Consider the following 112,757-nt stretch of genomic DNA (forward strand, 5'->3'; position numbering starts at 1 on the left):
CGATATCCACGACGGTCTCGTCAGCCTCGCCTGCGCCATGATCTGCTGGCGCCGCTTGATGAACTGGGCCGATCGGAGATCGTGTTAGGAGCTCTAACGGTCCGAATCGAATCTTCGGGCGATGTTTGTGCAGTTCAGAGCCGCTTTGCGTGGCTAAGGTGATCGTTTCGTGGACTCCTTGACTCGGCGGCCCCCTCTCCCGTTGCTGATCCACTCCGCCCGGCGGCGCCGTTTGGTGTTGCAGCAGGTCAGTGCGTTGTGTAGGCCGTTCGGGTGTACGGCCTTGAGGTCGCTGGGCCAGCAGTACGACCCTTTACTCGTGTGAGCCGGCACCGCTTGGCGGCGGCGTTTCACGGTGGGATGTGAGCACGCCGCTTGGTGACCCCTTGACTCGGGTGCTTGCGGCGGTGGTCAGCGACTCCTTGGCTGGGAGCGGGCGTTGAAGATCGAGAATTTGCTGGCCCGTGTGCGGGCCGAAGCGTGGGCGCTGCCGCTGAGGGACTGGGATCGGTCGCTGCGAGCCGGGAACCATCCGGAAAGCACCCGGTACAACTACGCGCTCGCTGTGTCGCAGCTTGCCGCCTATCTCGGCGAGCAAGCGCCGGAGACTGATGCCGCTTCGGATCCGACCCTCGTGGACGGCCGGCAAGTGGTGGCGTTTCAGGCGTGGGTGATCGAGACACGGTCGGCGAGTACGGGGCTGAACAAGTACAAAGCGTTGCAGCAGTTCTTCGGCTGGCTCGTTGCCGAGGGTGAGATCGAACGGTCGCCGATGAGCGAGGTGCCCAAGCCGACGGCAGTCCAAGAGCTGGTTGAGGTCCTCAGCGACGAGGAGACCCGGCGGATCCTCGAGGTCTGCCAGGGGCGTGACTTCGTGCAGCTTCGTGATCAGGCGCTGGTGCGGATGTTCTACAACACCGGTGGGCGTCTGTCCGAGATAGGTGATCTGTTGCTGTCCGACGTTGATCTGGATACCGACTCGGTCGCGCTGACCGGAAAGGGCGGCGAACAGCGTCGTATGCGGTTCGGCGCCGAGACCGCTGCTGCGCTTCGCCGGTACGTGCGAGCGCGCAGTCGGCGCCCGGGCATGGTCAATATCGACCAGTTATGGATCGCCGCGAAGGGCGCTCGGCCGTTGAAGTCGAACGGTATCAAGATCCGCCTTCGGCAGTTGGGGGAGAGGGCTGGGGTTGAGCATGTTCATGCGCAGCGGTGGCGGCACAGCTTCGCGCACGAATGGAAGCTGGCCGGCGGCGACACCGGCGATCTGATGCTGCTGATGGGCTGGTCGTCCGAGGAGATGCCGCGCCGCTACGGTGCCAGCGCGGCTGCGGAGCGGGCTCAAGCAGTGCACGCCCGGCTCGGTGTCGGCGAGCGTTTATGAGGCGGTTTGTCATTTGCCTGTCCGGCATCGGGTGCGCCGCTATGGCAAGGCGATCAGTACGGGGCGGTGGTCGTCCCAGACTTGCAGTCCTCCGAGCTTGCGAAAGACGTGCTCAGCTGCTGGCAGTTCGAGCTGCACCGTCAACCCGTCTTCCGTAACCTGCTGGCCGACGATGTCTTCGGCGCCGACCAGGGAGCATCGGTTGATGTAGGTGATGCTGGGGCCGAGGTCGAGCTCTCGGCCGCCGATGCGCACCACGGTGTGCTCCTGGGCGTAGGCCACCCGGAACTCGTCGGCCATGGACACGGGCTCTTATGCGCGTTCGGCTTTAATGCTCTCCAGCCGTCTTTGGAGATCCTCGCGGCCCATTGCCGCGAGGGTGGTGGCGAGAACATCGACGGCGAAATCTGCTCTTTCCTGTCTGGTGCTGAGCCAAGTGACGAAATCAACTAGGATCGGAAGCATTTCGGCATGGGAAAGGTCCATGTCGGGCTGCTGCGCGGCGGCAGATTCTTGCAAGGTGTCCAGAAAAATCTGGTTGCCGATTGCCGTCACCAACTCCGGCCGCTGCGATATCCACCAGATCCGCCCCAAAGCTGCATCGGTGAATACGTGATCACGTAAGAATGTCAGGCGCGAGAGTTCCGCCTCGAACTGTGGCAGCCCAGGTTGCTTTTCCTCGGTCACGCTGACGTCAACAACAAGCGATTCTGTAAAAATTGAGGACGAGGACTCGCGCAGCCTAATCGCTATCGAGTCAGGCCCGGAAAATGTGAGGTCCTTCAACACCTGTGAACTCAGGTTTGCCAGACCATCATGGATGGTGACCAGAGTGACGCCGGGCGCCTTGCGCCACCAGACACGGAACCGGAAGGCGAAGACCGTGGAGCCGGTACGCGTTTCAACGCGGAAAGAATTTGCGCGCCAGCCTGCAATCCGCAGAAGCGCCATGAACTTCCGGATGAGGCTCAACCCTCACCCCGAACCGGTTGTGGCAACCTCCTCTGCACGAGACGTTGATACAACGCCTGTCGGGTGTGGCCAGATGTTCCCACCACCAGGGAAATGACCGAATCATCTCCGATGATCGATTCGACGGCGGGCGCGAGCAAGTCGATGACAGCCGACCGGTCGAGTTTTCCGGTGTCGGCGTACTTCAGCATCGCCTCCGCCACCTCGAAAGCCCGCGGCCGGGTCTCTTGGCTACTGATGAGTCCGGTGAAGCCGGCGACGATTCCTTCGGAAAGCTCGCCCTGCTGGACGATCTCGGCCAGGACCTCCTCGGCGGCGCTCTTTTCTTCTCGGACGTCCAGCAACGACAGCAGCGCGCTTCGCCCGGCAGGCCCAGTGTTCTTGCTGCCGAGCCAATCGAGCACGTGCCGGACAACGTCGAAACGCATCTGCTCGTCCGATCGGGCCAGCAACCGCAGAGAAGATAGAGCTTCCTGTCGCCCCTTGACCGAGGAACGATCCAGAATAAGGCGCAGCCGGGTCAGAGCCATCGGCAGATAGTCGCGGCCGAACTGGCCAGCGCACACCTTCGCGATGCCGATCAGCGTTTCCGTCGACGTGGAATCGCTGGAAACGAGCTGGTACAACCGTCGCCGGACTGCAGGACCGATGTCCGGGCTGATCGCGAGGCTGTCGAGCAAGGCGACCGACAAGCGCCGGTGCTGCTGCTGTTGCTCCAACCAGCCCAGGGCGACGTCGAGGACTTCGACGGACCGGTGCTCTTTGGCCAGCCGAACGAGCACCCGGGAAACCTGATCCAGATATTGCACGGCCGGCTTGCGCTCGCCCGTGATCTCGGCCAGCCAGTTGAGCAGGTGTTTGCGAAGCTGGGGTCGCTGCGTCCAGATTCGGTCGAGGATCGCTTGGTCGACCCCGCGGAACTGCCGGGTCAGGAAGATCAGATCACCCTCGCGCGTGGCTTGGATGCTGTCCAGCAGCCCCGACAATTCAGGAGCAGCCAGCAACTCCGCAGGCTGCGGCTTGGTCTTAGTGCCTCGAAACAAATGGTCTGACGAGGTGAGGATCGCCTCCGCATCGCCTCCGTCCAGCGCAGCTACGGCGATCAGAAGGGAACGCTGACGTGCGATGTCCTGCTGGCGGACGTGGGGTTGGCGGTCGTGGAGATCTCCGAGCTGCCGATCGAGGTAGTCGCGCCAGTGGAAGTACTCCTCGCTGATGCGTGAAGCCGTCGTCTCGTCGAGGACGGGAGCGCAAGCCACCGCTGTGGCGAGATCGACTGCACGTTGCGGCGGACGGTCTTCATAGGCCAGGTCGTTTAGTACTCCCGCTATCGGCGCGCTGCGCCGCAGATCCTCCAGGATGTGCGGTGAATTTCTTGTCTTCAGATGTTTGGCAAGAACCTCGAACGGCTTGGGTATTCCGGGATCTATGGTGATGTCTGAAGCCAATGCCGAACACAGCCGCCATCGTTCCTTGGTGACAACGATGATCATCCTTGCATCACGGTCGTGGAGTCTTTGCGCGAAGTCTTGCAATTCCCGCACGAACGACTCGGCGACGATGTCCGGTTCAAATGTTAGGTCGAGAAGATAACGGCCGTTCGGTGCGCACGGCAATTCGCTGGTACGCGGCCGCCGCCAATCTGTGATGTGATCGAGGATCTGTTTAGGGTGCCCTCGGTTAAGCAGTGACAGCGCCACACTTCTACGCCCTGTTCCGACGGCGGCCTTCAGAACGACGATCGGGAACGACTCTGGAGAACCCTCAAGGATGTTGACGGCCTCGTCGTAACGTGGTGGTGGTTCAAATTTCTCTTCCGCATCTCGCGCCTCTGCAGTGACGTCCATCGAATCCAGTAGGCGCTGCGAGTTGTGGATGAAGTCGTGGCCGGCTTGAATGATCGTGCTTCCGTCGGTCGCTGTTGCAGCCTGGCGGATCTCAGGGCGCTCCGAACCGTTATCTTGGTCGTTCGTTGACATCGTTACCGGCCTGGGTGATGGAGCTGCGGCGATCGGCGTGGGCGATTTGGACCACCGACGGGCGATTCTCGCGTGTCGGAAGGCGACGTGAAATTTCCTCGGTCAGTACCTGGAGTTCGGCGGCGAGCGATGGGTCGCTGCGCAGGCGGCTTCTGAGCTGGCCGCGCAGTTCCGCCGTGACGTCACGAACCACTTCAGGATGCCCTCCTGTTGAAGCGTCCGTGTATGCGGCATGCATTTCGTCGAGCTCGGCAAGTGCGTCATCTTCCTGACCTTCATTGCCTTTTCCGAGCATTCTGGCTAACGCGGCCCGTGCCGTATTCCACCCGTCGGTTGCCATTGCGGTTGCCACAGCAGCGGCAGCTGCGGTGGCGATTTCGTTGATGTCCAAATCCACACCTCACGGAAGACGAATAGAGATCAATGCCTGTCGAACTAAGCCTGTCGGGATAATACCGGCGACCAGAGACGATGACTACTGTAAGAAATCAGCTTGATACTCAGTGTGCTGATCGGCTATGTGTAGACAGGATCCGTGGGTCTCGTCGACGCTCTGGCCGGGTCCCGACGATCCCCCGCGGCCTTCGTGCAGTGAGGCGACCGCCCGCGTGACTGCGGTGCAGCGGTCGCACGAGCGCAAGCGCCACGGGAGCCACCGTGCTCGGCTCGCTAACGCCGATTCTTGCGCCAGGCGACGAAACTGACGGCCGCCACGACCGCGAAAGCGGCCAGCGAAACGATGAGCATCACCAGATCCACGGACCTCCTTGGGGCGGGCGGGCGAACGCGCGTTGCGCAGCCCGTGGGTGCGATTCGACTCGACCTGCCCACGGTCGGGCGCGGCGGACCGGCCTGTGTTATTGGCTGCTGCGCGGTGGGAGTGTTCGGAGCGGAGGTCGATGCGAACCGGAAACCCAATGCATCCCTCACCGTAGTCGCGCGGATACTTAAAGTAGAAGTGAGTGAATGTTTATTCGCGCTCGTGTCGGCGCCGGCCCACAGGACCTCGGCCGCATGGGGCACTCGCGGTGGGGCCGCAGCCGCCGGTGTCATCGGCGCTGGTCGTATAGCTTCGACGTCATGTGGGTCGCCGACGCGGGATGGATTCCAGACCGACGCGGATGTGGCGTTCAGAGCATCGGTCGATATGGCCGCAACCAAGGACTCGTCGATGGCCTGCTGGCGCTCCGACGATCCCGAGAGGGAAGCGAAGGCGCTTGGGGTGGCCCGGTCACGCTGGCGTTTGGCGGCCCACAGCTCGAACCCGCGAAATGGCGGTGGGTGCCCGTACGCTCACGCACAACGCAGATCGGATGCGTTCGTGTAGAACGTGAGGGAATTTCGTGCTGGAAGTCGTTCGACTCGACGGCCTCGTATCGTGCATTCCGAAGCCGGACGCCGGAAGGTCTTTACGCAGTTTCCCGTCGCGCGACGGGTCTACTCGCCGCTGCTTCGCTAGCTCCTGAGAAGCGCCCTCAGGCTCTGTCAGGACTTGCCGAGCACGCTTGGCTCCAGGCCCGGGCGGCGTTGGACGGACCGCGGGCGCTGCGTGAGGCTGTAAAGGAACTCGGCGAAGCTGGGTATGGCCCGGCCGATTGGCTGGATCCGGGGACCATGTCGGTGACCGTGCCGCGTGCGGCGATCGTCGACAATCGGCTCAGTCTCGGTGCTCTCGGGTTCCTGATCCGCCTTCGCGAAGGCGCGATCATGGTAAGCATGCTGGCTGCGATTCTGGGGGTGGGGCCGGCGCCAGGCGGGGACCGGACCGCGGAGGATGCGTTGCATGGTCTTCGGCAACGCGAACGTGACGAGCATGCGCCTCTACGTGCGGCTGCCGACGAGCTGGTGGCTGCCGGGTACGCCCGGTGGAGGAGTGCACCTGTGGCATGGAGGCTTCGCGGTGGGACCGTCGCGTTGGTATCGGGCCGATTATGGCGCGTTGGTGTGTCGCAGTTGATACGACACCTCGACCATGCGGCGTTGTTCATGGTCATGACGATCGCTCTGCGACCATCTGACGCTGCCCAGGTCACGCGCTTGTCTGAGTAATGGCACCCCACAGGCCTGGTCGAACCAATAGCCACGTTGGTGAGTGGCCCGCCGTCACGGCCTTCCCACGCGTGTCCGGTGGCGGTCAGCAGGTCAGCGGCGGCATACCCAATCCCAATCGCAAGCCGACGCCTGATGCAGCCTGAGCCCTGGGAGGTCGAGTCGATGGCTAGATCTCTGCAAGCCCTAACTGAGGGCGTTGCGTCGCGTCTAGCGCCCGTTCCTCTGCGATGAGCGTCTGGGCTATGGCAAGCACGATCCGGCCCGCAAGGGGTCGGGCAACTCGCGTAACGGCAGCACACCTAAGACGATGCAGACCGAGATCGGCCCGGTCGTGTTGGACATCCCGCGGGACCGGGCCGGCACGTTCACGCCGATGCTGGTTCCCAAGGGTGAACGCCGCCTGGGTGGGCTGTCGGACGTGATCGTAAGCCTGTACGCGGGCGGGATGACCGTGCGGGATATCTGTCATCATCTGTAGCGCGTCTACGGTACCGAAATCTCACCGGACACCGTCTCGGTGGTCACTGACGCCGTCCTGGACGAGGTGAAGGCGTGGCAGAGCAGGCCGCTGGACAGTGTGTATCCGATCGTCTACATCGAACGCGCTGGTCGTGAAGGTCCGCGACGGCAACCAGGTCCGGAACAACGCCGCGCATCTGGTCGTCGGGGTCGACCGCGACGGCGTCAAAGTAGCGATCCGTACCAGTAGCGTCAGACGGGGCTGACGGTTCGGCCACCGCTGGTACCGGCATCGTGCAGGCCAGCTAACCGAACGGGTGGCGGTCGGTGTGCAAACACGACGCGCACGGCACGATGTCACGGTGGACTACGACCTGTCGCGGTTGGGCGATCGCCTGTTCGAGCATTTGACCCAGTCGCTGGCGGTAGCAACGCTCGGGCCCGGCGTCGAAGTCTTCGGCGAGGGCCCTGACGGCGGACGTGAAGCCAGCTTCGACGGCAGCTTTAACCTGCAGACTGGGCAGCCTTGGAACGGGTACGGCGTGCTCCAGGCCAAGTACAAGAGACGTCCAGAAAGCACGAGCGTCAATCAGGCGTGGTTCCTCGGCGAGTTGCGAGGCGAACTCACCCGGTGGACGCGCAAAACCTCCAAACGTCGACGGCGGCCCCGCTACCTTCTCCTAGCCACCAACGTCCGACTCACCGGCGTTGCCGACCGCGGCGGGATCGACAAGATCGACGATCTGTTCGCTGAGTTCGCCGAGGACGGACTCAAGCTCGACGGCTACCAGGTGTGGCACGCGGACAAGCTCCGAACTCTGCTGGACGACAACTACGAGATCCGCCGGGTCTACGCCGACCTGATCCTGCCCGGCGATGTCATTGCACGCTTGCACGACCAACTGCAGGATTCTGACCGGAAGATCGAACACGCCTGGCTGGGACACGCCGGCCGGGCCATTCTCTCCGAGAACACGGTCGCCCTCGGCGAGGCCGGCGACGCGGTCAACACACCCTTGGCCCTCGAGGACGTCGCAGTCGACCTCGACGCAACATTTGAGGACGGCCAACACCTGACCCGGCGCGCGCTGGCAACCTTGGTCGAGCGGGGCGACAACATCCTCACGTCGCGAGCACGGCCGACCGGTAAAGCTCGCATCGTCCTGCTGGGTGGCCCCGGGCAAGGCAAGTCGACGATCGGCCGCATTCTGTGCCAGATCTATCGCGCTGCCATGCTGGGCGATCACGGATCCAACGTCAGCAGCGAAGTCCGCCAATCCGCCGCTCGGATCCGAACGGTCTTCACTCATGCGGGTATCCCGACACCGTTACGTCCCCGGATCTCGATCTACGCCTCGCTTCCAAAGTATGCCGACGAGATCAGCGGCGAAGCGGACCTCAGCTTGCTGCGCCACCTGACCGCCATCCTCAATCACCGGTCGAGCGAACGATTGGGCGACTCGGACACCAAGAAACTCCTTCGTTCCTGGCCGTCGCTGATCGTTCTGGACGGCCTCGACGAGGTCGCAGCCGCGAAGGTCCGAGCCGACCTGGTCGACAGGATCACAGACTTCCTCGGCGACATGGCTGCGAACGGATCCGACACCCTTCTGGTAGTGACTAGCCGGCCGCAGGGCTTCGATGACGCCCTACCATCCGCCCACTACGACCACCTGGTCTTACAACGCCTGAAGCGGGACGCGGCCCTGGGCTACGCGCGGCGATTGCTGCTCCTGCGCCACAAACACGATGTGGACAAACGCGACCTGATCGCCGACCGCTTACGGGACGCGATGAACGAACCGGCAACGGCCAAGCTCATGGAAACACCGCTACAGGTCACCATCATGACGGTTCTCCTCGAAACTCTGAGCCGGCCGCCGAGGAGCCGACACGGCCTGTTCGACCGCTACTACGAAGTCATCTACGCGCGCGAGGTCAACAAACCCGGTCCGGTTGCCGTGCTGCTGGACCGGCACCGGGAGGCCATCGATCGGTTACACACGCGTGCCGCGTTCATCCTGCATTGCAACGCGGAACACGCCGGCGACGCCGAATCGGTGATGGATACAGCCGAACTGCGGAACATGATAGGAGCATTGCTGACCGAGGACGGCTGGTCCTCGGAGGAAGTAGAGCCACTGACGGACAGTCTGATGCGAGCGGCAACTCACCGGCTCGTGCTGATCGTGCCGCGCCGTGACGGGATTGGCTTCGAAGTCCGCAGCCTGCAGGAATTCATGGCGGCCAAGGAGCTGATCGACGGCAGCGACCACGACATCCCCTCCCGGCTCGAGGCACTGGCGCCGTCGGCACACTGGCGTAACACAGTGCTGCTGGCCGCCGGACGAGTCGTCGCCACCCGCCGCACATTGCGGGCCGAACTCATCACCGTGATCGACCGGATCGACGAGGCAAGCTTCTCAGCGATGCTGGTCATGCCCGGCGCCCTGCTCGCCGTGGACATCCTCGACGATGGCATGGCCGCCAACGTTCCACTCTTCGAAATAGACGTGTTGAACTCGGCGATGCGGTTACTGGACAGTCCACCGTCCCGAGACCTCGGGCGTCTCGCGGACATTATGAAGAACTTAATGGCCAGCTCGGCAGCCACGAAGGAAGCCGCTACGCGTCAAATCGTCAAACGCATCAGCGGACCGGCACTGTCGCTCGGGACGTTGGCCTTCCTGAGCAGGCTCAAGTCGGACCAGGCTGGCACTGTCGCCGAGTGGGCGCGAGTGCACCAGCGGCGGCTGCTTGAACGCTTTCCCGATGCCGACCTCAGCATCGTTTTAACCATCGACGATGGCCTGACGCGTTCGGGAGCGATTCCGTCACTCGCGCACGAACGCGGCATGCACCGGGATTTGAAGTTGCGGGCAGGTGCTGAAGGCGTCGGGGACTTGATTATAGAGGGGCGCCGCAGTAATCCTCGAACGTCCGATTGGCAAGCCCCAGACAAAGACGCTGCAGACGTCCTCGCAGCACTGTCGGACCTTGTAACGACCGATGAAGGTGACCACAATTCCAGGATCGCACTACTACGCGACATCGCAGCCATCTACGCACGGGAAACCGAGCCACTCAAATGGCGAGTGGCTACCCAGATCAGAGACGCTCTCGGCGAAGCCATAGGACGCGACTTCGCCGCAGGCGCCCTCCGCGGCATAACGAGCTGACCCGCTCCGAGGCTGCGCGGTACCCCTGGCTGCCCCCGACCCGCCTACCGCCACATGCCCCGAACCCGAGGAGAATCCGGCTGACACAACTTGCGATGCATAATCGCAGCTCAGGGACGAGATGACTGCAACAGAATCGCCGCGACATCGTCGACCCCTTTACTCGGGTGAGTACACTTTTCAGCGACCTGGTAAAACGTTCGTTAGCACGTCGCTGGGCCTTTCATGTCCTGGGGGTCAAGGGGTCGCAGGTTCAAATCCTGTCAGCCCGACAAAAATGAAGCCCTGACCTGCGGAGACGCAGGTCAGGGCTTCGATGTTTATCTATGGAGTTTCGAACCGCCCCCCGAAACCCCCCGAAAACCAGGGTGAGCAACCAGGTTCGTCACCTCTGTGCGTCGTTGTGTCAAGCCCCGGGTTTGATGGAGAGTTTGTTAGTTGGTTTCCAGCGGTGCGGTGACCGGACGGGTCATCGCGTGTAGTGCCTCGTGCTCGGCGGGTGGGACGTGTCCGAGCTCGCCGTGCAGGCGTCGGTTGTTGTACCAGTCGATGTATTCGACGGTGGCCATCTCCAGGTCATCGAGGCCGTGCCAGGGCCTTTGTTGCGGACGAGTTCGGCCTTGTAAAGCGAGTTGAACGCCTCGGCCATCGCGTTGTCGAACGAGTCGCCTTTCGAACCGACCGAGGCGACGGCGCCGGCCTCGGCGAGGCGCTGGCTGTAGCGGATCGCTCGATATTGGACTCCCCGGTCGGAATGATGGACCAGTTTGCGCAGGTCAGCGCCCTGATTCTCCCGGCGCCAGAGCGCCATCTTCAACGCGTCCCACGCCAGATCGGTGTAGAGACTCGTCGACACCTGCCAGCCGACGATCAGCCGGGAGTAAACGTCCAGCACGAATGCGGCATATACCCAGCCCGCGCTCGTACGCACGTAGGTCAGATCCGCCACCCACAACTGGTTCGGATGCTCTGCCGTGAAGTCACGTTTGACCAGGTCGTGAGGGCGTCCGGTCTCCGGTGCGGGCCGGGTCGTGCGTGGCGACTTATCGCGCAGCAGCCCCCGTAACCCGGCAGCACGCATCAGCCGCTCGACGGTGCACCGGGCCACTTCGACGCCTTGGCGATGCAGCTCGTACCAGATCTTGCGAGCGCCGTAGACGCCGTAGTTGTCCTCGTGGATCTGCTCGATTGTCGCCGTCAGTTCCTCGTCGCGCCGTGATCGGGCCGAGGCGGGGCGGGTTTTCGCGGCGTAGTAGGTGGACGGTGCGATCTGCGCCGGCGTGCTTTCGAGCGCCTGCAGGACCGGCTGGACACCGTGTTCGGCCTTCTGAGAATCGACGAAGGCGACCTTCATCGCGACGGACGGTCCAGCTCCGCCGCGAAGAAAGACGCCGCGGACTTCAGGATCGCCGAGTGGGTCGCCGACGCCCCGGGCTCGACAGTCCTCGCCTTGGGCATCGCGGCCGACCGGCGGCCGTCCGAAGCAATGATCCGCCGGCTGTTGCAAGCCATCGACCCGCAGCTACTGACCACGGCGATCGGCGTCTGGCTCGCCACTCGGGCCACCGCCGGCACTTCATCAGGCCGGCGGGCGATCGCGGTCGACGGCAAGACGCTGCGCGGATCCCGTACCACCGACACTGCCGACCGGCACGTGATGGCTGCCTGCGACCAGGTCAGCAGCGTGGTCCTTGCCAGCACCGACGTGCACGGCAAGACCAACGAGATCACCCGCTTCGCCCGCTGCTCGACCAGATCGGCGACTTGCAAGGCGCCGTGATCACCGCCGAAGCGCTGCACTGCCAGCGTGAGCACGTCACCTACCTCGCCTGTACGACCCTGTTGCCGAATTCGAGACGCGCCGTTGCGTGGTTCGTGACGGCGCGGGCGTGGGTGGCCAGGATGGTCTGTTGCTGATGATCCTCTGCCCGGGGTCAGACGCAGGATCGGCTGCAGCCGGGTCAGCGAAGGCAGCGCGGGGCGCGCAGCCCGAGGGTGCGACGGCTGGCCTCGATCAGGTGTTGGCGCAGCACGTCGTCGTCGACGCCGCTCGCTCGTGCGTTCATCCCGCCGGCGATCCCGGCCATGACCATGTCGGCTTTGATCCACCCGCCCACGCCGGGGTCGATGTCGGCGAGCAGCATGTTCAATCGGTTGGCCAGTTCGCCCACCTCGGTGCGGGAGCGCAGCATCTCGATGGCCCCGGGATCGCCGACCAGCATGGGAACCAGCATGCGATTTCTCACCGCGAGGTCGACGACGCCGGTGAGCATGCGCTCGGCGCGTGCCCGCCGGCCGCGCTGTCCCTCAGCCGCCTCGACCGCCGCCTGCAGCCCGCCGAGGACTGGCTCAATCACCGCGTTGAGCAGTTCCTCGCGAGTGCGGAAGTGGTGATGAACTGCCGACTTCGTCACGCCCACCTCGTCGGCGATCATCTGCAACGACGTGCCGGCGAAGCTGTGCCGGGCGAACAAGCGGATCGCGGCATCGATGAACCGCTGCCGGCTATCGGCCGCCCTGACTGCTGTTACGACCATGTGCGCTCCTGACTGAACCCATCCTTGAAAGCAAGCTTAGCTGGCCGATCGTTCACCCAGTAGCTGCACATCCGTATAGAGTCCACTGCACGATCGTAAAGTAAGCTACCTCACGATCGTGCAGCGCTGACTGCACGACCGGCTAGTTTGCGGAGAATCAAATCTTCTGGAGGAGACCCGAGATGGCATCGTTTCTGTACCGGCTTGGCTGGTTCGCGTTCCGTCGGCGATGGCTGATCGTCGGGCTGTGGCTGGCGATGCTCGCGGTCTCGGTGACCGGTGCCGCGACGTTGTCCGGTCCGACGTCCGACGCGGCCCGGATTCCCGGCACGCCCTCGCAGCAGGCGATCGACCTGTTGCAGGAACGGTTCCCGCAGGCCTCCGCGGACGGCGCCACCGCCCGGGTCGTGTTCGCCGCGCCGGCCGGACAGCAGCTCACCAGCGCGGCCACGAAGGCGACCGTCGAGCAGGTCGTCGCCGAGTTGCGCCAAGCACCGCAGGTGGCTTCGGTGAACGACCCGTTCCAGTCCGGCGCCGTGAACCAGGCGGGGACCGTCGGCTTCGCCCAGGCGACCTACCGCGTGGCCGCGCAGGAGCTGACCGACGGCGACCGCGACGCGCTCACCGGCATCGCCGAGCGGGCCAGCACGAAGGGTCTGAGCGTCGAGGTCGGCGGTGACGCGCTGCAGCCGCAGTCCGAGCAGGGGCTCGGCGAGGTGATCGGTGTCGCGGTGGCCGCCGTGGTTCTGGTGATCACGTTCGGTTCCCTGGTGGCTGCTGGCCTGCCGCTGCTGACCGCGCTGTTCGGCATCGGTATCGGCATCAGCCTGATCACCGCCGCTACCGGTTTCATCGACCTGTCCTCGAACACGCCGATCCTCGCACTGATGCTAGGCCTCGCCGTCTCCATCGACTACGCCCTGTTCATCGTCTCCCGCTACCGCCACGAACTCGCCGACGGCCGCGAACCCGAGGAAGCTGCCGGTCGGGCGGTCGGCACCGCCGGCTCAGCGGTGGTGTTCGCCGGGCTGACCGTCGTGATCGCGCTGGCCGCGCTCTCCGTGGTCGGCGTGCCGTTCCTGACCCAGATGGGCTTGGCCGCCGCGCTCACCGTGGCCATCGCCGTGGTCATCGCCCTGACCCTGCTGCCCGCGATGCTCGGCTTCGCCGGCCGCCGGATCCTCGGCAAACGCGCCCGCACTCAGCGCACCCGCGACCCCGAGGTCGGCAAGACCACCTTCGGCACCCGCTGGGCCCGCGCGATCGCCCGCCGGCCGGTCGCCGCACTGCTGATCGCCGTGGCCGCGCTCGGCATCGTCGCGACCCCGGCCCTGGACCTGCAACTGGGCATTCAGGACGACGCCACCGCCGCACCCGACACCACCCAACGCAAGGCCTACGAACTATTGGCCACCGGCTTCGGCGCCGGCTTCAACGGGCCACTCATCGTCGTGGTCGACACCCCGGCCGGCGCCGCGAAGGCCACCGCCGAGCATGTCGTACAGAAAATCAGCGCCCTGCCCGACGTCGCCACGGCGGCCACCGCCGCCGTCAACCCCGCCGGCGACACCGCCATGATCACCGTCATCCCCACCAGCGGACCCGGCGACACCGCCACCAAAGACCTCGTACACGCCATCCGCCACCTTGACGGCACCATCACCGGCGCGAGCGTCGGTGTCACCGGCCTGACAGCCATCAACATCGACGTCTCCACCAAACTCACCGACGCCCTTCTGCCCTACCTGGCAGTGGTCGTGGGTCTGGCGTTCCTGCTGCTCATGGTGGTGTTCCGGTCGCTGCTGGTACCGATCAAGGCCACCCTGGGCTTCCTGCTCAGCCTTGCCGCCACCTTCGGCGCCCTGGTGGCCCTCTTCCAATGGGGTTGGGGCGCCGGCCTGCTCGGCGTCGAGCAGACCGGGCCGATCGTCAGCTCCCTGCCCATCGTCGTGATCGGCATCGTGTTCGGCCTGGCCATGGACTACCAGGTCTTCCTGGTCACTCGGATGCGCGAGGACCACGTACACGGCGCCGCACCCCGCGAGGCCGTGATCACCGGCTTCGGCCACAGCGCACGAGTGGTCACCGCCGCCGCGCTGATCATGATCAGCGTCTTCGCCGGATTCATCATCGCCCCCGACCCGCTCATTAAATCGATCGGCTTCGCGCTCTCCGCGGCCGTGCTCTTCGACGCCTTCGTCGTCCGGATGACCATCGTGCCGGCCGTGATGATCCTGCTCGGCAAGGCCGCCTGGTGGCTACCCCCATGGCTGGACCGGCTCCTGCCCAACGTCGACATCGAAGGCGAGAAACTGCGCCACCAACTCGACGACGCACCGGCCGACCCGGCCGTGAGCGTCCCCGCGCCGGTGCAGGCATGAAGCTGCTCGTATACGGCGCCGGGGTCCTCGGCAGCCTGCTCGCGGCCCGCCTGCACGAGGCCGGGCACAACGTCGCGATCCTCGCCCGGGGCCAGCGCCTGGCCGCCCTGCGCCGGCACGGCATTCAGCTCGCCGAGGAAGACAGCCCGGTCGTCCGGCGGGTGCCGGTGCCGGTGGTCGAGGACCCGGCAGGCGGGTACGACCTGATCGCCGTCCTGGTCCGCGCCCATCAGGTGGACCCCGTCCTGGAATCGGTCGCCGGCCTCGACGGCGACGTGTTGTTCCTGCACGCGTGGGCGGCCGGCGTCGAGCCGCTGGGCGCGGTGATCGGCCACGAGCGGGTGCTGCTCGGCTTCCCCACCGGCGGCGGCACGATGGACGGCGACGTGGTGCGCCACCGCGCGAGCAGCTTCGTGATCCGCCGCGTCCCGATGCAGATCGGCGAACCCGGCGGGCACGAAAGCCCTCGACTGCAGCGGATCGTGCACATGTTCCGCACCGCCGGGATCAACGCCAAGGCCGAGCCGCGGATGGATGCCCGGCTCAAGACGCACGCCGCAATGGTGGTGCCCCTCGGGCAGGCGGTGCTCGCGGCGGGCGGCCCGGCGGCGCTCGCCGGCGATCCGGACGCGGTCCGCGGCATGATCCGCCGCATGCGGCAGAACCTGGCCGCCCTGCCGACGCCGCCGGTCCCGCGCGGTTTCGCTGCGGTGCTGACTCTGCCTGACGGAGTGCTCGTGCCCGTCATTCGGCGGTTCCTGCGCAGTTCGACGGCGACACACAGCGGGCTCAGCAACACTTCACCCGCGACGGAGGCGGCCGAACTCGAACAGCTGGCCGACCAGCTGCGCGCCCAGGGGAGGGCCCGGTAGGCGATCCCTGGACTCACCGGCCCCGCCGAGCCCGATCAGCCCGGCCAGGCCGGTACTGTTGCGGATGATCTGCCCGGCGGGGCCGAACCAGCCGAGCGAGCGTGCCGCAATACGTGGCCGTGCGGGCCGAGCACCGCCGACGGCGTGGCCGGCGCGCATTGGGCAGGCCCGGCGATGCTGACCCAGAAGCCGTTCATAGCCGCATGGGCACGGGCGATGACCTCGAAGACCAGGCACCGTAACGGATCGACGATTCACAGGATCAAAGCGCGCCCCAGCTGTTCACCGGCTGCACCAAGCGTCCTGCGGCAGCAGGCGTAATGGCATCAGCCGACGTCGGTATCCGGTTCGCGTAGAGGCCTGAGCAGTTCAGCAGTGCCACGATGGTCTCTCGGTGCATGGTCAAGTTTCCTCGATCTGCATCGTGGCGGAATCGTCACTTGCCTCGCAAACAGTGAACCACGTTAGTCCTTCGGCTTCGCCTTCTCGTCAGCATCGAGCCATAGCTCCGAGCGAGGCGGCAACACTTCGCCCCTGAATATCTCGGGCTCTTGCGAGGCTCCGTTGATGGACCACCGGTGACCGTCGGGGTCCGTCCACAGGACGCGCCACGCCATGATGAGCGCCAGCTTCCCCACATCGAAGTTGCAGTTGAACGCCGTGCCAGGCTGGCAGATACGTTCGACCGCATCGTGGTGAGGCTTCCCGTTGTCCGTCTGGCTGAGGGACGTCGTGTTCCACGCCTGGAACGTCATGTCGATGATCGATCGGTCGCCGAAGTTCGTGCCGCTGATCTGGAACTGACCCGAGTAGTCGTCTCTTCCACCCAGTCGCTGTCCCGAGATGAGCCTGACCCCCTTGAGAAGGACGAGTCTCGCTTGAGCAAGACTCGCGTCCAAAGGCATCCTGTCGCCGCTGCCGGGCGTCCCTGTGAGCGATCCAGAGTGCCACTCCGACGGCAACAGCGGTGAAGAGAGCACCGAGTGCCTGTCCCAACGCGCTTACTACGTCGGTCCAGGTCGGGCCATCAGCAGCGAGGATCACGGCGCACATGGTAGGCGTCTTGCCCAACCGCCGGCGTTGAGCGAGGTCGCACTGCTCCCCGACGACAAGGAAATGGGCGTCGACGTGGCTGCCCTGAACAGCACGATGGACAAGCTGAACGAGACGCTGGTTCGGCTGTCCAGCCGCCCCGTGCCTCAGCCGGTCGCGGCAGTCACTCGCGAGGAGCCGCTGTACCGCTTCGACGGCAACGTCGGACGGCACGACTTCGTGACCGACCTGAAGCTTTCTCTGAACGGTGACCGTGCCGCAGCAGAGCGGATCGAACAGCACTTCGAAGAGCGCTTTGCGGTCACTCAGGGCAACGTCTCGCCCCTCACGCCGCAGGGCTTTCGCAACGATCTCTATGTCGGCGAGCGTCCAGTGCAGCACGTCTTCACGCAGGTCATCAGCCAGGGTCCATCCCGAACAACAATCCGTTCGGCATCCCGAAGCTCCAGAACGCCACGGGACCGTGGGTGCGCCCGCACGTGGCAGATGTTGAGCCGACCGAGGCAGGCGGAGCGGTATGGGGCACAGGTAGCCCAGCCCCAGCCCAATTCCGGGAAGGTGCGGGTGCTACAGGAGGCTCTGGACCTCGCCCTCATGTCCACATCGGACCAACGTCCTCCCGTGACCTGCACCGTCACGATGAAAATGGCTCACTGATCAACGAATACTCGCAGGCCGCGTAGCCCGAACTGCATTTCCGAGCGGTACAGGGTCTGGGCAAGCGGGTGCAGCAACGCGGCCAGCCAGGCCCGATCGGCTGGGTCGAACCGGACGCGCTGCTCGCTGAGCTGGCGGTGCAGCACCGCGAGTTGGTGGCGCAACACGAGGATCTCCGTGTCCTTGCCCCGGTCGCTGCCCGGCAACAGCCGCAGCAGCGCGAATGCGTTGGAGATGCCCATGTACGCCAGTCGCAGCAGCATGAGACGGCATCATCGCGCAGTCATCAACGACGATGGACAAGCAGGACGCGGGGGACAGCGAACCAAGATCGTTGCCGCGGCCCGAGAAAGTCTCCGACCAGCGCGGACGCAATATTCGGCAGGTACAGGGTCGAACGAGCGACGCACGACTGCACGGGCATGACAAGGCCGGAGCCAGAGCCGGACCGGGCCTGGAGCGTCGGCACCGCACCCCCACTGACGGATGGAGCGTGCTGCGATCGGGGCGGTGACTTGGCCCGGGCCGGAGTCCGCCGGGCTCCTCAGCGCACCATCAAAGTGCCGTCGCCGTCGTCGGACCGTTCTGCACGCAGGCCTTGAGGACCGCGTCCCAGTTGGTACCGGCCGGGCAGGCCGGGGCCGCGGCGACCGGGGCGGACGAGACGATGGCCGGGCCCAGGGCGAGGGCGGCAGCCGCTACCAGGAGGGTCGCGGCGCGGCGCCGGTTGGTACGCATGATGGTTCCTTCCCGGACTTCGTGGCGGGTCGACCGAGATCCGGTCAACCGGCGGCTGGAGCTGCTGGTAAATGATCCCGCGACCGCGCCGCACGCTCGTGGGGTGATCGCCATCGACGACTCCGGCGACCGTAAGGGCGGCACCGCAACAGCGCATGTCGGCAGGCAATGGCTGGGCCGTTACGGCAAGACCGACAACGGCATCGTCACCGTGACCACGGTGTGGGCCGACGAGCGTGTCTACTATCCGCTGCTGTCAGCGCTCACGTAATGCCCGTATGGGGCCGTGATCCGCTCACGTAATTCGGTTCTGGCGATGATCTTGTGACGGTCGTGCCTGGCGTGTCGACCGAGGTCCGGTGTGGACTGTGATAGCTGACCGCGGTGCGATCTTGAGCGGCTGCTGCCGCATCTGGCAGAGGTCACGATCGACCGACTCCACGAGGCTGACGGCCGGGTCGTGATCGAAGCCCGATCCGGGCGGGACCATGTGGCTTGTCCAGGCTGCGGAATCGAATCGAACCGGGTGCACGGCCGCTACCACCGCCGGCCGGCCGACACTGCCCTGGCCGGACGGCCAGTGGTGATCCGGCTGCTGGTGCGCCGGCTGGCCTGCCGCGAGGCCGGCTGCGCCAGGGTCACGTTCGCCGAGCAATTCCCCGGCCTTACCAGGCCGCACTCCCGATACAGCCCACCATTGAGGGCGGCGTTGACCGCCATCGCGGTCGCCCTGGCCGGTCGGCCCGGCGCACGGCTGGCTCGGAATCTGGGCATGCCCGTCAGCCGGGACACCCTACTCAACCTGCTGCGCGCGGCACCGCTGCCACAGCCGGGCACGGTCACCGCGCTCGGCGTCGACGACTTCGCGCTGCGCCGTGGACACGTCTACGGCACCGTACTGCTGGACATGGACACCCACCGGCCGGTTGACGTGTTGCCCGGCCGGGAAGCCGACCCCCTGACCGTCTGACTTCAAGAACATCCTGGTGCGGAGATCATCTGCCGGGACCGGGCCAGCGCCTACTCCGAAGGCGCCCGTGCGGGTGCACCAGATGCCATCCAAGTCGCGGACAGGTGGCACATCTGGCACAACGTGGGCGAAGCCGTGGACAAGACCGTCACCGTGCATCACGCCTGCGTGCGAGCCGCGATGACCATCGAACCCAGGCAGGCCACCAGCCCGGATCCCGCCGCTGGGCCGCAGCCCGCCCGCGATGCCGAACCAGCCGAAACCCCTGCAGCAGCAGAGCCGGACGGGTCGCTCGACGTGTGCGGCCGCGAACGGTCCCTGGCCGTACGCACCCGCGATCGCTACACCGCGGTGCAGCAACTGCTGACCGACGGTGTCTCGCTGGCCGAGATCGGCCGGCAGCTCGAGCTGGAACGCGGCACCGTGCGTCGCTTCGCCCGCGCCACCAGCCTCGACGAACTGCTCGTCAAAGCGGTCAACCGGGCCAGCCTGCTCGACGGCTACACCCACGACCTGACCGCCTGGTTCACCGACGGCGTGACCAACGCCAACGTCCTGCACGCCGAACTTGCCGCCCTCGGGTTCACCGGCAGCGTCCAGACGATCCGCCGCTGGCTGCACCCCTTACGGACAACCGCCCCCGCCCCGCCACGACCGACCCGGCCAACGGCGCCGAAACCCCGTCGCATCACCCGCTGGATCATGACCGATCCGCAACGCCTAACGTCCGACGAGCACGCCCAACTCGCCGACGTCCTCGCGAGCTGCCCCGAGCTGCGGGCCATCGCCGGACACGTCCGTGACTTCGCCGACCTCATGAACAAACACCGCGGCGACCGCCTGCCCGACTGGATCCAGGGAGTGCAGGCCGACAACCTGCCCGCCCTGCACTCCCTGGTCACCGGGCTACGCCGCGACCTCGACGCGGTCACCGCCGGACTGACCATGCTCTGGAGTTCCGGCCCAGTCGAGGGCGCCGTGAACAGAATCAAAACCATCAAACGATCGATGTACGGCAGGGCCGGCTTCGACCTCCTACGCCGCCGAGTCCTGCTCAACGCCTAACGCCCCGGACCACAAGATCATCGCCAGAACCGAATTACGTGAGTGTCAACACGTAGCAGCGCGCCGCAAGAGATCCCAATGAAAGGGGTGAGCAAATTGATCAACTAGCAGGCTCAGCGTCGCCACCATCAGGTCCGGGGTCCGTTGACCGATACAACGTGATCGGATGACGCGGCGCTCACTCATCGACGACAGGAGAAGCACGTCATGGCCCTGCTTATGCAAGACCACCCCGGCTGGCGCTCGAACCCTTCTGGTGCCACCCGGGTGATGCGAGCTGGACCGTGCTCGTGGTTGCTCTCCTGGACGACGGGTGAAACTCAACCCAGGTCATCTCCTGCCGGCGCCACGTGACCGCCACGGCGCAGGTGTTGATCGAGCGGGCGGGGCGGCACTTCACTGTCGCGGATGCCGCTCGGTGAGAGGGTGCTGATCCAGGTCATTGGCATCGGACTTGCCCGTGCCCGTCGTCATCGAAGGGTCCACGATGGAGTCTGCGCGTCGTGCGCACCCACGGAAGGCCTCGACAAGAGTACGTGTCAGATCATCGACACCTGTCGTTCATTTTGCGGTCTCCGTATTACGATCGTAACAATTGGTCTGGTTGGGCGTGGCGGGTAAACCAGCGCTCGAGATCGAGACCCGCGGGCACGCGGTCGGCGGATCGCCGAAGCGGAGGCGCTATGCGGCCCAATGAAATGCATACGGGCACCGGATGCTTGGCCGCCCACAGTGACACGACCGCCGGTTATCCGGCGGATCAATCGATTGTGGAGTTGTTCCGTGCGCAGGTTCGCCGCGCCCCAGACGCGGTGGCGTTGTCGAGCGAGGAACGGTGGATCACCTACGGTGAGCTTGACCGGTGGTCCGATCGGCTGGCTGCCCGCCTGGCCGAGGCCGGTGTGGTTGTCGGCGAGCCGGTGGGGTTGCTCGGCGAGCGGTGTCTCGAGGTGGCGGTCGGGATGCTCGGCATTCTCAAGACCGGAGCGGTGTATGTGCCTCTGGATCGGGCGGATCCGGTCGGGCGGCTCCGGGTCCTCATCGACGAGGTGGCGATCCGTCGGATCGTGACGATGCCCGGCTGCGGTGGGTTGCTCGACCGGATCCCGGCGTTCGCGGTGGCGGATTCCCGGTTCGGCGATGATCGGCGGCCGCCGCCGGTCCGGGTCGGTGGCGGCGACCCGATTTACATCATGTTCACATCCGGCTCCACCGGCAGGCCGAAGGCGGTAGCCATACCGCATCGAGGAGTGGCACGCCTGGTGATCGGCACCAACTACATCCGATTCGCCGCGACTGACCGGATCGCCAACACCGGATCCTTCTCGTTCGATGCCTCGACACTCGAGATCTGGGGTGCGCTGCTCAACGGTGCACACCTCGTCGTGATCGAGCGCGACGCGCTGCTGGATCCCGCTCTGTTGGAGAGTTTCCTGCGTCGGCGGGAGATCACCGTCCTGTGGCTGTCAGCCGGGCTGTTCCACCAGTGCGCACGGTCTCGCCCGGCGATGTTCGGCGGCCTGCGAGTCTTGATCTCCGGAGCCGACGTTCTCATTCCCAGCCTGGTGCGGGAGGTGTTGCGGCGGGGCCCGCCCGGGAGCCTGTTGAACGCCTACGGCCCGACCGAAAACACCACCATCTCCACCACGCACCTGGTCAGCGACGTTCCACCCGGCACCGGCCGCATCCCGATCGGACGGCCGATCGCGAACTCCACGTGTCACATCGTGACCGCCGACGGAACGCCGGCGGCCGTCGGCGAGGAGGGCGAACTGCTGGTGGGCGGCGACGGCGTAGCCCTCGGATACGTCAACGATCTCCAATCCACCGCGGACCGGTTCATTCCCGACCCGGATGGTCTGCGCCCGGGCGCCACGCTGTTCCGCACCGGCGACCTTGCCCGGTGGTTGCCGGACGGCACGATCGAGTTTCTCGGCCGCCGGGACCGCATGATCAAGTTGCGTGACTATCGGATCGAACTCGACGAGATCGAAGCGGTGTTCGCCACCTGCCCGATGGTCGGCGACGTCGCCGTCGCCACCGTCGGCGAGGACCCGAGCACCCGCACGATCGTCGGGTACTACACGTGCCGTTCGGGTGTTGAAGCGCCGACGCATACCGAACTCCGCAGATTTCTCGCCCAGCGTCTTCCCGCGTACATGCTCCCCGCCCGGTTCGTGACACTCGATCATTTCTCGTTGACCGACAGCGGCAAGCCGGACCGGGCCGGGCTGGCCAGCGCGGACAGGGCGACCGGCGCGACCGGCGAGTCGGCAGCGTCCGCACGCCGTCCGACAACGCCGGAGCAGGTGGCGCTGGCTGGGCTGTGGATGGAATTGCTGGACGTCACGCAGGTCGGGCTGAACGACACATTCTTCGAGCTGGGTGGCAATTCTTTGCTGGCTGCGCAGGTGTTTGCCCGGCTGCAGACGATGTTTGGGATCGGTCCGGAGACCGGCCGTTTTCTGACCCGCAGGCTCCTGGCGGATCCGTCGCTGTCCGGCTGCGCCGAAGCCGTGCGCGAGGCCAGAGCCGGCCTGGCGCAGTATGAGGTCGCGGAGCCTCGCGTCGACTTCTACCGGGAAGGCATGCTCACCGTTCCGATCCCGGTGGCCCGCGGCGGTCGGGCGGTGTCCGGCGTCGCCGGGACGGTGGATGAAATCCTGCTCACCGGCGCGACCGGTTTCATCGGGGGATACCTGCTGCGGGAGCTACTGAACACCACCGACGCGAGGATCCATTGCCTGGTCCGCGCGGTTGATGTCGAACACGGCTTACGCCGCTTGGCGGCCACCCAATCCCGGTATGAGCTCGGCGATCTTCCCGCGGACCGGGTGGTCCCGCTGGTTGGAGACCTCGGCAACCCGCTCCTCGGGCTCGACACGGACCAGTTCGACACGCTGGCCGGCAACCTGGATCTCATCGTTCATGCCGGGGCCTACGTCAACTTCACTTATCCGTACGCCCAGTTGGCCGCCGTGACGGTGGCCGGTACCCAGGAAATCATCCGCCTGGCGTGCCGGTATCGCGGTGTGCCGGTGCATTTCGTGTCGACCATCGCGGTGCTGGCCGGGTTCGGCGCGGCGGGCGTCCGCTCGGTCACCGAGTACACCCCGCTCGCCTTTCCCGAGTATCTCTACATGGGATACCCCGAGACCAAGTGGGTGGCCGAAGCGCTGCTCGCACAGGTCGGAAGGGCCGGGCTGCCGGTGGGTATCCACCGACCCTACGAAGCGTCCGGCGATCTGCGCAACGGTGCATGGAACCTGGAAAGCGCCACTTGCGCCTTGTTGAGAGTCATCGTGGATTGCGGCATCGCCCCGGATATCGACCTGCCTCTCGATATCGTTCCAGTTGACCTGCTGGCCGAGCAGATCGTCCGCATCGCACTGTCGCGGAGGGCGGTGACGCACACCTATCATCTCGCCAACCCGCGCCCGGCCGGCCTGCGGGACATGGCCGAGCGACTTCGGGTCCATGGATACCCTCTGGAAGATCTGCCGTTTGCCGACTGGGTCGAGCGGGTGGTCCAGTTCATCCGGGAACACCCCGACCACCCGTTTGCTCCGTTCGTGCCGATGTGGACCGACCGTAGCCCGCGCAGCGGTTTAGTGCTGAAGGAGATGTACTTCGCGTCGCACTTCCCGCGGTTTACCAGGACCAACGCCGAGGCCGCGCTCGCCGGCACGGGGACTGCGGTGCCGGCGGTCGACGCCGACCTGCTCGATCACTACATCCGGTTCTTCGAGCGGTCGGGGTATTTCGCGTTCCCGCCGGCCAGGCCGTAGCGATGGCTGTCGGGTCCGCGCCGGACACCGCGACGCAGCGTCGCTCGTCGCGGATTCCTCGATTGGCCGTGGTCCTCGACTTCGGTGCGGCCACCCCGATGAGCATCCTCGCCTCCGCGCGGGGACTGGCCAACATCATCTTCCTGTGCGACCGTGAGCTGCCCTACATTCGCGCGCTGATCGGAGAGCTCCGCGAGATCGCCACCGTGTGCGACGTCACCGGTCTCGGCGGAATGGACCTCGTCGATTTGGTCGAGCGACTCGACCTCGACGGAATCACGACCTTCAGCGAAAGCCGGCTCAATGTCACCGCTGACCTCGCCCAACGGCGTGGTCTGCCGTACCTGGGTGTGGGGACCGCGCGGGCGTTGACCGACAAGTACATCCAGCGACGCATGCTCGCCGAAGCCGGGGTGCAGGCGACCCGATGCCGGGTGGTCCACGACGTGGCCGACCTCGGCGAGGCCTTGGCTGAGGTCGGGTTACCGGCGATCCTCAAGCCGCGCAGCGGTGCCGCCAGCGCGTACACCTGCCGGGTCGACACCGCCGCGGAGGCGGCGGCACGGCTCGGCGACTTCCTGAGGCGCCTGCCTGCGGTCTCCGAGCCGGGGCCAGCCCGACGCGACTTCGTGGTCGAGGAGATGCTGGTGGGCGATCCGACGGTGGCCGGCGCCGCTTGGGGGGACTACGTCTCGGTCGAGTCGGTGACCTCGCACGGCGTCGTGCGCCACGTCGAGATCACCGGCAAGTTCCCGCTGGCCGATCCGCTGCGCGAAACCGGCTATGTGGTCCCGTGCACCCTCGCCGACGACGCCCGCCGGCAGGTTCTCGCCTTGACCGAGGCCGGCATTCATGCGCTGAAAGTGCAGCATGGGACCACCCACGTCGAGGTGAAGCTCACCCCGCACGGACCGCGGATCATCGAGCTCAACGGACGGCTCGGTGGATATGTCGCCGACATCGTAAGCCGGGCGCGGGGTATCGACCTGGTGCGCGCCACGCTCGCCGCGGCCCTGGGCCGTGCGGCCGACGTACCGCCGGCCACCTACCATAGGTACGCCTTCCAGTATTTCATCACGCCGCCGATGTCGGCCGCGGTGCTGACCCGCCTCGACGGTGTGGCGGAGCTGAGCGCGCACCGAGGGATCCAACTCGTCGAGGTCTTCAAGCGGGTCGGCGAACGCCTCGACTGGCGCGACGGCACGCTGACGTACCTCGGAATCGTCCACGGGTCGGCCCACGATCACGAGGGCGTCCTCGCCCTCGGTGATCTGGTGGGTCGGACCTTACGGATCAAGTACGAGATGGCTTAGGCCAAACCCTAAAAGGGGTAGTATAGGCTGATATAGAGGATCTCAAGCGGGGAGCGTCGAGCGTGAGCGTCGGGCCATGAGACTGTCGAGCCGCCGCTGGTTCGCTGCGGCGGTGTGCTTGCAGGTCGTCATCGACCTGACGGCGGCCTTGGCCGGTCCGGAATTTGCGGGCGGGTGGCGCGCCACGGCGGCCGCCGTCACCGTCAGCAATGTTTTGATCCTCGCCGCGATCGGTGCCGTCGTCTCCCGCGACACCGTTACCTCGGAGCGCAGCCGCGGAGACGCCGAGATGCATGCCCAGGCCAGTCACCATCAGCTCCAGGAGCTGATCGACAACGTTTCGGCGATGATCTACATGAAGAGGATCGACAACGGCCGCTATCTCTTGGTGAATCGGGAATGGGAACGGCTGATCAAGACCGGACGCGACCAGGTGGTGAAGCTCACCGATCAAGAGATCTTCCCGCCCGAGCTTGCCGCCAAACTCAGAGAAAACGACCTCGGGGTGGCACGCGCCGGGCATACCGTGCAGTTCGAGGAGACCGCGGAATTCGACAACGGCGTCCGCTCGTACCTGTCGGTGAAGTTTCCGGTCCTGGACGCCGCGGGAAAGGCCTACGCGGTGTGCGGAATCTCGACCGACATCACCGACCGGATACGGGCAGAGGAACAGGTCCGGGAGCTGAACGCCGGCCTGGAGACCCGGGTCGCCGAGCGCACCGCCGAGTTGGAGGCGTCGACCCGTGAGCTGGACGCCTTCTCATACTCGGTCTCGCACGATCTGCGCGCCCCGCTGCGCGCCCTGCACGGGTTCAGCCAAGCAATCATCGACGACTACGGCGACCTGCTCGACGACGTCGGCCGAGGCTATCTGGCCCGGTTGCAGGTCAACGTCAAGCGGATGGGTCAGATGATCGACGATCTGCTCAACCTGTCGCGGGCCACCCGGGCGGATTTCGCGCGTGAGCCGGTGGATCTGAGCGGTCAGGCCCGGGAGATCATGAGCGACCTGGCAGGGGCCGACCCCGACCGCACCGTCAAGAGTGTAATCGCTGACAATCTGACGGCCCTCGGCGATCGAGCGCTGCTGCGTATGGTGCTGCAGAATCTTCTCGCCAACGCCTGGAAATACACCGCCAAACTCCCGGTCGCGAGCATCGAGTTCGGGCAGTTCGACCGTCATGGTCAGCCGGCGTTCTTCGTCCGCGACGACGGCGCCGGGTTCGACACGAAGTACGCGGACAAGTTGTTCGTCGCCTTTCAGCGGCTGCACCCCGCCGCGGAGTTCGAAGGCAACGGCATCGGCCTTGCGATCGTCCAGCGGATCGTGCGCCGGCACGGCGGCCAAGTCTGCGCCGAATCCGAGCTGGGACACGGTGCGACCTTCTACTTCACGCTGGCCGGGCCGGAGGCGACGACATGATCGAGGGAACGATTCTGCTGGTCGACGACAACCCCGACGACGTCGCGCTGACGCTGCGAGCGTTTCGCACCAACAACATCACCAACCAGGTCGACGTGGCTTCCGACGGCGAAGAAGCATTGAACTATATGCACCCGGACAGCCTGCAGCCCCCGAAGCCAGTGCTGATCCTGCTGGACATCAACCTGCCCAAGGTCAGTGGGCTTGAGGTGCTGCGCCGGATCAGAACGGACAACCGGACGCGGTATCTGCCGGTGATCGTGCTCAGCACCTCGAGCGAGGACCGCGACATCGTCGAGAGCTACAACCTGGGTGCCAACAGCTACGTGCGCAAACCGGTGGTCTTCAGCGAGTTCGTCGACGCTGTCCGGATCCTCGGCCTGTATTGGCTCCTGGTCAACCAACCGGTTCCGCCACCAAGAGGCGGCTGACGACATGATTGCCGTGCGGCTACTGATCATCGAGGACAACGAGGATGACGCCATGCTCGTCGTCCGTAACCTGCGCAACGGCGGCATCGACCTCGACTTCGAACGGGTGGAAACCGCCGCGGCGATGTCGACCGCGCTATCCGTCCACCCACCAGACATCGTGATCTCCGACAACACGATGCCGGCCTTCGACGCCTCGTCGGCATTACGCCTGCTTCGCGACCGGCAACTCGACGTGCCCTTCATCGTGGTCTCCGGACAGATCGGTGAGGAAACCGCCGTGGCTCTCATGCGAGCCGGTGCGCATGACTTCGTGCTCAAGGACAGCCTCGCCCGACTGTTACCCGCGGTGACCCGCGAACTGCGCGAAGCCGGGGAACGGCGAGAACAGAGGCGCACCCAGTCCGCCCTGCGAACCAGCGAGGAACGCTTCCGACTGGTCGCCGAGCACGTCCACGACGTCGTGTTCCGCTACCGCCTCAGGCCGAATCCCCGGCTGGAATACATCAGTCCCGCGGTCGTGTCGATGACCGGCCACCCAGCCGACGATATCTACGACGCTCCGGAACTCATCTTCGCCATGGCGGAACCCGACGATCAGGTCCGCATGGTGGAGTCGTGGCGCACCCCGCCCACCCATCCCCTCGTCATGCGCTGGCGCGACGCCGACGGTTTCACCAAATGGATCGAACAACGCGCCGTCGCCGTCCTCGACGACCAAGGCCAGAGCATCGCCGTCGAAGGAATCCTGCGCGACATCACCGCCCAGACCCTGGCCAGCCTCGAACGCGAAAGCCTGGAACGCCAGCTACACCAGGTGGAACGCCTCGACTCCCTCGGACAACTCGCCGGCGGCATCGCCCACGACTTCAACAACCTCCTCGGTGTGATCACCGGCAGCGCGGAATTCCTGCTGGACGCACTCGATCCCGCCGATCCCAGCCGCGCCGACGTGCGCAGCATCGCCGACGCCGCCCGGATGGCCGCCGCCCTCACCCAGCAACTGCTCATCTTCAGCCGCCTCCAGCCCTCCCAACCGGAAATCATCGACGTGAGTGAAGTCGTGGCCGACACCGAGCGACTGCTCCGCCGCACCCTCGGCGCGGACATCGAGTTCGTTGTGCAGACCGAACCGGACCTCGACCTTGTCACCATCGACCGCAGCCGGCTCGAGCAGATCATCCTGAACGTCGTCGTCAACGCCCGCGCAGCCATGCCCGACGGCGGGCGGCTGACCATTTCCACCGCCGTCGCGGACGACCACGACATCGCCTTACGCGACCCCGATCTGGCGCCAGGCCGATACGTGCGCCTCACCGTCGCCGACACGGGATGCGGAATGAGCCACGAGGTAGCGCAACGAGCCTTCCAACCGTTCTTCAGCACCAAGGAACCCGGCAAGGGCACCGGCCTCGGCCTGGCCACCGTCTATGGGGCCGTCAAAGAAGCAGCCGGCACGATCACTCTGGAATCCGAACCCGCCAAGGGCACCAGCATCAGCATCTACCTCCCGTCAACCGGGCGGCCTGAAGGGCTCGCCTCGACTGTCGCGGCGGTCACCACCGGCCCCACCAACACCGGCGAACACGTCCTCGTGGTCGACGACAACGACGTGCTACGGGCAATCTCCAAACGCATCCTGGTTCGCGCCGGATACCGGGTCACCGAGGCATCAACCCGCGACGACGCCGTACGCGTCGGCGAGGCCGACCTCGAACTAGATATGGTGCTCGCCGATGTCGTCATGCCCGGCATCACCGCCCGCGAAATGATCGACGCCATTCGCGTACACCACCCGGGCATCTCGATCGCGCTCATGTCCGGCTACGCGGACCCAGCACGCGCCGGCCAACTACCGTCCGACGACATCGCGATCATCGCCAAACCCTTCAACGCCGCAACCTTGCTACACGAGGTCCGAATGGCGATCGACCACCCACCACCGCTGCCCACCTGAACCCCAGCCGCTAAAGCGGTCGCGGACTTCATCGCGATGATCACGCTGATCGGTGAGGGATCTCGGCCGCCGCGAGCTCGCCGGGGGGCACTCGAATGAGCAGCGCAAAGCGGTAATAGCCCAGGCCGGATTGTCACTGACCGAACTGTCGAGGCTCGTGCTCAAGGTCGCGTGGCGGCACGACGAGGCGACCGACGAAGCGGACGGCCTGCGGGCATGGGCCGGCGAAGGCGCGATTCGCGTGCACGACAGCGCTGCGTTCGACTCGACCAGCGTGCTGCTGCTGGAACGCTGTCAACCCGGGACCACCCTTCCAATGGGCTACGGGAATCAGAGCAAGACGAGGTCATCGCAGCTCTCCTGCAGCGGCTGTGGAGCGCGCCGACCGATGGCTACCCGTTCCGTCCGCTGCGGGTGATGTGCGATGCCTGGGCCGCGGAGTTCGAGGAGAGGTTCACCGCGTCGGCCGGGCTTGATCCCGGGCTGGCACGCGTCGGGATCGAGCTGTTTCGCGGTCTGCCGGCCACCGCCGAGCGGCTGGGGCGTCCCGGCGGATCGTGAGTAGGACGTCGATGACCTGGCCGTGTTGGTCGATGGCCCGGTAGACGTAGCGCCACACGCCGTTGACCTTCACGTAGGTCTCGTCGACGAACCAGCGAGCGCCGGGTGAGTGCCGGGCGAACCGGGCAGCGTTGGCCAGCAGAGGAGTGAAGCGCTGCACCCACCGGTAGACGGTGACGTGATCGACCTCGATGCCACGTTCGGCGAGGAGCTCTTCCACGTCCCGGTAGGACAGTCCGTAGCGCAGGTACCAGCGCACCGCCACCATGATCGCTGAGGGCGGGAACCGGAACCCGGCGAACGCCGAGCGAGGTGGAGACCACGGGCGCGACCGAGCAGCATGCTTCACCGATCAAGCCTGCCCGGACTCTTTGATCGGCGAACGCAACGGACCCTATTGCATACATCAGGAGTCGGAGTCCGGAGTATCGGTACGCGTCGCCTTGATGGGGGTGCCCCAGAATTCGGCGCGGATGCCATCGGCGAGGGCGGCGACGGTGGCCTTGGTGGCCGCGTAGGTGGTCATGTTGCGGGGCAGGCCGCGCAGGGCGCTGAAGGAGGAAATGACGACCAGGTGACCGTCGTGCTGTTCGCGGAGGATCTCCACACCCGCCTCGCACTGGGCGAGCGCCGTGGTGAAGTTGGTTTGCGCCGTCTGCAGGTTGACGTCGAAGCGGCCGGTACTGATCGGTTGTCCCTTGGCGATGCCGGCGTCGACGATGACGCGGTCCAGTCGGCCCAGGTCGGTGCGCAAGGCCCGGAAGACGTCGAAGACCTGGGCGTGGCCGTTGACGTCCAGCTCGCGGACGGCGACCGTGATGCCGGGGTGGGCGGCCTGCAGTTCGGCACATAGCTCCTGCAGGCGGTCGGTGCGGCGGGCGCACAGGGCCAGGTTGTGGCCCCTGGCGGCGAACTGGCGGGCCATCCCTGGCCCAGTCCCCTGCTGGCTCCGGTGATCAGAATGTTCTGCCGGACACTCATGTACCGCGGTCCTGTCCTTGCCCGCGTCGGTGGCGCTATGTAATCTGCCATAGAAGATAGTTACCCGCCAGTAGGATCTACCTGGCCTCCGGCTCAGACGAGGCCTGCGCGACCGAGCCGACAGGAGACACCATGACCGCGGACATTGCGGCAGCACGTTTTCCGAATCTCCTCGCGCCCCTCGATCTGGGCTTCCTCACGTTGCCGAACCGGGTGCTGATGGGCTCGATCCACACCGGCCTGGAGGACCGTCCCCAGCACGCTGGCCGGCTCGCCGAGTTCTACGCCGAACGCGCCCGAGGCGGGGTCGGCCTGATCATTACCGGCGGGTACGCGCCGAACCGCACCGGCTGGCTGCTCCCGTTCGCCGGGAAGATGACCAACCGCCGCGAGGTGCGACGTCATCGCGGCATCACCGAGGCGGTGCACGCGGGCGGCGGCCGGATCGCGCTGCAACTGCTGCACGCCGGGCGCTACAGCTACCACCCGTTCAGCGCGACCGCGTCGGGGTCGAAGTCGCCGATCACCCCGTTCCGTGCCCGGGGCATGACCGCCCGCGAGGTCGCCCGGACCGTCGACGACTTCGCGTACGCCGCGGTGTTAGCGCGTGCGGCGGGCTACGACGGTGTGGAGATCATGGGCTCGGAGGGGTATCTGATCAACCAGTTCCTCGCCGAGCGGGTGAACCAGCGCGACGACGCGTGGGGTGGCAGTGCGGCCGCGCGCCGCCGGTTCGCCACCGAGATCGTCCGCAAAACCCGCGCCGCGGTCGGTGACGACTTCATGGTCATCTACCGGATGTCCCTGCTCGACCTGGTCGAGCAGGGACAGACCTGGCCGGACACGATCGCCCTGGCCCGGGAGGTCGAGGCCGCCGGCGCCACCCTCATCAACACCGGCATCGGCTGGCACGAGGCACGTATACCGACGATCGTCACGTCGGTTCCACGGGCCGCATTCACCGCGATCACGGGCCGGCTGCGCCGCGAGGTGACCCTGCCGGTCGTGGCCTCCAACCGGATCAACATGCCCGAGACGGCGGAGGAGGTCCTGGCGCGCGGCGACGCGGACATGATCTCCATGGCGCGGCCATTGCTCGCCGATCCCGACTGGGTGGCGAAGACGGCGGCCGGGCGCGCCGACGAGATCAACACTTGCATCGCCTGCAATCAGGCGTGCCTGGACCACACGTTCGTCCACAAGACGGTCAGCTGCCTGGTGAATCCCCGAGCAGGCCACGAGACGAAGTTGATCCTGGTCCCGGCCCGGCGGGTCAAGCGCGTCGCCGTGGTGGGCGCCGGGCCTGCCGGTCTCGCCGCGGCGGCCACCGCCGCCGAACGGGGACATCAGGTCACCCTGTTCGAAGCCTCCGACACGATCGGCGGGCAGTTCCAGCTCGCCCGGCGCGTCCCCGGCAAGGAGGATTTCGGCGAGACGCTGCGCTACTTCACCCGGCGCCTGCGGGTCCTGGGTGTCGACTTGCGACTCAACCATGCTGCGACGCTCGCGCAGTTCAGTGACGGCGGGTGGGACGAGATCGTCGTCGCCACCGGGGTCACGCCGCGAGCGGTCACGATCCCCGGCAGCGAGCGCCCCAACGTGCACAGCTATCCCGACGTACTCACCGGCACGGCCACCCTCGGGCGCCGCGTCGCCGTTGTCGGCGCCGGTGGCATCGGGTTCGACATGTGCGAGTTCCTCACCCACACCGGCACCCTCGGCACGCCCCAACCGCTGGTGGAGTGGATGCGCGAGTGGGGCGTCGACGACACCGTCGCGTACCCCGGCGGGCTCGTCCCGCCGGCCGGGCCGACCCCGCCGCGGCGGGTGTATCTGGTGCAGCGCAAGAAAGGCAAGGTCGGTGCCGGGCTGGCCAAGACGACCGGATGGGTGCACCGGGCCACCCTCAAGGCCCGCGGCGTCGAGTTCATCGCCGGCGTCAGCTACGACCGGATCGACGACGCCGGACTGCACCTCACCACCGACGGCACGGCACGCCTGCTGGAGGTCGACGACGTGGTCATCTGCGCCGGCCAGCAGGCCCGCCGGGGACTCTACGACGAGCTGCGCGCGGCCGGCCTGCCGGCTCGCGTCATCGGCGGCGCGGACGTCGCCGCCGAACTCGACGCGAAACGCGCCATCTCCCAGGGCACCCACGCGACGCTCACGATCTGACCGCCAGCCACGCCTACCTGAGCAGGAAGGTTCGAACACTCATGCCCGCAGACAACACGGACCGGGTCGAGACCACAATCGACGGGCCGGTCGCCCGCGTCGTGATGAACCGCGCCGGCAAGCTCAACGCGCTCGATCTGGACATGTTGCGCGCCCTCGTCGGCTCCGCCCGGAAACTGCGCGAGGCCAAAGGCGTCCGGGCGGTGATCCTGACCGGTGACGGCGCGAGTTTCTGCGCAGGGCTGGACTTCGTCTCGGTCGGCAGGAAACCCACCCAGATGATGATCAACTTCCTGCGGCCGCCGTGGCGCTCCACCAACCTGTACCAGGAGGCCTGCTTCGCATGGCGGCGGCTGCCCATCCCCGTACTAGCGGTGATCCGGGGACACTGCTTCGGCGGCGGCCTGCAACTCGCCCTCGGCGCCGACTTCCGGTTCACCACCCCGGACTGCGAGTTCTCCATCATGGAGGCGAAGTGGGGCCTGGTGCCGGACATGACCGGCACCGTCAGCCTCCGCGAACTGCTGCCCATGGACGTCGCCAAACACCTGACCATGACCGGTGAGATCTTCGACGGCGGCCGCGCCCGGGAACTCGGCCTGGTCACCGACGTCTCCGCCGATCCGTACGCGGCGGCCATGGAGCTCGCGCACCAACTCGTGGCCCGCTCGCCCGACTCGGTCGCCGCGACCAAACACCTGTTCCACAAAGCGTGGCCTGCCGCGCCGTGGCGCGCCCTACGCCTGGAGAGCAGCTACCAACTCCGCCTGCTGCTCGGCGCCAACCACAAAATCGCCCGCTCGGCGAACGCCCGAAAGACCGCACCCGAATTCACCCGCCGCTCCGTCAAACGGTGAGGGGGCAGCTCGGCCGGTGAGGGAGACCCTCGAAGCCAGTGGCCGCACAGGCGAACGGCCCGCGTTGCCACGTCGCCGACCGAACCCGGCCGCCGGACGGCTGCGGTGGTCGCGAGCCCGGCACGTTCGCCCACCTACCGAGCCGGTCTGCGCCACACGTACCGACCCCGCTGAAGGGACGTCCCCACGACGTATGTGATCGCCGAACCCTGCGTTGACGTGCTCGACAAGGCCAGCATCGAGGAGTGCCCGGTCGACTGCATCTATGAGGGCGCCCGGATGCTCTACATCCAGCCCGACGAGTGCGTCGACTGAGGGCCTGCGAACCCGTCTGCCCCGTCGAGGCCATCTACTACGAGGACGACCTCCCAGCCCTGTGGGCCGCCTACACCAGGCCAACGCCGAATTCTTCGCCGACCTCGGCTCGCCCGGCCATGATCGCCGCTCTCCCCGGCGCGTTCCTGACCACCTCGCCCGCTGCTGGACGTTTCACCTGACGTCACTTCTCGCCAAGCAGCCGGTGATGCACTATGCTATAACCCATAAGTTACTGACGGGTAGGGAGTCGCCACCCTTTCCGACGGCCACCTCGCCGTGGTGCGGCGCCCCAAACGAGGCCGGAATATGCCCGCGCATACGGCCTAGGACCGATCCGGCCCACTGCCGGGCCGAGGGCGAAGCCTCTACCACGTCCATCTCTACGCTTTCGAACGGAGTTCCGATGCCGACCCTTGAGCAGCAGGACAACGTCTTCGTCCTTGACCTCGGAGACAGCGAGAACCGCTTCCACCCGGACTGGATCGCGTCGGTCAACACGGCGCTGGACGAAGTGGAGAAGGCCGGCTCCGGTGCCCTGGTGACCACGGCGACCGGCAAGTTCTACTCCAACGGCCTGGACCTGGATTGGCTGCTCGCTCACGGCGACCAGTACCAGGCTTACGTGGTGAGCGTCCACGAGCTGCTGGCGCGGATGCTGTCGCTGCCGGTGATCACCGTGGCCGCCCTGCAGGGGCACACCTTTGCGGCCGGGGCGATGTTCTCCCTGGCCCACGACTTCCGGGTGATGCGCGCCGACCGCGGTTACTGGTGTTTGCCGGAGGCCGACATCAACATTCCGTTCACCGCGGGCATGTCCGCGCTGATCCAGGCGCGACTGACGCCGCAGACGGCGCACGAGGCGATGACCACCGCCCGCCGCTACCCGGGCCCCGACGCTCTCGCCGCCGCCATCGTCGACCGGGCGGTCGGCGAGGGAGCGGTCCGGGCGACCGCGGTGGAGATCGCGCAGTCGCTCGTGAGCAAGGCCGGCGACACTCTCGGCACCATCAAGGCCCGCATGTACGCATCCGTCCTGGACACCCTGCGCGACTCGACCAGCCCCCTCGGCTGACCCCGGGCGGCGCGGAAAGAGGAAACCGATGACGCAATCGGCCGAGGCGACCTGGCACAAGAGCGCCTGCATTCTCTGCGAGAACAACTGCGGGATCCAGATCCAGACCGACGGCCGCCGGTTCGCCAAGATCCGCGGCGACAAGGAGCACGTCGCCACCGGCGGCTACACCTGCAACAAGGCTCTGCGGCTGGACCACTACCAGAACGGCAGTGTCCGGCTGACCACACCGCTGCGCCGCGAAGCCGACGGCAGCTTCACCCCGATCGACTGGAACACCGCCATCGGTGAGATCGCCGCCCGGCTCACGACCGTGCGTGACACCCACGGCGGCAAGAGCATCTTCTACTACGGCGGGGGCGGGCAGGGCAACCACCTCGGCGGCGCCTACAGCGGCGCCCTGATGCGCGCCCTCGGTGCCCGCTACCGTTCCAACCCCCTGGCGCAGGAGAAGACCGGCGAGGGCTGGGTCGACGCGCACCTGACCGGCGGGCACACCGCCGGCGACTTCGAACAGGCCGAAGTCTCGGTCTTCCTCGGCAAGAACCCCTGGCAGACGCACGGCGTGCCGCGGGCCCGCACGGTACTCAAGCAGATCGCCGGCGACCCGGCCCGCACCATGATCGTCATCGACCCGGTACGCACCGAGACCGCCGACCTGGCCGACATCCACCTGCAGGTGCGGCCCGGCACCGACGCCTGGTGCCTGACGGCCATCCTGGGCGTGCTGGTCCAGGAAGACCTGGTCGACCACGCGTTCCTCGACGCCCACACCACGCAGGCGGAAGTGGTGCTGCCGCACCTGGCCGCCGTCGACGTCGCCCGCCACGCCGAGGTATGCGGCGTGGCGGAGGAACTGCTGCGCACCACCGCGCGGCGCATCGGCGCGGCCACCAGCGTGTCCACCTACGAGGACCTCGGGGTGCAGCAGAGCCCGAACAGCACGCTCGTGTCGTACCTGAACAAGCTCGTCTGGCTGCTGACCGGCAACTTCGCCAAACCCGGCGGTATGCAGCCGCACTCGTGGGTCACTCCTTTGGCCCACTACGACACCCGGCTGCGCCGCACCCCCGTCACCGGTGCCCGGATGCCCGGCGGGCTGGTGCCGTGCAACGTCATCGCCGAGGAGATCCTCACCGAGCACCCCGACCGATTCCGGGCAATGATCATCGAGTCGTCCAACCCGGCGCACTCCCTGGCCGACTCCGTCACCTTCCGCCAGGCCCTCGCCGCCCTGGACCTGGTCGTGGTCATCGACGTCACGATGACCGAGACCGGCCGCCAGGCCGACTACATACTGCCGGCGGCGTCGCAGTTCGAGAAGTGGGAAGCCACCTTCTTCAACGTCGAGTTCCCGCACAACACGTTCCACCTGCGCGCGCCGGTCCTCGACGCGCTGCCGGGCACCCTGCCCGAGCCCGAAATCTACGCCCGGATCATCCGGGAGCTCCACGCCGTGCCACGCAGCCGGCTGGCCGTGCTGCGTGCCGCCGCGCGCCTCGGCCGCACCCCGTTCCGGCTGGCGTTCATGGCCCTCGCGGCGGCAGACAAGAAGACCCTCGCTCTGGCGCCGTACCTGCTCTACGACACCCTCGGGCCCACCCTGGCCGGCGGGGCACGCTCAGCCGCCGTGCTGTGGGGCCTCGCCCAGCGCATCGGCCGGCAGTACCCGAAAGCCATGCGCCGGGCCGGTCACGCCAGCCCCGACGCGCTGTTCGACGCGATGCTGGCCGGCCGCTCCGGGGTCACCTTCACCGAGGACGAGCACGACGACGCTTGGACCTACGTGCCGCACCCCGGCCACCGCATCCCGCTGCCCATCGGTGAACTGCTCGACCTGATCGACCGCCTGGACCAGACCCCGGCCGTGCACACCAGCGCCGAGTTCCCGTTCATCCTCGCCGCGGGGCAACGCCGGGCGTTCACCGCGAACACCATCTTCCACGACAACAGCTGGCGGCTGCGCGACCGCGACGGCGCACTGCGCATCAACCCCGACGACGCCGAACGCCTCGGCCTGCGCGACGGCGCACAAGCCCGGATCACCACCCGACGCGGCACCGCCCAAGCCGTCGTCGAGATCGACGACCGCATGCAACCCGGCCACGCCGCCCTGCCCAACGGCTTCGGCCTCGACCTGCCCGCCGCCGACGGCACCACCGGACGCACCGGCGTCGCTCCCAACGACCTCACCGAGTCGCACTGGCGCGACCCGATCGCCGGCACCCCCTGGCACAAACACGTACCCGCGCGCATCGAAAAGCTTCCGGACTGACCCGACCCAGCACACCGAACCGCACCGCACCGCACCGCACCGAAAACCGCAGCACGGGCACAGCCCGAACACCGAAGGAGCCCTTTGTGACGATTGCGGAACTCACCGCCCTGTCCGGCCTCGAACTCATGCGCTGGGTGCAGTCCACGCGACCTACCCACATTCCGAGCATCGGCCGGCTGCTCGGCATCCGGCTCGACGAAGTCGAACACGGCCGCATCGTCGCGTCACTGGACACCCAGCCCGACTTCGCCAACCCCCTCGGCATCGTGCACGGCGGCATCGCCGCGACCCTGCTCGACACCGCGATGGGCTGCGCGGTACACAGCACCCTGCCCGCCGGCGTGACCTACACGACTCTGGAGATCAAGGTGAACTACATCCGCGCCGCACACACCGACGGGCAAACCCTGACCGCCGAGGGCACCGTCGTCCACGGCGGGAACCGCACCGCGACAGCCGAAGGCAAGGTCGTGGACGACGAGGGGAAACTCATCGCCCACGCGACCACCACGTGCCTCATCCTCGGCGCCAAGGCCTGACAGCGTTGCCCACCGCGCGAGGCCCCCGATGAGCCTTGGCTGGGTTCGACCGCACTCCAGCCGGTCTGCAACGTGGCCGCGATGGACGGATTCGCCGTCACCGGCCCAGCCATGGACCAGAGTCGCCCGGGTGCTGGCCGGGGACACGCCGTGGCCGTTCGTCCTCGGTCCTGAGGAGGCGATCGCGATCGCCACCGTGGCCAACCCGCCGCCCACCTCCAGCGACCGGACGTGACACCGACCCCGACACTCGCCGTTTCAGTCGATATGGGATATAGCATAGTGCTGAGAAGTTCGAGGGTAGGAAGGGCTAAGCGAATGGGTCGCCCGCCGGGCCAGACCAAACAACGGATGCTCACCAGCGCCGTGGCGTTGCTGCGCGAACGAGGAGCGGGCGCCGTTACGATCGACGCGGTCCTGGCCCACAGCGGAGCACCCCGCGGCTCGGTCTACCACCATTTCCCCGGCGGCCGGAACGAGCTGATCCTGGGCGCCGTCCGGCAAGCCGGAGACTACATCACCACGATGCTCGACGCCGCGGTCGCCAGCGGCGACCCGGCCCTCGCACTGGAACAGTTCGCCGGCATGTGGAAGCACGTCCTCGGCGAGACCAACTACCTGGCCGGCTGCCCGATAGCCGCGGCCGCCGTAGACACCAACCCGGACCTGCCCGAGGTCACCGTTCTGGTCCACGACGTCTTCACCCAATGGCAGAGCCGAATCCGCGATCTCCTCACGGCCAACGGCTTCGCCGGCGACCGCGCTCAACGGCTGGCCACCCTTAGCGTCGCCGCCATCGAAGGCGCAGTCATCCTCTGCCGTGCCGGGCACACCGACACCCCGCTCGACGACGTCGTCACCGAGATCAAAATCCTGCTCACACCCGGCTGAGATCCCGCCGTGACACAGGTCCCCTGAACCTGGACGACACGGGTGTTCGTCTCTTGTCGCCATCTCGGAAGGACCAGCAGTGACCAGCACCTATCTGCGTTACGTGGCGCTCGGGGACAGCCAGACCGAGGGAATGAACGACGGCGACGACGCGCGCGGCTACCGGGGCTGGGCGGACCGCCTCGCCGACCAGCTCGCCATCGCGGACCCGCGAGTGCGCTACGCCAACCTCGCGGTACGGGGACGACTCACGCACCAGGTGCACGCCGAACAACTCCCCCTGGCGTTGAGCCTGCGTCCCGATCTGGCCACTGTGATGGCCGGGGTGAACGATCTGCTCCGGCCCCGGTTCGACGCCGCCGAGCTGGCCGGCCATCAAGAGAGCATGTTCGAGGCGCTGACCGGTATCGGCGCACACGTCATCGCTTTCCTGCTCCCTGATCCCTCGCTGCTGGCACCGGCCGCGCGCGGGATCGCGAGGCGGGCACAAGACCTCAATGCGCACGTTCGTGAGGCCGCCGACCGGCACCAGGTCACCGTGGTGGACCTGTCCGCGTACCCGGTCTGCACCGACCCGCGGCTGTGGAGCCCGGACCGGTTGCACCTGAACACCCTCGGCCACACCCGGCTCGCCGCCGCCGTCAGCCACACGCTGGATCTGCCGGGCAGCGACGCCATGTGGATGAATCCCCTTACCCCACAACAGAATCCCGGGGCGTGGCAGCGCACGGTCGGCGAACTGCGCTGGGTCGCCGGCTTCGTCGGACCATGGCTCGTCCGGCGCCTTCGCGGCCGCTCCTCAGGAGACGGCCGCACCGCGAAACGCCCCACCCTGGCTCCAGTCACTACACAACCCCGGGGCGCGGTCGACATGACCGGCGCACCCGGGCGGGACAGCGAGTGACCGTGACGTACGGCGTGGGCGCACCCAGCGGTCGGGCGGCCCCGTCGAGGAGATCCAAGCGGACGATCTCGACGGGTACCCGCCCGGCGTCAAGCACCGGCACGTCGCCTCATCCACCTCGGCAATGACGCATCCCGCGCTCACCGTAGTCTCTGCCGGCCAGAAACGGCGCAGACAGGCGAGCCTCCTCGGCCCCACTCTCACGACCACCGACGCCTCGAAGGAGGCAATCATGGAGACCACACGGCTCGGTACGACCGGGCTCAAGATCAGCCGACTCGCCCTGGGATGCATGAGCTACGGCGACGCATCCGTCCAAGGCGCCCACCCGTGGGCCCTCAACGACGAGGCCGCACAGCCGTTCTTCCAGCAAGCTGTCGAACTCGGCGTCACCTTCTGGGACACCGCCAACACCTACCAGGCCGGCACGTCCGAGGAACTCGTCGGCCGCGCGATCAAGCGGTACTCCCGCCGCGACGACATCATCCTGGCCACCAAGGTCCACGGCAAGATGCACAACGGCCCAGGCGGGCAGGGCCTGTCCCGCAAAGCGATCCTCGAACAGGTCGACGCGTCCCTCACCCGCCTCGGCACCGACTACATCGACCTCTACCAGATCCACCGCTTCGACCCGGACACGCCGGTCGACGAGACGATGCAAGCCCTGCACGACATCGTCCGCGCCGGCAAGGTCCGCTACCTCGGAGCCTCGTCGATGTACGCATGGCAGTTCGCCAAACTCCAGCACGCCGCCACCCTCGGCGGATGGACCCGATTCGTCTCGATGCAAAACCAATACAACCTGCTCCGACGCCAGGACGAACGCGAACTCATGGCCATGTGCGCCGACATGGGCGTCGGCCTGATCCCCTACTCGCCCAACGGCAAAGGCCGGCTCGCCCGGCCCTGGGGCGAGCAGAGCCAGCGGTCGAGCACCGACAAGGTGGTCAAAGCGTTCGACTCACCCCTCGACGAACCGGTCGTCAACGCAGTGCAGCACGTCGCTGAGCAACGTGGCATCAGCATGGCCCAGATCGCACTCGCCTGGGTATTGCGCAACCCCGACGTCTCCGCCCCCATCGTCGGCGCGACCAAGCCACACCACCTCCAGGAAGCAGTCGCCGCACTCGATATCGAACTCACCAACGACGAGGTCCAGGCGATCGAAGATCCGTACGTGCAGCAAGGACCCTCCTGGTTCTGATCACACCGTCAACGCGCCAGCTCCTCGCCTGGCCTCGTCCAACGCTCCGCGCGCCAGCATTGCCCGGCCGTTTTCGCCGGTGTCGATGGCGAGTTCGGGACGGCGGACGCGATCATCGCGCGCATCGCGCCGGTGGAACAGATCGTGGCAACGCCGTTCCAGCCCAGGGCGGTCGGCGGACCCAACGACTCGCGACAGGATCGCGTCGGGCCGCATGAACGCCCGCCAGTCGCCAAAGCCCGACTCCGCCGTCGGTGAACGCATCGTCCACCTGTTGCTTTGCCTGCGAGCCTCATCGGTAGCAGGGGAACTGGAATTGGCCCCTCCAGGTGACCAGAGACCGTTGAGCGGCCTCGTCGTCCTTGGCGTAGATGACCACCTCGGTCCCGCCCTCGACCCGACGCGTTCGGAGGCCGTAGTCCGGAGACACCTCGTCGGCGCGGCGAGCCAACGCGTCGGCGCGGGCGACCAAGTCTCGAATGCCTCCGGTCAGCATGTCGCGCTCCGCGCGGTGCTCTCGGATGGCCCCGACGAACGGGTACTTGATCCTCAGCTGGTCGAAGCACTCCAGCTCGGACGGATTGTGGTTGATGGGAACGATCAGGTTCCACACGTCCGGCTTAAGCTTGGCCGCCTGCTCGAGCGGCTTCTCGACCTGCTGGCGCCGGTTCGGCGACCGTGCGCTCAGCCGCCCGGTGAAGCTTTAAAGCTCGTTCAGGGTGAGCCGACCGGCCTCGCGGATCCGCACATCACGGCCCCCGTCCCCGCCGGAGCCGTCCATCACCTCGGCGTTCGGATAAAGCCGCACGAAAAGTCGAGAGACCAAGTCTGCATACTGCGGCTCGGAAGGCTTCTCCCACGGAACCGAAACCACCGGCCACCTCCGGGCAGGTCTGATCACAAAGACCACCACCGTTTCCCGCACACCGCACGGTCGTCGATGTCGATCCGGTCGATTCACGCTGCCGAGTGATGAGCGAGCCGCTCCTGCGCGGGCACGGGCACGGGCACGGGCACGGGCACAAACTAGCGAGGTCGGAATGCAACAGACCGGCTCCTCGAGTGTCGTCCCAGCGACGGCGAAAGCCGTTCGGCACGGCCGAACCCGACCGCGAGGCGGCATCCTCATTTGCCGCGGAGCGTGCGCGGCGGCCGGCGAAGAGCCGCTACGCGGTGTGACGCCGACCGAGGTCCGTCCGGCGCACGCTCGTGCCGATGAGCTTGCGTCGACGTCGGCCCATGCTCGGGGTGCTGCTACGGCTGCTGCTCCTTGCCGCGTCGATGACGAGCGGCATCCTTGCTCACAGCTCGTTGTTACGGAGGCTGGAGAGCTGGGCCGGGTAGATGGCGCCTATCTCGTCGTAGTGCCGTGCGAGCTGTCGGAGTTCATCGGTGCTGTAGAACCGGATGACCTCGGTTATCGCTCTGCCGTACGACGTCCGTGCCGGTCTCAGCCGTATCGCTCGACGAGCGCGTTGCCGATCGAGGCCAGGTGGTCTCGCACACCCGGAGGGCCGGTCACCTCGATCCATTCGACCAGCCCGGCAAGCTCGCCGGCGAGTATGTATTCGTCGTTGCCGCGGATCACGACCTCGATGCGGCCGTCGGTCCTGGAACCTCCCACCTCGAGCCGACCGCCGAATCCGATCCGGAGCACGCCTATCCCGTGGGACGCGCACACCGCCCGGACTTCGAGGGGTGTTCGCTTGCCGTCGACCTCGTCCGCGATCGCGCGCCAGCTCTCGGCAAGGTCGAAGTCATCGGGCCGGTGTACGGGATCGCCGGTCGGGTCGACGGACGACACGCGGTCGATCCGGAAGGTCCGCCGACCGGCCTCGGTGTTGGCGACGAGGTACCACGACGGGCCTTTGGCGACGATGCCGAGCGGGTGGACGGTTCGCTCGGTTTCGGTGTGTTCGCGGTCGACGTAGCCGAGCCGGACCTGGACGCCGCGGATCACCGCGTCCTGGAGCTCGTCGAGGAAGCGAGGCGATCGGGGCTCGACCCGGCTCGATCCCCATGGTTGCGGGTCCATGACGAGCGACGACGCCGCCGCCTCGGCCTGCACCCGGAAGGGCTCCGGCAGGGCTTGGACGAGCTTGCGCAGCGCCGCTTTCACGGCCGGCGTCACGGACGAGGCCGGGCCGGCGACAAGGAACAGGGCGCGGGCCTCACTCGCGGTCAACCCGGACAGGTCGGTGCGGGCGCCGCCCACGAGGCGCCAGCCGCCGCCCCGGCCTTGCACGGAGTACACCGGCACGCCGGCCATGCCCAGGGCGTCGAGGTCGCGGCGGGCGGTGCGCTCGGAGATCTCCAGCTCCCGGGCGACCTCCGCTGCTGTCACCTGCTCGCGATGTTGCAGGAGAAGAAGGATGGCCATCAACCGGTCGGCTCGCACTCCGACAACGCTTCCACCAAAACCGGTCAGTAGGTGACCGGTATCGGTCGGCAAGATGCCGGCATGACAATCGATTTTCCCGAGCCCACCCGCATTTCGGTCAATGGTGTGGAAGTCGAAGTCTTCGAAGTCGGCCGGCAGAACGCGGGGAACCCCATCGTGCTCTGTCACGGCTGGCCGGAGCACGCCTTCTCGTGGCGCCATCAGATGCCCGCCCTTGCTGCAGCGGGCTACCACGTCATCGTCCCGAACCAGCGGGGTTACGGCAACTCGTCCCGTCCGGCCGAAGTCACCGACTACGACATCGCACACCTGTCGGGTGATCTTGTCGCACTTCTCGATCACTACGGATACGACGATGCCACCTTCGTCGGTCATGACTGGGGTGCAGCCGTCGTCTGGGGTCTGACCCTGTTGCACCCAAACCGGGTCAACAAGGTGATCAGCCTGAGCCTGCCGTACCTCGAGCGCGGAGAAATGCCCTGGATCGAGGTCATGGAAGCCGTGCTCGGCAGCGACTTCTACTTCGTCCACTTCAACCGGCAGCCGGGCGTCGCGGATGCCGTGTTCGAGGAGAACACGTTCCAATTCCTTCGGAACATGTACCGGAAGAACGTGCCCCTCGCAGAGCCTCAGCCGGGCAATGCGTTGATCAACCTCGCCAGAGCAGAAACTCCACTCGGTGAGCCCGTCATGAGTGACAGCGAACTGGCCGTCTTCGTCTCCGCCTTCGAGTCAACAGGGTTCACGGGCGGAATCAACTGGTACCGAAACCTGGACCGCAACTGGCGCCTGCTGGCGGACGTGGACCCGATCATCCGACAGCCCACCCTCATGATCTACGGCGACCGCGACACGGTCGCGAAGTCTGAAAGACTGACGGAATTCGTGCCGAATGTGGAAGTGGTCAGTCTGGACTGCGGTCATTGGATCCAGCAGGAGAAGCCGGAGGAAACGACCGAGGCGATTCTCAAATGGCTGGACCAGCGGGATGCCGCCTAGCATTCCTGCAGGAGATCCGCTTCACGGTCCGTTTAGGGTTTGTGGATTGTAGTCGCTGGTCATGCCCCCTGCGCTGCGGGTTGGTGGCGTCAGCCACCAACCCGGAGGATGCGCCGTCCATTGTCTGGGCGGTCCGTCTCGCGTCACGATGGATCATCCGATTGATGGCTGTCGGTTTCCAGTTGCGCATCATGGCCGCCGCCGTGCTCTCAAGGACTCAGGGGGCGCTCCCTCAGCCTGCTGTCTCGACTACATCGATGTCGCCGACTTCGGCGCCGCGCAGCAGCGGTGGACACCAGCGGTGGACACCAGCGGTCACAATGGGCCTGCCACATCTCGGCGACATCGGGTTGCTCACCGACACAACCTACCGGCGGGCCACGCTAAGCGTCGCGGGCGGACGTACACAGCCGCCGTGTGCTGCGCTAATTAGAGCCTGGGATGCAGCCGTCACACTGACATGCGCACGAAGATCACGTGCACGGATCTGCCGCTGATCGTGCGTGCCGGCCATTTGAACGAAAAGTCGTAGGCCGTAGCCAGGCCTCGCGGTGGTCCCGCTGGATGCGGAGGCCGGGAGTCGTGATCAGCAGGCGTTACGCTCGCGGCGTGTTCGGATCTGTCGGCGAGCGGGAGAATCAGTATGGGTACGTGGGACGTCGGGCCGTTCGACAACGACACCGCCGCCGACTGGTGCGGTGACCTGGACGGCGCCGCCCCGGAGCAACGGGCAGTGCTTATCCGTGATGCGCTGAGCCGGGTCGCCGGGCACGGGGACGAGTACCTCGACAGCGGCGATGCGGTGGAGGCCATTGCCGCCGCGGCCATCGTCGCCTCCCATCTGCCGGGCGGGACGGCGATTGACACCCCGTATGCTCCCGATTTCCTGCTGGAGGGTGGCAACGTCGAGGTAGGAGACGACGTTCCCGCGATAGCGGTGCGGGCCCTCGATCGAACCGTGGGGAAGGACTCGGAATGGCGCGAGTTGTGGGAGGAGTCTGAGGAGTCGTATCCGCAGGCGCTGGCCTTGGTGCAATCCCTGCGCGCCGTCCTGGAGCAGTCGATCAACCGGTGACCTGCTCTGGCACCTGGCCAATCAGTCTCTGTAGGTCCCGCACCAACGTTTCCGCGCGACGGCATGGAAATGAACTCATCCGCCGCGAGCATTGTGCGACAGACGTCTGCGGTCGGGATGGGTCAGGTGGAGGGCTGCTCGGGAGCGTCCATCCATCCTGGATGGCGCGAGTATCTGCCAGGACCAGCCGGCCAGATCGCCCGGGGCGCATTGATCTGCCGCGGACAGAGCGCGGACGAGTGCACCGGTTGAGTCAGTCTGGGTGCCCGTTTCGTACATGGATGTTCGGGCCGGCGGGAGAAATCCGGCGTTGTGGGCTGGCGTGCCGTGGTGTGGCTTGGTGGGATGGAAGCGACCCTGCGCGAGCGCGAGGTCGTAGCAGCCGGTACCGACCGGATACCGAGTGACGATGCCAGTCAATTGGTGCTGTGCAACCCATTGGAGGGCGGCTTCACGGTCCCTGAACAGGCCGGACGCGAATCGTGCGCCCTCGCCGAGGAAGACCCAAACCTGTGGAAGGTCAACTCCAGCATCCTCGGCCACGTGCAAAGTATTTCAGTCAGCCTGCGAAGGGCCGCGGACGTGGTCCTGATGGACATCCGGATGCCCGACCTGGACGGCATCGAGGCGACCCGGCGCTCGGCATCCTCATCTACCGCGTCGAGTGGCGCGGGGCGAACGGGCATCCTCATCGCGTTCACCGTCCGGTGCCGAGGGTCCGGCGAGATTCTCGGGTGTCGCCCGGCCTGGGCGTACCGGTTGGTGATGGGCGGCTTCTGCGCCGCGACGGCCGTCCTTTTGCCTCACCTGCCCAGCAGGACCTGTTGGCGTTGAGCCCGATCCCGGCCGTGTCCACACTGGGGCCATGACGGCCAGAGAGGCATACCTGGAATCAGCCGCAGTGGCGACCACATTGCTGGCACACCCAGCCGTGGCCGCACGATGGGACGCACCGAGCGTGCTCGCCAAGCTCCGGGTCGGCGGACTCACCGCCCACCTGGTCAGTCAACTTACCCAGGTGCCACCCGTGCTCGACGCGCAGACCGTGGACGAGCGCATCTCACTACCGGAGCACTTCGCCAGATCGACGTGGACCGACGGCGATATCGACAGCGAGGTCAACACCTACATCCGCTGCATGGCCGAGGAAGCGGCGACCGCCGGGGCATCGGCCCTGACCCTGGCCGCCGGCACAGCCCTGACGCACCTGCAACAGCGGTTACCGGCCGAACCACTCCAGCGGGTGATCCAACTGCCATGGGGACCATGGGCCCTGTCACTGGACGACTACCTCATCACCCGGATGCTCGAACTGGCGGTGCATTGCGACGATCTGGCCGCCAGCATCGGCGTGAGTACTCCCGCACTTCCGGCGGGCGCCTTCGACACAGTGATCGGCGTGCTCTGCCACATGGCTACGCGGCGACACGGCCAAGCCGCCCTGATCCGAACGCTCAGCCGGGCGGAAAGAGCACCGAAGACCATCGCGGCGCTCTAGGTGGACCTCTACTGGCCCGCCCAGCCAGCGACCGTCGTCCGCCAAGTGAGCGTCTGTCGTTCAACGGCCGCGTCCAGGTCGTCGCGGAGATCAGCGGGCGGCACCGCTGCGACGGTAACGGCAGGGTGAAGTGGAGATGGTCCGGCACCGTGCTGCGTCCCGGTGACCCGGTGCACGACGCGCTGAAGGGAAGGCTGGTCCTGCGTCAGCGCTACCCCGTCGGGTACTTCGCCACCAAGGAGCTGGACGCGATGCTCGCCGCGGAGCGGGCCGGCTTCGTGGGGCGTAAGCCCGCCACGTTGGTGGTGACCTGGAACCCGGAGAAGTGGAACCCGGACGCTACCTGGGCCGACCAGACGTACCCACAGGACGTCAAGGCTGTCGCCGACGGCGGGCTCCTGCGCGGCCAATGGGCCACCGGCGGCCGGACCGGCGGGATCGAGCCGGGCGACCGGGTCTACTTCCTGCGCCAAGGCCGCGAACCGCGCGGTGTCATTGGCAGCGGTACTACCGCCAGTCGCATTTTCAGCGACGGCCATTGGGACGACGACCGCGCTGGCGGCATCGCCAACTACGTCCTGATCGACTGGGACACGCTCCTGCTGCCGGAGGATGGCTTGCCGCACGAGGTGCTGGTCGACCGCATCCCCGAGGGGTGGCATCTGGCGGCCGCAGGCCAGTGGCTGGGTTCTGCCCTCGGTTGTGGCGACGGAGCTTGCGGCTCTGTGGGCTGAGCACCTTGGCCTCACCGCGACCCTCTCGCTGCGCAGCACGCCCCGCCAGCGTTGGCAGATGGACCCGGCGCGTCGAAAGAAGGTCGAGGACGCCGCGCAGGGAATGCTCATGGAGCACTTCCGTAACGACGGTTGGACCGTGCACGACGTCCGATTCGGCAATCCTTACGACGCTGTCGCCACCAAGGACGGGCGGACACTCTGGCTGGAAGCCAAGGGCACCGAGACGAGCGGCAACTCCATCATCGCCACCCGCAACGAGGTCGCGTGGGCGCAGATGCATCCAGGCGACTGCGTTCTCGGCATCCTCTCCGATGTCACCTTCTGCTCGAACGGCGAGGTCGACGCCGCGGCCGGGACCTTCCGGATATTCACCTGGAACCCCGTTGGGGGCGCTCAGACCGCACGTTACGGTGGGTCGGTCACCCAACGTGGCATAGCCTTGCCGCGACCGTTCGCTGCTACACCGCCCACCTGCGGTCGGCTACGAAAAGTCCCCGGCAGAGGATCGCCGATAACGACGGCGCATCGGTTCGCATGGTGCAACGTTCGTCTTATCCACTCAGGGGCCGAGCCGTTCACAACCCGCACGCCGCGAGCGTCGGTCGCCAGGCTTTGGAAGAATCTGTGCATGGTGATCGAATGCACCTGCAGATGATCCAGGCAGTGATTTCTCGATTGGCCGCACACTCAACCACTGTCAAAGCCTGGCCGGTCATGCTCAGTGGTGCCTGTGCCCGGCGAGTGGAGATCGTCGTGACGACGAAGGACGGCCGTGCGGGTGATGTAGCCGGCCCATCGTCCGGGTCGACCAGTGCGACAAACCAATGTCCGCTGCCGGCGGTGGTCAGCAGCGCCCCGCCGCACTCTCGTTCAAAGCCATCCGTCAGCCGGTGTAAGCCGGCGTCGGCTGCGGGAGCTTCGCCACGGCGACGGTCAGCTCGGTGAGCTCGGTCACGTCGCTCACCGTGCGCGAAGACCCCACGCCGGCCGCGCCGTTGAAGGAGTACGCGGCGCTTGCCGTGACCGTCGAGCCGGCGAGCACGGGGATCGTCGCCGTGCCGTCGGCATCGGTGCGGATCGGTGTCCAGGGCGGCGGAGTCGCATCGCCGCTGACCTGATACTCGGGGCCATCCGGCCACAACTCGCCCGTAAACATCGACTCGCCCATGCTCGTCACGGAAGCGCCGGCCAGCGGTGTTCCCTCGACGTCGGTGACGCGCACGGTGACCGGCACCAGGCTTGGCAGCCGGATCGTCGCCTCAGCGTCTTCGTCAAGGTTGAAGTAACTGACGAAGTAGATGGTTCCCCGGTAGCCGGGCAGCGTGCCGCGCGCCTCCATCGGAACGTGTCCGACCACGCGGCTGACGGTGATTCGCCCGTCGGCGTCGGTGAGTTTTCCCGGGCCCTCACCCATGAAGCCGACCTTGAACCCCGGAACCGGCTCACCCGCTCCGTCCAGCACCCGGACCGAGAACGTCACCCGCTTGGGCCGACTCACGGCGAGCATCACCTCAGCTGCCTCGGTCGCCTCGCTCAGCGTGGTATTGGGGCTGACGCCGACGTCGCCGTCGAAGGAGTACGTCGCGCCGACCGTGGCCTCGGAGCCGGCGAGGGCCCAGAGCGTGGCAGCACCGGCGGCATCGGTCCGGACAGGGTTGAAGAACATCGTCCAGCCGTGCAGCTTGTAGTCCGGGCCGCCCGGCCACAGCTGCGCCACGGGCATGTAGTTGTCCGCGAACACTGTCGCGCCGGCGAGTGGAGCTCCGTCGACGTCGGTGACACGGACGGACACGGGCACCAGATGCGGCAGCCGGATCGTCACGTCTCGATCTTCGATCAGGTTGAAGTAGCTGTGCGTGTAGACGATGCCTTTGTAGCCAGGAAGCGTGGCCGTCCGCAGCTCCATGCTGGTGACGCCGGCCATGCGGGTGACGCTGATCCGTCCCGAGGCGTCAGTGTCCCGCCGCGAACCCTCGCTCATGAAACTGATCGACACACCCGGGAGCGGCTCGCCCGCTCCGTCGAGCACCGTGACGGACAACGTCACCAGTTCTGGCTGAGCCACCACCGTCGTGACGGTGCAGTCGCTCGAGCTGCTGGTTCCGTCCGAGGTGCAGAAGTCGTCGCCCGTTCCGCCGGCAACCATGTCCTTTCCCGGGCCGCCGTCGATCTGGTCGTCGCCGTCCTGGCCGAGGACGGTGTCATTGCCACCGCCGGCGTAGAGGTAGTCGTTGCCGCCGGAGCCGGTGAGCTGGTTGGGGCCGCTGTTGCCCCTGAGCACGTCGACTCCTGAGCCGCCGATCAGGCCTTCGGTGTCGGCGCCGATGGTGTCGGCCTCCTTGGCGGACCCGTCGTTGGCGCGGCCGTCCAGCGAGGCGGTGACCGACGTCGTGTGGTCCGCGTACGAGACCCGGTCGACGCCGGCACCGCCGGCAAGCCGGTCGCTGCCGGCGCCGCCCAGCAGGATGTCGTTGCCGGCGCCGCCGTCGAGGAGGTCGTTGCCGCCGCGGCCTTCGATGGTGTCGTTGCCGCCGAGGCCGCAGATCACGTCCGCCTTGGCGGTCCCGAGAAGCCGGTCGTTCCGAGGCGTGCCAACGATCGTGCAGGTCTTCCCGGTGGCCGACGTGGGCCGGGCGGCCATCGCCGGCGCGGCCGGGGCGACCGTAACGGCCGTGACCACAGCAAAAACACCGAGCGTCCGCGCAGCACCGCTTGAAAGCTTCACAGCATCCCCGATCCGTGCCCGACCGATCCGGGCGCCGACTCCCCTAATCGGCCGCAGGGGGTCTTATCGAAGGAATCGACGCTGCGATGCTTCCGGCAGGCTCCGGAGGACAGCGATGTCCTCGACATCCTTGTTTCTATCAGGCGCCCCCACGAATGCAGGCTCCCGTTCGCATACCCAGCCTTGCGCTCGGCCCGATCGTAAGTAGTCCCAAGTCCCGTGGGTGACTGTGTGTAAGACGGACAGTTGGTGTGTGGTTCGGCGGTGGTGGTGGTGGTTTGCGGCTGTGACGGTCTCGGCTGGCGCCGCGGTGGAGGCGGATTCTGACGCGGGGTTGAGGGCTGCGCTGGCTCGGGTGGTGGAGGCCAACGAGCGGTGGGAGTGGCTGGCTGCGCAGTTGCGGGAGGTGAATGCCCCGCCGTGTTCCGTCAACCGACGAATGAGTCCCTCGGCTGCCGGCCAAAGGATTCATCCTGAATTGGTGAAGGCGACCTATATAGATCCTGCGACCATGAGTGGATTGTCAGGCGTCCGGTCCAAATTGGCTTGTCGGAGCAGAGCCTGCGGATCTGGCCCTGCGGGCCGGCGGCAGCGGATAAGTCGCCTCGACGATCAGCGTGCCCGCTGGCAGTGCACAGTTCTGTGACGTGCCCCGGCTAGAGACAAGCCTGCGCCTCTCCTTACCGTGGACGACGGTGCTGAGCTGCTCCGATGTACATGGTAACCCCAGTTTCGGGGCGACGGACGGGCGCAGGTTGGTGCCTCCGTCTTAGTTCTTTGGCCTTGATCACATGCGAGTGTTAGCGCCGGGCGGGCTTGAGGCCGCGACGCGGCCGATGCTGCCCTGCGGGAGCCAAAATCGCTTCAGACGGCTGGTTGCCGGCTTTCGAGGATCTCGCGTGCCAACGCGACGCATGCGCCGCAGATGGCAATGCCAGGGCCGTTGACGAGTTGGTCGACGTCGGAAGTGGTTCGGCCGCAGAAGGAACAACCTTGTTTGGTCGGCGGGCGGCGTTTCCACCAACGGGCGGGCCTGGTCGGGTTGACGGTGATGTGGCACTGCAGCTCGCCCTTGATGGCGGCGATGTCCACGCGGAGGTCGTTGAGGACGCGCCGTGCCCGGCTTCCGGGGTCGAGTGCGAGCACCGCGAGGAGGTGTTCGGTGCGCACCTCGAGAGGCGCGCTGTCGGAGGCGTTGGCTGCCGCGCTGTGCGTGGCGGCATCGAGCGCGCAGGTGGCCTCGGTCGACATCGGCGGGACCTGGGCATCAGGCGTGTCGGTGGGTGGGCCGAAGAGTCGATGCGACGAGTCCCGGATCGCGTCGGCGTGCACGCCGAGGCGTTCGAGGATGGCTGCGGCGACGCCTTCGGCCAGCAGGCCGGCCAGCAAGTGCTGCGTGCCGATCTCTGCGGAGCCGTCGGTGCGGGCTTCGCGGCTGGCCTGGTCCAGGCAGCTTTGCAGACGGGGAGCGAGTCGGGCGGAGAAGGGCAGCACACCGGTCGGGGCCGGAGCGGCGAAACGCTGCCGGGCGGCCTGCTTAGACACGCCGAGCCGGGCGCCGATGTCGGTCCAGGACATGCCGGCGCCGCGTGCGTGAGTGACGAAGTCATCCAGCAACCGATCCGCCTCCGCAGCCTGATCAGCGCTGATCGCGGCGGCGTCGTCCAGCAGCCCGGTCGCGTCGGTGCTGGCGGCGTGGTGGTGGACCTGGGCGACAACCTGGTCGAAACCCGTCGGGGACTCGCTGGGCATGCGACAATGTTACGTTGTCTGACGGGCTGCGAGACAAGGTTATGTTCTCGACGCCGCTGCTCGCGCCGGCCGTATGGTGTGCGATATGGATGGCGACACTGATGTGATGGTCCTCGACATCGAGGACCCGCTGGCGGTCGCCACGGTCGGAGCGATCCACACCGGGGACGTCGCCGCGCTGATGCAGTTGCTGGCCGAGAATCCGGGGCTGGCTACCGCCAGGCTGGGTGACTATGACGGCCCAGACTGTGCCGGGATGTCCCGGACGTTGCTGCACGTGGTCACCGACTGGCCCGGCCACTATCCCAACGGCGCGGCCATCGTCGCAGCTCTGCCGGCGGCGGGCGCCGACGGGAACGCCCGGTTTACCGGACCGCATACCGAGGCGCTGTTGCACTGGGCGGCCGGCAGCGACGACGTGGCCGTGCTCGACGCGCTGCTGGACGCGGGCGCGGACATCGACGCCCCCGGTGCGGTCATCGGCGGCGGCACTCCACTGGCCGACGCGCGGGCGTTCGCCCAGTGGCACGCCGCGCACCGCCTCGTCGAACGCGGAGCACACACCACCATGCAGGACGCGGCAACGCTCGGGCTGACCGACCGCCTCGAAGCCTTCTTCGCCGGGCGCCCGCCCGGCCCTGAGGAGATCAACCGGGCCTTCTGGGGCGCCTGCCACGGCGGCCAGCAACAATGCGCGGAGTTTCTGCTCGACCGCGATGCCGACCTCAACTGGATACCACCCTGGGAGAACCGCACGCCGCTGGACGCGGCAACCCGCACCGGCGCCGCCGATCTCGTCGCCTGGCTGCACAGCCAGAGCGCCGCGAGCGCCGCCGAACCGGATCGATAGCCGCACACCCCGGACCGACCGCTGCCCGGCCCCGCAGGCCAGCGGCACACTGGTGCGCGTGACGGCCTTCGACCTACCAGCGAACCTGGTGGACAGCGCGTGCACCGATCCGGTGTCTGGGCGCCGCGAGTGGCTACGCGTGCTGCCGGGTTTCGTGGTCGAGCTGGCCGAACGGTGGTCGCTCCGGCTCGGGCAGCCGTACCAACCGGGCGGGCGATGCGCCTGGGTGGCACCGGTACGGGACGCCGCCGGGCGCGACCTCGTGCTCAAGGTCGCGTGGCGGCACGACGAGGCGACCGATGAAGCGGACGGCCTGCGGGCATGGGCCGGCGAAGGCGCGATTCGCGTGCGCGACAGCGCTGCGTTCGACTCGACCAGCGTGCTGCTGCTGGAACGCTGTCAACCCGGGACCACCCTTTCCAATGGGCTACGGGAATCAGAGCAAGACGAGGTCATCGCAGCTCTCCTGCAGCGGCTGTGGAGCGCGCCGACCGATGGCTACCCGTTCCGTCCGCTGCGGGTGATGTGCGATGCCTGGGTCGCGGAGTTCGAGGAGGGGTTCACCGCGTCGGCCGGGCTTGATCCGGGGCTGGCACGGGTCGGGATCGAGCTGTTCGCGGTCTGCCGGCCACCGCCGAGCGGCAGGTTCGTATTGAGTAATCCAGTCACCCGGTAGCCCGCGCGGTGCCAACCGATTCTCAGGGGCATCGGCTCTCTCAACGACGCCGTTCATCAACTCGACGCCCTGCGAACTTGGCCCGTGGCGACGTCGGGTACACCGCGGTGCGGGGCACCTGCACCGCGCTGTGAGCCGGCGGGGTCACCCGGGGGCACGGACACGCCCGGCGCAGATCGTGCTCAGGTTCGGTGCAGCCTGGCCGATGAGTTGCATGAGCGCTGGGATGGTCGCACGGCTTCGATGCCCATGCGGGGAGGGAGGAGCATGTCAGCCGGCGGGAACCGTGTCAGCTGGTGGCCCGGGGTTCGCCGACGGTCTGACCTTGAGCCGTCCACCGCGGGCGACGAAGGCTTCACTCTCGTCGAGGCGCTGGTCGGTCTCGTCATCATCAGCATGGTCATGACCGCGTCGTCGCCCTTTTTCATCAACTCCGTCATCGTGGTCGCGCGGCAGAGTGCGCAGCAGACCGCGGTGCAGCTCGCCACTGACGCGGTCGAGCGGGTACGCGCGATCAAGCCGGGCTCGCTGCTGATCGGGCGAAGCCAGCAGAAGACCACGGAACAATGGGATACGGCACCCGACAAGGTGAAGTCAGAGCTGGCGAAGATGGTGAAAGCCTGGGATGCGACGGCTCCGTCGACCGCAGGGGCGCAGGCGGCCCTGCCCACCGCGGCGGTGACGGTCGAGCCGGGCGGCCTCTCCTTCGACCAGCAGTGGTACGTGGGTAAGTGCTGGCAGAAGCCCGCGTCCTCGGCGCTGCCGGGCACGGCGACGGACTGCAAGACGACCAGCGCCACCGGAGACGCGGAATACGTCCGGGTCGTGGTGTCGGTGAGCTGGACGGGACAAGGCTGCTCCGGCGAGTGCGTCGAGGTCACGTCGGCCCTGGCCAGCACCGGCACCGACCCCGTGTTCGAGGTCAACACGCAGCCTCCCTTGATCACCGGCCCGAGTTCCGGGTTCGCGTACGTGAACGAGGAGGTGGACGAGAACGAGGCCGTCGACCTGCAGATGCTGAGCGAGGGCGGTGCACCCGGCCCGCTCACCTGGTCTGTCGTGCCCGCCTCCGCGCTGCCTGCGGGCCTGAGTATCGTGCCGGAGTCCGGCGTGTTCACGGGCATGCCGACCGCGGCCGGAACGTTCCCGGTCCCGGTGAAGGTGACGGACAGCGAGGGCGAGTCCGACACGTTCACCATCACCGTGACCATCTACCCGGAGCTGATGATCACCTCGCCCGGCAACCAGACGAATCAGGTCGGCAACGCCGTGAACCGGAGCGTCACGGCCTCCGGCGGCAAGTCGCCTTACACCTGGCAGGCGGAGGATCTCCCGGCCGGGCTGTCGATCAACTCGTCGACCGGGGTCATCTCGGGCACCACCACGACAGCAGCGGCACATGGCGTCGAGGTCACGGTCACGGACGCCAATGGCAGGACGGGTTCGACGGCGTTCACCTGGATCGTCGGGACGCCGCCGCCAGGAGGCACGCTGAAGGTGAGCCCGCAGAGTGCGAGGAGCGTGAAGTTGAACGCCAGCGTCAACGTCACCATGACCGCATTCGGTGGCACGACGCCGTACACCTGGACGGTGCAGGACCTGCCGCCCGGACTGTCGATCAACTCGTCCACGGGTGCGGTGACGGGCAAACCCACCACCTGCACCCGCTACGTGACCGCGGTGACCGTCACCGACAAGACCGGCGCGAAGGCGACCACCGAGGCCGTCTGGCAGATGAAGAGCTGCGGCGGCACGCGGGTGACCTCACCGAGCCCGGCAATGCCAGACCAGAGCAGCGTGGTCGGGGCCGCGGTGAACCTGAACGCCAGAACCAACATGTCGAACAGCCCTTTACCGCGCTGGACCGCTACCGGGCTGCCGCCCGGACTAACGATGACCGTCAGCGGCGCGGTGACCGGAAGCCCGACGACGAGGGGCACCTACCCGGTGAAGTTCACAGTGACGAACGGGAGCAAGACATCGGTACTGATGTTCACCTGGACGGTGAAGTGATGCGCCGGATCACCGCCGGCGCGGCGGCACCGCAGCATGACGACGCGGGCCTGAGCCTCATCGAATTGCTGATGACGATGACCGTCATGAGCGTCGTGACGCTGGTGTTCACCACGGGGATCGTCCAGGTGTACTGGGCGAACCGCAGGATGGAAGCCCAGTCTGTGGGGAAGTCCCAGCTGCACGTGGCGTTCCAGCGGTTCGATCGGGAGCTGCGCTACGGGTCGTCGATCAGCGAGCCGGGCAACGTCGATCAGCGCCACTACGTGGATTTCGCCGAGGCCGACCCCACCCAGTGCGTACGGCTGCGCCTCGACGCAAACGCGCAGCCCCACGGCCAGGACGGCGCGGGGATCCTGCAACTGATCCGGTGGAAGCTGGGCACACCCCCGACCGGGACCAGCCCCTGGACGACGATCGCCTCGAACCTCGTCGTAGACACCGACCCCTTGAACACCATCCCGGACACAGGCCCGCCGTTCGTCACGCAGGCCGCCGGAGCCACGCCGTACGCGTCGGATCCCGCCGGCCAGGAGCTCCGCACTGCCTTCCAGCGGCTCCGGATCCATCTGACGGCCATGTTCGCGGGCATCAGGACGGAGGTGGACACCACCTTCACCGCCGTGAACTCCGCGAAGGCGACGCAAACCAACGCATGCGAAAACGATTGGCTGAGGACATGACGCTCGTAGGCAGGCTGGGAACGGGCCACAGCGACGACGACCGGGGCTCGATACCCATGGCGATGCTGCTGGGAACGGTCGTCATGTCCCTCGGCGCCGTGATGGTTCCCGTCGTGGTCAGGCAGAGCGTCAACACCACCACGGTCACCGTTCGCAGCAGCGCGATCGAGGCCTCCCAGAGCGGCATGGATGCGATGCTCGGCCAGATCCGCGCAGCCGCAGGCGACTACCGGAAGCTGCCACCGTGCGAGCTCGACGGCGGCACCGACGACCGCTACCACGTGGCGATCACGTACTACGCCGTGCTCGGCGGGGTGACCACAGACCTGGGCTGCCCGCCGAGCGGCGTGCCGACGACGGCCCGGCTGACCGCCACCGGCACGGCCGACTCGGCGCCCGGCGTGGACAACACCCGCACGTTGGAGGCGACGTACAACTTCAAGACGACGAACGAGAACATCAGCGGCGGTAACATCCGCCTCGACCAGCCGACTAACCCGCACCTGTGCCTGGACGCCGGCGGTACACGCAGACCGGCCGCCGGGACGGCCGTCAGGATGGAGCCCTGCGAGCGCCAGATCGACAGCAACGGGCAGCTCGTGTACACCATCGCCAGCGATCAGCGATTCACCTACATGACAGACCTCACCATCAAGCTGGCCAATTCGGAGAGCACGTCGTTCCCGAAGGGGTTGTGCCTCGACGCGCCGATGCCACGCAAGGCAAATGACATCGTGACGTTCGAGCACTGCCTGGGCCGGGTCGCCCGCCAGCAGTGGAGCCTGGACAACAGTTCGAACCTCCGCAGCACGTCGGACGGCGTCAACCTGGACAGCTTCTGTCTCAACCGCGTCACAGCCCAAAGCAGCAACGACTACAACAAGCTGGTGATCGGCAGCTGCGGCGCCGGCTCCGACCAGCGGGTATGGCGGCCCCAGGCCGCTGTGGGCGCGGGCATGGCCTCGTCCGCCACCAACCAGCTGGTCAACTACAAGCAGTTCAGCCGCTGCCTCGACGTCACCAACCACGACACCAACATGTCGTACATGATCGTGTGGTTCTGCAAACAAGCGCCAAACGGCGACGTCTCGTGGAACCAGCGATGGACCCTCCCGCCCCTGGCCGTCTCGGAGAACACCGCGACGGCGGAACGCATCCGCACAACCGGCACCGGCAGCCCCGGCGTGTGCCTGCGCAGCCCACGATCCACCGCCACGAACCGCTACGTCACGGTGATGTCTTGTTCCGCACCGCCCGCGCAGCCGGACAGGAACCTGGCCGCCGACCTGCAGTGGAAGATGTACGGCGACACCGGGACATACGCCACCAGCTACACCGTCGTCGATGTTGACGGGGACTGCCTCACACCCACCGATCTGACAGTGACGAACCCCGATACCCACTCCGACGGCACAGCGAAGACGAAGATCGCCAAATGCGACGGCAGCCTGCTACAGAAGTGGAACGCGCCCGCCAACCTGACCGATCCCGACCCCATCACCAACACCACCGAGAAGTAACCGCGGCCCCGCCCAGCGTGGCGGCGCCGATCAGGGCGACCCTGACCGGCGCCAACAAACGAGACTGGACGCCATCGCGCGCCGTCTCGCCAAACACCGCCGCACTATCGAAGGGGTAAACGATTGTTACGGCTGTCGACAAACGATGCGACAGCCTCGGAACTTCGCACCCCGGGCCACAACCGCCCTCAGATTCCTATGCTGACGCTGCGGTGACCTCGATAGCTCGACCCTACGAAGCGCCACGAGTTCAACGACGACGAGAGATCACCAGTCACGGTCGTTGTCGGCGTGCCAGCCACGATGCCGCCGGAGCCCTACGAAACGGATGAAGCGCAGCAGCAAGGGCCAGGACAATGGCCCGTCGCCCGCGGCCATTCGGACGTGAGTCGCGACACGCCTCGACTACCTCGGTGACCTCGACCCAGCCGGGCTCGCCATCGCCGCAACCGCCTGCGCAATCGCTCAACAAGCCGGAGTGCCGGCCGGACCAGCCGAAGAACTCTGGTCTTTGCTGGTCCAGCAGCCCCACAGAACCGGCCCCAGCATCGACGTGAGCAGCGGCCGCGCGCTCGTCGGCTGGCTACCGGACGGAGTCCGGGAACCGGCCTTGTCCCTGATCACTGCTGGCCTGGCCATACCACAGGAAGCTCTACGCTTCGATCTGCTTGACGCGGCACTCTGCCCATAGTCCGCGCGGTACAACGCTAGGACCGCAGCGGGGACTGTCTCGCTAACGGCTCTGGCGCTCTTTCGGTGGTGACCGTAAGTGATCTCAGTTGAGGAGGATGCGGTGGCGTAGCAGGCTGAACCCGGCTCGGCCGTGCATCTGGCGCATGATCCGCTTGGTCTTGGTGTTGACGCCTTCAGTTCCGCCGTTGTGGTAGGGCAGGGTCACCGCGGCGTGGACGGCTTCGCGGTCGAGTTCGAGGCCGCGGGCGAAGGTGTGCAGGTGCGGCAGATCGGCCGTCCGGGCGGCAGCGATCCATGCTTCGAGTCGTGCGCTGTTGCTTGTGGGCACCCCGCACGCCGACCGACCGCTGGCCGGGATGTGTGACTCCGCGCGTTGTCCGCAAGCCACCCACCATCCGCGCCACCGGCCCGTCTGGGCCGAGCACCTCGAACAGACCAAGACCTTCCTCGGCAGCCTCGGCCCCAGCCGCAAGACCGAACGGGCCCGCCTGCAGGCCGACCACGACCGCGCCCAGCGCGTCCTGGACGCCATCGACACCGCCACGAACCCCGAGAACGGGTGACATGCGGATCACCGCCGCCAAACGCACCGCCAGCGAGAACCGCGTCCGCGCCGCGATCGACCGGTTCCTGCGCGGCGAGATCCCACCCGGCGGCCGCTGCGACATCAAGACCCTCGCCGCCGAGGCCGGCGTCGACCGCACCGCCTTCTACGGCAACCGCCCCTACGCCCACCTGCGCGTCGAGTTCGAACAACGCCTGCAAGCCCTCCAAACGGCAGGTGAACGGCCCGACCCGCGCGACGCCCAGGTCACACGCCTCAAGAACGAGATCGCCTCACTGAAGCGCCGCCTCACCGAGTCAGCCACCATGATCGACGAGCTCACCGAGTTCCGGACCCACGCCCTTGCCCAACTCGGCGCCCAACACGACGAAATCACCCGCCTGCGGCGGCAGGCCGATCAAGCCCTGTCAGTGCGCCGACCGACCCCACCGGCCCCGAGCACAACATCATGCAGTTGACGGCTCGCACACCGGCACGGTCAGGAACCTCATCCCTACTTGCCCGCATCCCTGAGGCTGACCGCGAGGACGCCAACCCACGCACTATCCGGCCGAGACAGTGAAATCCAGACCGCTTGTGCCTATCCTGGCCGGTATGGCGGTCCCGGACGCGTACGCACTCGAACCTAACGCGGGCGAGCTGCTCGTCTTTGGGGGCGTCACGATCCTCGTCAGGGCGGCGGCGGTCCAAACCGGGGGCGCGTTCACGCTCTTCGAGGAGGTGCCGCCGATGGGGGATACGCCGCTGCACGTGCACGAGCGCGAGGACGAGCTGTTCTACGTGCTTGAGGGCGAGCACATTTTCCGGGTCGGGGAGCAGGAGCACCGCGTCGGGCCGGGCGGCGTTGTGTTCGGCCCGCGGGGCGTCCCCCACTCCCAGCGCAGAGTGGTCCCCGGCGAGGGCCGTCTGCTCGTTCTGACTGCCCCAGCGGGATTAGAAGGGTTCTTCCGGCACCTGGCGGCAGCGCAGGAGGCGGGAACACTTGGGCCGGACGCCCGGGCCGAGGCGTCAGCGCAGTACGGGATTACCTGGATGGACTGACGTGCCGTCGTGACACGGCTTTGATGCGGCTGCGGCCGCTGTGGCCGGGGATGTCGGGGTGCGCACCAACACCAAAGCCCGCGGCCGGCTCGGACAGCCACCGACGGTCGAAGCCACCTTCCTCGAACCACTCACAGATCAACGGCACCCGGTCCGGGGCGCCACGGTGACGAGTCCGATCACGACACCGCCGATCCTGCACAACTGGCGGCAGAAGTCGACGGCAGCGGCGTCGGCTCGGCCGGTGGTCCGGCGCCGGTGGTGTCCGAGCCACGCGCCGCCCAGCGCCACCGCGGCCGGGATCGCCAGTAGCACCGGGATGAAGAACAGCTCGTACATGAGGGAGGTGGACCGGCACTCGCCGGAGACGACCCGGCATGGGGTGTTCTGCTCTGCCCAAGCGAACCAATACCCGGCAACCAGCCACCGGACCGCCGCGAGGATCACCAGACCGCTTACCCCGGCGGCCGCCGCCACCGCCACCGACCTGCCCGACCACGCCACCACGAACCCCAGCACCCCGGCCAGCACCGTGGCGGCGACGAGCCCCGCCAGCAGCATCGCAAGCTCGGGCATGCCGAGCGCCGCGGCGGCGAGCAGCGCGGCGACCCAGCCGAACCAGGCCAGCACCGACCCGCTCATGGCCGGCACCGCCAGCATCGTCCAGACGACGATCAGTCCGAGTACGACACCCAGCGCGGCGAACCCCACGTAGTGGCCAAGGCTCATAGGGGCCACGTCCGGATCGTCCCTGCCGCGCCCCGCCACGATCGCCAGCACCGCCGCGGGCAGGAGCCCGACACCGGTCACGGCGGTGGCGACCGCCCGGCGGCCCGAGTACGCCGGGCCACCGCTCGGCGCGGTCAGCAGCCGGCCGCCGACAGCACCGGCCAGGGCCGAGGCGACGCACAGGGACCAGACCAGCAGCGCGGTCGTGTCGGGCCACCCCGTCCCCTGCCATACCCCGCCGCGGTCCAGCAGCATGACCAGGCCGATAGAAGCGGTGGCCGCGACCAGACCGATCCCGGCGACACCGTGCCGTCTCATGCGCGGAAATCTACCAATCCGGCACCAGCGGGTTGGGCACACCGCACCATGGTCGACCCTCGTCCCGCGATGCCCACGGCATCAGTGTCGCAGGCAGATGACCCGGAGCTGGTCGGCCGGCCCGCTACGGGCAGCAGTGTGGAACCTTTCCGCCTGTGGACCGATGAACTCGTCCAGAGTCACCGACCAGGTCACACGCACCCAGCGACCGGGCGTGAGCCGGCTCGGGCGAGCAGGTTCGGCAACCAGCACCGGGGCGGCATCGGTGGCATCGCCGCGGGAACTATCCTCCAGAGCCGCGAGGACCTCCGGCGACATGCCCGCGGCCAGCAGGTCGTGCCGCGGCAACGGGGCGGCCCCGTCGCCGAACAGGGCAGCGTACTGCGTCGGCACCGACCCGCTGATCAACAGTAGCCGCCGGCGCCAACTGCCGATGAGCAGTTCCGGCCAAGGCATCCAGAACTGCCACCACTCCTCCACAAGGGAGCCGACCCTCGACGAATCCGCCGGGTGAAACAGCCCGGTATCCCCGATGCCCGGCGGCGGATCGAGTCGCACATCGAAGAGCGCGAACGGCGGGCGGGCCCGGGCCTCGGCCGGGTGAAACAGGTCCAGCAGCCGTGGTCGGCGGCCGAACCAGGCGAAGTACCCGGTGTGACGGCATGCGCAGTGAGGAGCGTCGCAATGCGCGAATCCCGGCGGCACCGCCCAGCGCCCGTCCACCAGGCGCTGGACGTAGAAGTGGGTGTCCAGGCTCAATCCGCTCGTCACCTCCCCGTTGACCGTACCGGGACCGAGGCCGCTCAGTCGCCGGGAACTAGCGGGCCATCTCAGGCGGTCGCGACAGTGAAGGTGTGGGTGCCGGCGGGGGCGGTGAAGCCCACGTGTCCGTCACCGGCGCCGCTGTAGGTGGCGCGTGCGGGAGCGTGGACCTTGGTGGGGTCGGTGGCGGGGACGCGTACCTCGGCCTGGGTGTTGGTGGGGACGGTCACGGTGAGGGTGAGGGCTCGGCCGGTCCTGGTCCAGGTGGAACGGGTCTCGCCCTGCGGGTCTGGTAGGTGGCGGCGGCGCGGGTGAGGTCGCCGACCGGCTGGGGCTGGAAGAGCGGGCGGTCGCCGGTGGGGCGGATGCCGGAGATACCGGCGTGGAACCACTCCTCGATCTGGGCGAGGATCATGTGGTTCTTGGAGTCGCCGCGGTCCCAGCGTTCACCGATGGTGGTCATGCCGCCGGGGTTTGCCGGGGTCGGGGCCATGAAGAAGCCGTAGCCGGGCTCGTCGTTCTCCTGCAACAGGTCCCACAGAACGTCGGGCCGGTCGCCGTTCATGAGCGCGCGGACGATGGGTGCCATGCCGGTGATGCGACCGGAGGTTTGATCGGCAGCCACCCACTCGGCCAGGGCGGCGTCCACGAAGTAGCCGTCGACGACCTTCTCCCGCTGGATGTAGTCGACGAACCGCACCATGCTGTCGTAGTACCGGCTCATCAGGGCGGTGTCGCCATAGAGCTCGTGCAACAACGAGGGGACCAGCACGATCGCGTTGCCCCAGTTGATCTCGTCGCCGAACCGGCCGGTGTAGCCCCAGTCGTAGACCGGCGTCTTGAGGGCGACGTTGCCGGCCATCGGGGTGTCCGCGACGGACTGGCCCTCGACCAGGTGCCGCATGGTGGTGCGGAAGAACGCGTCGAGCTCGAAGTCGCGGTGGATGGCGCCCAGCGGCATCGTGTAGTCGGCCGGGTAGGACAGCTTTTCACGGCCGGGGCAGTCGGTGAAGACCGACATGATGTTGCCGGCGAAGGAGTACCGCGCCATCGTGTGGATCCGGTTGATGCGCGGGTTCGACGAGGTGAAGGTGCCGGCGGTCGGGACGTCGGCCTGCAGGCGTACGCCGATGATCAGGTCTTTGGGTGGGGTGAAGCCGGCGGGCAGACCGGTGACCTGGACCCACTGCATGCCGAAGTAGGTGAAGTCGGGATGCCACGCCTCGCCGCGCTCGAGACCGGCGGTGGTGTAGGTGTTGAACAGGTCGGTGCCGCGAGATCCGCCGCCGCCCATCAGGGACGCCTGGTTGACGGTGCCGTCGGGGTTGAGCGACTCGGCCGGCGCCATCTTCACGGTGACGCCGGAGGGCAGCTTCGTCAGGCTAAGCCGTGGCCAGCCGACGATGTTCTGGCCCAGATCGAAGACCCAGGTTCCGGGTACGGGGTTCGTGACCGAAACCGGGGTGCGGCGTTCCTGGATCGTCACCGGTTCGGCGGCGCGGGCGACCAGCTTGGTGGCGAGGTTGGGCGGCGGGGCGAGACCGGCCGCGATCCAGCCGGTCGGGGGGCCGTCGCGTCGCCGGGCGGACGCATCCAGACGAGCGCCGGGCCTGTCCCAGCCGGGTTGTTCGCTGCGGGCGTCATAGTCGGCTCCGGAGTACCAGGCGTCGGTGACCGGCGGCCCGAGCGCGGTCCGCCAGGATCGGTCGGTGACCATCGTGTCGGTGCTGCCGTCGCGGTAGGTGATCTCCAGGCGGCCGATCAGGCGTGGGGTGACGCCGGCGCCGGCCGACGGGTCGCTGGCGGCGATGTTGTTGCCCGAGCCGGTCACCTTCGCGCCTGCCGAGTGCGTCCGGGCCAGAGCCGGGGTGAAGGTGATGCTGTCGGCGCCGATCGCCGTGATGACACGGAATTCCAGGCGGTCGCCTCCCGCGCCGGTGTCGACGTTGATGGTGCCGCCGACGTGATAGTCGGTGACCGAGCTGAGTTTCACGGTCGTGCCACCGGGCGGGGCTTCCTCGGTGAGGGTGCCGCTGCCCTTGAGCTGGCTTTGCCACCACGAGTAGGGCGAGGTGCGGCCGACCGCCGGATTGGTGACGCTGCGGCGTACGTAGGCCGGGCCGTTGCCCAGCGCGACCCCGACGGTGTTGGCGCCTTTCTGCAGAGCGCGGGTGACGTCGTAGGTGCGGTATTCGCTGGAGAGCTGGTAGTTGGCGTTGCCCGGGGCGAGGACCTCGTCGGTGATCTCGGCGCCGTTGAATGGATCAACTGCCCTGCGAGGGTCGGCCGGGGGTTGTCCAGGCCGAGTGGCGCGTCGGCGCGCCCGTCGACGCTGAGATTGACGACGGTGACCCGGCTGTGGCCGCGGTGGCGGCCGGTGGTGCGCCGGTGATGGTCAGCACGAGGGCGGCGGTGACGAGGAACGCCGGTTTTCTGATCGGCACACCGACGGCGTCACCCTGCTCCATATCGGCACCGACGCCCTCCAACTCCCGTCGCCCCTGGCCGACCTCGCTGCTCGCCTTCCCGAACGGCGCGCCGCCGGCATGGCCCGCGACCTCTACACCGACCAGTGGCTGTTCCCCGGCCGACAACCCGACCGCCCCGCACACCCCGCCACCCTCATGCGCCAACTCAACGCCCTCGGCATCCATGCCCGCAGCAACCGCAACACCGCCATGCTCCAACTCGCGGCCGAACTTCCCGCCGTAGTCATCGCCGACCTACTCGGAATCCACGTTGGCAGCGCGACCCGATGGGTCCACCAGGCCAGAGGCACCTGGACCTCCTACGCCGCGGACCACAGCCAATGAGCCCGACAGGTCTCAATGTTCGCGATTTCCGCCCCGCCGAACGCGTACAGGGCTGACCCCAGCTGGCATCACACGGCGTGACGGCGCTCTACCGGCTCGCCGCGCACGCTCGGCGGCAGATCCGGACGTCGTCGGCCAGGGAACCCGGCGTTGTTGAAATGCAGGCATGCCGGGGATTGAAGGCTATCCGAAAATGCGTCTTGCCCATCGCACCTCACCGCTGTCGTCGACGTAGATCAGCGCCACCACGATGTCGCGTTCGGCGTCGGCGAACGGGATGAGACCATCGCCCCATGGGCGGAACCACGCGGTCGCTGTTCCCGCCTCAGTGGCCGGCGCGTCCACCGCCGCGGTGGGAAAGTTCGTCATGCCGTTGACATCAGTGTAGTTCGCTTCCACGGCTCCGCCCAGCCAGTCGTAATGCTGGGCCAGCGTCTCATAGGCGCCCGCCCAGTTCGACCCGGTCGCGCCCTCGGAGTTCCAGCCCCCGTCTGCGGCCAGCGGACGTGGCGGAGTCACTCGCCCGTCGAGCGCGAGCAACTGGAACGACCCATTGCAGTGCGCTGGCGCTGACCACCGAACCTGGACCACCACGGATTGGCTCGCGTCGTGAAGCCGGGTGGCCGTGCGCGGTGGCGCGCCGAGCCGGACGGCCACATCCTCGAAAGTGTCCTGGGTCGCAAGGCCAACCTCAACATGAACCGTCAGCCGATCCCCGCCATGAGCCCACTCCCGTTCCCGCTGCACGCGCAGAACGACAACGCCTGCGACGACAAGCACAGCGGCAGCAACTACAGAAGCGATCACGGCCCGTCTCACTGCCGCATTGTCACAGACGTCCTCGCCGACGGACCCGATGCCGTCGAGGTTCGCCCTCTGACAGCCGCAGATCTACACCGATTCGCAGGTAACGTGGCACGGTCGCCCGGCGAGGACGCGGTGTGGCCGTAGCCTGCCCACGAAAGTCTCCGGTAACGCGGTCCGGGTCGCGTCGATTCGAGGCGCCACTACGGACCCGCTCCCGCGATGCAGCAAGGAGACGCGCGGATCGCGGCCAGATGTGCGCACCAAACTGCGTTACTCGAAGCCGCGGAAGATACCGTCGTCGTCCACGTTGTCGGCAAACTCTTCCCAGTCCATGTTCGAGATCGTGAGGTTGTTCTGCACCGACCACATCTCGGACGGCAGAACCCGGAACGTGGCACCGTACTGCGGCCCCTTTCCCTGCTCCTCCAGACCTTCCACGTAGTCGTAGAGGTTGACCACCAGGACGGGCCGGTCGGGGTGGGTCAGCGCCTTCGTATCGACGAGGAAGACAACGGCGTGATCGACGTCTGCGGGCACCATTTCCAAAAGCTTCGACGGTGTGATCCCCTCGTACGCACGATCATCGACGAACGCGACAAAAGCGGTGAATTCATCCTCTGTCTGTGGTTCAGCGATCGCCGCCTGAATTTCTGTCCATTCCCGCGGACGGGAAAATCGGTACGGATGGCCAAGGATACATCGGAGCTCTGGTGCCACATACGCTCATCCACGCACGGGAGGATAAGCCAACAGGCAGCATCGAACGCACTCAACTCGGCATGAGCGCACGCCGAGCGGTCCGGCAACGCGCCAGTTATTGCAGCGACTCGCGGTGACGGGCCGGTACATCGCCGCCGGTTCGCTTGTCCGGTCACGCGCTGAAGGTAGCGATGGTTCCCCGGCTGCCGGCCTCCATCGGCGGTAAACGTTTGAAACGCTGCTGGTTCGGCGTGCGACAACAAAGCCGCCGGTGTGTTGTAGGTGGCGCCAGTGCGCCGAGCGACCTGATTCACCTATCGGCTATTGTTCTCTGGAACTGAACGTCCGTTATAGGCGCTCAACACTTCTCGGAGGCGATACGCCATGGCCAAGCAGGTAATCACGGTTCTCACCGACGACCTAGACGGCGGAGACGCCGACCGTACGCTCGAGTTTGGATTCGACGGTGTCAACTACACCGTCGATCTGTCCGAGAAGAACGTCGGCAGGCTCCGGAAAGCCCTCGACCCGTATCTGGCGGCCGCGACCCGGGTAGGCCGTACCGGCGGGAGCGGACGTATCACGTCTCGCACGGCGGCGCCGACGCGGGCGAACCGGGATCAGAATCAGGCCATCCGTGAGTGGGCAGTCAAGAACGGCTATGAAGTCTCCGAACGGGGTCGTATCCCGAGCTCGATCGTTGAGGCGTTCCACGCCAAGCGGTGACCAGCCGACACCCCGCTCGGGGGAACAACCGGTCGCGGATCTGGATGGGTGGGCGTATCTGCCCATCTGGGACCGCAGGCGAACTGCCGACCGGCCAGGTCGAGAGTTCAAAAAAGGAGCTTGACCTTGGGCTCGTGTGCTTCGTCGCCGCGGGTGCCGACCCCAGCCGCCTGGGGCAACAGGAACCAGGCAGAGCTGACTGTTGTCAACGAACGACCAGCACGGACACGAAAGCCGCCCAGGAAGCACTGCACCCGGGCGGCGCCGCTCGTTCGTTGGCTCGAGATCCGGGCCCTGCCGAGAAAACGACACAAAGGTCAGGCGTCGGTCTCTACGACCTCAGCGCCATTCGCGGCACGCTGCACCGCCTCGCAGCCGTCCTTGGCCGCAGCCTTGGTCTCATATGCCTCGCCGGTCGCCACCACCTGCCCGTTGGAAGCCTTGAGCCGGAACCGGAACTTGCCCGCCTTGTCGGAGTACACCTCGAACTTGCCGGCCATTACCGTCCGCGCCTTCGCTCGTAGGACCGCGCTCTGATCGCGACGCGGGAACTTCCCCGGGGAGATAGTCACCTGCTGGCACGCGGACGAAACCATGGCGTCCCGTCCCCGCCTCGAAGGGCTCCGATGCGGGAGGTGATCGCCGCTCTTCTCACGCAGACACCCCAGAAAATTCGGCTCCTAGGCGTAAACCTTGCGGCTGGCGGTGAGCACTCTCGGCGGCAGAAGAGTGCAGCCGTTCGTGGACACCGGCTGGGCGTACACCCACTGGGAGATCGCCTCGTGAGACACCCGGCAAGTCTGATCCTCGGGGTAGTCCGCCGGTAACCGGCCCGCGATCGACGCCGGGGACCAGCCCTTACGGAGCTGCCGGCACACCACCGTCCGGAGCCGTGCCGACCGCTCGACAATGCTCGGCGCTACGCTCACCCGATGCCGCGCCTCGCCGGAGAAGCCCTCGCCACGTTGGGCTGGTTACTGCTCGGGCTCGTCGTGATCAGCGCGGTCGTCGGCTACCGGGTCCGCGCCCCGCGGCGGCGCTGGGCCGCACTCACCGCGTTCGCCGCCGAACGTGGCTGGCAGCCGCAGCAGCACGATCCCTCGCTCGTCAGCCGCTGGTCCGAGTACCCGTTCGGGCGCGGCGAGGATCGGCAGGCCCGGGACGTGCTCACCGGCGTCTACCGTGGACGCTCCATGCTGGCTTTTCAGTACTCGTACGAGGAGCCCAGCGGAGACTCCGAGGGCTACCCCACCACGAAGACCCGTCGGTTCGCGGTGTGCACGGTGCGCCTCCCCGCGCCGCTGCCGGACCTCTCCGTCGACCCCACGACGTTCATTTACCGGGTCGCGAGGGGCGTCGGCTTCCCCGCCCTCAGATTCGCGGACCAGGAGTTCGACCACGCCTTCGCCGTGCACGCCGCCGAGCCGAAGTTCGCCTACGACGTCATCGATCCCGGGATGATGGAGCTGCTGCGGCGCCGGGACCGGGTGGCCTGGTGGATCCGCGGCGACGATCTGGTGTGCTGGTGGCCCGGCACCTACGATCCGGCGACGGTTCTGAGCCGGTTCGACCTGCTCATCGACATCCTCGAGGCCATCCCGCCGCACGTGTGGTCCAACCGGTGATGCGACCCAGCGCGGAACTGGTCCGGCTGCTGGATGGCCTGCGGCCGGCGGAGCTGGCGCTGAGGGACTGGGTGCGTACCCGATTGAACGCCTCGATCGTGCGCGAAATAGCTCTCCTGGATCACGGCAAGCAGGTTGAGGAGCACCGGCGGGGCATCGAGGAACTGCTGGTCGTCAACCATGTGCCGCAGGAACTGCCGTGGAATCCGGCCGAGGTGCTGGAGCTCGCGAGCCATGAGCCGCTGACCGGGAAGCAACTCCGACCGGAATGGGCTGGCGAGCGCGGGCAGGTCGCGCGACTGTTCTGCTGCTTGGTGCTCGTGCGGGCGGACGACACGCACGTGCCGGCCGCGAAACTGGCCCAGCTGATCGAGTCGGCGCTGGAGCTGGGTCGGGAGGCGACCGAGAACACGGTCCGCTTCCTGGCGTGGTGCCGGCTGCACGAGCCCGGCGCCTGGCGCCACGATGATGCGGCGCGACCGTTGCTGACCTGGGGGCTGCTGCTGTCATACGCCATGGTGCCAGGGGTCCAGGACCCGGCCGTCGTGGCCGGGTTGATCCGGACGTTCGAGGAGGACGTCGCGACGGCGTTGCCCGAGTACCGATCGCTCGGCCGGGCGCCGACGGCGACGCTCAGGAAGGTGGCTGGCGGGCCGGGTTGGCGGCTCTGGCAGACGTTGACCGACCGCTGCCTGACCGACGCCATCCCGAGCCAGACCACGGTGTCCATCGACACGCTGCGCACCTGGTTCGGGATCGAGCATCGAGCCGGGCCGCCGTCCGCGCGGTAGTGCGCTCGAAGTCAGTGGAACAGAGCTCTGGTGCGCCATTGCAGTGCTGCCGAACCAAGGCGTCTAAGCAAGGACGTGCCGTTGTACACCCCGTGAGACCTCCCAGGCGATGAATCGCTGTGCGCCGCGCTGACTTTGCTGCGGAATTCTCACGGAATATCGGTGTACGCCTGGGCTGATATCGGCACGTCATCGCAGCGCCTCCTTGATCCCCCAGCCACTTTGCGTAACGATCGGTCTGCGGCATGAGCGGACGTCCATCAGCCTGACGGCCCGCCATCTTTCGGGGGGTGGACGATCCCGAACACCCCAGTGAGCGACTCGTCGAGCAACGCATGCGCGACCGCGCGCCATGGAAGCGTTGGTTACCCTCAGCGAAGGCGACTCGGGCGTTCGTAGCGTCGGCGTAGGTGAGGGTTCAGGGATGGAGCCGATGGAGAATCAGGGCCCTTACCGGCCACGAACGCCGCCGATGGCCGAGGACGATCCGGTTGTGCAGTGGCTGCTGCAGGGCGATCCGGCGATCCGCTGGCAGGTGCTGCGCGACCTCGTCAACGCCTCGGAGACCGAGGTGGCGACCGAGCGAGCGCGGGTGGAGCACGAGGGCTGGGGTGCTCGGCTGCTGGCGCTGCGGGCTTCTCATGGCCTGTGGGCGAACGGGGCTTGCTTTCCGGGTACCGCAGCGTTCGCAGCGGCCACTGCGCAGGCTCTGGCAGCCGGTGAGCCACCGCCGCCTTTCCCGTCGCCCGACGGAGAACCGGCCGAGGCACCGACCGACGGGTCGGGTGCCGAGCCGGGCCAGCCGTGGACCGCGACGTACCCCGTCCTGCTCGACCTGTGCCACTTGGGCACCCCGCCGGACAGTCCGGTGATGCAAGAGACCGCACACCTGGTGGCCCGCAACTGCCGCTGGGAGTACGACGGGCTGCCGTTCTTCGCCGGCGAGGTGGACTGCTGCATCAACGCCGGCACGATCCTGATCGGTGCCTACCTGGGCGTCGACGTCGACCCGGTCGTGCAGCGACTCGTGGCCGATCAGATGCCGGATGGTGGCTGGAACTGCTGGGCCGAGACGCGCCCGGCGCCGGCATCTTTCGCAAGCACCCTGGACGTGATCGACGCTCTGCTGAGGTGGGAGCGCCATACCGGCGGATCTGAGGAGGTCCGCCGGGCCCGCCGGAACGGAGAGGAGTACTTGCTGCGGCGCAAACTCTTCCGGTCGTTACGCACGGGCGAGGTGGTCAACCCGCAGTGGGCATTGTTCTCCTACCCCCCACGCTGGCACTACGACCTGCTCAAGGCCACGGAGTACTTCGCCCGGCGTGGGGGCACTCCGGATCCGCGGCTGGCCGAAGCAATCGAACGCGTCCGCGCAAAGCGCCGACCCGACGGGCGCTGGCTGCTCGAGAACACCCACCCCGGCGCGGTCCACTTCCGATACGAGGAACCCGACGGCACGCCTAGCCGGTGGAACACCTTGAGGGCGCTGCGGGTGCTGCGCTGGTACGACGCGTCCGCCCACCCCGGGAGCGCGAGCCAGGCGTCTTGACGACAGGCGGCGACATCACGTCGACGGTCGCAGTCCGGCTCCCGGGTACTGCACCGGAGCCCTATGCGGGACTTCTGCGGACACTCGCACGCGACGCACGCTCATCGGCCATGACAGTGCATCCGTGCCGATAGGAGGCCCGCCGAGTCGGCGGGGGTGCGGCTGCGGCGATGGCCAGCCTCGTTCCCGTGTGATTGGGGCCTTCATTGCTGTGAGCATGTCGGGAGCGAAGCTTCGTACAACCATTGTGGTGGTTCGAGAGACCAAGATGGCGCCCATGTCGGCCGAGGAGCGGCAGCAGGCGGTCGCTGCCTTGACGGTCATGATTCACCAGTCGTGGTCCGGCGATCGGGGGCGCAGCGCCGATGCTGTTATCGAATCCGTGTGGCGGCGCTGCGGCCGGTGACCGGGGCTGAGTTGGTCAGGGCGTGCGTCGGCGTACGGCTGGCAACGTCACGATCGGCCCTTGAGCTGTGGGTACGCGGTTCGGGTTGTGCCACATCCGGTCCACCAACAGTGCCTGAGCTGGGAAAACGTGAAACCGGATGTGGCGGTGCCCGAACCTTTCATCAGATGCTCGCTGAGCTGCGGAACGAGCGCGCGGCAGGCGTTGACAGCGGCCAGGCGCGCGGGCGGGCAGTTCGAGGCAGTGGTGAGTTAGTCGGACCGGTTTCCTATGGTCCTGCGTCCTCGCTCGCTGAGAACGCTCGGGTGAAGTAGACGGGTTCGATGACACCCAGATACGCCGCATCCGCGAGCTTGTATCGGTCGATGTGGCGCGACGTTGCGGCGGGGACATGCGCTCGCTGAATGGGCGTGCTGATGTTACGCATTGGCCCGGCGGAGGCGTTCGGCTGCCTGCGCCCGCAGCGCATCGCCGCCCGCCGGGGTGCCACCGCACAGCGCCATCTCCCGAGCGTTGTACGCAGCCATCCACAAGCCGGCGGCCCACGCGATCTCCAGCTCCTCGGCCGTGAACAGGCGCCCTCGGATGTCTTGATAGGCCACGAGGAACGCCTCGGAGCTATCGATCGGCGCCAGCGTGGGCGGCCCGGCACTCGCGAACGACCCGCTCGCCGCTCCCACCAGCGCCGCCTCCGGCTGCCACGCCAGACTGTCCCAGTCGTGCACCGCCCACACTTGCAAACCCTGCCACCGCAGGTTCTGCGCCTCGAAGTCGGCGTGGCCAAGCACGCACGGCAAGCCGGCAGCCAGCAGCCGCTCCCGGGCCCGTTCAGCCGTCCGGACAATGTGCTCGGACACGACACTCTGGTCCCGGCTGTCGAGAAAGTCGATCGCCGGCCACGCTCCGGAATCTGTGTGGTCCCAGCGCACCCAGGGCGGGTTCGGCAGCGGCGGCGCGACGGTCACGCTGGCAAGTTCGGCCATCAGCCGGGCGAACACCTCCGCGCAGCGCATGGCTATCTCCGGCGAGTCCCCGTGCAACACCTCGCCGCCGGGCCGGAATTCCTCGGCGTGCACGGCCAGCGCACCGACACCGACCACCGGAGTGAGCGGCCGGGCACACGGAAACCCGCGATCGGCCAGCCGGGCCTGCGCCGCGACACACGACGCGGCCCGGCCGTCGCCGGCGCGCGCCTTGACCACGACGTCCCTGCCACCGGCCAACCGCAAACCGAACACCATCGAGACCTGTTGCGACTGAAACAGCACGCCGGCGGGTTCGCCGCACAAATGGTCAAGACACCAAGCCCGCAGCCAGTCCGGCAACTCATCCAACGGCACACACCGCACTGTGCCATAGGCACCGAACGCACCGGAGACGAGACGTCCGCTGGACCGATCACCGAACCCTGCAAGCGATCCTCGCGGCTGGCCGATTCCCGGCGGAAGTTCGCACGCTGAACACCGGTCAATGCCTGCGTCGGCGTACGGCCGGTAGCGTCACGATCGACCCCTGAATAGGGTGAATGCGCTTCGGGTTGTGCCACATCCGGTCCACCAACAGTCGCTGAGCTGCGGAAACACGAAATCGGATGTGGCGGTACCCGAACCGTTCTAGCCCATACCGGCTGAGCTGGGCAAATGCGGGATAGCAGGTACTGATCGCAGGCGAGGCAGTGTGGTCTGAGCGGTTCGATGCCGGGGCGAATCGGTCGGGCCTTCTGCCCATAGTCTTGCGGTCATCGCTCGCGGGAACCACTTGGAGGGCGGCCCCGAGCCTGATGTCCTCCGCCCGTTGCGCGCCAGCGGATGCAGGCGGTGGCCAGGACGCGGTCAGAGGTTGCGGCCGGCACCGCGCTTTATCGGCGGCAGATCCGGATGCTGACAATTGCCGTGGATCGATTCGGGTTGAAATTCTCCTACACGACCTGGATGCCTCTGGCGAACACCGCGCGGATGCGGTGTAGTGCCGCGAGATCGGCGAGCGGGTTGCCGTCTACGGCAATGACATCGGCGTCGAACCCGGGCGCCAGCCGTCCCTTGACGTCGCTGAGGCCGCACGCCGCGGCGGCCCTCGAGGTGGCCAGGCTCAATGCCACCTCAGGGGCGACGCCGATCATCGCGGTCTGTTCGAGGGCGAACCGCAGAACGTCGTGTGGCTTGGGCAATCCGATGCCCGCATCAGTACCGAAGATCAGGATGGCACCAGCTTCGTACAGACGGCGGGTGTTGGCGATGATGCGCGGCATCCGCTTCGCCACCGCCGGCGGTGGCACGGCACCCGGTGCCGGGACGACGCCGCCGGTGATCCCCACGGCCACGCGGCTGTCCACGATGCGCCCGACGAGGTCGCCGGGGTCGTCGACGCCGTCGATGCTCCAAAACGAGACATGTTCCATGCCGTCCACGCCGGCGTCGAGGCCCATCCGGATCGCGGCGGTGCCGTGGGCGTGCGCGGTGACCGGCAGGCCGAACCGGTGCGCCTCGTCGACCACGACCCGCAGCAGCTCGGCAGTGAACTGGGATACCTCCTGGCGGGTACCCGGGGTCATCGTCCCGCCGCTCGCCATCACCTTGATGACGTCGACGCCACGCTCGGCCCGCTCGCGCACCGCGGCCCGCAGCGCCTGCGGTGTCGGCTCGGTCTCGCCGCCAAGGAAGTGACAATGCCCCGCCGGTGTGGTGATCGGCGGCCCAGCGGCGACGATCGTGGGCAGATCACGAGCGCCGCGCAGACCCAGCGACAGGTACTCACGATCGCCGAGGTCACGAACCGTGGTGACTCCGCCGCGAAGGGCGACTCGCCCGGCTGCCGACATCGCCGCGAGCGCCGCACTGTCATCGCGTCCGGCAAGGGCGGCGACCGGATCGGCGCTGCCGTCGAACGCGAGATGCACGTGCGTATCGATCAAACCCGGCAATAGCGTGGCGCCGCCGAGATCCACCACCTCGGCGCCAGGCGGCGGCGCGATCGCACTTTCGATCGAGACGATGGACGGACCGTCCATCACCAGCACGGGCTCGGGCACCAGAGTGCCGGACACGCCATCGAACAGGGCTCCAGCCCGAACCGCGACTAATCGCGGCCGGTCGGTCACACGGGCGCTCGCCATGCCCGGAACAGTACGGCCCCAACAGGGCCCCGATCTCAGTACCGGACGAAGGTTCCCCCGTTTCTCCATCAAGCGGACGGCCAGGTCCACCTCCCGCGAGCCGCGCACGTCTCCTCCGTACGCCCTGCCCGAGAACCCCGCCCCCGAGCGGCCGGAACTTCACCTTCGTCGTGCGAGGATCAGCGACCTCCCGGACCGTCGGTCTCGGACATCGACGGGCACGCAGCGGACACCGAGCAATATCTGCGCAGAACCCGCGACTCCGTCGGTTCCCGGCAGGTGGCCTGATCTCCGCGGCCCCTGGAACGATGGAGGGCCACCTGTCGGGAGGTGATGGTCATGGAGCCAAGGCGAACCGGCCGGAAGGGTCTCTCTGGGTGATCGCGAGCTTGATTCTGGCGATCGTGTTCGGCAGCGGGGTAGCGGTGCCGGGAACGATGGCGGCGGCTACTGAGAACTCCGCTTCCTTCATCGGTTGTTGGGATTGGTATCCAAATAGGCGACTGCGGCCGGGGTAACCGGCTCGGTGGTTTGCGTGTCTCTCGCTCGAAGGAGCCGCAAGACTGAGCTATTTCGGGAAGGTTGCCTCGACGTGCCACCCGCCGCACGAGGTCGGTCCTACGAGCAACCGGCCGGCCTGCTCCTGGACCCGTTCGCGTAGGCCGGTCAGTCCGCGACCCGTACCGGACATGCCTGGCGGCTCCTGGGTCGACGGGTCGTTCTCCACCCTCACGGTTAGGTCTCGGCCCGTGCCGTTGACCCGCACTCGGACGGCCGCTCCCGGGGCGTGGCGCAGTGCGTTGGTCAGGCCCTCCTGGACGACGCGGAAGGCGATGTGGGCGATCGGCGCCGCCACGCCGTCGCGGTCGCCCTCGAACCGGCACGACACGTCCAGACCGTTGCGCGCCGCCCGCGTCACGACCTCCTCGATGAGCGACAGGTCGGGTCCGCCGACCTCAGTTCCGCCGAGCAGTTGGATGAGCCGCTGCAGGTCTTCCCGGCCCTGCCTGGCCGATTCCGCGATGGCGGCGAAGGCCTGCGTGGCCCGGGCCGGGTCGCTGTCGACCAGCCGTTGCCCGGCCGCGGCCTGGATGATCATGACGCTGATGGCATGCCCGACGATGTCGTGCAGCTCGGCGGCGATCCGGGCCCGCTCGTGGCGCAGCGCCAGGTCGGCGAACAGTTCCCGTTCCTCCTCCAGCTCGCGACCGCGCTGGGCGAGCTCGTCCGCAGCCTCCCGGCGCAGCCGGAAGACTGTCCCGGCGAGGAAGCCCGGCACGCTGAACATCACCACAGCCACCGGGCTGGTAGCGAGAACCAGCCAGAAGACGACCAGGTACGCCGCCAGACAGGCGCCGGTTACCCAGGCAGCCCGGCCACGCCAGCCCAGGGCGGTGACCGCGGCGAGGACGGCCATGATCACGAGCGCGAGGTCCGGGAACCAGGCGGAGTCACCAAGGCATGCCGCCGCCAGCCAGAGCCCACCGCCCACGATCGCGACCACGCGCGGGTGGCTTCGCCACCAGAGCAGCGTCAGGCCACTCGCCACGACAGTGGCGACGAAGATACTTCCGAGGGCTGTGGCAGGCCAGCCGTGGATCGCCGTCGGCAACGCGATGACGGCGAGGACCAGAAGGACGATCCCCGCCTGCTCGAACCGGCGCAAACCTACCACCACGGATCACCCGACCACGGGGAGCTGGGCCACGGCCCGGGCATGCCCCCGGGCGACCTTCACGTCGACCGAGCCGCCCAGCAGCTTGGCGCGCTCCTTGGCACGGGCGATCGCCGCCTTCAGGTCCACGCCCCGCCCCACCAGACCGTTGACGCGGATCTCGAGCGCGTCGTCCTCGAATCGCACAGCGACCTCGATCGGCGCGTCTGCCCGGTCGGCGAGCACCGTGACCAGGTATTCGACGATGCGGTACGCCGACAGTTCCACGGTGGCCGGCAGCGACCGGGAGTCGCCGGTCACGGTCAGCCGCGAGCGCGCCGACCGGTGTCGCGCGAGAAGCGCGTCGAGATGAGCGACCGTAGGGGCCGGCGCCAGGTCAACTTCGCCGCCGCGGAGCAGCCCGACGATCTCGCGCATGTCATCCAGCGTCTGCCGGCTGCCTGACTCGATGGACTCCAACAGCGTTTTCGCCTGCGCCGGGGCGAGGCCGTCCGCGGACTCGGCAGCCGTGGTCAGCTGCGTGAGCCGTTCCTGAAGGAGTCCGTCGAGTTGCTGGGAGAGCCGGGCCCGGTCGTCCGCGACCACCAGTGCGGCGCGCTCGTCGCGCAGCTGCCGCAGCTCCTCGTCCCGGATCTTGAGCTCGTGGTTCAGGGCGCTGCGGTGCCGGGCCGCCCGACCTATCCCGAAGACGACCAGAACGATTGGCAAGGCAAGCGCCAGCGGGTCCGGACCGGTGGTCGCATCGACCATCAACACGGCCACGGTCAGCAGGGCGCAAAGCCCAAAGACGAGCCAGGCTTTCGTACGCGGGTAAGCCAGTGCCCCGAGGAACGCCAGCACGAAGGTGAGCGGCAGGCCGGCGCCGCAGCGGGTCACCCACCCGAACAGGAGGTCGTGAATCACCATGAAACCGACGGCGACACCGGTGACGGCGAGAACACTGCGCCGCCACCAGAGCACCGGAACCGTCGCGCCGACGAAGACCGGAATCATCCATATCGAATGGGAATCGATCGGGTGGACCATCGAGCCGTCGGCGATACTCCTGGTGACCTCGGCGTCGGCGGTGCTGACGTCGAAGTACATCAGCAACGAGCCCAGCGCGGTGAGGGCTCCCGCGAGGAACCAGTCGCCGATCTTGATCCCGCGGAAGACGTCACTCATCGCCGTACTCCTTCCCACCACCCGTGGACCCGGTCAGGCGGCTGCCCGCTCGGGGGCCGGCGCGACGGCGGCGGGCTGCTGCTTCCTGGTGACCCGATTCTGGACCAGAAGACCGATACCGTAGAAGAGCGCGGCACCTGGGAGTGCGAGGACGAGTCCGTCGCCGATCGAGCCGATCGAAGAGTCGTGGAAGAGCACGACCACCTGAAGAACGACGATGCCGGCGACGCCGATCAGTTGGTTGCTCATTTTCCCAGCGTAACGGGCTACGGCGTATGCGAGTGCAAACGAGAGTGGGAGCGTCACACCGCAGCGTGTGAGCCAGTCGAAGGCCAGCAGGTGGACGGCCGAAGCGGCGATGGTGAAGCCAATGACTGCGAGGATGTGGCGGCGGCGCCACAGGATCGGCAGGGTCACCAGCAGGAAGACCGGAAGGATCACCCACGAATGCGTGGAGACCGGGTGGGCCAGGTCCGCGTCGTCTGGCGAGGCGATGTTCTCCCACATCAGCAACGCGCCCAGCACGGTCATCAGGCCGGCCAGTACGTAGTCGAGGGGCCGGACACCCTTGAGAATTCCGTTCATCGTTCTTTCCTTCCGCTCCGGGTCGCTCAGATGCCCTGACGGTAGGGTTCGGCCTGTGTAACGTTCGTCCAGCTCACGGAGGATGTTCGGACCCGCCGTCGTCCTTAGGGATGACCCACCGACGACGACGGGACCGGCAGACTCTCAGTTGTGTCCAACAAGATCCGGGTACTCGTCGCCGACGACCAAACCCTCGTCCGCACCGGTTTCCGGGTGATCCTGGAGGCCGAGGGCGACATCGAGGTCGTTGCCGAGGCCGACACCGGCACCGAGGCGATCCGCCAGGCCCAGCTGACCGAGCCCGACGTGATCCTGATGGACATCCGTATGCCCGAGATCGACGGCCTGTCGGCCACCGAGGAGATCCTGCGGCACCCAGACCCCCCGACGATCGTCGTTCTCACGACCTTCGACCAGAATGAGTACGTCTACCGCGCGTTGCGCGCCGGCGCGGCCGGTTTCCTTCTGAAGGACGCACCATCGACCCGCCTCATCGCCGCCGTTCGCGCCGCGGCCACCGGTGACTCTCTCATCGAGCCGTCAATCACCCAGCGGCTGATCGAACGCCTTATCGAGCCCGCCCAGTCGGCTGGACTACCGCCGGAACTGGCGTCGCTGACCGGGCGGGAACTCGATGTCCTACGGCTCCTCGCACGTGGATTCTCCAACGCCGAGATCGCGGCCGAGCTGGTGGTGGCCGAGACAACGGTGAAAACCCACGTCGCACGCATCCTCGCCAAGCTCGGCCTCCGAGACCGCGTGCAAGCGGTAGTCGTCGCCTACGAGACCGGTTTCGTCAACCGGAGCTCAGGTCACTGATACGCCCGTCTCCTTCGGCTCGGCTGCGTGTGTGCTGCCGAGGATTCCTCGACCGTGACAAGGTCGTCCGCAAGATCGGGTGAGCGGACATCGGCAGATCCGCGCACTCGCACCTGTCTCGGTTCATGATTGACTGCACGGAGGGTGACCGGCTCCGGAGCTACCGTCAGGCGCCCCGTCGGACAAGATCTACAAGGGGCGCTGGGTTCTCACGAACATCTCGGTACGCGGAGCCGACAACATGGCGCCGAAAGTCGCCAAGATCTGCGCCCAATTCCGGTTCTGCCCCATGAAGCGTGAGGCCCTGCGCTGGCTTTGACGCCGGGCTCAGCGGTGACGCGCTCGACCTGACGGAGGATACGGGCGTCACCTGCCGGCCAGCCTCCTCAGCCAAGGTGGGCGACCCGGCATTGGGCGACATACATCCATTTCCGGATCCTGCCGGGCGACCGGTAACGACTGGGCGCTGACGGTCCCGTGTCTCGATCGACAGGCAAGGCGCCCTTCGTGCTTGATGGTCAGCCCGGGTGCCGGTCAATTGATGTCCGCTGGCGTTCGGCCTGCACCACCGACCGCTCTTCGGCGGCAGGGCCGTCGAGCCCGGTACTGCCGTAATCCTGAGCCAGGAGACAGCTGGAGACAGCTACACCGACGCGTAGTCCTACCGGCAGGGTCATTGGTGTGGCTGTTCGGACTGACGCGTCGCACTTCCTTGTCCTAGACGCGTAGGAGTATCGCGCTGCCCAGGTGGCATCGGCTCCAGCAGCGACGCAGCTCGGTGTGGCCTCTTCGGCGCGGAGCTGGTCCGTCGGCAGTGCCCGGAGTCATACCTCGGCTACAGAGAGATTCTGGCGGCTACGAAGAAGGTCGATCCGAGGAGGGGTCGGCCGCCCTGCCCGACTCATTCACACCGTTTGAACATGTGCACTGCCCCGGCAAAAAGTCAGCAAAATTCCGTCTGATGATGCATTCGCATCGCTAGCCGACTGGCGCGTCCGCTTGCTGCTTGCGGGTCCGGACTCACCTTGCGGATGATCTTGCGGAGTCGGGATTCAGGTTGCGGATTCACCCATACGTGCCGGGACGGTAGCGCAAGATCGGCGTCGATGGAGCTGACGATGCCGCGGCATGGCTATCGATTCGTCGATGGATGTGGAAGCGGTGCGGCCGGTCGCGCGGAGTTCGCCAGGTAGGTCTGGACAAGTCGCGACAGCATCCGGTTAACCGCCCGAGGAAGGAGCCGATCGGTCAGCAGGCAGCGTTCGCAACGGTCCAGTCCAGCAGCCGCTCGACCTGGCGTTGCAACGCCAGGGAACTGTCGGGGGTCAGCGAGGCCACGAGCGTTTCCAGCACCGCGTCGAGTTCCGCGCTGGGCCCTGCGTCGGAGAGCACCACCGCGAGCGGCTCGCCGCCGGTCATCCGCGAAGTGTCGCGGGTCCGCAGGTAGTCCAGCACGGTCGACCGGTCCAGGTAGCGCCGCAGCAGCGGTACCCCGGTGGTGGTGAGTAGCTCGGCCACGCGAGCTCCGACGGCGTGCGCCGAGGCGGCGTCGGTGAACCGCCATTCGTCCCGGCCGACCGGCTCGGGACCCGGTCGCTCAAGGCGGTCGCGCCATACCCCGTGGTACTCCTTCGGCTCCCCCGAGTGGGCGTACAGGTCGACCATGTAGCGCCACCACGGCTGGGGCACAACGGCGAGGTTGACAAAGAATGTGACCTCCTCGGCAGAGTTCCACCTCGACCCTTGCGCCTGAACGACCGCCACGTCCCCCGATGCCGGATCGCGCAGCGTCCACCGGCCGCTCGAACCCGCGAATCCGCACCGGCGCAGTGACGGGCCCACCTGGTCGCGGAGCAGTTCACGGTAGGACATGGCGAGATCAGGCATCCGATGATTGTGCGCTAGTCGCCCAAGCCGCGACGAATCCAAGCCGCCGGCCAGGCGGCGCCATCCGGCGGCTCACCAGCCGCGCAGCGTGGCCTCCAAGGCCATGGCGACGACCGAACCAAGATCATCGAGTTTACGTCGGAGGATCTGCACGAACGCCCGAGAGCAACGGACAGAGGATGACCGGACAAGGCCGTTCGGCGGAACTCCGCAAGATAGGTCCGGACACTCCAGCTGGCCGTCGTCCGGATCTACCTTGCGAGTCGCAGACGGAAGCCTTGATCATCCGCAATCTTGGCGCGCACACGACACCGACGGCAGGCGGCGCTTCTACCAACAGGGACTCGATCGATGAGAGGACCCTACCGCGCATCGTGGACTGATCAACGAGGTGCAGGAGCGGGCCTTCGGCGGCGACGATCGCGGATCGCGGCGTTGTAGGCGCGGCCTGCTCCCAGCGCAACCACGACCTCCGCAACGGAAGGTGCCGGCTATCAGTCGGTGGGACATCACATCCACCGGACCCGAGCGAAGCTCGACGCCCGAGGGACCACAGGCATGCAATACCAGAGGCCACGGCCCAGTCCGCCAACGTCAGTGCAGGTCAACTGATGTCCGCTGCCTTTCGGCCTGCACTACCGACCCCTCTTTGGTGTGCAGGCCATCGATCCCGGTTCCGCCGCCACCCTACGAGCCAGGGTGACAGGTGGAGACAGCTACCCGACGCGTAGTCCTACCGGCAGGGTCGTTGCTGTAGCTGTTCGGTCTGACGCCTAGCACTGCATTGAGCGTTTTTCATCCTCGGTAGGTAGGGTTCTCGACCTGGTGTAGGACGAGGATGGCCTGCACGATCGCGGTCGCGCGGCGTGGGCAGCAGCGAAGCTTGACCAGGATTTTCCACGTCTTGAGGGTGGCGTTGGCGCGTTCGCCTCGGGCGCGGATCCGGGCGTGGGAGCGGTTGACGGCCTTCTGCCGGCGGGACAGTTTCGGCCGGTAGCGGTGGCGCTTGAACGGTGTCCGGACACTGCCGCGGGCGCCTTGGTAGGCCTTGTCGGCGAAGGTCAGCACGTTCGCGCTGGCCAGGGCGTCGATGATGCCGTGGGTGCGGGCGGCGGTCAGGTCGTGGGCGGCGCCGGGAAGAGCGGCGGGCGCCCAGATCAGGCGTCCGGCCGGGTCGGCGATGACCTGCAGGTTCACGCCGTGGCGTCGGTGTTTGCCCGAGTGGTAGGGCTTCTGATCACGGACGCGGTCGATCGGGATCAGGGTGCCGTCGAGGATCGCGTACGCCAGAGCGCGGATCCTTTCCATCGCCGTGTTCAGGTCGTCGGCGGTCGCGGCGAGCAGGTCGACGGCCTCGCGGACATACCGCCAGGCGGTACTGACACCGATACCGAACCCCCACGCCAGTCGGGTGCAGGTGTCGCCGTTACGCAGATGGGCCAGGGCGAGCAGGGCTTGGCGGCCGGGGTCGAGGCGCCGCCACCGGTCTTACCGGGAGCCTCACCTCTATGTCCACATCGGACCGCGACCCCTCGTGTGGCCTGCACCGTCACGACGAAACGGCTCACTGATTCTGACTCCGTCCCGTCGTCTGGCAAGACCATTCGGCCCCACCTCTGGCCTGCGGGTTCTTCTTGTCCCTTGCCAGTGAAGGTGAGGCATGCGGGGTCGCTGAGCTGCGCGGCCTCATCTTCACTGGCAAAGGATGGGGCGAATGTTGCCATCAAAGCTGAGGCAAATCGCAGGCGTCGCGTCCGCTCGAAGGTCGCGGACGACTAAAGGCTCTGGCCAGCCATTCACCAAAGTAGGTCCGACGCTGAGATGCGATCGTCCAAAACTACTTGTGGCTGGTTCAGGGTTCGCGCTGAACCTGTGTGGCCACGGCTTCGGCGACCCTTTCCGGTGGCTGCGAGGCGTCGTCTGGATGACGAGGTGACGCCAGAGCAGGGCTTCCAGCGCTGCCCGCAGGGTCTCGGCGACCACCACTCACCTCACCCGAGACGCTGCCGCAAGACCCAGCCACAATCAATCCTTATTGGACAGTGCAGCAAGGTCACGGACCACAACCGGCGCGCCGGGAATTGGGCAACAGAGTCGTACAGGGTCGCCAAGTCGGGGCGCACAGGATCGATCACGGCCACCTCCGTACCCGATGCTGGGCCCCAGCGGCCAAGGCCCCAACGGGCGCACCGCGGCGGTGGCGGATCCCCACGAACGCTCCGGCGCCGGCCTGGACGAAGCGGAGGCGGGGCCCGCCGGCCTGGAAGATCCGGCAAGGCGCCGCGCCGATGGGACGGTGTGGAAGGTGACCGGAACTGATCGGTGATCGCCGGGCAGGTGAGTGCCGCCGGTCGGCTCCGTCAGGCGGTGCAGGTCTGGTCGCTCGCGGGCAGGACGCCGGTGTTCAGGTAGGCGTTCACGGCCTCGTCCACACAACTGGCGCCCTCGAACAGGTACACACCGTGGGTACGCACGTCAGCCAGCGTGATCATGCGCGAACCACGCAGAGCCCGGTGCATGGCCTGGGCCATCTCCAGTGTCGAGTTCACATCACCCGCGGACTGGACGATCAGGGCCGGTACCTCGTTCCGCACCGCGACCGGTTTCGCCACTTTGACCGGCCAGAAGGCGCACGGCGTAATGGTCGCGCCGAGCGGACCGAACAACGGCGCAGCGGCACGGCCGGCCTGGATGTCGCGCCGGTAGGACTCCACGTCGCGCGATACCGGCGCGTCACCGCACTGGATCGCCGTCATGGAGCTTCGCAACGCCGAGTCCCGTCCGGTCAGCATGCCGGCCAGTGTCTCGTCCATCGCCTCGGTCGGCTCGGCATGCCCGTCGGCTACCGCCTGCACCAGTACTTGCAGCGTGGCCGCCAGTTCCGCGGCGCTGTCCTCGCTGTCGTCGGCGAGCGGGCCGACGATCAAGCCGGGCACCACGGTGTCGTCCACCGTGTATGGTCCGACGGACAGCGGCGCGCGCGCGGAGGCCCGGTAGACCCGGTCCACGGTAGCGAGCACCTCGTCGGTCGTCGTACCGAGGTGGAACGTGTCATCGAATTGAGCGGCGAGCGTGGCCCATTCCCGCAACGCGTCCTCGCGGTGTGGCGCGTTGTGAGCCAGGATCGTCGTCCCCGGGAGGTCCGGATCGACCGCGCTGTCCAGCACGATCCGGCCGGCCCGCTGGGGGAACAATTGGGTGTACAGCGCGCCGAGATAGCTGCCCTGCGAGTAGCCGAGGTAGTTCAGCTTCGGCGCGCCGAGTGCGGCCCGGATCACGTCCATGTCACGGGCGATGTTCGCGGTCGACGCGTGTGGCAACACGTCACCGTTGGTGCGCCCGCATCGGCGTGCCAGGTCCTTCGTCAGAGCGACCTGCTGGGTGAAACTCTGCCGGTCGGCACCGGCCGAACGCGGCAGCCAGGAGGCCGGCCAGCCGCAGTCCAGCGGGGTGCTGCGTCCGGAGAAGCGCACGTCCATGCCGATCAGGTCGAACCTTGCGCCGGTCGCGCCCATCGCGGCGGCGGCCGTCGGCACGATCGACAGCACTGGGCTGGCGGGGCCACCCAAGTTGATGATCAACGGACCGAGCCCGGTGGCCGGTTCGGCGGCCTTGATCCGTGCCAACGCGATGGTGATGGTGCGGCCGCGGGGCCGGCGGTAGTCCAGCGGCACCCGGACGTCGGCGCACTGCGCGCCGGCCGCGTCGAGTTCCTGGCCCTCGGCGTCCTCCGGTCCGCGCCGGCACGATTTCCAATCGACAGGCTGACGGTGGAACTGCTCGAGCCCGGCGTCGGTGCCGCCGCTCCTCCCGTCGCCGGTGCCGCCGGCCCAGGCGATGGGGATGACCCCCAGCCCGGTGGTGGCGGCCAACCCGGCCGCCAGAACCAGAATCCCTCGTGCTCTTTTCACTATCTGCTCCCTGGTTTGTCGAAGGCGTTGAGTTCCGAGCCGGTTCGCGGCTCGTGGGGTGGTGACCGAGAGGCTCGGCTCACGCGTCCCGACGGCGCAGCTGCCACCCGGCAAGCCCAATCGCGACGGCGGTGTAAAGGCAGAACACGCCGAAACCGGTCCATGGCTCCAGCGACGCGGAATCCGGCTTCAGGAACGTGATGGCCTGCCCCGCCGGCGCTGTCAGGACCGCGACGAGGATGCCCGCGACGGCGGTCCGGCTGGCTTTGTCGCGGATGGAAACTCGAACATGCCTGCGGCGCCACCGCCATCAATCTCATCCGCCTCAACGCCTGGTGGACCCACACCTTGCTCCAACGGACCCGCATCACCGACCTGAGCAACCTCGCCCTCGCCCTCGCCCTCGCCGCAAAGCCGAATTTGGGCAACAAGGTCCCGCACCGTCGCGCTCCTGGCCGCCGTATCCGCGCCGTCGCCGGATGCGACGCTGGTCAGCGCCGCATCCGACGACGAGGTCCGCATTGTCCGCCTCGGCGGACGCTTCACGGTCAGCGTCGAGTCGACGACTCCACTCACGTGGCGGCATTGGCCTGAAGCCGTCCGGCCGCAGCGGGCTCAGCGGCGTTCGGAATGACCGTTGGCGTAGACCGTGACGACGACGACCTGCTCGGGGCTCTGGTTGCTCTCCCACCAGGTGGTGGTGATGTTGTAACTTTGCATGCCCCCGCTGTCAAAGGGTCCTTCGATCCTGCGCGAGCAGAAGATGCCGGGGGCCGAGCTGCACGACGCGTACACCTGTGAAATCGAAGCACCGTCGCCGCACCAGTCCAACGACGCTGCGCCGATCGGTATCGATGGCGAGTAAGCGGCGTGGAAACACTCCGTCGTCCGCACGGTGACCATTCTGCGGTCGAAGGTCAGGGTAACGTCGGCCTGGACGCGGCCTTCCGCCAGTTCAGTGGCTGCTGTGAGAAACACTGATGCGCTTCCGTTGGCGGGCACCATCACCGAGTCGTTATCGGTGATTATTCCAGGTACGACTGCCCCGGTGGCGGACACGCCGACGGAGACGAAGCCCTCGCGTGCATTGGAACGCAGGGAGCCGTCGGCTGACAGGATGGTGTGCATGTCGTGGGCGGCCGCGCAGCTGGCGCCCGTCACAAGGGAGCCTCTTTGATTGGTCTGCCCTTGCGACGGAATGATCCGATTCATCTCTATGGTCTCGCGAAACGGGATGCGGCAGACCGGGTCAGGGCCGCTAGTTACAAAACCTGACTGCACGGTGATGGTGCCGGTCATGGTGAACGTACCCTCAAACGCTGGTACTTCGGCCGCGTTGGCTGCGACGACGGGCAAGCCGACTCCGAACAGTACGGTCGCGGCGGCCACGATGGTCCAACGTTTGAATTGTCGGGGCAGTTTGAACAGTCGAGCCATGATCACAACCTCTCTTTGTTGCATCGGTGCTGACGTATACGTAGACCTTCGCGCCGGGCTCCTGCGTCCGGCGGTGCTTCGGGACCCCCTGCCCTTACGCGCCGCCCTTACGTGCCAGATGACGCACGTTTGCCAAACCGCACCGGGCAACCGACTGCAAGCGAAGGTGGCCGGCGGCCAGCCCGGCCGGGGCGGCTGAACGCTGTGTCCCAGATCACTGAAACCGGTTACAGCGATGCTTGGCGATACGATAGTGTTTCAGCACGAGCTATGCAATATCTCCAGAAGAAGCGGATTCGGTCGGATGAACAACCCAACCGAGTTTCAGAGACGTGGCGGATCCAACGGCGGGCAGTGTCTGACGACAGCCTTGTGCCTGCCGAATATTGCGTCCGCACCGGTGGGAGGCACTTCGGCCTATGTCTTTGACCTTGGCTTGGCCCCAGCGTCCTTCTTGTTCATCGCCGTCGGTGACTGCGCGATGATGTCGGCTCGTGTTGCTTCGACTGGCGTACCTGGGCATCACCAATGAGCCCTTTCAACCTCGATAGGTCGGGTTCTCGACGTGATGTAGAACGAGGATGGCCTGCACGATCGGGGTGGCCCGGTGTGGGCTGCAGCGCAGCCTGGTCAGGACTTTCCAGGTTTTGAGGGTGGCGTTGGCGCGTTCGCCGATGGCGCGGATCCGGGCGTGGGCGCGGTTGACCTTCTTCTGCCAGGCGGAGAGTTTCGGTCGGTAGCGGCGACGTTTGAACGGAGTCCGGATGCGGCCGCGGGCGCCTTGGTAGGCCTTGTCCGCGAACGTCATCACCTTTTCCCTGGTCAGGGCGTCGATGAGGCCGTGACTGCCGGCCGCGGTGAGGTCATGGACCGAGCCGGGCAGAGCGGCGGACGCCCAGATCAACCGGCCCACCGGACCCGCGATGACCTGGACGTTTCACGCCGTGCCGGCGATGTTTGCCCGAGTAGTGGGGCTTCTGATCGGCGACCCGGTAGATGGAGATCAGGGTGCCGTCCAGGATCGTAACGCCGACCTCGAACCCGGCGGCCAGCCGGGTCAGAGTGTCGCCGTTACGCAGATGAGCCAGGGCGAGCAGTGCTTGCCTGCCGGGATCCAGGCGCCGCCACCTGAATCGCCGCTGCTGACGCTGGGTGCGGATGAGGCCGGCGAGGTGGTTCAAGCTACGAGTGGACAACGGAATCGCGGCAGGGTAAGACAGCACAGCGAGGCTCCCGGCTGGGGCATCTGATCTTGGTCGATTGCTGTCTTACCGGGAGCTTCGCCTCGTGTCCACATCAGACTCCCGCTGTCCCGTGACCTGCGCCGTCACGATGAAAATGGCTCAATGACCGTCTGGACAGCGCCACGTTGTTGCCTGCTCGCTGAGTCGCGAGCCAGGTCGTGGAACCTTCTCCATGCGGACCCCAGCGGCGGCTCGACGCCCACGAAAGCGGGTCGACGTCCCGCGACCTCCCGCACAGCGCGAAGATCACCAAGGGGCCGCGTCCGAGGCGGCCGGCCTCGTCACCCATTCGTGGCCCCCCACTGGTCATGTCGGCTCGGGCGCCGGGCGAGGCGGTCAGCGCGGAGAAGGCCCAGTGGTAGCCGGCGGTGGCGAGGCGTTGGTTCTTGATCCTGCGGTGCATGCCGATCATGCTCTTGCCGGAGGCCCGGGTGACCGGCGAGGATCCGGCATAGGATTTGACTGCTTTCGCGTCAGCGAAGCGGGATCGGTCATCGCCGATCTCAGCGAGAACCCGGGCGCTACGTGTTGTTCCTGATGGAGGTCGCGACCCGCCGGGTGCACCTCCTCGGCGTCACCGACCATCCGAGCGGGGCGTGGGTGGCGCAGCAGGCCCGCAACCTGATGCTGGAGCTGGGGAAGCGGGCCGCCCCGGTTCCGGTTCCTGATCCGCGACCGGGACACCAAGTACACCGCCGTGTTCGACGAGGTGCTCAGCAGCGAAGGCATCGAGGTCCTGCGCAGTCCACCGCAGGCACCGCGGGCGAACGCGTATGCGGAACGGTGGGTGCGCACGGTCCGTCGCGAGTGTCTGGACCGGATGCTGATCTACAACCCGCGGCACCTGCAGGCCGTCCTGGCTGAGTTCGTCGAGCACTACAACGAGCGCCGGCCGCATCAGAGCCGGGATCAACGCCCACCCGACGCCGTGGACACCTCGCCTGCCGTCGTCGACCGCACCTCGGCGCGGGTCCGCCGCAGAAAAATCCTCAACGGACTGATCAGCGAATACTCGCAGGCAGCGTAGCCCGAACCGCATTTCCGAGCGGGTACAGGGTCTACCAGCTGCCCTCCTACGCCCCGGAGCTGAACCCCGTCGAGAAGGTGTGGTCGGCGATGAAACGCAGCCTGGCCAACGAATCTCGTGAGCGAGGCCCCGGCCCGCAACCGACTCACGACGAGCCGGTCACGTCATACCGTCTAGGTCAGCACCTGGCCGACGGCAACCGATTAGCCGCGAGATGCAGTTTCCGCACCAACGGGTCGTACACCAACGTAGATTTGCGGGTGTGGATGGTGCCATGCAGTTTCGGGTGCTTGGGCCTCTCGAAGCCGAGCGGGACGGCCGCGCGGTGCCGTTGGGGCCGGCCAAGCCACGTCTGCTGCTTGCCCTGCTGCTCGCCCGGCCACAGCAGACCGTCTCCGCCGACCACCTGGTGGAGACGCTCTGGAATGGCACGCCACCGTCGTCGGCGAATGCGAATCTCCGGACCTACATTCACCGCCTCCGGGTTGCGCTCGGTGCCGACCTCATCCGCGGACTCGGACGTGCGGGTTACCTTCTGGACGTTGCCGAGGAGCAGTTGGACAGTGCGCGGTTTCTCGAGCTCGCGGCCCGGGGGATGGCAGCGGGATCCACTCAGGCCGGTCGTGACCTGCTCACCCGTGCGCTCACCCTGTTCCGCGGACCGGCATACGCCGACTTCGCCGAGGTCGAGGTGCTCGCAGCTGAGCGGGCGCGCCTGAACGCGTACCGCTTGTCCGCGATCGAGCACCTCGTCGACGCGGAGTTGGCGCTCGGCCGGTACGCCGAGGTGATACCGCAGCTGACCGGGCTGGTGGCCGACCATCCCTTCCGAGAACGCTTTCACGGTCAGCTGATGCTCGCGCTGCACGGCAGCGGGCGGCGGGCGGAGGCGCTCGAGGCGTACCGCCGGGTGGAGCGGCTGCTCGCCACCGAACTCGGCATCCGGCCGCAGGCGGAGTTGACTGCTCTGCACACCGAGATGCTGCGCGGCGAGACCCCGGCGCCCGCGGCGCCCGCGGCGCCCGCCCAGCTGCCGCCGACGTCGCGGGGGTTCAGCGGCCGCGAGCGAGAACTGGCCCGGCTTACCGAGATCCTCAGCGACCGGGTCGGCACCGGCACGCCGGTCGTCATCGCCGCGATCGGCGGCATCGGCGGCGTGGGCAAGACCTGGCTGGCGTTGCAGTGGGCGCATCGGCACCTCGACCGGTTTCCGGACGGGACGCTCTTCGTCGACCTCCGCGGGTACGACCCGGTACGCGAGCCGCTGACCACGTCCGAGGTTGTCCGCGGATTCCTCGCCGCGCTGGGCGTGCCGCCGTCCTCGGTTCCGTCCGAGGTAGCGGCCCAGGTCGGCCTCTATCGCAGCCTGGTGGCCGGGCGGCGGATGCTGCTGGTGCTGGACAACGCGCGCGACACCGATCAGGTGATGAATCTGCTGCCGGGCTCCGGACGGTCGACCGTGTTGATGACCAGCCGCAACCGGCTGACCGGGCTGGTCGCCGGGCGGGGCGCCGAGACGCTGTTCCTGGACGTCCTGGACGACCGTGATGCGCGGACGCTCCTGCTCGCCCGGCTCGGCGAGGACGTTGACGGTCCGGAAGCGGACGAGGTCGTCGCGGCCTGCGCAGGTCTGCCGCTGGCCCTGGGGATCGTGGCCGCCCGCGCCGCGATGGAGCCCGGCCGGTCGTTGTCCGGCATCGCGGTCCAGCTTCGTGAGCGAAAGAGCCGGCTTGATGCGCTCGACGAGGGCGAGGCTCAGGCCAGCGTACGCGCCGTGTTGTCGTGGTCCGCCGCCGCTCTGACCGGCCGCCAGGCGGCGATGTTCGGGGTCCTGGGACTGGCGCCGGGGCGCGACATCGGCATCGGAGCGGCAGCCGCCCTGTCCGGCCTTTCCCGCGCCGAGACCGGGGTCGTGCTGCGCGAGCTCGAGCGGCAGTCACTGATCAGCCAAACCTCGCCGGGCCGATGGCAGCTCCACGACCTGGTGAAGTTGTACGCCGCCGAGCAGGCGCATCGTGTCGTGGCGGACGAAGGGGGTGCGTTGCGGCGGCTGGTCGACCACCTCGATGACACCGCCCGCGCCGCGGACTGCGTGCTCAACCCCAGACGCGCAGCCGCCATGATCGAGCCACCCCTGCCCGGCTCCGGGGTGGATTCGCCGGTCGATGTCGATGCCGCGCTGCGGTGGTTCGACGCCGAGTACGCGGGGATCCGGGAGGCGCAGCAGATTGCGTACGACCGAGGCTGGTCCGATGTGGCCTGGCAGCTTGCCCGCAATCTGGACACGTTCCACTGGCGCCGGCACCTCGCGGAGGACCGCTTCGCCGTCTGGCGCATCGGTGTCGCCGCCGCCGATCGGCTCGAGGACTCCGCAGTCCGAGCGCGCGCAGCGCGCCTCTACGGTGATGCCTGCATCCGGGTCGGTCGTCACGAGGAGGGTCTGACGCAGCTGGAGCGCGCGCTGCGTATCGCGGAGGCGGAGGGCGACGATCTCGACATCGTGCGGGCCTTGATCGGGCTGGCCTATGCGCGCGCCGAGACCGGCGATCTGGCGGCAGCCTTGGCACACGCGAAACGCTCGCTGGACCTGGCCCGGCACCTGGACAACCCGGTGACCGAGGCCGACCGGCTCAACGCCGTCGGCTGGTATTGCCTGCGGCTCGGGCACACCGACGACGCTCGCCGGTACCTCGAGGAGGCGCTCGCCCTCATCCGCCGCCGCGGCCACCCGTACACCGAGGCCGCCGTCCTGGACAGCGTCGCCACCCTCGAGGCGCAGACCGGCCGCCACGAGGAGGCGCTGGCTCGCTACGAGGAGGCGATTCCGCTCATCGAGCAGGCGGGCGACAGCCTGCACCTGGCGGAGTCGTGGCAGCACATCGGCGACATGAACGCTCAGCTGGGTAGGACGAGCGCGGCTCGGACAGCGTGGAAACGGGCGCTGGAGCTCTTCGAGGAGCAGCAACGCCTGGCGTCCGCGATCGACCTGCGCCGCCGACTCACCGTGGCTCCCTGACACCTGGACGTAGCCGACGCCGGCCGGAATGTACGGCGAATATGCGGGGTCGCCCTACGGTTCCGGCGTTCGTGACTACGGCGGAGGCGGCCATGGTTTTCTCGCGTCGGGAAGCACCGGCTCACCGGGCGTTCGTCTCGGTCGCGGCGGCGACGGCCATGGTGCTGCTGGCCGGCACGACGGCGCAGGCCGCTCCGCCATCGCCGGCGCGAGCCGCTTCCCCCGCCCCGATCGCTTCAGCGGCCCCGACCGCGAAGACCACGACCGGGAAAGGGGCTGCCCCGGCCGGTCCTCCGACGCGGCGAGCGGCGGCGGCAGGCGAGCCGATCCGCTACGCCCACGATCCGGCCGGCCAGCTGTCCGGTTTGGTCGATCCGCAGGGCGACGCGGCCGAGTATGCCTATGACGCGACCGGCAACGTCACCGGTATCGCGCGACGGCCCTCGACACAGCTGTCGGTCCTTCAGGTCAGCCCGCTGCGGGCCGCGGTGGGCGCGGCGGTGACGATCACGGGCACGGGATTCGCCTCGGCCGCCACCGGGAACGTGGTCGAGTTCGGTGGCGCCGCGGCGACCGTCACCTCGGCGAGCGCGACGCGCCTGGTGGCCACGGTCCCGGATGCGGCGAGCAGCGGCCCGGTCACCGTGACCGCCGGCGGGAGCACCGCGACGAGCGGCCGGCCGTTCGTCGTGGGCGTGGAACGTCCGCCGGTGATCACCGGCTTCTCGCCGGACGGCGGGCCGGCCGGCACCGTCGTGACAATCACCGGCACCGGGTTCGGCACCGACCCGAGCCGTACCGTGGTCTCCTTCAACAGCGCCGCCCGCGCCCGCGTGACCGCCGCGACCCCGACCAGCCTCACCGTCGTGGCGCCGGCCGTGGGCGCTGGTCCGATCTCGGTGCGGACCGGCGGCGGCACCGCGGTCAGCGAGACCGACTTCGCCGCTCCGGCCGGGAGATTCGTGGCCTCGCAGGTGGACAGCGTCACCCGGCTGACCGTGGACGGCCCCGCACAGCCCGCCGCCGTGGCCACCGCCGGCAACGTCGCGCTCCTGCGCTTCACCGCGATCAAGAACGCGCGGCTCAGCCTCGTCCTCACCGGTGTCACCGCCGCCCGCTCCGCATCGGTGCGGTTCTTCACCGCGGCCGGCGCCGAGCTGTCCACCCGGCAGTTCAACAACGCCTATGGGCTCCAGGCTGACGGCAGCATCGACCTGCCGATCGTTCCGGCCGACGGCACCTACACGGCCGCGGTGTCACTGACCACGCCGGGCGCCGTCGACGCCCGCGTGGTGGAGGACGTCAACGGCGGCACGCTGACCTTGGACGGTCCCGGCAACCCGATCACGATGACCCGGCCGGGCCAGCGGGTGCGACTGAGCTTCGCCGGTGAGGCGGGGCGGCCGTACTCGATCGTGGTCGCCGGCGCGACCGGCACCGGCGACAGCCGCCTCCAGGTTTTCTGGCCCGACGGCCAGGCGGTGGCGTCGGGCGGCACACTCACCGGCGGCAACGGCGTCGTAAGCATGGGTTTCCTCCCCGCGGCCGGCGTCTTCCAAGTGGTGATCGACGTACCGTCGCTCGCGACGTCGTCGTTCACGGTGGCGCTCGCCGGGCCGATCGACGCCGGCGAGATCACGCCGACCGGCCCGAGCGTCACCGTGAGCGCCACCACGCCCAACCGGTCGTTCGTGCTGCGGTTCACCGCCGACGCCGGCGGCCTCTACAGCCTCGCCTTCAACCCGAACACCTTCCCCGGCACCACGTCGGTCTCGGTCGGGCAAGCCGGCGCGCCCGCCGACAGGTACTCCGTCACCGGCTGGACGGATCTGAATCTGCGGCGCGCCACCGCCGCCGGCGTCTACGAGGTGGTGATAGTGCCGGCCGCCGGTGCGACCGGGTCGGCCACCGTCACGCTGGCCGCCGACGTGCGGGCCGGCGAGGTGACCGAGACTGGGCCGGCGGTCACCACGACCATCACCCGGGCAGGCCAGAACGCCCGGCTGACCTTCGCCGGGACAACCGGTCAGCGGCTCAGCCTGAACCTGGCCGGGCCGACATTCCCCGGCGTCAACGCCTACGTCGTCACCGTCTACCGGCCGGACGGCACCCTGGAAATCAGCGAGTATCTCACCGGCGGCGACGAGATCGACCTGCCGGCGCTCACGCAGACCGGCACGTACGAGATCGTCATCAACCCCGCCAACGTCGCGACCGGCTCGGTCGCCGTCATGGTGAGCGCCGAAGTGGACGCCGGAACGCTCAGCCCGGCCGGGCCCGGCACGGCGCTGACCCTCGCCCGGGCCGGGCAGAACGCCCGATTGCGGTTCACCGGCGTCGTGGGTCAGCGGATGAGCCTCGGGCTCACCGGGTCGACCCTGGTCGCCTACTACAGCGTGTACGTGTACCGGCCGGACGGCACAGTGCTGGCGAGCTTCCGGCTCACCGGTGGCTCGAACGACGGGGATCTGCCGGCGTTGCCGGTGGACGGCACGTACCAGGTGCTGGTCGATCCGGACCCGGGCCGCACCGGCTCGCTCACCGTGACCCTCGCCGCGGAGATCGACGGCGGCAGCCTGAGTCCGGTGGGCGAAGCGTCGGCATTGACCTTCGCCCGGGCCGGGCAGAACGCGCGGGTACGGTTCACCGGCGTCGCGGGTCAACGGTGGAGCCTCGGGCTCACCGGGTCGACGCTGGGCGCGGCCTACTACGTGTCGGTGCTCAAGCCGGACGGCACGGCACTGGTCAACGACCGGCAGTTGAGCGGCGCGGCCTCTGTGGACCTGGTGGCGCTGCCGGCCGACGGCACGTACGAGGTGCTGCTGGATCCGGCGGCGGCCCGCACCGGCTCGCTCACCGTGACCCTCGCCGCGGAGGTCGACAGCGGGACGATCGACGTCGGCGGTCCAGTTCGCACCGTGACCGTCGCTCGTGCAGGGCAGAACGCGCGGGTGCGGTTCGCCGGGACCACCGGCCAGATGCTGAGCCTGACCTTGAGCGGATCGACGTTCGGCGGCTCCTGCGGGGTCTCGGTGCTCCGGCCGGACGGCACCACGCACCTCACCAATCGGCTGGTGTCCGGCAACACGACGCTGGTGCTCGCGGCGCTCACGCTCACCGGCGTACACGAAATCCTGCTCAACCCGGACGAGGCCCGGACCGGCGCGATCAGCCTGACCCTGTCCGCGACGCCGGCCGCCGCGGCCGCGCTCGACGAGCCCTACCATCCGGCCGGGACCGTCCACCGGCGAGCGCCCGCCGACATCGCAGGACCCGCCATGAAGCCGGTCCGCGATCCGCAAGCGGACGACCGCCCCGGCTCTCGGCCCGCGCCCGCCGTCGCCGATCGCTGGACGCCGGACAAGGGCAACCTGGCCGGCCGCAACTGGGGGACACGGCTGCCGGAGACAGCGGTGCCGGCCGCCGACGTCCGCGCCGCGGATGGCGTGACCGCGCTGGCCGGCCGCGTCCTCGCGATAGACGGCCGCCCGCTGCCCGGCGTCTCGGTGCGCGTAGGCGAGGTACGGGCCGCCACCCGGGCGGACGGACAGTTTCTGCTGGCGCCACTGCCGGCCGGCCACCGCGAGATGGTGGTCGAGGCCGGCGAGCACGGCCGCTACGAGATCGGTGTCGAGGTGGCGGCCGGCCGCACCACGCCGCTGACCGCGCCGGTGTGGCTGACCCGGCTGAACCGTGCCGCCGAGGTGCGGTTCCCGTCGCCGACCACCCGCGAGACCGTCCTGACCACACCGGACATCCCGGGACTCGAGGTGCGGCTGCCCGCCGGATCCGTGGTCCGCGACGCACAAGGCCTCGTCGTGCGGAAACTCGGCATCACCGCGATCCCGACCGATCGGCCGCCGTATCCGTTGCCCCGGCACATCAACGTGCCGGTCTACTTCACGGTGCAGCCGGGCGGCGCCTACCTGTTCCCGCAGGGTGCGCAGGTCGTCTACCCCAACTACGACGACCTGCCCCCAGGTAGCCGGGTTGAGTTCTGGAACTACGACCCGTCCGGGCGAGGCTGGCACGTGTACGGCCACGGCCGGGTCACCGGGGACGGCCGGCAGGTGATGCCGGACGAGAACACCCGGGTGTACGAGTTCACCGGCTCGATGATCAACGCCGGACTGACCGGGCCGCTCTACGGGCCCAACGGCGAGTACTGGGCCGACGGCGACCCGGTCGACCTCGGCACCGGCCTGATGGTCGACACCCACACCGACCTGGTGGTGCCGGACGTCATCCCGATCTCGGTGACCCGCACCTACCGCCAGGCCGATCCCTACTCCCGGCCGTTCGGCCTCGGGCAGAACCACGAGTACGGCATCTTCCTGCAGTCCGCCAGGCAGTACCACGAGGCCGACCTGGTGCTGCCGCACGGCGGCAAGGTGCACTACGAGCGCATCTCCCTCGGCTCCGACTACCCCAATGCGGTCTTCCGCAACAGCACCGCCACCGGCGAATGGTTCGGCTCCACCATCACCTGGAACGGCAACGGCTGGAACCTCACCCGGCGCGACGGCATGACCTACATCTTCGGCGACGAGAGCCCGTTGCAGGCCATCCGCGACCGGCACGGCAACACGGTCACGATCACCCGCGACGGTTCCGGCAACGCCCACCGCGGCAACATCACGCAGGTCACGTCGCCGCACGGCAAGTGGATCCGGTTCTCGTACGACAGTTCCGGGCGGGTCACCCGGGCCGAGGACAACATCGGGCGGGCGGTGCTCTACACGTACGACACGGCCGGCCGGTGGCTGCGCACGGTGACCGACCCGGCCGGCAAGGTCACCACCTACGGCTACGACGGCGCCAACCGGCTGGACACGATCGCCGACCCGCGCGGCATCGTCTACCTGGACAACGAGTACGACGCCAACGGCCGCGTGGCCCGTCAGACCATGCCGGAAGGCGCCGTCTACGAGTTCGCCTACACCGACGCCGGCGGTCGCATCGCCGAGACCCGGGTGACCGACGCCAACGACCACGTGCGCCGGGTGACCTTCAACGCCGACGGATTCGCCACCACCGAGACCGACGCGCTGGGCACCCCGGCGGCGCAGACCAAGACTCTGACCCGGGAGCCGGGCACCAACCGGGTGACCCGGCTGACCGACCAACTCGGGCGGCAGACCCGCTACGGCTACGACCCGAACGGCAACGTCACCTCGGTCGTTCTGCTGGACGGCACCGCCGACGCGGTCACCACCGAGCAGGTCTACGGCGGACCGTTCGACCAGGTCACCCGGGTCACCGACGGGCTCGGCCACAGCACGATCTACGACTACGACACCGCCGGCAACCTGCACAAGGTCACCGACCCGCTCTCCAGGACGATCGAGTTCACCTACGCCCCGGACGGCCGGACAGCGACCGTGACCGACCCGCGGGGCCGGAGAACCACCCACACCTACCAGCTCGGCGACCTCGCCACCACGACCGACCCGCTGGGCCGGGTCACCCGCGTGCTCGGCGACGCCGCGGGCCGGATCGTGCAGAACACCGACGCGTCCGGCGCGGTCGCCGTCACCACCTACGACGAACGCAACCACGTCCGGTCGTTCACCGACCCGCTCGGCCGGGTCACCACTTACGACTACGACGAGAACGGCAACCGGACCCGCCGCACGGACGCGCGCGACCACACGACACGGTGGGCGTACGACGCCGCGGACCGGCTGGAGAGCACCACCGATCCGCTGGGCCGGGCCGAGACGCGCACCTACGACCCGAACGGCAACCTGAAGACCACGCTGAACCGCGACGGGAAGCTCACCCGGTACGGATACGACGAGCTCGACCGATTGACCACAGTGGATTACGGCGCCACCGGGACCGGCGCCGAAAGCACCGTGACCTACGGGTACGACGCCGGCAACCGGCTCCTCACCATCGCCGACTCGGCGGCCGGCACGGTCACCAACACCCCCGACGCGCTCGACCGGATCACCCGCCAGGTCACGCCGCAGGGGACCATCGACTACACGTTCGACGACGGCGGCCGCCGCCGCACCATGCAGGTCGCCGGGCAGGCACAGACCACGTACGACTACAACGACGCCGACCAGCCCACCACGATCACCCAGGGCAGCCGGACCGTCGTCACCGGATACGACCCGGCCGGGCGCCCGCGCACGGTGACGCTGCCCAACGGCACGACCCAGACGTACGACTACGACGACGCCGACCAGCTCACCGCGATCACCTACACCCGCGGCGCCACCACGCTCGGCGCCATCGAGTACGGCTACGACGCCGCCGGGCGGCGCTCATCGGCCGGCGGATCGTACGCCCGCGTCGCCGTCCCGCAGGCCTTCTCCGGCGCCGTCTACAACGTCGCCGACCAGCTCACCTCGCTCGGCGGCACGACCTACACGTACGACCACGACGGCAACCTCACCGGCGACGGCACGACCGCCTACGCCTGGAACGCCCGCCACGAGCTGACCGGCATGACCCGCGCCGGTCTGACCGCCACCTTCCAGTACGACGGCACCGGCCGCCGCACCGCCAAGACGCTCAACGGCAGCACCACGCGCTATCTCTACGACGGCGACACGGCGATCCAGGAGCTCGGCGCGTCCGGGCCCACCGCCAACGTGCTCACCGGCGGCACCGACACCTACTTCGCGCGTACCGACGCGACCGGCGAGCACGATGTGCTCACCGACGCGCTGGGCAGCGTCGTCGGGCTGACCGGCGCCGGGGGAGCGACGGCCACCGAGTACACCTACGAGCCGTTCGGCGCCACCACGCCGACCGGCGCAGCCTCCGACAACCCGGCCCAGTTCACCGGCCGCGACAACGACGGCACCGGGCTGTACTACTACCGGGCCCGCTACTACCACCCGGCGTTGCAGCGCTTCATCAGCCAGGACGCGGCCGGATTCGCCGGTGGTCCCAACCTTTACGCGTACGCGGACAACGACCCGGTCGACAACGTCGACCCGAGCGGGCACCTGCCGTTCCTCATCGTCCTCGCCGGCGCGTTCGTGGTCGGCGCGCTGACCGACGGCGCCATCAGCTACGCCACCCAGCGAATCTCCGGACGCAAGGTCGACTGGGGCCGGCACGGCGTGGCCGGCGACGCCGTGACCGGCGGGGTGGTGAATGCCGCCACGGCCAGCCTGGGCAAGGTCGTCACGCTCGCTGACGACGTCGTCGACGTGGCCCGGCTGTGCAACCTGGGGCCCAACAGCTTCACCGGCGACACCCGGGTGCTGATGGCGGACGGCTCGGCCAAGCCGATCAGCGAGGTCGCGGTCGGCGATGAGGTGCTGGCCGGCGATCCGGAGACCGGCCGGACCGCGGCCCGCCGGATCACCGACGTCATCGTCGGCGAGGGCGACAAAGACCTGGTCGATCTGACCGTCGACGGCGCGGCGCTGACCGCGACCGCGGGCCATCCGATCTGGGACGCGGTCGATCGGCGGTGGGAGCAGGCCACCGACCTGGTGGCGGGTGATCGGGTACGCACGCCGGACGGCCGAGTGGCCACGGTGGACGATGCGCGTCGCGGCCCCGGGCGCCTCGACGTCTTCAATCTGACCGTCGACGACCTGCACACCTACTACGTGCTCGCCGGCGACACCCCGATCTTCGTCCACAACGCGGCGTGCGGCCTTCCGGCCGGCAACGACGAACTTCGGCGGCAGGTCCGCAAGGTGGTGAACTACTACGACAAGACCGGGCGAACGCCTTCAGGCGTCCGGCAGGGCGCCATGCCGGGATACGCCAAAGGCGTTTTCCTCAACGACAAGAAGCAACTTCCGAAGCGACCGCTCGGCTATTACACGGAGTCGGATGTCTGGGCCGTGGGCAGCGCATACCGGGGCAACTATCGTCTCGTCTTCGGGCGCGGGGGCGAGGTTTATTACACTACTGACCACTATAAGAACTTCGAGAGATTGCGGTGAGTGGCATGGCTCTCGTCGTGGATCTGCGCGGCCGCTCGATGGAGTCGATCGACGATTTCTGGGACGCGATCGCGGGCCCGGCCGGGCTGCCGAGCTGGTTCGGCCGGAACACCGAAGCCTGGCGGGACACCATTTACGTGGGCGGCATATCGGAGGTCATCGACTCGAACGGCGGGATCGTCGTCCACGTCGACCGGGCCGGCTTCTTTGCCAAGAAGAACCTCGAGTTCCGCCAGTTCAGAAGGACGTTCGGTGGCCGCCGGTCGAAACTGGTGATTCATGATCCGCCGGCGTGACGTGCTGGCCGGCGGGCTCGGCGCCGCCTTGAGCGGGTGCGCCCCGGCCGCACCTTCCCAGCCGTCGCCGCCGGCCGCCGTCCCGGCCACGGCACATCAGCCCGGCGTCGTGGATCGTCCCGCCGCGCATGCGCGGCTGGCCGCCTTCGACCTCGTGCCGGCCGGCCGGGACGGGCCGGCCGGGTTGCTCCAGCGCCTCGGCGAGCGGGTCCGTGCGGCAAACGGCGCCGCCGGGCACACGGTGACGGTGGCCTACGGAGGCGCACTCTTCGACAGCCGCTTCGGGCTCGCGACCGTTCGCCCGCAACGGCTCACCGAGATGCCGTCATTCCCCAACGACGTGCTCGACCCGGCCTGGTGCCACGGCGACCTGCTGCTGCAAGTCTGCGCCGAAACCGCCGATCAGGTCGCCGCCGCCGTCGCCGACCTGGTGACGGCCGCCGGTGGGCTGCGCCCGCGCTGGCACCTGGACGGCTTCCACGAGGGTAACGGCGCCGCCGGCGACGGCCGGCACGTCGACCGCAACCTCTTCGGCTTCCGCGAGGGCGCCGGCAACCCGGACGTGCACGATCCGGCCCTGATGGACCAGCTCGTCTGGGTCGCGCCCGGCACGGCCGGCGAGCCCGCCTGGACGGCCGGCGGCACCTATCAGGTGGTCCGGCTGATCCGGTTCGCCACCCGGATGTGGGACGCCGAGCCGGTCGACCGGCAGGAACAGATCTTCGGCCGACACAAGAGCGACGGCGCGCCGCTGGGCCAGGGGAAGGAGACCGACGAGCCGGCGTACGCCCGGGACCCGGACGGCGCCGCGATCCCGCTCGACGCGCACATCCGCCGGGCCAACCCGCGCACCCCGGAGACCGCCGGCAGCCGGATCCTGCGCCGGGGGTACTCGTACCGGCAGTCCGCCACTGACGAGGGCCTCGCCTTCATCTGCTTCCAGAGCGATCTGGAGCGCGGCTTCGCCACGGTGCAGCGGCGCCTGGCCGGCGAGGCACTCGACCGGTACGTGCTTACCTACGGCGGCGGCTACTGGTTCGTCCCGTCAGTCCCCGGCCAATGGCCGAAAAGCTGACGGATCCACGGCCCGGGTGCGTCACCAGGCCGCAGACCACGCGATGGGGTACGACATCTCCACCAGGTGGCGCCGGCGATCACTACTTGTGCTGTCCGACAGTTCGCAGTCCGCGCATCGGTCTCAGCCGGCGCTTGAGCTGACCGTGGTCGGCTTCTATCCGGTTGTTCGCATACTGCTCGACGTGGTGCCACGCCGCTGGCACCAGTTCTTCGAGCACGGCCGGGTAGACCGGTGCGGCGTCGGTGACCATCTCGCTCGGGGTCACCTTCAGCGTCCGTAGCGCGCGGGTGAAGAACCGACGCGCGGCTGCGGCGTCCCGGCGGGTCGAGAGCAGCACGTCGGTGACCTGGCCGTGCTCGTCGACGGCCCGGTAGACGTAGCGCCACACGCCGTTGACCTTGACGTACGTCTCGTAGACAAACCACCGGTCACCCACCGAGTGCGGAGCGAACCGCTCACCGTTTTCGTTGGATCAAGGTCACCCACCAGAAATCCACCGTTTTCAGATCTGTGTGACTGCCGCGACGCCCGCTCGGCGATACTTCCGCTGTGTAGGCGGTCTAGTGTGAGCGACTGCTGGACGCTTCCGCCGGCGAGGTCTAGGGCCGCCGGTGGTCGCGCCGCCCCGGCCGCTCGGCGAGCGCGCTGGTTTCCAGGTTGGCGCTGGAGACGAGCGAGGCCTCGTCGTCCACGATCAGGAACTTGGCGTGGCACTGCTCGTGACCGCGCAGCGCGATTCCGTGGCGGGTTAGCTGGTCGATTCGCTTCTTCTGGGCCCTGGACGTCCCGCCCCGTCCATGTCCTCGGCGTAGGCCAGGTCTCGCCGCAGGGTGGCCTCGGTCAATTGCCCGCCGGGATGACAACGGTAGGCCGGTCCGTGCCGGCCTGCGACGACCGGCTTCGGTGCGAGCTGGAGCCGAGTCGTGGAAGTCGGCGGTCAGGCTCCCACCCGGCCATCACATTGGCTGCTGGCCCCGTGTGAGTAGCCTCCCAGTCGTCGCTCGCCCCAATCGCGAGCAGACGGGTCCAGCCGTCGAAGTCAAGATGCGCTTCGCGACGGGCGGCAGGGTCCCGGGTGCCCGGTGCTCGCTTGCCGTCCGGCATGCATTCGCAACAGCCGCGATCGATGCGTCGGTTCATGACGTTCCGGTACGCAGGCGGCCCAGGTGGCGGCCAGGCGGCCCACGGCCCGTATCCGACCGTGGGGTTGTGTCCCTGACGGTCGTTGGGCCCTGGGCTGCGTGTGGCACTCTTGGGCGCCGTCACGCTCGTGGTTGACCACCAAGGAGGGAGAGACCGATGGCGCTGACGCCTCAGCGGGAGCTTCGGCGCTGGATGCTGGCAGTACTCCTCGACGAGCCTGGCGGGGGAGCGCGTCGAGCGCGCGTTCTGGAGGTCGTGGGGCAGCGGTTTGGTCCGCGGCTCACGGTTGAGGATCGGGACACACCGCAGACTCGGCCGTTCGAGGAGAACTGGCAGAACCGGGCCAGCTATGAGCGTGCTGCAATGGTGAGAGAAGGGCTCCTGGCTGGCCGGAGAGATGGCGTTTGGGAGCTGTCGCCAAGCGGGACGAGTGCCGCTGCTGCCGTCCAGGCGCTGGCGACCGTGGACGCTGTTGGCACGACTCCCGAAGTCCTGGACGCTGAGGTCTTGGCTGACGAGGCAGCGGGTCGAGTCGTTCGCCGCCAGGTGATCACGACCGCGGCTGAACGCAAGGCAATCGAGACTCACGCAGTCGGGATCGCATCCGAGCACTTCACGGGTTTGGGGTACCGCGTTGACGACGTCGGGGATCACGAATCGTACGACCTGGACGTGCGTCGCCCCAGCGAGCGGATCTACGTTGAGGTGAAAGGCACAACGACCGAGGGCGGTGCGGTCGTACTCACGAGGAACGAGGTCGAATTTCACCGCGCGCACTACCCGAGCAACGCGTTGGCTGTTGTGCACGACATCTCGCTGGACCGATCAGTAAGTCCTCCTGTGGCGTCGGGCGGCCGGTTGGAGCTTGTGCAGCCCTGGAGGATCGAGAACGACGCACTGGCAGCGCTGAGTTATCAGTACGAAACGGGCCTCGGGTCTCAGCGACCGCGCAAGAGCCGGCCCGCGCTCGCAGGTTCGGCGCAGCAGTGGCAGCGCGACCGTAACGCCTGAACGGGTCCAAGACTCACGGGTCACTCATGACCAGATGGTCGTGACGATCTCCGCGAGCAATGCCAGCAGAAGGTCCGTGTGGCGACCGGAAGGCGGGCGCTAGCCCACCGAGGGAAGGTCCAGGTCACAACCCTGCGCCATGATCCTTTGGTTCGCATGCCGTGACCTCCGGTCCACCGGCTTCGAGTCCCGTCGGGTCCACGACCCCTGTTGACATGCGTGTTTGTGACCGTCGAATGATGTATTGCGCGGACCGGACTCGCATGTTGGCCGGTTCCTAAAGACGTCTTTGACCTTGCCGCACGACGGGCTCGTCACCGTCGGCACCGTCGAGTCCGGCCAATTCGTCGTGATTCCCCGCTTGTGAGCAGACGCCGGATACCGCATCCGGGCCCACGGAGCCAGCATCCGACGCCCGAGATGTGTCGTACAAGCTGAACGGGTGGAAGCGGCGGCTCTGCGGGGCTTGTCGCAGAATGCGGGAAGAGCATCCAGTAGCCCCAGCGTACGAACAGTCTCCTGCTCGTTGGCTTGCCGCGATATCGTCGTTTTCCTATGAGCGATGCAGCAGCCCTGACATTCGACGACTACGCTGCCGAATCTGCTGTTCTGGGGATCTATCGGCAGGTCTTCGCTGTGCTGGCGCGAAACGCCAATGGGATGGTTGACGGTGCCGACTCGGTCGGCGTCGATGAATTGAGGCTCTGGCGCGTATTCCGTGAATGATCTGCGCGAGTCTGATCGGACGTCGGCGACACGAAGCTCGCGCAGGTCAGCCGGCGACGGCGAGGGGGCGCGCGGCCACCTGCCAAGCCAGCGGAGCCTTGGAGCGCAACCGCCCGGCCCGGAAGGCGCAGGCGTTCCGAGAAGGTAGCCTCCGGCGGGCAGGGCCTCCGGATCTACGACCCGGAACAGGCCTCCGGCGGCCGGGGCTTCGCCCCCGGGCCCCGAGCGCTCTGCGATGTCCAACACCCCGCAGCGGCCCATCACGCACCGGAGGCAACCAGACCGCGCCCGGGTCGGTGACGCTCGACCGGGTTGAGCAGCTGCGGCGTCACCAGCATCGACATCGTCGCCAGGTGTTGCTGGTCGGCGGCGAGGTCGGTGTGTAGAAGCGCTCGCCGACCAGATCGCCGAGCACGGCCCGCAACTGGCGCGCGTTTTAGAGGGTTGCTGGGCGGGAGAAGTGGGGCCGGTGATCTGGATGGTGAGTCCGGGGATCACCGGCCCCCGGGGATCAGCCGACGCCGATGTTGTTGTGTGCGCTCACCGGGGCGTAACGACGGTTGCCGTAAAACGTGGCGTCGTATCCGTTGACCAGGAGGTTGGCCAGCGAGATGGGCGGCGGCACCGGGCCGTTGTTGCACTCCGCGTATCCGTTGAGGTCCGTGGTGGCCGCACAGAGCGGGAAGCGCTCGCCGGTGGTGACGAACGTGATGTACAGGCCCGGGACGGGGCGGCCTTGGATCGTGATGAACCGGGCCTTCAGCCCCAAGGTCTCGCGTGCGATGACGTCGAGAGTGCCGTAATAGGCGGTCGCGTGGAGCGGCTTTCGTTGGGAAACCGGGGAGGCCTGCGCCGGGGCGGCGGGGGTGGCGGTGGCCAGGCCGACCATGGCCACTGCGGCGGCGAGCCACCGCGTTGTTGTGTGCTTCATGGCGCACAAAACTAGGAGATATGCCCGACTTCTCGATAATCGACACACCTAGTAGTGACGGAATTCCACTATCGAGTGCATGCGCGGCGGTTGCGGACAGGGCCGCAACGACGGATGCATCGTCGCGCAGGAAAGGTGAAGGGCGGCGAGTCGCGGCGCCCTGACCTGGGCGGGCGTCTCGCCGTGCGCCCGATCGGGTGATTGAAGGCGACAAGATCACGCGGTCGCCGTCGCGTTGTGCCGGTTTCCGTCGCGAAGCTGCGTAGCATCCGTCAAAGCATCCTGGCAAACAGTCGATCTCGGATCGAAAAGCGAACCGCATGGTGGTCTGGCTTCGGGCTGACCGACGCTTTCCCGTCCGCTTTCCGATTGAGGCCGTGAAGGCACTCAAGCATGGGAACTTCAATGGATATTGCGATCGTCGGCCTTTCTTGCCGTTTCCCGGGCGCCCGAGATGTCGTCGAGTTCTGGGCGAACTCCCTGACTGCCGCACCACAGTTCCGACCGGTTCCGGCGAGTCGCTGGAATCACGACACGTTCTTCTCGACGGACTTCCGCAACGTGCATTCCACGTACGCCGATCGGGTGGCCTTCCTGGAGGACGTGGAGCAGTTCGCGGCCCTGCACCACCGCGTCCCGCCGCGCCGCGCCAAGGCGATGGACCCGCAGCAACGACTCCTGGTCGACCTGGCCCGCGAAGCGGTCCAGGACGCGGGCTGGGAGCGAAGCGAGTTCGACCGGGCCGGCACCGGCGTGTTCGTGGGCTTGAGCGCGGCCGACTACATGGACCTGACCAGCGCGCGGCTGATCGGGGCGATGCTGGCCGACGGCTCGCTGTCGGCGAGTGCCGGCGACCCGGGGCTGCTCAGCGCGATCACCGCGGTGGCGGACCTGGCGATCGAGCCGCCGCAGTCCTTTTCCATGGCGGGCTCGCTGCTCAACATGGCGCCGTGCACCGTCAGCGAGCTGCTCGACCTGGGCGGCCCGTCGTTCGCCGTGGACGCGGCCTGCTCGTCGGCGCTCGTCGCGCTGCACGAGGCGGTCAACCACCTGCGCGCCGGGTCGTGCACCTCGGCCCTGGTCGGCGGCGTCTACATCAACCTGACCCCGCAGGCACTGGTCGGCTTCTCCCGGATCGGCGCACTGTCCCCGGCCGGAGTCTGCCGACCGTTCGACTCCCGTGCCGACGGGTTCGTGCTCGGTGAGGGCGGCTCGCTCGCCCTGATCCGTCCCCTGGGTGACGCGATCGCCGCGGGCGACCGGATCTACGCGGTGCTCAACGGCATCGGCACGGCCAACGACGGCAGGGGCGCCGGCCCGATGACCCCGATGGCCGAGGGCCAGGTGAAGGCGATGCGGTCCGCCTACCGGGAAGCCGGGATCCCCCCGGGGACGATTGACTTCCTGGAGGCGCACGGCACCGGGACCACGGTCGGCGACCGGGTCGAGGTGGAGGCGGTCCGGCGGTTGCGCGGGGACGGCGCGAACACCAACCGGCCCTGCTACCTCTCCTCCGGCAAGGCGCTGATCGGGCACACCCTGCCGGCCGCGGGCGCCGCGGGCGTGCTGCGGGCCTCGCTCGCCCTGCACCACCGCACCGTGCCGCCGCAGCCGGCCGTCGAGCGCCACTCGGACCTGCCGCTGGCCGAGGCGGGGCTGTTGATCGCTGCCGAGCCGATGGCGTGGCCGGAGGTGCCGGACGACCGGCGGCGCGCCGGCGTGAGCTCGTTCGGCTTCGGCGGCACCAACGTGCACGTGGTGCTCGGCGATGCGCCGGAGAGCCGGGAGATCAGTGAGACGGACCCGTGCGCCGACGGCCGGCCCTGGGCGGTGCTGCTCTCGGCGGGCAACGTCGAGCTGCTGGCCGCGTACGCGGAACGCCTCGCGGCCGTGGTCGGCGCCGATCCGGCGATGGTGCCCGCGGCGGTGGCCCGCACGATGGCCACCCGCCGGCTGCTCACCGCCAGGCTCTTGGTGATGTGCCGGACCCGCGCCGAGTTGGCCGGCCGCCTCACCGAGGCGGCGCGGGCGCTCTCCGCCGGTGTGCTCGGACGGCTCGGCCCCGGCCTCCACGCGGGCGCCGCGCCGCTCGATGACGCGCAGCGCCACCTCGCCTTCCTCTTCCCCGGCCAAGGCTCACTGCGCGCGGGCGTGCTGCGCGACTTGACCGCCCGCTTCCCCGCCTTCGCCCGGTACGCCCAGCCGCTCGCCGAACGGGTCGACGAGCGCACCGGCGCCCCGGTGAGCAAGCTGCTCTTCGAGGAGCCCGGTCCGGACGCCGAGGCGGAGGTCGCCGCCACCCGGATCTGCCAGCCCGGTCTCGGCGTCGCCGGGATCGCGATGATCCGGCTGCTCGCCGATTGCGGGGTGCACCCGGAGGTGGCGCTCGGGCACAGTGTCGGCGAGCTGGTCGCGGCGGTCGCCGCCGGGGCGTTGAGCCCGGGGGACGGGCTGGATTTCCTGATCGACCGTGGTGCCGCAGTGACCGCGGGGAAGGCGCCGCCGCCCGGCACGATGGCCGCGGTCAAGGCCGACGCGGCCGTCTTCGCGGACTTGACCGCCGGCATCGAGGGGGTTTGGGCGGGATGCTACAACCATCCTGCGCAGACCGTCGCGAGTGGACATCGGGCCGCCGTTCAGGCGCTGCTGCAGCGATGCGAGGAACGCGGCGTGCCGGCGGTGCCGCTGCGGGTGTCGCACGCGTTCCACTCGCCGCTGCTCGCCGATGTCGACCGGCGGGTCGTCGCCCACGTCCAGAAGCTGCCGATCCAAAGCCCGGCCCGGGCGTTCGTGTCCAGTGTCGACCCGGCCGCGCCGGTGGAGCCGGAGAGCTTGCGTGCGATGTGGAGCCGTCAGGGCTCGGCGCCGGTGCGGTTCCGCGAGGCCCTGGACGCGGCCGTGGCCGCCGGCGCCCGGATGCTGGTGCAGGTCTGCGCCGGGGACGCCCTGCTCGGGATGGCCACGCAGACCCCCTCGGCCGCCGGGCTGGAGTCGATCGCGCTGATGCCGGACGAGCCGGACGACGGGTACGCGCTGCTCGCGGGACTGGGCCGGCTCGCCGTCGCCGGTGCACCGCTCGACCTGATGCCGCTCTTCGCCGGGCTGCACGTGCCCCTGCTGACCCTGCCGCCCACACCGCTGGCCACCCAGCGCTATTCGATCCGACGTACCCCTCGAGACGGCCGCCCGCCGACGAAGGCGCCGGCCACCGTGATCAAGCCCAGTCTGCCGGCGCCGACCGTGCCGCGAGCAGCCATCGAGAACGGAGTGCCGATGCCCGTGAACGACGTGATCACGCTGATGCGTGAGCAACTGTCCATCCTTCGTACGCTGGGAGCGGAGCCGATGGCTCTCCCAGCCGCCGCCGAGGCGACCGCGCCCACGCCGCCCCCGGCGGAGACCCGCCGGCTGCCCGCCGCGACGAAGGCCACTCCGGTCGACGCCGGCCAGATCGCGATGGAGCTCGGCGCGATGGTGGGACGGATCAGTGCGTACCCCGCCGACCTGGTCCGTGCGGACCAGTCATTCGCCGCCGACCTGGGCTTCGACTCGATCATGAGCGTGGAGCTCACCACGGCGATCAAGCGCCGCTGGCCGGACCTGGGTCTGCGGCCCGACGAGGTCTTCGGGATCACCACCGTCGGTGAGCTCGCCCGGCTGCTGGCAGAAGCGCTGGGCACCTCGGACCCGGCCGTGCCGGCACCCGAACCGGCGCACCCGATGCCCGCGCTGCCCGCCGGCCCGCAGCCGGACGTGCGCCGGCCCGAGGTCGCCGACGTGGCCCTGCTGCCCGAGGTGGTCGAGTTCGAGCGGCGCGGGAAAATCCTGGAACGGGTAGGCGTGGCCAACCCGTACTACCTGCGCCACGAGGGTGTGATCGGCCGTGGCACCTCAGTGGACGGCCGTCCACTGATCTCCTTCTCCAGCTACAACTATCTCGGCCTCTCCGGGCACCCGGCGGTCGCTCAGGCGGTGAAGGAGACGGTCGACCGATACGGCTCCTCGGTCTCCGCCGCCCGCATCCTCTCCGGCAACCGGCCGTTGCACGACGACCTGGATCGGGGCGTAGCCCAGCTGGTCGGCGCCGAGGACGCGATCACGCTGATCGGCGGGCACGCGACCAACGTCGGCGTGATCGGCCACCTGGTCGGCCCGGACGACCTGATCGTGCACGATGCCCTCGCGCACGACAGCATCCTGCAGGGCTGCCGCCTCTCCGGCGCCGGCCGCCAGCCCTTCCCGCACCAGGACCTGGGCGCCTTGGATGCGCTGCTCACCCAGACCCGGCGCCGCTACCGCCGGGTGCTGATCGTGGTCGAGGGCGTCTACAGCATGGACGGCGACGTCTGCGACCTGCCTGCCCTGATCGCGCTGAAGAAGACGCACGGCGCGCTGCTGATGATCGACGAGGCGCACAGCATCGGCGTGCTCGGCGAACACGGTGGTGGTGTCGGCGAGCATTTCGGCGTCGCCCGCACGGACGTGGACGTGTGGATGGGCACTCTGTCGAAGTCGCTGGCCAGCTGCGGCGGTTACGTCGCCGGGCGGCACGAGCTGATCGACTACCTGCGCTATACGCTGCCGGGCTTCATCTTCAGCGCCGGAATGAGCCCGGCGAACGCCGCCGCGGCCCTGACCTCGCTGCGGATCCTGCGCGAGGAGCCGCAGCGCCTGGTCGCGCTCCGAAAGCGGTCCGCCGAGTTCCTGCGGCTGGCGAAGGCGGCCGGGCTCGACACCGGGACCAGCGAGGGCACACCGGTGATCCCGTGCATCACCGGCGACTCGATGAAGGCGCTGCGGCTCTCCGACGCGCTGCTGCGCCACGGCGTGAGCGCCAACCCGATCCTCTACCCGGCGGTCAAGGAGCAGCTGGCCCGCCTCCGGTTCTTCGTCACCGCCGAACACACGTCGAAGGACATCCAGACCACTGTCGAACTGGTGGCGGAGCACCTCGTCGCGGCGCCCGTGCCGCAGCCGGCCTGACACATCCACGTCCCGCAGACCGCGCCCGATCAGATTGCGCCCACATGACATCTGTGAAACTCCGCCCGGTCCGGGCCGGCCGCCACCATCTGGTGGTCAGCGACCCGGCATCCGGCGCGGTCGTCCGGCTGGTCACCCGGTTCCCGAAACTCATCCTGGCGACCGCCCTGTTGCTGGCCGCTCTCGCGATCGCCTTCAGCGGTGATGTGGTCGGCGCCCTCAAGACCGGCGGCTTCGACGATCCCGCTTCGGATTCGGTACGGGGCCGGGCCGTCCTCGCCGAGCACTTCCGGTCCGCCGACCCGAACCTCGTCGTGCTGATCGCGAAACCGGGCGGCTCAGTCGATGACAGCGACATGCGCGCCCAGGCGCAGTGGGTCACCCGGCGCCTGGGCGCCACGTCCGGGATCACCGTCGCGGGCTCGTACTGGACCGGGCGAGTGCCGCAGCTGGCCAGCCGGGACCGGGACACCGGCATGATCCTCGTCCGGGTGGACGGCGACGAGGACCAGAGCGCGAAGCGGACCGCGGCCCTGCACAGTCAGCTGGCCGGCGACGACGGGACGATCCGGGTCTCGTTCGGCGGCGTGACCCAGATCAACAACGACATCAACGACCAGGTGACCAAGGACCTGGCCACCGCCGAGTCGATCGCCATCCCGATCACCATGGTGCTGCTCCTGCTCGTCTTCGGCACGGCGTGGGCGGCCGGTGCCCCGCTGCTGATCGGCATCTTCGCGATCGTCACGACGCTGGGCACCCTGCGCCTGCTGGCTGCCTTCACCGACGTGTCAGTCTTTTCGATCAACATGACCACGGCGCTCGGCCTCGGCCTGGCCGTCGACTACAGCCTGCTGTTCGTCTCGCGTTACCGCGAGCAGCGGGCGGTGGGCGGCAGGCTGAGCGCGGCGCTGGACGCCACCATGCGTACGGCCGGGCGCACCATCCTGTTCAGCGCGGCCACCGTGGCGGTGGCGCTGCTCAGCCTGCTGGTGTTCCCGCAGTACTTCCTCCGCTCGTTTGCGTTCGCCGGGATCGCCGTGGTGGTCACCACGGCGGCCGCCGCATTGCTGGTCCTGCCGGCCCTGCTGGTGCTGGTCGGCGACCGGATCGACCGGTGGTCGCTTTGCCGTCGCCGGCCCGGTGACATCGGCGGCGAGCGGGCGGCCGCGTTCTGGGGCCGGTTCGCCGCGTTCGTGCTGCGCCGGCCGGTGCTGACCGCGCTGCCGGTGGTGATCGTGCTGCTCGGGCTCGCCCTGCCCTTCACACACGTGAAGTTCGGCGTCGCCGACGACCGGGTGCTGCCGAAGACGGCGGAGAGCCGGATCGTCGCGGATACCGTCCGCCGCGAGTTCAACGACACCGGCAGCGGCGCCACCGTGGTCGTGGCGCAGCACTGGGACAACGGGCCGGGCTCCGCCGTCCGGGTCGCCGAATACGCCGCCCGGCTATCCCGGCTCCAGGGGGTGAGCCGGGTCGACAGCATGGCCGGCTCGCACCAGGGTGGTGTGATCGTGAAGGCCGCCGCGCAGCCGGATCCCCGGTTCGTGACGGGGGAGGCGACCTATCTCTCGGTGATCAGCGACGTGGAGCCGTACTCGAGTGAGGGCGCCGCCATCGCCCGCGCGATCCGCGCGATTCCGGTGCCCGCCGGGGTTCCCATGCTCGTCACCGGGCCGGCGGCGCAGCTGGTGGACATCACCGGCGCGGTCGGCGACCGGCTGCCGTGCGCTCTGTTGCTGATCGCCACCACCACATTCGTGCTGCTTTTCCTGCTCACCGGCAGTGTGTTGCTGCCGATCAAGGCGCTGCTGCTGAACACGCTGACGATGGGCGCGGTCTTCGGTGTCGCCGTCTGGGTCTTCCAGGACGGTCACCTTTCGGGCTTGCTGGGACAGACCGCGGCGCCGCTGGCGGTCGCGATCCCGGTGCTGCTCTTCTGCGTGGCCTTCGGCCTCTCGATGGACTACGAGGTCTTCGTGCTCTCCCGGGTGATCGAACGCCACGAGCAGGGCGCCGACCTGCACACCGCGGTGGTCGACGGGCTCTCCCGCAGCGTCCGGGTGATCACCGCGGCCGCAGCGATCCTGTCGGTGTCGTTCCTGGCGATGCTTACCTCCGGGGTGTCCCTGATCCAATTCTTCGGGCTCTGCGCCAGCCTGTCGATCATCCTGGACGCGTTGCTGATCCGCCCGGTGCTGGTGCCCGCCTTCATGCGGGCGGCTGGGCGGTGGAACTGGTGGGCGCCGCGGTCGCTGCGCGCCCTGCACGCCCGGGTGGGCCTGCGCGAACACGGCTGACAGACACTTCAGGCGAGCAGACCCGTGATCCCGAGTGCGTGTCGCCCGGTCTCCACCATGGTGTCCTCGGGAGTGAGCGGGTGGAACTTCGCCGCGCGGATGTCGCGGTAGCACCGCTCGATCACCGAGCCCTTGAAGAAGGCCGGGCCGCCGGCGACGTCCATCGCGAGGTCGCAGACCTCGACGCCGGCGTCGGCGACCTCGGCAGGATCGATGTCGCCGGGCCGCCCCGGCTCACCTTGGCCATTCCACGATGGTTCGCGGTAGTCGCGCAGGTGCTTCGGTGCGGGGATATCCTGCCGACTCCGGACCTCGATGTAGGGCACCGAGGCCGCCGCGGCCCGGAGACCAGCGACGCCAGCGGGTTGGCGTCCCACTGCACAACGCCAAGTTGCCGCAGCATCCGACCATGTTCCTGGGCCGGTGTGTACGGCCGAGTCAAATCGAAACCTGCGCTTGTGATGTACAGCCCCTGGCGCCATGCGGTGCGGCGTCCAATAGGTCGTCCATCCGCGACGTCACGGGCGCGGGGTGGTATTGCACGATCCGGTCGATGCTGCCGTCGAGCCACTCGGCAAGCGGCTGGCGGTGTAGGTGCGAGGCCAGGTCCACAGTGGTTGCTGGTACGACAACCCAGCCCGCCCGGGTCAGGCCTTGGACGAGCGCACGCGCGAACGGCACGCCACCGTGCACACGCTGCTCGGTCAGGGCGTCGGCTTGCTGGAATGCGCCCGCCGATTGGGCTGGGCGTTGAACACCGTCAAGCGGTATGCCCGGGCCAGTACCGCAAACAATCTGCGACGTCCGCCGCGCTACCGCGAGACGCTGGTCGACCCGTTCCGGGATCACTTGCGCCGCCGGCGTGCCGACGACCCGAAGGTTGCGGTGACGCGGCTTCTCGACGAGATCCGCGAGCTCCACCAGCTCAGAGTTGATCCAGTCCGGTGATGCAGCGGGTCAGTGGACGCTGCCCAGCGAGGAGACGATTGCCCGCTTGGTCTTCGTGTTGCGCACGACGAGCAGGTAGCGGTCGCCCTTCCGGAGTAT

88 protein-coding genes and 12 pseudogenes are annotated in these 112,757 nt (G+C 67.9%); 53 read left to right on the top strand and 47 right to left on the bottom strand.

Going from position 1 to position 112,757, the window contains the following annotated elements; genetic code table 11:
• The first annotated feature begins 439 nt into the window (after window positions 1–439).
• Complete coding sequence (locus tag ACZ6TI_RS44015) at window positions 440–1,384, top strand: tyrosine-type recombinase/integrase (protein ID WP_465351259.1); 945 nt, start codon at window positions 440–442, stop codon at window positions 1,382–1,384.
• 39 nt (window positions 1,385–1,423) lie between these two features.
• On the opposite strand, the gene ACZ6TI_RS44020 is transcribed toward ACZ6TI_RS44015, so the two are convergent.
• The 5 genes from ACZ6TI_RS44020 to ACZ6TI_RS44040 form a co-directional block, all read right to left on the bottom strand.
• Window positions 1,424–1,684 (bottom strand): hypothetical protein, encoded by a 261-nt coding sequence (locus tag ACZ6TI_RS44020; protein ID WP_465351260.1) that lies wholly within the window; start codon window positions 1,682–1,684, stop codon window positions 1,424–1,426.
• A 12-nt stretch (window positions 1,685–1,696) separates the two neighbouring features.
• Window positions 1,697–2,335: a hypothetical protein gene (locus ACZ6TI_RS44025; RefSeq protein ID WP_465351261.1), complete on the bottom strand. Its 639-nt coding sequence runs from the start codon at window positions 2,333–2,335 to the stop codon at window positions 1,697–1,699.
• 17 nt (window positions 2,336–2,352) lie between these two features.
• A complete protein-coding gene (locus ACZ6TI_RS44030) occupies window positions 2,353–4,335 on the bottom strand; it encodes a hypothetical protein (RefSeq protein WP_465351262.1) in 1,983 nt (660 codons plus the stop codon).
• Window positions 4,313–4,726: a hypothetical protein gene (locus tag ACZ6TI_RS44035; protein WP_465351263.1), complete on the bottom strand. Its 414-nt coding sequence runs from the start codon at window positions 4,724–4,726 to the stop codon at window positions 4,313–4,315. The genes ACZ6TI_RS44030 and ACZ6TI_RS44035 overlap by 23 nt, the downstream gene beginning before the upstream one ends.
• Window positions 4,727–5,820: 1,094 nt before the next feature.
• Entirely contained in the window at window positions 5,821–6,150 is a 330-nt protein-coding gene (locus ACZ6TI_RS44040; protein WP_465351264.1) for a hypothetical protein, read from the bottom strand.
• Between the two features lie 466 nt (window positions 6,151–6,616).
• Here ACZ6TI_RS44040 and ACZ6TI_RS44045 point away from each other — a divergent pair.
• A pseudogene (locus ACZ6TI_RS44045) lies at window positions 6,617–7,076 on the top strand (IS256 family transposase); the annotation flags it as partial.
• Between the two features lie 132 nt (window positions 7,077–7,208).
• Entirely contained in the window at window positions 7,209–10,025 is a 2,817-nt protein-coding gene (locus tag ACZ6TI_RS44050; RefSeq protein WP_465351265.1) for an NACHT domain-containing protein, read from the top strand.
• Window positions 10,026–10,459: 434 nt separating this feature from the next.
• On the opposite strand, the gene ACZ6TI_RS44055 is transcribed toward ACZ6TI_RS44050, so the two are convergent.
• Together ACZ6TI_RS44055 and ACZ6TI_RS44060 are read right to left on the bottom strand one after the other, a co-directional pair.
• Window positions 10,460–10,594 carry an IS3 family transposase gene (locus ACZ6TI_RS44055; protein ID WP_465351266.1) on the bottom strand — a complete coding sequence of 45 codons (135 nt, stop codon included), beginning with the start codon at window positions 10,592–10,594 and terminating at the stop codon, window positions 10,460–10,462.
• Window positions 10,595–10,626: 32 nt separating this feature from the next.
• Window positions 10,627–11,379: pseudogene (locus ACZ6TI_RS44060) on the bottom strand (IS3 family transposase); the annotation flags it as partial.
• A 96-nt stretch (window positions 11,380–11,475) separates the two neighbouring features.
• On the opposite strand from ACZ6TI_RS44060, the gene ACZ6TI_RS44065 reads away from it, so the two are divergent.
• The gene (locus ACZ6TI_RS44065) at window positions 11,476–11,805 is read left to right on the top strand and encodes a hypothetical protein (protein ID WP_465351267.1); all 330 of its coding nucleotides are present in this window, start codon (window positions 11,476–11,478) and stop codon (window positions 11,803–11,805) included.
• 181 nt (window positions 11,806–11,986) lie between these two features.
• Here ACZ6TI_RS44065 and ACZ6TI_RS44070 read toward each other — a convergent pair whose 3' ends face one another.
• Window positions 11,987–12,562, bottom strand: coding sequence for a TetR/AcrR family transcriptional regulator (locus ACZ6TI_RS44070; protein WP_465351268.1), 576 nt, complete (start codon window positions 12,560–12,562; stop codon window positions 11,987–11,989).
• 182 nt (window positions 12,563–12,744) lie between these two features.
• Between ACZ6TI_RS44070 and ACZ6TI_RS44075 the strand changes: the two genes are divergently transcribed.
• Complete coding sequence (locus tag ACZ6TI_RS44075; RefSeq protein ID WP_465351269.1) at window positions 12,745–14,943, top strand: MMPL family transporter; 2,199 nt, start codon at window positions 12,745–12,747, stop codon at window positions 14,941–14,943.
• Window positions 14,940–15,815: a ketopantoate reductase family protein gene (locus ACZ6TI_RS44080; RefSeq protein WP_465351270.1), complete on the top strand. Its 876-nt coding sequence runs from the start codon at window positions 14,940–14,942 to the stop codon at window positions 15,813–15,815. The genes ACZ6TI_RS44075 and ACZ6TI_RS44080 overlap by 4 nt, the downstream gene beginning before the upstream one ends.
• Window positions 15,816–16,279: 464 nt before the next feature.
• On the opposite strand, the gene ACZ6TI_RS44085 is transcribed toward ACZ6TI_RS44080, so the two are convergent.
• Complete coding sequence (locus ACZ6TI_RS44085; protein ID WP_465351271.1) at window positions 16,280–16,795, bottom strand: hypothetical protein; 516 nt, start codon at window positions 16,793–16,795, stop codon at window positions 16,280–16,282.
• Window positions 16,796–16,895: 100 nt separating this feature from the next.
• Between ACZ6TI_RS44085 and ACZ6TI_RS44090 the strand changes: the two genes are divergently transcribed.
• A complete protein-coding gene (locus tag ACZ6TI_RS44090; RefSeq protein ID WP_465351272.1) occupies window positions 16,896–17,525 on the top strand; it encodes a hypothetical protein in 630 nt (209 codons plus the stop codon).
• Here ACZ6TI_RS44090 and ACZ6TI_RS44095 read toward each other — a convergent pair.
• Entirely contained in the window at window positions 17,519–17,788 is a 270-nt protein-coding gene (locus ACZ6TI_RS44095; RefSeq protein ID WP_465351273.1) for a hypothetical protein, read from the bottom strand. The genes ACZ6TI_RS44090 and ACZ6TI_RS44095 overlap by 7 nt on opposite strands.
• A gap of 292 nt (window positions 17,789–18,080) precedes the next feature.
• Window positions 18,081–18,263, bottom strand: a complete 183-nt coding sequence (locus ACZ6TI_RS44100; protein ID WP_465351274.1) for a hypothetical protein — start codon at window positions 18,261–18,263, stop codon at window positions 18,081–18,083.
• A 1-nt stretch (window position 18,264) separates the two neighbouring features.
• Here ACZ6TI_RS44100 and ACZ6TI_RS44105 point away from each other — a divergent pair, with 1 nt between their 5' ends.
• The 9 genes from ACZ6TI_RS44105 to ACZ6TI_RS44145 all read left to right on the top strand — a co-directional run bounded on the left by ACZ6TI_RS44105 (window position 18,265) and on the right by ACZ6TI_RS44145 (window position 29,628).
• Entirely contained in the window at window positions 18,265–18,534 is a 270-nt protein-coding gene (locus ACZ6TI_RS44105; RefSeq protein WP_465351342.1) for a transposase, read from the top strand.
• Window positions 18,535–18,753: 219 nt separating this feature from the next.
• The gene (locus tag ACZ6TI_RS44110; RefSeq protein ID WP_465351343.1) at window positions 18,754–19,233 is read left to right on the top strand and encodes a transposase family protein; all 480 of its coding nucleotides are present in this window, start codon (window positions 18,754–18,756) and stop codon (window positions 19,231–19,233) included.
• Window positions 19,234–19,413: 180 nt separating this feature from the next.
• Window positions 19,414–20,298, top strand: coding sequence for an ISL3 family transposase (locus ACZ6TI_RS44115; RefSeq protein WP_465351344.1), 885 nt, complete (start codon window positions 19,414–19,416; stop codon window positions 20,296–20,298).
• Between the two features lie 683 nt (window positions 20,299–20,981).
• Complete coding sequence (locus tag ACZ6TI_RS44120; protein WP_465351275.1) at window positions 20,982–24,086, top strand: amino acid adenylation domain-containing protein; 3,105 nt, start codon at window positions 20,982–20,984, stop codon at window positions 24,084–24,086.
• 98 nt (window positions 24,087–24,184) lie between these two features.
• Window positions 24,185–25,399 carry an ATP-grasp domain-containing protein gene (locus ACZ6TI_RS44125; RefSeq protein ID WP_465351276.1) on the top strand — a complete coding sequence of 405 codons (1,215 nt, stop codon included), beginning with the start codon at window positions 24,185–24,187 and terminating at the stop codon, window positions 25,397–25,399.
• A gap of 76 nt (window positions 25,400–25,475) precedes the next feature.
• Complete coding sequence (locus ACZ6TI_RS44130; RefSeq protein WP_465351277.1) at window positions 25,476–26,822, top strand: sensor histidine kinase; 1,347 nt, start codon at window positions 25,476–25,478, stop codon at window positions 26,820–26,822.
• On the top strand, window positions 26,819–27,253 hold the full coding sequence (locus ACZ6TI_RS44135; RefSeq protein WP_465351278.1) for a response regulator: 435 nt from the start codon (window positions 26,819–26,821) through the stop codon (window positions 27,251–27,253). The genes ACZ6TI_RS44130 and ACZ6TI_RS44135 overlap by 4 nt, the downstream gene beginning before the upstream one ends.
• Before the next feature lie 4 nt (window positions 27,254–27,257).
• The gene (locus ACZ6TI_RS44140) at window positions 27,258–29,210 is read left to right on the top strand and encodes a hybrid sensor histidine kinase/response regulator (RefSeq protein ID WP_465351279.1); all 1,953 of its coding nucleotides are present in this window, start codon (window positions 27,258–27,260) and stop codon (window positions 29,208–29,210) included.
• 52 nt (window positions 29,211–29,262) lie between these two features.
• The gene (locus tag ACZ6TI_RS44145) at window positions 29,263–29,628 is read left to right on the top strand and encodes a hypothetical protein (protein ID WP_465351280.1); all 366 of its coding nucleotides are present in this window, start codon (window positions 29,263–29,265) and stop codon (window positions 29,626–29,628) included.
• 105 nt (window positions 29,629–29,733) lie between these two features.
• Here the strand turns inward: ACZ6TI_RS44145 and ACZ6TI_RS44150 are convergent.
• Both ACZ6TI_RS44150 and ACZ6TI_RS44155 read right to left on the bottom strand, forming a co-directional pair.
• A pseudogene (locus ACZ6TI_RS44150) lies at window positions 29,734–30,120 on the bottom strand (IS6 family transposase); the annotation flags it as partial.
• Window positions 30,121–30,177: 57 nt separating this feature from the next.
• The gene (locus ACZ6TI_RS44155; RefSeq protein WP_465351281.1) at window positions 30,178–30,909 is read right to left on the bottom strand and encodes an SDR family NAD(P)-dependent oxidoreductase; all 732 of its coding nucleotides are present in this window, start codon (window positions 30,907–30,909) and stop codon (window positions 30,178–30,180) included.
• Between ACZ6TI_RS44155 and ACZ6TI_RS44160 the strand changes: the two genes are divergently transcribed.
• The 9 genes and pseudogenes from ACZ6TI_RS44160 to ACZ6TI_RS44200 all read left to right on the top strand — a co-directional run bounded on the left by ACZ6TI_RS44160 (window position 30,885) and on the right by ACZ6TI_RS44200 (window position 40,990).
• Window positions 30,885–32,927, top strand: a complete 2,043-nt coding sequence (locus tag ACZ6TI_RS44160) for an FAD-dependent oxidoreductase (RefSeq protein ID WP_465351282.1) — start codon at window positions 30,885–30,887, stop codon at window positions 32,925–32,927. The genes ACZ6TI_RS44155 and ACZ6TI_RS44160 overlap by 25 nt on opposite strands.
• A gap of 41 nt (window positions 32,928–32,968) precedes the next feature.
• Window positions 32,969–33,784 (top strand): crotonase/enoyl-CoA hydratase family protein, encoded by an 816-nt coding sequence (locus tag ACZ6TI_RS44165; protein ID WP_465351283.1) that lies wholly within the window; start codon window positions 32,969–32,971, stop codon window positions 33,782–33,784.
• Window positions 33,785–33,979: 195 nt separating this feature from the next.
• Window positions 33,980–34,217, top strand: a pseudogene (gene fdxA, locus ACZ6TI_RS44170) (ferredoxin); the annotation flags it as partial.
• Between the two features lie 288 nt (window positions 34,218–34,505).
• Window positions 34,506–35,174 carry an enoyl-CoA hydratase-related protein gene (locus ACZ6TI_RS44175; protein ID WP_465351345.1) on the top strand — a complete coding sequence of 223 codons (669 nt, stop codon included), beginning with the start codon at window positions 34,506–34,508 and terminating at the stop codon, window positions 35,172–35,174.
• 28 nt (window positions 35,175–35,202) lie between these two features.
• Window positions 35,203–37,449, top strand: a complete 2,247-nt coding sequence (locus ACZ6TI_RS44180; protein ID WP_465351284.1) for a molybdopterin-dependent oxidoreductase — start codon at window positions 35,203–35,205, stop codon at window positions 37,447–37,449.
• 86 nt (window positions 37,450–37,535) lie between these two features.
• Window positions 37,536–37,991 carry a PaaI family thioesterase gene (locus ACZ6TI_RS44185; protein ID WP_465351285.1) on the top strand — a complete coding sequence of 152 codons (456 nt, stop codon included), beginning with the start codon at window positions 37,536–37,538 and terminating at the stop codon, window positions 37,989–37,991.
• A gap of 351 nt (window positions 37,992–38,342) precedes the next feature.
• Window positions 38,343–38,882, top strand: coding sequence for a TetR/AcrR family transcriptional regulator (locus tag ACZ6TI_RS44190; RefSeq protein ID WP_465351286.1), 540 nt, complete (start codon window positions 38,343–38,345; stop codon window positions 38,880–38,882).
• 79 nt (window positions 38,883–38,961) lie between these two features.
• Window positions 38,962–39,786 (top strand): SGNH/GDSL hydrolase family protein, encoded by an 825-nt coding sequence (locus tag ACZ6TI_RS44195; protein ID WP_465351287.1) that lies wholly within the window; start codon window positions 38,962–38,964, stop codon window positions 39,784–39,786.
• A gap of 232 nt (window positions 39,787–40,018) precedes the next feature.
• A complete protein-coding gene (locus ACZ6TI_RS44200) occupies window positions 40,019–40,990 on the top strand; it encodes an aldo/keto reductase (RefSeq protein WP_465351346.1) in 972 nt (323 codons plus the stop codon).
• Here ACZ6TI_RS44200 and ACZ6TI_RS44205 read toward each other — a convergent pair whose 3' ends face one another.
• The 4 genes from ACZ6TI_RS44205 to ACZ6TI_RS44220 all read right to left on the bottom strand — a co-directional run bounded on the left by ACZ6TI_RS44205 (window position 40,991) and on the right by ACZ6TI_RS44220 (window position 43,388).
• On the bottom strand, window positions 40,991–41,254 hold the full coding sequence (locus tag ACZ6TI_RS44205) for a hypothetical protein (protein ID WP_465351288.1): 264 nt from the start codon (window positions 41,252–41,254) through the stop codon (window positions 40,991–40,993).
• A 28-nt stretch (window positions 41,255–41,282) separates the two neighbouring features.
• The gene (locus ACZ6TI_RS44210) at window positions 41,283–41,603 is read right to left on the bottom strand and encodes a hypothetical protein (protein ID WP_465351289.1); all 321 of its coding nucleotides are present in this window, start codon (window positions 41,601–41,603) and stop codon (window positions 41,283–41,285) included.
• 90 nt (window positions 41,604–41,693) lie between these two features.
• Entirely contained in the window at window positions 41,694–41,816 is a 123-nt protein-coding gene (locus tag ACZ6TI_RS44215; protein WP_465351290.1) for a hypothetical protein, read from the bottom strand.
• 624 nt (window positions 41,817–42,440) lie between these two features.
• Complete coding sequence (locus tag ACZ6TI_RS44220) at window positions 42,441–43,388, bottom strand: helix-turn-helix transcriptional regulator (protein WP_465351291.1); 948 nt, start codon at window positions 43,386–43,388, stop codon at window positions 42,441–42,443.
• A 63-nt stretch (window positions 43,389–43,451) separates the two neighbouring features.
• Between ACZ6TI_RS44220 and ACZ6TI_RS44225 the strand changes: the two genes are divergently transcribed.
• Complete coding sequence (locus tag ACZ6TI_RS44225; protein WP_465351292.1) at window positions 43,452–44,390, top strand: alpha/beta fold hydrolase; 939 nt, start codon at window positions 43,452–43,454, stop codon at window positions 44,388–44,390.
• A gap of 643 nt (window positions 44,391–45,033) precedes the next feature.
• Window positions 45,034–45,465 (top strand): DUF4259 domain-containing protein, encoded by a 432-nt coding sequence (locus tag ACZ6TI_RS44230; protein WP_465351293.1) that lies wholly within the window; start codon window positions 45,034–45,036, stop codon window positions 45,463–45,465.
• Window positions 45,466–45,540: 75 nt separating this feature from the next.
• Here the strand turns inward: ACZ6TI_RS44230 and ACZ6TI_RS44235 are convergent, their stop codons facing one another.
• The gene (locus ACZ6TI_RS44235) at window positions 45,541–46,008 is read right to left on the bottom strand and encodes a DUF7710 domain-containing protein (RefSeq protein WP_465351294.1); all 468 of its coding nucleotides are present in this window, start codon (window positions 46,006–46,008) and stop codon (window positions 45,541–45,543) included.
• 322 nt (window positions 46,009–46,330) lie between these two features.
• On the opposite strand from ACZ6TI_RS44235, the gene ACZ6TI_RS44240 reads away from it, so the two are divergent.
• The 3 genes from ACZ6TI_RS44240 (at window position 46,331) to ACZ6TI_RS44250 (ending at window position 48,355) form a co-directional block, all read left to right on the top strand.
• A complete protein-coding gene (locus ACZ6TI_RS44240) occupies window positions 46,331–46,963 on the top strand; it encodes a maleylpyruvate isomerase N-terminal domain-containing protein (RefSeq protein ID WP_465351295.1) in 633 nt (210 codons plus the stop codon).
• A 170-nt stretch (window positions 46,964–47,133) separates the two neighbouring features.
• A complete protein-coding gene (locus tag ACZ6TI_RS44245; RefSeq protein ID WP_465351296.1) occupies window positions 47,134–47,697 on the top strand; it encodes a hypothetical protein in 564 nt (187 codons plus the stop codon).
• A 58-nt stretch (window positions 47,698–47,755) separates the two neighbouring features.
• Window positions 47,756–48,355 carry a protein NO VEIN domain-containing protein gene (locus ACZ6TI_RS44250; protein WP_465351297.1) on the top strand — a complete coding sequence of 200 codons (600 nt, stop codon included), beginning with the start codon at window positions 47,756–47,758 and terminating at the stop codon, window positions 48,353–48,355.
• Between the two features lie 228 nt (window positions 48,356–48,583).
• On the opposite strand, the gene ACZ6TI_RS44255 is transcribed toward ACZ6TI_RS44250, so the two are convergent.
• The gene (locus tag ACZ6TI_RS44255; RefSeq protein WP_465351298.1) at window positions 48,584–50,380 is read right to left on the bottom strand and encodes a hypothetical protein; all 1,797 of its coding nucleotides are present in this window, start codon (window positions 50,378–50,380) and stop codon (window positions 48,584–48,586) included.
• A gap of 909 nt (window positions 50,381–51,289) precedes the next feature.
• On the bottom strand, window positions 51,290–52,177 hold the full coding sequence (locus ACZ6TI_RS44260; protein WP_465351299.1) for a ClpX C4-type zinc finger protein: 888 nt from the start codon (window positions 52,175–52,177) through the stop codon (window positions 51,290–51,292).
• 85 nt (window positions 52,178–52,262) lie between these two features.
• Between ACZ6TI_RS44260 and ACZ6TI_RS44265 the strand changes: the two genes are divergently transcribed.
• The 5 genes from ACZ6TI_RS44265 to ACZ6TI_RS44285 all read left to right on the top strand — a co-directional run bounded on the left by ACZ6TI_RS44265 (window position 52,263) and on the right by ACZ6TI_RS44285 (window position 57,919).
• A complete protein-coding gene (locus tag ACZ6TI_RS44265; RefSeq protein WP_465351300.1) occupies window positions 52,263–53,027 on the top strand; it encodes an ankyrin repeat domain-containing protein in 765 nt (254 codons plus the stop codon).
• 58 nt (window positions 53,028–53,085) lie between these two features.
• A complete protein-coding gene (locus ACZ6TI_RS44270; protein ID WP_465351301.1) occupies window positions 53,086–53,703 on the top strand; it encodes an aminoglycoside phosphotransferase family protein in 618 nt (205 codons plus the stop codon).
• A gap of 267 nt (window positions 53,704–53,970) precedes the next feature.
• On the top strand, window positions 53,971–55,716 hold the full coding sequence (locus ACZ6TI_RS44275) for a putative Ig domain-containing protein (RefSeq protein ID WP_465351302.1): 1,746 nt from the start codon (window positions 53,971–53,973) through the stop codon (window positions 55,714–55,716).
• Window positions 55,716–56,399: a prepilin-type N-terminal cleavage/methylation domain-containing protein gene (locus ACZ6TI_RS44280; protein ID WP_465351303.1), complete on the top strand. Its 684-nt coding sequence runs from the start codon at window positions 55,716–55,718 to the stop codon at window positions 56,397–56,399. The genes ACZ6TI_RS44275 and ACZ6TI_RS44280 overlap by 1 nt, the downstream gene beginning before the upstream one ends.
• Window positions 56,372–57,919 (top strand): ricin-type beta-trefoil lectin domain protein, encoded by a 1,548-nt coding sequence (locus ACZ6TI_RS44285; protein ID WP_465351304.1) that lies wholly within the window; start codon window positions 56,372–56,374, stop codon window positions 57,917–57,919. Before ACZ6TI_RS44280 ends, ACZ6TI_RS44285 begins: the two co-directional genes overlap by 28 nt.
• Window positions 57,920–58,694: 775 nt before the next feature.
• On the opposite strand, the pseudogene ACZ6TI_RS44290 reads toward ACZ6TI_RS44285, so the two are convergent.
• Window positions 58,695–58,928 (bottom strand): annotated as a pseudogene (locus tag ACZ6TI_RS44290) (transposase); the annotation flags it as partial.
• Window positions 58,929–58,932: 4 nt separating this feature from the next.
• On the opposite strand from ACZ6TI_RS44290, the gene ACZ6TI_RS44295 reads away from it, so the two are divergent.
• The 3 genes from ACZ6TI_RS44295 (at window position 58,933) to ACZ6TI_RS44305 (ending at window position 60,218) form a co-directional block, all read left to right on the top strand.
• Window positions 58,933–59,175, top strand: a complete 243-nt coding sequence (locus ACZ6TI_RS44295) for a hypothetical protein (protein ID WP_465351305.1) — start codon at window positions 58,933–58,935, stop codon at window positions 59,173–59,175.
• A gap of 1 nt (window position 59,176) precedes the next feature.
• Window positions 59,177–59,635 (top strand): hypothetical protein, encoded by a 459-nt coding sequence (locus ACZ6TI_RS44300; RefSeq protein ID WP_465351306.1) that lies wholly within the window; start codon window positions 59,177–59,179, stop codon window positions 59,633–59,635.
• A 136-nt stretch (window positions 59,636–59,771) separates the two neighbouring features.
• Window positions 59,772–60,218 carry a cupin domain-containing protein gene (locus tag ACZ6TI_RS44305; protein WP_465351307.1) on the top strand — a complete coding sequence of 149 codons (447 nt, stop codon included), beginning with the start codon at window positions 59,772–59,774 and terminating at the stop codon, window positions 60,216–60,218.
• Window positions 60,219–60,356: 138 nt separating this feature from the next.
• Here the strand turns inward: ACZ6TI_RS44305 and ACZ6TI_RS44310 are convergent, their stop codons facing one another.
• From ACZ6TI_RS44310 to ACZ6TI_RS44345, 8 genes and pseudogenes are all read right to left on the bottom strand, one after another.
• Window positions 60,357–61,265, bottom strand: coding sequence for a hypothetical protein (locus ACZ6TI_RS44310; protein WP_465351308.1), 909 nt, complete (start codon window positions 61,263–61,265; stop codon window positions 60,357–60,359).
• Between the two features lie 81 nt (window positions 61,266–61,346).
• Entirely contained in the window at window positions 61,347–62,024 is a 678-nt protein-coding gene (locus ACZ6TI_RS44315) for a hypothetical protein (RefSeq protein WP_465351309.1), read from the bottom strand.
• A gap of 71 nt (window positions 62,025–62,095) precedes the next feature.
• The gene (locus ACZ6TI_RS44320; protein ID WP_465351310.1) at window positions 62,096–62,257 is read right to left on the bottom strand and encodes a hypothetical protein; all 162 of its coding nucleotides are present in this window, start codon (window positions 62,255–62,257) and stop codon (window positions 62,096–62,098) included.
• A complete protein-coding gene (locus ACZ6TI_RS44325) occupies window positions 62,254–64,020 on the bottom strand; it encodes a family 78 glycoside hydrolase catalytic domain (RefSeq protein WP_465351311.1) in 1,767 nt (588 codons plus the stop codon). The genes ACZ6TI_RS44320 and ACZ6TI_RS44325 overlap by 4 nt, the downstream gene beginning before the upstream one ends.
• Before the next feature lie 165 nt (window positions 64,021–64,185).
• Window positions 64,186–64,272, bottom strand: a pseudogene (locus ACZ6TI_RS44330) (alpha-L-rhamnosidase N-terminal domain-containing protein); the annotation flags it as partial.
• Window positions 64,273–64,291: 19 nt separating this feature from the next.
• Window positions 64,292–64,681 carry a hypothetical protein gene (locus ACZ6TI_RS44335; protein ID WP_465351312.1) on the bottom strand — a complete coding sequence of 130 codons (390 nt, stop codon included), beginning with the start codon at window positions 64,679–64,681 and terminating at the stop codon, window positions 64,292–64,294.
• 342 nt (window positions 64,682–65,023) lie between these two features.
• Window positions 65,024–65,659: a hypothetical protein gene (locus tag ACZ6TI_RS44340; protein ID WP_465351313.1), complete on the bottom strand. Its 636-nt coding sequence runs from the start codon at window positions 65,657–65,659 to the stop codon at window positions 65,024–65,026.
• A gap of 258 nt (window positions 65,660–65,917) precedes the next feature.
• Window positions 65,918–66,364 (bottom strand): DUF6924 domain-containing protein, encoded by a 447-nt coding sequence (locus tag ACZ6TI_RS44345; protein WP_465351314.1) that lies wholly within the window; start codon window positions 66,362–66,364, stop codon window positions 65,918–65,920.
• Between the two features lie 366 nt (window positions 66,365–66,730).
• Between ACZ6TI_RS44345 and ACZ6TI_RS44350 the strand changes: the two genes are divergently transcribed.
• A complete protein-coding gene (locus ACZ6TI_RS44350) occupies window positions 66,731–67,072 on the top strand; it encodes a histone-like nucleoid-structuring protein Lsr2 (RefSeq protein WP_465351315.1) in 342 nt (113 codons plus the stop codon).
• Window positions 67,073–67,389: 317 nt separating this feature from the next.
• Here ACZ6TI_RS44350 and ACZ6TI_RS44355 read toward each other — a convergent pair whose 3' ends face one another.
• Complete coding sequence (locus tag ACZ6TI_RS44355; protein ID WP_465351316.1) at window positions 67,390–67,572, bottom strand: YegP family protein; 183 nt, start codon at window positions 67,570–67,572, stop codon at window positions 67,390–67,392.
• 192 nt (window positions 67,573–67,764) lie between these two features.
• Window positions 67,765–67,980, bottom strand: a pseudogene (locus ACZ6TI_RS44360) (IS30 family transposase); the annotation flags it as partial.
• Between the two features lie 24 nt (window positions 67,981–68,004).
• Here ACZ6TI_RS44360 and ACZ6TI_RS44365 point away from each other — a divergent pair.
• From ACZ6TI_RS44365 to ACZ6TI_RS44375, 3 genes are all read left to right on the top strand, one after another.
• Entirely contained in the window at window positions 68,005–68,697 is a 693-nt protein-coding gene (locus tag ACZ6TI_RS44365) for a hypothetical protein (RefSeq protein WP_465351317.1), read from the top strand.
• A complete protein-coding gene (locus ACZ6TI_RS44370; RefSeq protein WP_465351318.1) occupies window positions 68,694–69,488 on the top strand; it encodes a hypothetical protein in 795 nt (264 codons plus the stop codon). The genes ACZ6TI_RS44365 and ACZ6TI_RS44370 overlap by 4 nt, the downstream gene beginning before the upstream one ends.
• A 433-nt stretch (window positions 69,489–69,921) precedes the next feature.
• Window positions 69,922–71,037, top strand: a complete 1,116-nt coding sequence (locus ACZ6TI_RS44375) for a hypothetical protein (protein ID WP_465351319.1) — start codon at window positions 69,922–69,924, stop codon at window positions 71,035–71,037.
• Window positions 71,038–71,862: 825 nt separating this feature from the next.
• On the opposite strand, the gene ACZ6TI_RS44380 is transcribed toward ACZ6TI_RS44375, so the two are convergent.
• The 5 genes from ACZ6TI_RS44380 to ACZ6TI_RS44400 all read right to left on the bottom strand — a co-directional run bounded on the left by ACZ6TI_RS44380 (window position 71,863) and on the right by ACZ6TI_RS44400 (window position 77,979).
• Window positions 71,863–72,783, bottom strand: a complete 921-nt coding sequence (locus ACZ6TI_RS44380; protein WP_465351320.1) for a phosphotransferase — start codon at window positions 72,781–72,783, stop codon at window positions 71,863–71,865.
• A gap of 578 nt (window positions 72,784–73,361) precedes the next feature.
• Window positions 73,362–74,555, bottom strand: coding sequence for an amidohydrolase family protein (locus tag ACZ6TI_RS44385; protein WP_465351321.1), 1,194 nt, complete (start codon window positions 74,553–74,555; stop codon window positions 73,362–73,364).
• A gap of 568 nt (window positions 74,556–75,123) precedes the next feature.
• On the bottom strand, window positions 75,124–76,221 hold the full coding sequence (locus ACZ6TI_RS44390) for a sensor histidine kinase (RefSeq protein ID WP_465351322.1): 1,098 nt from the start codon (window positions 76,219–76,221) through the stop codon (window positions 75,124–75,126).
• 15 nt (window positions 76,222–76,236) lie between these two features.
• Complete coding sequence (locus tag ACZ6TI_RS44395; protein WP_465351323.1) at window positions 76,237–77,316, bottom strand: sensor histidine kinase; 1,080 nt, start codon at window positions 77,314–77,316, stop codon at window positions 76,237–76,239.
• Window positions 77,317–77,427: 111 nt separating this feature from the next.
• Window positions 77,428–77,979 (bottom strand): hypothetical protein, encoded by a 552-nt coding sequence (locus ACZ6TI_RS44400; RefSeq protein ID WP_465351324.1) that lies wholly within the window; start codon window positions 77,977–77,979, stop codon window positions 77,428–77,430.
• A 150-nt stretch (window positions 77,980–78,129) separates the two neighbouring features.
• Here ACZ6TI_RS44400 and ACZ6TI_RS44405 point away from each other — a divergent pair, with 150 nt between their 5' ends.
• The gene (locus ACZ6TI_RS44405) at window positions 78,130–78,798 is read left to right on the top strand and encodes a response regulator (RefSeq protein WP_465351325.1); all 669 of its coding nucleotides are present in this window, start codon (window positions 78,130–78,132) and stop codon (window positions 78,796–78,798) included.
• 1,248 nt (window positions 78,799–80,046) lie between these two features.
• Here the strand turns inward: ACZ6TI_RS44405 and ACZ6TI_RS44410 are convergent.
• The 6 genes and pseudogenes from ACZ6TI_RS44410 to ACZ6TI_RS44435 all read right to left on the bottom strand — a co-directional run.
• On the bottom strand, window positions 80,047–80,685 hold the full coding sequence (locus ACZ6TI_RS44410; protein ID WP_465351326.1) for a DUF4304 domain-containing protein: 639 nt from the start codon (window positions 80,683–80,685) through the stop codon (window positions 80,047–80,049).
• Between the two features lie 795 nt (window positions 80,686–81,480).
• Window positions 81,481–82,170 (bottom strand): annotated as a pseudogene (locus ACZ6TI_RS44415) (transposase family protein); the annotation flags it as partial.
• Window positions 82,171–83,045: 875 nt separating this feature from the next.
• A complete protein-coding gene (locus tag ACZ6TI_RS44420; RefSeq protein ID WP_465351327.1) occupies window positions 83,046–84,596 on the bottom strand; it encodes an alpha/beta fold hydrolase in 1,551 nt (516 codons plus the stop codon).
• Window positions 84,597–85,211: 615 nt separating this feature from the next.
• The gene (locus ACZ6TI_RS44425; protein ID WP_465351328.1) at window positions 85,212–86,033 is read right to left on the bottom strand and encodes a hypothetical protein; all 822 of its coding nucleotides are present in this window, start codon (window positions 86,031–86,033) and stop codon (window positions 85,212–85,214) included.
• Window positions 86,034–86,571: 538 nt separating this feature from the next.
• A pseudogene (locus ACZ6TI_RS44430) lies at window positions 86,572–87,256 on the bottom strand (transposase family protein).
• A gap of 334 nt (window positions 87,257–87,590) precedes the next feature.
• A pseudogene (locus tag ACZ6TI_RS44435) lies at window positions 87,591–87,827 on the bottom strand (transposase); the annotation flags it as partial.
• Between the two features lie 147 nt (window positions 87,828–87,974).
• Between ACZ6TI_RS44435 and ACZ6TI_RS44440 the strand changes: the two are divergent.
• The 6 genes and pseudogenes from ACZ6TI_RS44440 (at window position 87,975) to ACZ6TI_RS44465 (ending at window position 100,613) form a co-directional block, all read left to right on the top strand.
• Window positions 87,975–88,304 carry an integrase core domain-containing protein gene (locus ACZ6TI_RS44440; RefSeq protein ID WP_465351329.1) on the top strand — a complete coding sequence of 110 codons (330 nt, stop codon included), beginning with the start codon at window positions 87,975–87,977 and terminating at the stop codon, window positions 88,302–88,304.
• A gap of 38 nt (window positions 88,305–88,342) precedes the next feature.
• Window positions 88,343–88,405, top strand: a pseudogene (locus tag ACZ6TI_RS44445) (transposase); the annotation flags it as partial.
• A gap of 173 nt (window positions 88,406–88,578) precedes the next feature.
• Entirely contained in the window at window positions 88,579–91,320 is a 2,742-nt protein-coding gene (locus ACZ6TI_RS44450; RefSeq protein WP_465351330.1) for an AfsR/SARP family transcriptional regulator, read from the top strand.
• Window positions 91,321–91,412: 92 nt separating this feature from the next.
• Window positions 91,413–99,242, top strand: a complete 7,830-nt coding sequence (locus tag ACZ6TI_RS44455; protein ID WP_465351331.1) for an RHS repeat-associated core domain-containing protein — start codon at window positions 91,413–91,415, stop codon at window positions 99,240–99,242.
• A 17-nt stretch (window positions 99,243–99,259) separates the two neighbouring features.
• Window positions 99,260–99,538 carry a barstar family protein gene (locus ACZ6TI_RS44460; protein WP_465351332.1) on the top strand — a complete coding sequence of 93 codons (279 nt, stop codon included), beginning with the start codon at window positions 99,260–99,262 and terminating at the stop codon, window positions 99,536–99,538.
• Entirely contained in the window at window positions 99,522–100,613 is a 1,092-nt protein-coding gene (locus ACZ6TI_RS44465) for a Dyp-type peroxidase (protein ID WP_465351333.1), read from the top strand. The genes ACZ6TI_RS44460 and ACZ6TI_RS44465 overlap by 17 nt, the downstream gene beginning before the upstream one ends.
• 103 nt (window positions 100,614–100,716) lie before the next feature.
• Here the strand turns inward: ACZ6TI_RS44465 and ACZ6TI_RS44470 are convergent.
• Together ACZ6TI_RS44470 and ACZ6TI_RS44475 are read right to left on the bottom strand one after the other, a co-directional pair.
• Window positions 100,717–101,058: pseudogene (locus tag ACZ6TI_RS44470) on the bottom strand (DDE-type integrase/transposase/recombinase); the annotation flags it as partial.
• A gap of 157 nt (window positions 101,059–101,215) precedes the next feature.
• Window positions 101,216–101,479, bottom strand: a complete 264-nt coding sequence (locus tag ACZ6TI_RS44475; RefSeq protein WP_465351334.1) for a phospholipase D-like domain-containing protein — start codon at window positions 101,477–101,479, stop codon at window positions 101,216–101,218.
• Window positions 101,480–101,915: 436 nt separating this feature from the next.
• On the opposite strand from ACZ6TI_RS44475, the gene ACZ6TI_RS44480 reads away from it, so the two are divergent.
• Together ACZ6TI_RS44480 and ACZ6TI_RS44485 are read left to right on the top strand one after the other, a co-directional pair.
• Window positions 101,916–102,770 carry a protein NO VEIN domain-containing protein gene (locus ACZ6TI_RS44480; protein ID WP_465351335.1) on the top strand — a complete coding sequence of 285 codons (855 nt, stop codon included), beginning with the start codon at window positions 101,916–101,918 and terminating at the stop codon, window positions 102,768–102,770.
• Window positions 102,771–103,325: 555 nt separating this feature from the next.
• Entirely contained in the window at window positions 103,326–103,496 is a 171-nt protein-coding gene (locus tag ACZ6TI_RS44485; protein ID WP_465351336.1) for a hypothetical protein, read from the top strand.
• A gap of 511 nt (window positions 103,497–104,007) precedes the next feature.
• Here ACZ6TI_RS44485 and ACZ6TI_RS44490 read toward each other — a convergent pair.
• Window positions 104,008–104,427, bottom strand: coding sequence for a hypothetical protein (locus ACZ6TI_RS44490; protein WP_465351337.1), 420 nt, complete (start codon window positions 104,425–104,427; stop codon window positions 104,008–104,010).
• Between the two features lie 405 nt (window positions 104,428–104,832).
• Between ACZ6TI_RS44490 and ACZ6TI_RS44495 the strand changes: the two genes are divergently transcribed.
• Complete coding sequence (locus tag ACZ6TI_RS44495; protein WP_465351338.1) at window positions 104,833–109,410, top strand: type I polyketide synthase; 4,578 nt, start codon at window positions 104,833–104,835, stop codon at window positions 109,408–109,410.
• Between the two features lie 44 nt (window positions 109,411–109,454).
• Window positions 109,455–111,710 carry an MMPL family transporter gene (locus tag ACZ6TI_RS44500; RefSeq protein ID WP_465351339.1) on the top strand — a complete coding sequence of 752 codons (2,256 nt, stop codon included), beginning with the start codon at window positions 109,455–109,457 and terminating at the stop codon, window positions 111,708–111,710.
• An 8-nt stretch (window positions 111,711–111,718) separates the two neighbouring features.
• On the opposite strand, the gene ACZ6TI_RS44505 is transcribed toward ACZ6TI_RS44500, so the two are convergent.
• Together ACZ6TI_RS44505 and ACZ6TI_RS44510 are read right to left on the bottom strand one after the other, a co-directional pair.
• A complete protein-coding gene (locus tag ACZ6TI_RS44505; protein ID WP_465351340.1) occupies window positions 111,719–112,087 on the bottom strand; it encodes a hypothetical protein in 369 nt (122 codons plus the stop codon).
• Window positions 112,088–112,148: 61 nt separating this feature from the next.
• Window positions 112,149–112,631: a hypothetical protein gene (locus tag ACZ6TI_RS44510; RefSeq protein ID WP_465351341.1), complete on the bottom strand. Its 483-nt coding sequence runs from the start codon at window positions 112,629–112,631 to the stop codon at window positions 112,149–112,151.
• Between the last annotated feature and the right edge of the window lie 126 nt (window positions 112,632–112,757).

It is taken from the genome of Actinoplanes sp. NPDC051388, from assembly GCF_055586225.1.

Coding starts and splice junctions, on each gene's coding strand:
- ACZ6TI_RS44020 (WP_465351260.1), bottom strand. CDS start 1,684: ATGGCCGACGAGTTCCGGGTGGCCTACGCCCAGGAGCACACCGTGGTG.
- ACZ6TI_RS44025 (WP_465351261.1), bottom strand. CDS start 2,335: ATGGCGCTTCTGCGGATTGCAGGCTGGCGCGCAAATTCTTTCCGCGTT.
- ACZ6TI_RS44030 (WP_465351262.1), bottom strand. CDS start 4,335: ATGTCAACGAACGACCAAGATAACGGTTCGGAGCGCCCTGAGATCCGC.
- ACZ6TI_RS44040 (WP_465351264.1), bottom strand. CDS start 6,150: ATGCTCGTCACGTTCGCGTTGCCGAAGACCATGCAACGCATCCTCCGC.
- ACZ6TI_RS44055 (WP_465351266.1), bottom strand. CDS start 10,594: ATGGCCACCGTCGAATACATCGACTGGTACAACAACCGACGCCTGCAC.
- ACZ6TI_RS44070 (WP_465351268.1), bottom strand. CDS start 12,562: ATGGTCGTAACAGCAGTCAGGGCGGCCGATAGCCGGCAGCGGTTCATC.
- ACZ6TI_RS44075 (WP_465351269.1), top strand. CDS start 12,745: ATGGCATCGTTTCTGTACCGGCTTGGCTGGTTCGCGTTCCGTCGGCGA.
- ACZ6TI_RS44080 (WP_465351270.1), top strand. CDS start 14,940: ATGAAGCTGCTCGTATACGGCGCCGGGGTCCTCGGCAGCCTGCTCGCG.
- ACZ6TI_RS44095 (WP_465351273.1), bottom strand. CDS start 17,788: ATGCTGCTGCGACTGGCGTACATGGGCATCTCCAACGCATTCGCGCTG.
- ACZ6TI_RS44100 (WP_465351274.1), bottom strand. CDS start 18,263: ATGCGTACCAACCGGCGCCGCGCCGCGACCCTCCTGGTAGCGGCTGCC.
- ACZ6TI_RS44105 (WP_465351342.1), top strand. CDS start 18,265: ATGGTTCCTTCCCGGACTTCGTGGCGGGTCGACCGAGATCCGGTCAAC.
- ACZ6TI_RS44115 (WP_465351344.1), top strand. CDS start 19,414: ATGACCATCGAACCCAGGCAGGCCACCAGCCCGGATCCCGCCGCTGGG.
- ACZ6TI_RS44120 (WP_465351275.1), top strand. CDS start 20,982: ATGCGGCCCAATGAAATGCATACGGGCACCGGATGCTTGGCCGCCCAC.
- ACZ6TI_RS44125 (WP_465351276.1), top strand. CDS start 24,185: ATGAGCATCCTCGCCTCCGCGCGGGGACTGGCCAACATCATCTTCCTG.
- ACZ6TI_RS44130 (WP_465351277.1), top strand. CDS start 25,476: ATGAGACTGTCGAGCCGCCGCTGGTTCGCTGCGGCGGTGTGCTTGCAG.
- ACZ6TI_RS44135 (WP_465351278.1), top strand. CDS start 26,819: ATGATCGAGGGAACGATTCTGCTGGTCGACGACAACCCCGACGACGTC.
- ACZ6TI_RS44140 (WP_465351279.1), top strand. CDS start 27,258: ATGATTGCCGTGCGGCTACTGATCATCGAGGACAACGAGGATGACGCC.
- ACZ6TI_RS44160 (WP_465351282.1), top strand. CDS start 30,885: ATGACCGCGGACATTGCGGCAGCACGTTTTCCGAATCTCCTCGCGCCC.
- ACZ6TI_RS44165 (WP_465351283.1), top strand. CDS start 32,969: ATGCCCGCAGACAACACGGACCGGGTCGAGACCACAATCGACGGGCCG.
- ACZ6TI_RS44175 (WP_465351345.1), top strand. CDS start 34,506: ATGCCGACCCTTGAGCAGCAGGACAACGTCTTCGTCCTTGACCTCGGA.
- ACZ6TI_RS44180 (WP_465351284.1), top strand. CDS start 35,203: ATGACGCAATCGGCCGAGGCGACCTGGCACAAGAGCGCCTGCATTCTC.
- ACZ6TI_RS44190 (WP_465351286.1), top strand. CDS start 38,343: ATGCTCACCAGCGCCGTGGCGTTGCTGCGCGAACGAGGAGCGGGCGCC.
- ACZ6TI_RS44200 (WP_465351346.1), top strand. CDS start 40,019: ATGGAGACCACACGGCTCGGTACGACCGGGCTCAAGATCAGCCGACTC.
- ACZ6TI_RS44205 (WP_465351288.1), bottom strand. CDS start 41,254: ATGCGTTCACCGACGGCGGAGTCGGGCTTTGGCGACTGGCGGGCGTTC.
- ACZ6TI_RS44225 (WP_465351292.1), top strand. CDS start 43,452: ATGACAATCGATTTTCCCGAGCCCACCCGCATTTCGGTCAATGGTGTG.
- ACZ6TI_RS44230 (WP_465351293.1), top strand. CDS start 45,034: ATGGGTACGTGGGACGTCGGGCCGTTCGACAACGACACCGCCGCCGAC.
- ACZ6TI_RS44240 (WP_465351295.1), top strand. CDS start 46,331: ATGACGGCCAGAGAGGCATACCTGGAATCAGCCGCAGTGGCGACCACA.
- ACZ6TI_RS44250 (WP_465351297.1), top strand. CDS start 47,756: ATGGACCCGGCGCGTCGAAAGAAGGTCGAGGACGCCGCGCAGGGAATG.
- ACZ6TI_RS44260 (WP_465351299.1), bottom strand. CDS start 52,177: ATGCCCAGCGAGTCCCCGACGGGTTTCGACCAGGTTGTCGCCCAGGTC.
- ACZ6TI_RS44265 (WP_465351300.1), top strand. CDS start 52,263: ATGGATGGCGACACTGATGTGATGGTCCTCGACATCGAGGACCCGCTG.
- ACZ6TI_RS44275 (WP_465351302.1), top strand. CDS start 53,971: ATGTCAGCCGGCGGGAACCGTGTCAGCTGGTGGCCCGGGGTTCGCCGA.
- ACZ6TI_RS44280 (WP_465351303.1), top strand. CDS start 55,716: ATGCGCCGGATCACCGCCGGCGCGGCGGCACCGCAGCATGACGACGCG.
- ACZ6TI_RS44285 (WP_465351304.1), top strand. CDS start 56,372: ATGCGAAAACGATTGGCTGAGGACATGACGCTCGTAGGCAGGCTGGGA.
- ACZ6TI_RS44300 (WP_465351306.1), top strand. CDS start 59,177: ATGCGGATCACCGCCGCCAAACGCACCGCCAGCGAGAACCGCGTCCGC.
- ACZ6TI_RS44305 (WP_465351307.1), top strand. CDS start 59,772: ATGGCGGTCCCGGACGCGTACGCACTCGAACCTAACGCGGGCGAGCTG.
- ACZ6TI_RS44310 (WP_465351308.1), bottom strand. CDS start 61,265: ATGAGACGGCACGGTGTCGCCGGGATCGGTCTGGTCGCGGCCACCGCT.
- ACZ6TI_RS44335 (WP_465351312.1), bottom strand. CDS start 64,681: ATGGATGCCGAGGGCGTTGAGTTGGCGCATGAGGGTGGCGGGGTGTGC.
- ACZ6TI_RS44350 (WP_465351315.1), top strand. CDS start 66,731: ATGGCCAAGCAGGTAATCACGGTTCTCACCGACGACCTAGACGGCGGA.
- ACZ6TI_RS44355 (WP_465351316.1), bottom strand. CDS start 67,572: ATGGCCGGCAAGTTCGAGGTGTACTCCGACAAGGCGGGCAAGTTCCGG.
- ACZ6TI_RS44365 (WP_465351317.1), top strand. CDS start 68,005: ATGCCGCGCCTCGCCGGAGAAGCCCTCGCCACGTTGGGCTGGTTACTG.
- ACZ6TI_RS44375 (WP_465351319.1), top strand. CDS start 69,922: ATGGAGAATCAGGGCCCTTACCGGCCACGAACGCCGCCGATGGCCGAG.
- ACZ6TI_RS44385 (WP_465351321.1), bottom strand. CDS start 74,555: ATGGCGAGCGCCCGTGTGACCGACCGGCCGCGATTAGTCGCGGTTCGG.
- ACZ6TI_RS44395 (WP_465351323.1), bottom strand. CDS start 77,316: ATGTACTTCGACGTCAGCACCGCCGACGCCGAGGTCACCAGGAGTATC.
- ACZ6TI_RS44400 (WP_465351324.1), bottom strand. CDS start 77,979: ATGAACGGAATTCTCAAGGGTGTCCGGCCCCTCGACTACGTACTGGCC.
- ACZ6TI_RS44410 (WP_465351326.1), bottom strand. CDS start 80,685: ATGCCTGATCTCGCCATGTCCTACCGTGAACTGCTCCGCGACCAGGTG.
- ACZ6TI_RS44425 (WP_465351328.1), bottom strand. CDS start 86,033: ATGGCTCGACTGTTCAAACTGCCCCGACAATTCAAACGTTGGACCATC.
- ACZ6TI_RS44450 (WP_465351330.1), top strand. CDS start 88,579: ATGCAGTTTCGGGTGCTTGGGCCTCTCGAAGCCGAGCGGGACGGCCGC.
- ACZ6TI_RS44455 (WP_465351331.1), top strand. CDS start 91,413: ATGGTTTTCTCGCGTCGGGAAGCACCGGCTCACCGGGCGTTCGTCTCG.
- ACZ6TI_RS44465 (WP_465351333.1), top strand. CDS start 99,522: ATGATCCGCCGGCGTGACGTGCTGGCCGGCGGGCTCGGCGCCGCCTTG.
- ACZ6TI_RS44480 (WP_465351335.1), top strand. CDS start 101,916: ATGGCGCTGACGCCTCAGCGGGAGCTTCGGCGCTGGATGCTGGCAGTA.
- ACZ6TI_RS44485 (WP_465351336.1), top strand. CDS start 103,326: ATGAGCGATGCAGCAGCCCTGACATTCGACGACTACGCTGCCGAATCT.
- ACZ6TI_RS44490 (WP_465351337.1), bottom strand. CDS start 104,427: ATGAAGCACACAACAACGCGGTGGCTCGCCGCCGCAGTGGCCATGGTC.
- ACZ6TI_RS44495 (WP_465351338.1), top strand. CDS start 104,833: ATGGATATTGCGATCGTCGGCCTTTCTTGCCGTTTCCCGGGCGCCCGA.
- ACZ6TI_RS44500 (WP_465351339.1), top strand. CDS start 109,455: ATGACATCTGTGAAACTCCGCCCGGTCCGGGCCGGCCGCCACCATCTG.